Source organism: Shewanella sp. SG41-3 (genome assembly GCF_014164545.1).
Classification (GTDB): Bacteria; Pseudomonadota; Gammaproteobacteria; order Enterobacterales; family Shewanellaceae; genus Shewanella; species Shewanella vesiculosa.
The window spans coordinates 1-115,343 of record NZ_JACJFJ010000009.1 but is presented as its reverse complement, the minus strand read 5'-3'; the positions used below and the strand labels follow the sequence as shown (position 1 = coordinate 115,343).

Here is a 115,343-nt window from a genome sequence, read left to right as displayed (position 1 = left end):
GCTTTGGTGATATTTGGCAACAAGCATCAGATAAAGCATTGATCCAAAATAGTCATATCCGTTTAGAGTCTTTCCTACCTGAGTTATTTGTTGGTATGGCGGCGTTCTTATGTATGCCAAGGCAGTTTCATGTGATGGTAGTCGAGTGCGGTGGCGAGCATATTTTAAGAAAATCGCGATGGATATTTCCAATCTATTTAGTCTTATTTGGCTTGTTCGTTGCCCCATTAGCACTCGCCGGTAAGGTGATTTTGGGTGATTCAGTGTCAGCTGATACCTATGTGATTAATTTACCTTTAGCGCTTGATCAACCTGTATTAGCCGTTGTCGCATTACTGGGTAGTTTGTCTGCCGCGACTGGGATGGTGATCGTGGCGGTGGTGACTATTAGCGTGATGGTGAGTAACGAATGGTTGGTGCCATTTCTGTTGCGAACAGGACAAATACGAGAAAAGAATTTTAGTCAGTTTTCTAAACTGTTATTAAATGTACGTCGTTTATCGATTGTGGTGATTTTAGGTTTTGGTTATTTAAGCTATTTGCTGTTTACCGACCGTGATTCACTTTCACATCTGGGGATGATGTCGTTTGGCGCATTCTCTCAATTAGCGCCTGCGTTAGTGGGGGGATTGTATTGGAAACACGGAAATCGAGCGGGAGTGTATCTAGGCCTTGCTGTTGGTTTTAGTCTTTGGTGTTTTATTTTACTTCAAGGTGCCGGTGAAGCCCGTGTGATTGGTGCAGACTCTGGTTTGTTCAATTCAATCACTCCCAATATTAGCGATACTTTGATTGCCTTATTAGCCAATATTTTTTGCTATGTGCTGGGTTCTATATGGTTTAGAGCGGGCGTTGCTGAGCGTATTCAAGCGAGTCACTTTGTCAAACCTTGGTCATCAAAGCAAGATGCTAAAAAACGCCAAGGGCCTATTTCACAACAAGATTTATTAATTTTGGCCAGTCGGTTTGTCAGTCCTACTCGTGCTTATGAAAGTTTTAGCCGTTTTTCGGCAGATGCGGTTAAGAGTGACAGTTGGTACAAAACGGCTCCAGAAGAGTTAATCGCTCATACGGAACATATGTTGTCGGGTGTGTTAGGCGCATCAAGTGCTTCACTGGTTATGGACTCTGTTTTACAAGGGCGTGATTTGGCTCTTGATGAGGTATTCCATTTAGTGGATGAGGCCTCTTCTAAAATTATTTTAAGTCAAGATATGCTGCGAGGTGCAATTGAACACGCTTATGAAGGTATGAGTGTGGTTGATAGAGACCTTAATTTAGTTGCGTGGAATTATCGCTATGTTGAATTGTATCAATACCCAGAAGGCTTTTTACAACAAGGTATGCCAATAGCTGATATTGTGCGGTTTAATGCTCTGCGCGGTTTTTGTGGTACTGGAGACATTGAAAACCAAGTTGAAGTGCGGGTACAACATATGCGAAATGGCACTCCTCATACTTCTGAGCGTGCTCGCCAGGATGGTAAGGTTATAAAAATTCAAGGCAATCCTATGCCTGATGGTGGTTTTGTAATGACATTTACTGATATCACCCAATATCGTTTACAGGAAAAAGCTTTACTGGAAGCTAATGAAACTTTGGAAAGTCGGGTACAGGAGCGAACCTATGAACTGGCGTTATCAAATAGCGAATTATTAGAAGCTAAAGCACAAGAAGAGCTCGCCAATGCGTCAAAAACGCGTTTTTTAGCTGCCGTGGGTCACGACTTAATGCAACCGTTAAATGCTGCAAGATTATTTACAGCATCATTATCGCAATATCCAAATCTCGATTTAGAAGCACGTACCACATTGACTCATGTTAATAGTTCGCTGAAAACAGCTGGTGAATTACTAACCGATTTACTCGATATTTCTAAGCTAGACTCTGGCATGGTAGAGGTTAACCGTCGTGATTTTGCGATTGCAGAGATCATTAACGGTTTATCCATTGAATTTGATGCTATGGCTGCCGATAGTCAAATTTCGTTTTCAATGGTGCCTTGTACTGCGACAGTTAACTCCGATCCTTCTTTATTACGACGTGTGTTACAGAATTTTTTAACCAATGCTTATCGTTATGCTCGAGGCGGTAAAGTGTTATTTGGTTGCCGTCATCGAGGTGATTTTATTGAGATCCAAGTACTGGATACTGGTTGTGGAATTAATGAGTTTGATATACAAGAAATCTTTAAAGAGTTTAAACGTCTCAATCATCCTAGTAGCCGTAATGTCAGTGGTTTGGGGTTAGGGTTAGCGATTGCTGACAGGATCAGTAAGGTACTTGATCATCAAATACATGTGAGTTCGGCTTTAGGTCGCGGTTCGATATTCTCTATTTCTGTGCCCATAGGTGAAACCATCAGCCAAACAAGCAATAAACCTTTACCAACACTATTGCAGCCTTTAGCGGGAATTAAAGTGCTATGCATCGACAATGAAGAAGCCATTCTTGCGGGATTAGAATCATTATTAAGCCGTTGGCAATGTGAGGTTATTTGTGCCAAAGATCTTGCCGATGCACGGATTAAGTTAGGCCTTAAAGGGGTGGCACCAGACATTATGTTAGCTGATTATCACTTAGATGATGATCAAAACGGTATCGATGCCATGAATGGTATTCGCAGCCGTTATGGGGAGCATTTACCAGGGATATTAATTACAGCCAATACCAATAAAGATTTGGTTGAAGATGTCGAAAGGCAGGGTTATCACTACATGGCTAAAATGGTTAAACCTGCTGCATTGCGAGCATTAATTTCGAGTCTAGTTAAAAAGTAGGTTTACCCATTTTGGCAGTATTGCTGAGATAAAACATCACCTTAAAAGGATATTAGTATGATTGTGTATGGCGATAGCATGTCGGGTAATTGTTATAAGGTGCAGTTGGTGCTGAATCTGTTAGGTATTGAGCATGTATGGCAAGAAATGAATATCACTAAAGGTGAAACGCAAACACCAGAGTTTTTAGCTAAAAATCCTCAAGGTAAAATACCGCTAATAGAACTCGATGATGGCAGCGTATTATCGGAGTCGAATGCAATTATCGGGTATCTTGCTGAGGGCTCTATGTTGATCCCAACCGATGCTTATAATAAAGCGAAAATGTATCAGTGGATGTTTTTTGAACAATACAGTCATGAGCCATATATTGCCGTTGCACGCTTTATTCAGTTGTATTTAGGATTACCTGAGGATCGCTTAGCTGAATATCACTCACTGCACGCTAAAGGCCATAAAGCGCTTGCGGCTATGGAAGCTGAACTAGCAAAGCAACCTTTTCTGTGTGGTTCGCAATTTACCTTAGCGGACATTGCTTTGTTCGCTTATACCCATGTTGCCCATCAAGGCGGTTTTGATTTAACCCATTACCCACAGATTAATAAATGGTTACTTCGCATAAAACTGCAAGCTAGCTTTGTGCCGATGAAGGGTTAATTATTTACTGATTTTATGGATATTTTTTGATTTACATGTGTTGTCAGCCGCTATTCGATTATTGGTATTATTGATAAAGTATTAAATACTGAATAGGCGATAAAAAGCATAATAGTGCCGACTAGAGCATCAATCACGCGTTGAACTTTAGGCGTACCTAACCAAGGTGCAAGTTTAGCGGCACCAAATGCTATGGTGTAAAACCACAGTATTGAGGCCAGCATGGTACCAATAGCAAATGCCCATTTTTCGTTGCCATCAAAAGTGCCCCCCACGCTACCGAGTATCATTACTGTATCTAAATACACATGAGGATTAAGCAAGGTGACAGCAAATGTAGTGCCGATAATTGTTTTACGGCTATTGGCCGCTGCAATGTGTGTTGTAACGAGATACTGATTTCTCCACACACTTTTGAACGACAGAACAGCATAAACAACTAAAAAAGTGACGCCTCCCCAACCTATCAGTAGCATTAACCATTCACTACTGGCGATTAATTTTCCTCCGCCAAAAATCCCCAGACCAATTAATAACACATCACACAACATGCAAATTGTCGCCGCGAGAAAATGATGATTGCGTTTTATTCCTTGGCTTAATATGTATGAGTTTTGTGCGCCAATAGGAATAATCATTCCTAAGCCGAGAATAAGTCCTTGAAATAATGCGGAGGTAGCCATGGGGATCCTAGTAACGAGCAATGTAATTAATTGCTAAAGTAGCAATAGTTTTGGTATAAATTAAATTAATAATTTTTCTGTTGTATAAGAATTATTAATGAAAGGTGGCAAGACATTGGCTACGATGACTTAAGAGGATTTAATAAGTTGGTAAAATAATGAGTAAACTTGATTATAAATTACTGCAGGCATTAAGCTGTGTGATTAAAGAACAAAGTTTTGAGCGTGCGGCTGGCGTGTTGTGTTTAACACAATCGGCGGTGTCGCAACGAATAAAGCAGTTAGAACAACATTTTGCTCAACCAGTATTAATTAGAGGCCAGCCGATTGAAGCCACAGATTTAGGTAAGCAGCTATTAAAACACTATTACCAAGTTGTGCAGTTAGAAGCCGACTTACTTCCTAGCGCTATGCCGCATTCACCCCAAACACCGTTAACCTTGCATATTGCCACCAATGCAGACAGCTTAGCCACCTGGCTAATTCCGGCAATAGCCCCGGTGATTAAGTCACATTTAATAGAAATTAATCTGCTCATTGAAGGTGAAGACCGCACGATTAATAGGTTAAAGGATGGCCAAGCTTTTGGGGCTATTTCTGTGCAATCTACACCTATTAAAGGTTGCCAATTGGCTCGGCTAGGAAATGTTGACTATCTGTTGGTTGCGACACCTGAGTTTAGTCGTCATTACTTCCCTAACGGAATTAGTGCCGACAGTCTTAGAAAAGCACCGGGTATCGCTTTTGATCATAAAGACAATATGCACACACGATACATTCAACAGCATTTTGGACTCACGCAAGGTGAATATCCATTACATACTGTACGTTCATCAGATGCCTTTGTGACCATGGCCAAGCATGGTGCGGCATATGGCTTAGTGCCAAAAACGCAAATTAAACCGGAGCTGGCTTCAGGTGAGTTAGTGCATATATGTAAAGAGCATATCATCACTGAAACGCTTTACTGGCACCATTGGATTTTACTTAAAGGTGTTTATAAAGACGTTTCAGATGCCATTGTTGCCCACGCTCAAGCGGTATTAGATTAAGCGAAACTGAGTCTGACCCAATCTGAGATTAGCCCAGTTTTGATTATCCATGGCTAATCAAAGTTTGATTATCTTCGCTTGGGACAATGGTGTCGGCAACAGATAACATGGCAGAGGTTAATTGGGTTAATTGTTCTGCGCTAATGGTATATGGCGGCATGATATAGATATAGCGACTAAAAGGCCTTACCCACACACCTAAATCAACAAAGGCTTTTTGCAAGGCTGCGGTATTAACTGGCGAGAGCATTTCTATTACTCCGACACTGCCGAGCACTCTTACATCTTTTACCTGCTTTGACGCCATGGCAGCGGGCAAGGTGCGTGTTAAATGTGCCTCAATATCTTTTACCTGCTGTTGCCAATCACCTTTAAGCAGTAAGTCTAAGCTGGCGGTTGCTGCTGCACATGCCAACGGGTTACCCATAAAAGTGGGCCCATGCATAAACACGCCAGCGGGTGAATCACTAATACCACAGGCCACTTCGTCACTGCATAAGGTGGCAGCAAGACTAATATATCCACCAGTTAAGGCTTTACCAACACACAAAATATCGGCCTCAATATTGGCATGCTCATAAGCGAATAGGGTTCCAGTACGGCCAAATCCAGTGGCTATTTCATCTAATATGAGTAACACGTCATATTGGTCACAAAGTTGGCGCAGTTTAACCAGATAAGCTGGGGAGTAAAAACGCATTCCGCCAGCACCTTGTATGATGGGTTCAATAATTACCGCGGCGATATCTTGGTGGTGTTGTGTAAATGCGGCATCTAACGCGAGTGTATCGGTTTGATTAAGCGGATCATTAAACTTAGACGTTGGCGCAGGGATAAATACTTGTTTAGTCACATTGTTGCCAAACATGGTATGCATTCCACCGTCTGGATCGCACACGCTCATCGCTGCAAAGGTATCACCGTGATAACCACTTTTTACGGTCATAATGCGTTGTTTTTGCGGCTGATTGCGGCCTTGCCAATATTGCAGCGCCATTTTTAAGGCGACTTCAACTGCAATCGAGCCTGAATCGGCTAAAAATACTTTGGTTAAATTGGCGCTGGTCATCTGCACTAAACGTTTTGATGTCTCAATAGCGGGTTGGTGGGTTATGCCGCCAAACATGACATGACTAAGTGTTGACAACTGTTGTTGCATTGCAGCAACAATGGTCGGATGACTGTAACCGTGCACACATGACCACCATGAACTCGTGCCATCAATAAGCACTTTACCGCTGTCTAATGTCAGTTCACATCCCTGGGCCGAAACGACGCCATATACAGGCAGAGACTGGGTCATCGAGGTATAAGGGTGCCAAATGTGTTGTTGATCGAAAGCGTAGTCGATAGTGGTGTTTGTGTCGGAAAATGCCATAATTATAGGTGCTCGTTTTTTGACCGCTAGTAAAGCGTGAAATGGTTACTGCGTTGACAGTTTACGGACTCAGGGTATCCTAGCCAACATAAAATCAAAATAAAGGAATGATCCATGTCGTTAGCTGAAGTTCGTCACGATTGGCAAAAAACAGAAATCGAGGCATTATTTGCGTTGCCTATGAATGATTTATTGTTTAAAGCCCACAGTATTCATCGTGAAACATTTGACCCTAACGAAGTGCAGATCAGTCGTCTTTTATCGATTAAAACCGGTGCATGCCCAGAGGACTGTAAATATTGTCCACAAAGTGCGCGCTATGATACCGGTCTAGAAAAAGAACGTTTACTTGAAATTGAAAAGGTATTAACTGAGGCTAAAAGTGCTAAAGCTGCTGGTGCATCACGTTTTTGCATGGGCGCTGCTTGGCGCAACCCGCGTGACAAAGACATGCCATATTTAACTCAAATGGTAAAAGATGTTCGTGCTTTGGGCATGGAAACCTGTATGACATTAGGCATGCTATCGCCTGACCAAGCCAGCAGATTGGCTGATGCAGGTTTAGATTATTACAACCATAACCTTGATACCTCACCAGAATATTACGGCGATGTTATCACCACCCGTACTTATCAAAGTCGTTTAGATACGCTGACAAACGTGCGAGCTTCTGGGATGAAAGTCTGTTCTGGCGGGATTGTCGGTATGGGCGAACAAGCCACCGATCGCGCAGGTTTATTGCAGCAACTTGCTAATTTAGAACAACATCCAGATTCGGTACCGATCAACATGTTAGTAAAAGTGGCCGGTACACCGTTTGAGAATATTGATGATCTTGACCCGCTTGAATTTGTCCGCACCATAGCAGTGGCTCGGATTATTATGCCTAAGTCGCGGGTGCGTTTGTCTGCCGGACGTGAAAGCATGAGTGATGAACTGCAATCAATGTGTTTCTTTGCGGGGGCTAATTCAATTTTCTACGGTTGTAAGCTATTAACTACGCCAAACCCAGAAGAAAATGATGACATGAGTTTATTCCGACGTTTAGGGTTACATCCTGAGCAAGGTCCACAAGCCAACATCGAATCTGATAGCGCATTATTAGCCAAAGCGAGTGCTAAGCAAGATAAGTCGACTAAGCAGTTCTTTGATGCAGCTGCGCTATAATTTTACATGACGTTATTAGGCCAGACTGATATGGGGCAGCACCCATTAACCGAGCGGATAAGTAATAAGCTTGCTGATCTGCAGGCGGCAGGCCTTTTACGCCAACGACATGTGTCGGAAACCAAGCCACGTGTAATGGTTGATTTTAGCCATAATGATTACTTAGGCTTAGCCCATGAACCTGCTTTAGTTCAAGCTCTGTATGCTGGAGCGCAGCAGTATGGTGTTGGCAGTCGTGCATCACCTCTTGTTAGTGGTTATAACCAAGCCCATTTTGCCCTTGAACAGCGTTTATGCGAGCTGACGGGGCATCAAGCATGCATGTTATTTAGTTCTGGTTTTAGTGCTAACAACGCGTTAATGAAAACCTTGTTTAGCAACAAGGATACTGTCTTAGCCGACAAGTTAGTGCATGCCTCAGTAATTGATGGCTTAAAAGACAGTGGTAGTCAGATTCGGCGCTTTTTACATAACGATGTTAACAGTGCAACGCGACTGATCGAGCGCAACCCTCATACAGTTGTGGTTACTGAAAGTGTATTCAGTATGGACGGTGACATTGCCCCGATAGCTGAATTATCTCGCTTATGTCAGCAACATGATTGTTGGCTGATTGTCGATGATGCCCATGGCTTTGGGGTATTACCTAGCTCGTTTGTTAATGCCAATAATGTGGATATTCAGGTGGTGACATTCGGCAAAGCGTTAGGAGGTCAAGGCGCGGCAATTTTAGCCTCTAAAAATGTGATTGATTACTTAGTGGCAACTTCGCGTGAATATATTTATTCTACCGCGTTATCGCCCGCAAATGCTCAGTTGGCATTAGCGGCGATTAATTGGCAGCAAGACCATCCACAGTTATTAACACAATTAACGGCAAACATCGCCTTATTCAGGCAAGTTGCACTTGAGCATCAACTTGAGATCACGCCTTCAATGACAGCGATCCAGCCGATTATGATTGGCGATAATCATCGCGTTTTAGTTATTGCTGAGCACCTAAAACAACAAGGTTTTTTGGTGGGGGCTATTCGCTCACCAACGGTGCCAGTCGGGCAGGCCCGTCTTCGTATTACGTTAAATGCACAGCATCAAGCCAGCGATATTTGTGCACTGGTTAGTGCAGTGGCCCAGCTTATTCAGCACAATGATGTTAATGATATTTAGTAAGCAGCATTAACATCCTGGCAGTAGCTAAATAAATCGTATCTTTGAGAACCCTCATGACGTTAGATAACTCGGTTGCAAACAAGTTTTCAAGAGCAGCACCTTTGTATAAGCAACATGATGTGTTGCAGCGTATGAGTGCTCAGCAATTATTACAGCATGCCAATTTATATGGCACTCTACTTGATATTGGAGCCGGTCCGGGTACATGTTTTAAAGCTTTCAATGACGTGAAACAGGTTATCGCGGCAGATATTGCGCATGGCATGCTAACGCAATTGGCGCAACAGTATTCTGATTACTTATGCCTTTGTTGTGACGCTCAAGCGCTGGGTTTACAAAGTGCATCTATTGACAGCATTTATTCCAATTTAGCTTTGCAGTGGTGTCAGACGCTACCCAAAGCTTTTAATGAATTTCATCGCGTATTACGAGTGGGCGGTGAATGTCATCTCAGTGTTGTTATTGATGGCAGCTTGGCTGAATTGCAAACGTTAGGGTTTCACGTCAATCAATTTCACTCTGTATCAGCCCTTAAGTCTGCTTTTATCACCTCGCAAACAATGCCTCCTGATTGGGATAGTATCGATATCCAGGTAGAGACTATTACGGTTTATTTTGCCGACTTACGTAGCTTACTTTATTCAATAAAAGGGGTGGGGGCATCCAGTGCTCAAGCAGATGAGGAAAAGCAACGCGCAGTGTTGAGCAAACAACAATGGCAGCAACGGGTTGCATTAGCTGAAACCTTACGTACCGACAAAGGTTTACCATTAACTTATCAAATTGCGTATATCCGCGCTAAACGAGGCTGAAGCAATGCTGTATTTTGTGACTGCAACAGACACTGACAGTGGTAAAACGCTAATTTCAGCGGCACTTTTATCTAAGGCCACAGGTAATAAGTGTGGCTTTAAACCTATAGCATCAGGGTGTGAGTCTACAGAAGATGGCTTGCGCAATAGCGATGCCATGATGCTAATGACCCAATCTAATATGGATTTGCCATATCAAAGTGTTAATCCTATTTGTTTTGCCCCAGCAATTGCACCGCATATTGCCGCAAGGCAAGTAAACTATACTTTAACTGCCCAAGGTGTTCTTGACACTATGTACCACCCGGCGATGCAAAGTGCTGATTTTGCCTTAATTGAAGGTGCAGGTGGTTGGCGTTTACCATTGGGTAATGGCGAATATTTGTCTGATACAGTTAAATTATTGCAAGCTAAGCTGCAAAATACTAAGCCACAAACTGAATTAGTCAATCACATGAATTACCCATCAGATTGGCCATCGAGAATCGACGTTATTCTCGTCGTAGGCATGAAGCTAGGTTGTTTAAATCATGCCTTATTAACTCAAGAAGCACTGCTAGCAGATGGATTAACGATAGCTGGTTGGGTTGCAAATCAGGTGGATCCTCACATGGCTTTTATTGATGATAACCTCGACAGTTTAAAGCAAATAATGACAGGTCCGTTTTTGGGATATGTGCCTTATTTGGCTAAGCCGACGGCGATTAATGCCGCCCGTTACCTGCAGATGCCTAGCTAATTCAAATGTCGACATAATCGACAATATAAGGCCCAACCTTTGTCACGCATCATGCTGTAAAAGCAAAGTGATGAATCATAAAAGATGGGCTAAAAAATCAATTTATTTTACTCATAATAACTAGTTTGCAATCGGCATCACGCGATTTCTACCTAGGCGTTTTGCATCGTAAAGTAGCTTGTCAGTTGCCTCAATGAGTTGCGATACATTTTGTTTAGGTTTCCATTCTGCCACCCCAAAAGAGGCGGTTATTGAGTCAATTACTTTATCGCTACGTCGATCTTTGACACTGAGCTTTTCTATGGCTCTACGTATGCCTTCGGCCAGCTGCCTGGCTACCCTAAACTGACTATTAGGAACGATAATAGCAAACTCTTCGCCACCAAAACGGTACAATTTTACTCCGTCACGACACGCTTCTTGGGTCCGCTTAGCCACTGTTTTTAGGACTAAATCGCCGAGTTGATGGCCAAAACTATCATTGAATATTTTAAAGTGATCAATATCAATTAAAATTAAACAAGTACCTACAGGTGCTGAGCTTACTTGCGCTTCTATATCAGTATTAAATGCGCGGCGATTTAATACATTGGTTAATGCATCAAATAGCATGTCTTTTTCAGATGCGGCTAAACGTGTTTTTAGAGTATCAATTTCAGATTGTGCTTTTTGTAGCTGTTCAGTAAAACTGACCGTGCTAGAACGAATACTGGAAGATTCTTTGACAATATTTCTAACAATGCCAATAACTTGTTCAAGTGAGAAGCCTTGATTTTCAAGATCACTTAATTTTTTAAAATCTTTATCAATTTGCTTCTGAAATGTTTCAGTATCTAAATTAGTGTCTTTGAGTGATTGGGATAATTCACATACCATAGCATCTAAATTTTTACGCATATCACGCACATCAAGCTCTACTGGATCCGCAACATATTTACGATAAATTAGCTCGCTAGTTACTGGTGAACATGTTTGATTTTGTTTGACTGCGGTATCTAACTCTTGATTCAGTAAGGGGTTTTGTTCACCCACATAAGCATACCAAAGCGCATAGTTTGTTGGTGTGGTAGGGATTTTATATTTTAACATTAACGGAACCGCTTTTTTTAAATTGGCAGCAGCGGTTTGCAATAGCGTGTTAGACATTATGTGCCTCATGAACTGGGCTGAAAAAGACTTTTAAAATCTATAGTTAAATAAATATAGCAATAATAGCAGGGGTTATACCATCCTATTATGAGGATACAAATTAAAAAAAAGCACCCTAGGATGTTTTTTTTGTAGATAACGTGATATTAAAACACATAAGAGACAGCAAACATTGGCCCAGTAAAGCTGTAGTTAATATTATAGTCAAAGTTACGTTGCTCAATATTGCCGATATTACGTGTCTTTTCGATAGTAACGTCGACATCATAGTAGTTATATGCCAATTTTAGCGACCAGTTATCACAAATTTTTGCTTCGACCCCTAAACGGACATCGACAAGCGATCCATCTACATCATCATATTTGATTGAAAAGTAATGCGCATGAGCATCAAATATCCAGCCAGGGTAAAACTCGTAAGATCCATAAAGACCGATATCAGGCAAAGGAGCCGTTATCGTTTCATCGATAATTTCTGGCGTTGCTACTGAATTACTGCATAAGGTTGAATCTGGAACACAGATGCCTATGGTGCCTTTAAAGGCCGTTTCGATAAACATGGCGTGTAAACCTAGCGACACACCAACCGCGTAATTTGTACCTTGCCAGACATCATAACCGTACCCTATACGCAAAATGTCTATATTCAGTAAGGTATTGAGTTTCGAGCCAGTTTCAATCAGGTAATCTTTACCATCAATATCTTCAAGAATAAAATCTTGTGATACCGTTTCTGTATCTGCTTTGCGATCCAACGATTTCCAATCAATATAAATGTTGTGGCGTTGGTTGAAAGAAAAGGTAAATTCAAAATAGGGTAAGTATTGTGCTTCAGCTAGAAGAAGTTCGTCTTCAAAGTCCACCGGGAATGTACCGCCGGTTTTAGGGTTTGTGGCAATAAAGTTTGAATCGGAGTTGGCATAAAACATACCGATATCAAGAGTATATCCATCAGTAAAAGTTGTGCTTTGTATTGATGGCTCGGACTCAGCATAAGCCGTTCGAGTGATGAGTATCAACAATACTATATAAAAAAAAGATCTTATCATTGAAACTCCGCACTTATTATTTTTACTATCACAAGATATGCGTCTTCATATGATGTTGTTGTCAAATCTAATCCCTAATCTATTGTATGCAGATATCCAAAATAAGAATTATCAAATGCATACTCAAAAACATCAAATTTATATAAATAGGACCAACCTTTCATTAGCCATACTAGCACTTTGTTACTAGATGTGAAATATTTGTATGTGTTTATTGCGCTAAATCAAGTTTTCAGCAGTAGTTTGAAGTCAAAGGCGCAAAAGCAATCATTTTGACTGCAATGCCTTATGGGGTTGGGCGTCAGAGTGTTGGCGTTACAGTGGTGAGTGACAGTAATGTGGCAAAACGAAAAGTAGAGTAGAATATTGACCCTACTTCTTCGTTAGGTATGTAGCGTAATTGTTAATGTTTGCGGGCGTTTGTTTTAGTCACTGACCAGAGTTTATTCTGGCTCGTCGGTGTCAGAAACTTCTTCTTCAACATCGTCAAATTCAATTTCAACTTTAGAACTTGCTGGCGCATGAATAGTACCAACTACAGCATAAAACGGCTTACCTTTTGCTAGACGGCAATACTTAGACCACAATAACTCCATTGGTGTTGTTGCGGGTAACATGCCTTGAAGAACGCGAATAAACTGGTCTTCGTCAACATTACAAGGTAATTGCGAGCCATCGGCTAGATTTTTCATTGCTTGACCGTGTTGTTCAAGCAAGTCAGCTTCCTTACTGGTAAAATCACCACAACGCTTAAACCCCATAGGGAAATTCGCGTCATCATAGAAGCGTTTAGTTGACTGAAAACTGTTGCTATGACCATTGGAGTTAGCATCAATACCTTGTTTTGCATTGATAAATGATTGCTGAGACATGGCTAATACCTTCTAAATTGTGAGATATAAACATTTGCAACTGGAGTATTGGCTAGTATTATCATTTTTTAAATCAAAATATTTTGTCCTTAATGGTAAAGAATTTTTATGGATACAGATTTATTAAAAACCTTCTTAGAAGTATCTCGTACTCGACACTTTGGTAAAGCGGCTGAAAATCTCTACCTTACCCGAAGTGCTGTTAGTTTTAGGATAAAACAGCTAGAAGGTATTTTGGGGATAGAGCTGTTTGAACGTTTGCGTAACAATATTCAACCTACCCCAGCAGGTGAGAGAATGTTGGGCCATGCTGAGGCGGTGCTTAATGCCTGGGAGAGGGCAAAACAAGATATTATTTTAAATCAGCAGCACAATGCTCAGTTGGCTTTATCGGCTGGTAATAATATTTGGGATGCTTATTTACAAGGTTTTTTACAGCCACTGCATTTAGGTTTGGAAGGTGTTGCTTTGAGGACTGATGTTTTGTCTGCATCAGTGATGACTCGCCAGCTTATTGAACGCACTTTAGATATTGCGATTACCTTTGATCCTCCAAAACTTGATGGGGTCACATTAGTTAAGCTTGCTCAAGTAAAACTGTATCTAGTGTCCAAACAGCAGGGCGTTAAGCTGGCTCAAACGGCTAATTTACCTTATATAAAAGTCGATTGGGGCACAGCCTTTAATATCACTCACGCCCAAGATTTTACCATGTTGCCTTTACCTGTACTGCATACCAGCTCAGCTCGCATGGCATTGGATTTTATGTTGAATAATAGTGGCTGTGCATTTTTGCCTGAAGCACTCATTCAACCCTATTTAGATAATGGCACTTTATCTCGCGTAGACGATGCAAAATGTATCTATCGACATGTGTATGCTGCTTATTGGGCTGAAAATGAAAGGCTTGCCTATATTGAACAAGCTATTTCAATGTTAACAACAGCTAAACTCACGGTTTAGTATTTACTGGGCAGTTGTTAGAACACTAGTGGCCAAATAATGATCCCCCAGGTGATAGTACACAAGACGAGACTGATGAATACTGCTGCTGAAGCAATATCTTTCGCTTGACCACTAAGAGGATGAATTTCATCTCCGACGCGATCTACAACTGCTTCAATCGCAGAGTTTAATAATTCGACAATCAAAACAATTAATAGGGTCATGATAAGTAGAATGCGTTCAGTTGCACTGATATTGAGTAATAGTGCAACAGGGAACATTAAGCCGGCCAGTACGGTTTCTTGTCTAAAGGCGGCTTCATGTTTCCATGCAGACTTTAGCCCCTTCATTGAAAATCCCGTTGCTCGAAAAATGCGCTTTAGACCATGATTATTCTCAGGTTTCATTAAGTAAATTATCTTTTTGGTTTTAATTGTGCAGATTGTAACATTCCATTCATAGGCTTCCAGCAGTAATTTAACTTTTTGATGGGTTAAAGTTACAAGATAATAGCGATTTCAATCATCAATAATGTCCTCAATCGGTGTTGATTCTACTCGTCTTTCCCTTCTGCTTAAGTGGATAATTCTTAGTTTTGTACTAAGCTTAAGAAGGTTTAAGTCAAGGTCGTGCTAATCATAAAATTAATGCCAGCTTATGATTCTTATTGGTAATGAGTGGCCACCTTGATATGGATTTGATTAATTGCAAGGATTGCATATGCCTAAGATACCCTCGGTTATATTTTCACTGATGATTGCACTGTATAGTTTAACAACGCACAGTGCTGTTTTATCTAAACCTCCCATCCAGTTAGCAACACAATATCAACCAGATATTACCGTCGCTGAGTATTTAGTCAGTGAAAAACTTGATGGTGTGAGAGGTTATTGGGATGGTCGTCAAATGCTGACTCGTAGTGGCCGAAAAGTGGCGTTACCAGCATCATTTACCTTGGGCTTTCCTGAAGTGGCTATTGATGGCGAACTCTGGTTAGGGCGTAATCAGTTTGAGCATATTTCAGCATTAGTTAGGCGTCTGGATACATCCGCTGAAGATTGGCAACAAGTAAAGTTTATGATGTTCGACTTACCAGATCATCCTGGCACTTTTGTTGAACGCTATTTCGCGATGCAAAAATGGGCTGAGCAAACTGATCCCACTCATTTACAGGTTATTAAGCAGGACACAGTAGCGACAACAGAGGCACTGTTCGATCGACTTGATAGTGTTGTGAATGCCGGTGGGGAAGGATTAATGTTACATTTTAAACAAGCTCATTATGCCGTGGGGCGCAGTGAGTATATTGTTAAACTCAAACCTAAATACGATGCTGAAGCCGTGGTTATTGGTCATACCCAAGGAAAAGGTAAATATCGAGGTCAATTAGGCGCGTTAATTGTAAAAACGCCAGCTGGAATTGTGTTCAATATTGGCAGTGGTTTTAGTGATAAACAGCGAGAAAATCCGCCGTTAATTGGTTCAGTCATTACTTATCAGTATTTAGGCTTAACTCAAAAAGGCACTCCAAGGTTTGCTAGTTTTTTGCGCGAGCGGCCATCACAATAGTCATCTCTTTTACATTAACTCAAATGTCACTGTGCCTGCACATTACGCTTGAGTTAACATGAGTAAAGTCGAGCTGGTGGATACACAATGACAAATCAGATCGTTAACTCTGTGCTGTATGCAATCTGGATATAATGGCGATGATAAATGATGGATGATAAATATCTTTTGAACGTTCACTCTGTGCTATTCGTCTGTATGGGCAACATTTGCCGTTCGCCAACAGCAGAGGCTATCTTTAGGCAACTAGCTAAGCAGCATTCACTTCAGCTTGAAATCGATTCTGCCGGCACCATCGCCTATCACCAAGGTCATTCTCCTGATCGTCGCAGCATGATTGCAGGCCATAAGCGTGGACTTGATTTTACCGATATGAAGGCTCGACAGGTCATTGATGCTGATTTTGAGCACTTTGATTTAATTTTAGCGGCAGATGTTTCTAATTTAGCTGAGTTAACTGAGCGATGTCCTGTGCATTTACGGTATAAGTTACATTTGATGTTAAGCTTTGGAGACTCTGCGGTTAAAGAAGTGCCTGATCCATATTATGGTGGGGAAAAAGGGTTTGAGAGGGTTATTGACTTGCTTGAGGCTAGTTTAACGGCATTAGCAGTATCACTAGCTTCACATTGAAATGTATCACTATGACAAGAAGTTTTTGAATGACTAGGCCGTATATGTATTAACAACCTAGTCGTGGATCGGGCTTAATCGTTATAACGTTTGCCAGATCGTTTTAGTTTCTCTTGTTCTATCTTTTGTTGTTTGATCAGTTCTTTTTCAGCCAGCTTACGCGCGACTTCAACTTTCTCGACTTCAGCCATTGCCGGTGTTTCAAGGCTTAATAAGCCAATTTTACCTGAGCGGTACTCATGCAGTAATAGTTCCGAGACCTTATGGTAATCAACACGCCCACCAGGACGGAGTGCTCCGCGAGAACGGCTAATGGCTTCGAGTAATTCAATATCACTGTCAGGCAGCGATTTAAGCTTATAACGCTCGCAAATTTCGTCGGGGTAGGCTTTAAGAAAATAAGCTGCAGCAAACATGGCCACATCTTCGTATTCCATTGCTGTGTCTTTAATTGCACCAGTGACCGCTAGGCGATAACTGCTGGCTTCGTTATCGACTTTAGGCCATAAGATCCCTGGCGTGTCTGACAAAACGATACCGTTACGTAAGTTGATCCGTTGCTGATTTTTAGTTACCGCGGGTTCATTACCTGTTTTAGCAATAGTGCGGCCCGCTAGGGTGTTAATAATTGTTGATTTACCAACGTTAGGAATGCCCATTATCATGGTACGAATATCTTTTTCCATGGTGTCACGGTGCGGCACTAGTTTGCGACAAAGATCAGGAATACTTCTTACCATTCCCGGTTGTAGGGTGGTGATTGCCGATGCCTGTACACCTTGCTCACGCTCTAGGTATTCAATCCACTGAGCCGTAATTTCTGGATCCGCTAAATCAGATTTATTGAGCAGTTTAATACAAGGTTTATCACCGCGAAGTTGTGACACCATTGGGTTTTCACTGCTGTATGGAATACGTGCATCGAGCACTTCAATAACGAGATCCACTTGAGGCATCGCCTCCTCGATCTCTTTACGTGCTTTGTGCATGTGTCCTGGATACCACTGAATTGCCATGATGTTGCCTTATAAATCGGAGAGTAAATAACAATAAATACAAAAGTGATATTCTACCTCGTAAGTGGATTAAATGCATAAAAAAAGCGCCTTAAGGCGCTTAGTATCGTTGTTAAATACACTATGAGTGCTTAAATCACGCCTAATTCGCGTAATCTTTCCATCAAATAGCTATCAGCCGTATAACGCTCAGATAACACCACTTGTGGATTTGGGTGTAAAAACAGCGGTAATGAGATACGAGACTTGGTTTTGTCTGTGCCTTGAGGATTGATGACTCTGTGAGATGTTGATGGGAAATAGCCGCCTGAGGCCTCTTGTAACATGTCGCCGATATTAATAATAATGCTACCAAAATCACTTGGCACATCAATCCATTCACCTTCTTTAGTCAGCACTTGTAAGCCAGGCTCATTCGCTGCTGGTAACAAGGTAATTAAGTTAATGTCTTCATGCGCAGCAGCACGGATTGCGCCCATTTCCTCATCTCCTTTCATTGGAGGATAATGAAGAATGCGTAACAAGGTTTTTTGGCTTTGCGCAATCATGTCGGGTAACGGAATACTATATTTAGCCGCGACGTCTGCAGGTGTGTACTGTTCAATCCAGCTCAGTAATTCAGACGCTAGCGCATTAGCGTGTTCGTAGTAAGCAAGGATATTCGCCTTTAACGACTCTGGAATGCGTCCCCAAGGGTATACGTGATAATATTCTTTGATATCTTTTACGTTATTGCCTTTAGCCGTTTCAGAAATTGATGCGGGAAAGAAGCCATCATGTGTTTCAGCTTTAAACAAAAAATCATTTTTTTGTTCTGACTGAAAGAAGCTATACCACTCATTATATATATCTTCAACAAGCTGCTTTTGAATTGGGTGGTTAGTAAGTACACCAAAGCCGGTTTCACGCAGTGATTCAACAAAATGTTGGGCACTATTAGGTGCTTGGTAATCAATTGTATTTAGTTTCATTATGTATTTCTTATTAGTGTGTTGACCCACCGTAATGGTAACCTTAGTCACACTCTGCCGCAATTATTTGCGTGATATCACTCCATTTTCATTTGAGCTGAAATGATTGATGACACGTATTCATTATTACTAGACTGTGGCAAACAAACTCAACGAGATCTGACCATGAATAATTTAACTGAATTTGAACAGTATGTGATCGAGCAAAAAGGCACCGAGCGTCCTTTTAGTGGCGAATTTGTTGATCATGATGCACAGGGTGTGTATTTATGTAAAAAATGCCATGCACCACTTTATAAAAGTGAGTATAAATTTAATGCTCATTGTGGCTGGCCAGCATTTGATGATGAAATTAAGGGGGCAGTAAAGCATACACTCGATGCTGATGGTCACAGAACCGAAATTACCTGCGCACAATGCGGTGGTCATCTAGGCCATGTGTTTGAAGGAGAACATTTAACCGATAACAATATCCGTCATTGTGTCAATTCGGTATCAATGATTTTTAAAGGCATTGATGAGCTTTCAGCATCAAATTTAGCTACGCCTTCTTTCGAAAAAGCGACTTTTGGTGCTGGCTGTTTTTGGTGTGTTGAAGCTATCTTCGCTCAGCTTAATGGCGTGCAAAGTGTTAAGTCTGGTTATTGTGGCGGTGATGCAAAAGATGCCAATTATGATGCGGTATGTTCCGGTAAAACAGGCCATGCAGAAGTCGTTCATATTGAATTTGATCCCACGGTTATTCAATATGACACACTCCTTAGTGTATTATTTGAAAGCCACGATCCGACCACACTTAATCAGCAGGGAAATGATAAAGGGCCACAGTATCGTTCAGCTATTTTTGCGCATAACAGTGATCAAATTGATACCGCTAACCGATTTATTAACGCCTTAACTGAACAACAAGTGTGGTCTAGACCGATAGTCACTGAAATAAGTGCATTTGATACATTCTACCCGGCTGAAAGTTATCATGATGAATATTTCACTAAACACGGGCAACAACCTTATTGTCAGCTAGTGGTTAAGCCAAAATTTGATAAAGTGATGAGTAAGTTTGCTGATAAACGTAAACGTTAAATCAGTATTTTTTGCAGGTACAAAGACTCACGATAGAAAAAGGGACTGAATATTCAGTCCCTTTTTATTGATTAGCGTATTAATCGTTTAATCCAATTTATCATCGGCTACTTTATAGTGCGGATCTTCAATAAGGTTAACTTCAACTAAATCACGTGCTTTATGCAGTAGTGCTTTACAATCTTGGCTTAAGTGACGTAAGTGCAACCGCTTTCCTGCCGTAACATAACGTTCAGCTAAGGTATCAATCGCTTCTAATGCGGAATGATCTGCCACGCGTGAATTTTTAAAATCAATAATCACATCTTGGTTATCATTTTCAGCATCAAACAGTTCAAGAAAGTTTGCCACTGAACCAAAGAACAAGGGGCCATTTAAGCGATATATTTTCCAGCCGTTATCATCTTCAGTTATGTCAACATTAATGTGCTTTGCGTGTTCCCATGCAAACACTAAGGCAGATACAATTACACCGACAAACACTGCAAAGGCCAGATCGGTAAAAACAGTGACAGTGGTGACTAATATAATCACAAATGCATCATGCTTAGGCACTTTGTTCATGAATTTGAAGCTGGCCCATTCAAAAGTGCCTATGACCACAATAAACATGACACCAACTAATGCTGCCAGTGGAATAATTTCGATAAACGCCGAACCAAACAGAATAAATGCCAGTAATGCTAATGCTGCCGTGATGCCAGATAAACGACCTCTACCGCCCGAGTTAATGTTAATCATTGACTGGCCGATCATCGCGCAACCACCCATAGCACCAAAGAAACCACTGGTAATGTTGCCCACACCTTGGCCGACACATTCTTTGTTACTTTGACCACGAGTATTGGTCATTTCGTCAATCACTGTTAGCGTTAATAATGACTCAATTAATCCTACCGCGGCTAAAATACAGGCATAAGGTAATATGATGTAAAAAGTGTCAAAGCTAAATGGCACGCTAGGGATGGCAAATGAAGGCAAGTTACCTGCAATAGTTGCAGCGTCATTGCCACTCATTGTTTTTAGAAAATCCAATACATTACTGGTTTCTAAATTGAAACCTACAGTAATCGCCGTTACCGTTAAAATAGCCACTAAGGATGAAGGCACAGCTGTGGTTAATTTGGGTAAGAAATGGATAATAGCCATGGTTAAAACCACTAAAGCTAGCATGATCATTAAGGGTTCTTGTGCCATCCAAATCATGTTGCCCGCGGCGTCTTTGACTTTAAATTGACCGAGCTGGGCTAAGAAAATTACAATCGCTAACCCGTTTACAAAACCAATCATTACTGGGTAAGGTACGATACGGATAAATTTACCGAGTTTGAATACGCCCGCTAAAATTTGAATCAGTCCTGCTAACACCACAGCGGCAAATAAGTATTGCACTCCATGTTCAATTACCAGCGATACCATGACCACAGCCATAGCACCCGTGGCACCAGAAATCATGCCAGGCCGACCACCAATTAATGCGGTGATTAGTCCCATAATAAAGGCGGCATAAAGCCCGACCATAGGTTCAACATGAGCGACAAATGCAAAAGCAACGGCTTCAGGTATTAGGGCCAGCGCAACAGTTAATCCTGATAAAATATCGGCTTTGCTACTGCTTGTTTTATGGCGAATAAGATCGAACATTTAACCTCTGTTTTCATTGGTAAGTTAATAAAAAGTGATCAGTATATTAACAAAAAATACTCGTTGGCTGAACTGTGACATCCCTAATGTGATGTTTTAATTCGCTGAGGTATTTTTTATTAATCTTTTCAATAAAAAAGCCATGCTTAGCATGGCTTAATAAATGATGGGGCTAGTGAACCCCTAATTAATGCTACTTTGCCGGGCGTGCCATATCCGCTGATGCACTGTTATTTATTGCGACTTTTGGCGCACTAGTTTCAGTTGCTTGGGCTTCATAAGTACGCCCTTGAGGCACCGCTTTCTGTTCACGAACATCCACTGTAGGTTTAGTCATGTCAGATGACACCATAGAACCGAAGCGACTTGCTTTTACAGGTGCTTTTGCTGCTGTAGTGGTGTCAGTAGAAACAACAGTCTCTACTGCAGGCGCAACGTCTTTAGCTGCAGGTTTAGCTTGACGAACGATTGCCGCAGGCTTGGCCATTGGTGCCGATGCATTAGATGTAACGGCTTTATCTTGTTTGCTTTCTGCGGTTGTTTCCATCGCCTCTAACGATGCTACCTCAGCGACTAACGCTTGTTTAGCTGGAGCATCAATAGGGGTTTTAGCGATTTCAACTGCTGAAGTTTCAACTGCTGTAGTTTCAACTGTCGCTGCAGTTTCGATTACGTCAGCTGTGTTGACTACCGGAGGCGTTTCAGCTGCTTGCTCTTTTGCTGCAGGAGTGTCTGCGACAACGTTAGCTGGCTCAACATCAACCTTAGTCTCTTCTGTATCAGTCACTTCAGTCTTTTTAACATCAGCCTTGAAGACTTCTGCCGCTGGAGTAACTGTTGCTGCATCAGTGGCAGTCACAGGCGTTTTAACCTGAGTTTTGGTTTTAGCTTGTTCAGCGTCTAACTGCTTCTCTAGCTCATCATTAGGTGTGAAAACGGCTTGTTGTGTCGACCCCGTTTCATCATCACGACGACGGCGTTGACCAGCAGCACGTAGGTGGCGAGGGCTACGACGACTACGACGTTGACCTTCACGACCTTCAGCTTCACTTTCTGATGCCGTGTCATCGGTATTCGCGCTTTGCTCATCAGTTTCTTTTGCAACATCAAAGTGGGTCGCAACCGTTTCATTAACAGTGTTGTCTTCAGCTGGAGCCGCTTCTGTTTTCACTTCAACGTCAGCTTTCACTTCAACAGCTGGAGTGTCTGTTTCAACTTGGGCAGTAGAGGTAACCTTGGTGATTTCTGTTGCTACATCAGCTGCTTCAACCGCCGCGCCTTCTGCTACTTCGGTGGTTTGCTCTGTTTTCTCTTTACGAGGCTGACGTCGGCTACGTGGTGCTCTAGTCTCTGATTTTTTATCATCAGATGCTTTTGGCCCAACATTGTTGGCTTCAGATGCGATCAGTTCTACTGATGATTCAGTTGATTTACTATCAATAACCTCGGTTGTTGATAATGCTTCATTCTGTTCACTTTCAATACGCACTTTACGACGCATGTTACGACGTTGGCGACGCTCTCTAGCGGCTTCTTGCTTTGGTGATTTCTCTACAGTGGCCTTAGGTTCTGCCACTTTAGCGTCAGCTACTTTGGTTTCGCTAACGGGTAATGCTTTGTCAACTTTGTCAGCTCTTGGTTTATTTTTAGCGTTGTCATCTTGAGCAGTATTTCGACTGTTTCGCTCATTACGCTTGTTCTGAGGACGACCTTCAGTGGTGTCTTTCGATTTGTCACTGTCATTGCGTTGACGACGGCTATCATTGCGCTTGTCATTGCGGTTACCACTATCGTTACGTGTCTCATTACGACGAGTGTTACGACGTGGGTTAGTCTGAGTGCTGTCTTTAGTCTGCGCTGTCGCTTTGGTATCTTTCACCTCAGTTTCATTAGCAGAGAATAGGGCGCTGATTGCTGAGATGACTCGTGAAAACAATCCTGGCTGAGTAGATGCTGTCGCAGGGGCAACATTTACAGGTGCAGTTTTGACGAGATCTTCTGCAGCTTTTTGTGGGGCTGCAAAGCCTTTTAATGCTGGCTCTGGTGATGCCGCGCGCTCTAATTTACGAGGCTCATACAGTTTTGCTGCTGGCTGTTCTACGCGCTTATAGCTTGATTCACTGACTTCATCGTCACTCTTACGACGTACCACACGGTAATCTGGGGTTTGCATGTGTGCATCTGGAATGATGTACACTTCAACTTGATGACGCTCTTCAGTAATACGGATCGCTTTACGCTTTTCGTTTAATAAGAAAGCCGCCACATCAACTGGCACAATCGCTTCGATTTGTGTGGTGTTTTCTTTAATGGCTTCTTCTTCCATTAAACGTAAAATTGATAGTGCTAATGATTCCGTACTGCGAATAGTACCTTGGCCATGACAACGAGGGCATAAATGTGCAGCAGACTCTTCTAGTGATGGACGTAGGCGTTGACGCGACATTTCCATTAAACCGAAACGAGAAATACGGCCCAATTGAACACGTGCACGATCATGGTGTACGGCATCACGCAAACGGTTTTCAACTTCACGCTGGTGGCGAACAGGGGTCATATCGATAAAGTCGATAACCACTAAACCACCTAAATCGCGAAGACGTAATTGACGTGCAATTTCATCAGCTGCTTCAAGGTTTGTGTTCAGTGCAGTTTCTTCAATATCACCGCCTTTAGTGGCACGGGCAGAGTTGATATCAATAGACGTTAATGCTTCTGTGGGGTCAATAACAATTGATCCGCCTGATGGTAAACGCACTTCACGTTGGAATGCCGACTCGATTTGAGACTCGATCTGGAAGTGAGTAAATAGAGGCACTTCAGAGTCATATAGTTTGACGCGTTCGACAAAATCAGGACGAACTAAACCAATGTGCAGTTTAGCTTCTTCAAAAATTCGTGGATGATCGATAAGGATTTCACCCACATCACGACGTAAATAGTCACGAATAGCACGAACAATGACGTTGCTTTCTTGATGAATTAAGAAGGGGGCAGCCTTGCTTTGAGCGGCTTCTTGAATCGCATCCCAATGATGTTGTAGTACTTTCAAGTCCCACTTTAGTTCTGTTGACTCTTTGCCTACACCAGCCGTACGCACGATTAAGCCCATACCATTAGGTACTTCTAGCTCAGACATCGCTTCTTTAAGTTCGGTGCGCTCATCACCTTCGATACGACGAGAAATACCGCCAGCACGAGGGTTATTTGGCATTAAGACTAGGTAAGAACCAGCAAGACTAATAAAGGTAGTTAATGCAGCGCCCTTGTTGCCACGTTCTTCTTTATCGATTTGAACAATGACTTCTTGGCCTTCTTGCAGGACTTCTTTGATGTTTGGACGGCCTTGGAAGGAATATCCTTTAGGGAAATATTCACGACCAATTTCTTTTAGAGGTAAAAAACCGTGACGATCTGCACCGTAGTCAACAAATGCGGCTTCAAGTGACGGCTCTACGCGAGTGATTTTACCTTTATAGATATTTGATTTTTTCTGTTCATGACCAGGACTTTCGATGTCTAGATCATACAGTTCTTGCCCATCAACTAGGGCTACGCGCAACTCTTCTGATTGAGTTGCATTAATTAACATACGTTTCATGATGACGTGATTCTTCTAAATGAGGTCATCAAACAACACGATCTTTCTGCATTACGGGCCTGAATTAATCGGTATAACCTCACGGCTAGATCCAGGCAATTAGGTGCTCATTACTGTAAAACGCAGTCACTGCGTGTCGCATCCTATTTATGGCTTATTTTCTAGTGTTTACAAAAACAAGGAATTCGTTGACTTACAACCAACCCCATAAATTATGGTATTTTAATCCGTTAATGCCCAAGTCGAATCGGTTTGTTTGATAACAAGCTAAAATGTTGTTCGAATTTGGGGCGATTTACCACAGTTAAATTAAAATCTTTATTGAATACTTACGGTTTAATTGTACAAACGGTTTCTTATCGTTTTTTAATAAATACAACTTGCAAATCAATGATTTGCTACCGGTTAGGTTCATTTTTATAACTGCTAGTTTTTCGCATTTGGTGAAAGTTGTGAACACTTTATCCACTGTTTACTCTCAACCTGTGGGCAAATATAGCAACAATCGCTATTTTCAGCAATCAAAAGCCCATATTCTTTCGTGTATTTATTTGAAGTCCAATGCGGCAATAGCCAAGCATTTACCAGATAAGGTACACTATTACGGTTACTACTATATGGCGCATCATGAATACTGAAACCACCCCCCAAGTTGAATACGTGACTATCGACGAAGATCATTTTGAACAACGCATCGATAATTTTTTGCTGACTAAATTAAAAGGCGTACCGAAAAGCATGATCTATCGGATTGTGCGTAAAGGCGAAGTGCGGGTTAATAAAAAACGCATCAAGCCGGAATATAAATTACAAATCGGAGACATTGTTAGGGTTCCGCCTGTTCGTGTTGCCGAAAAAGACAATCGCAAGGCGCCATCGCCTAATTTATCAAGAGTGTCTCAGCTTGAAGAACGTATCATCCATGAAGATAATCATTTAATTGTGTTAAACAAGCCTGCCGGTATTGCAGTACATGGCGGAAGTGGTGTGGATTATGGTGTGATTGAAGGCTTACGCTCATTGCGTCCACAGCAAAAATTTTTAGAGTTAGTACATCGTTTAGATAAAGATACGTCTGGTGTGTTGCTTGTGGCTAAAAAACGCAGTGCCTTGAAGCATCTGCATGAACAATTACGCAGTAAAACCATGCAAAAAGATTATTTAGCCTTGGTGCGTGGCGAATGGCAGGCAAGTGATAAAGTGGTTAAAGCACCACTGTTAAAAATCACTTTAAAGTCGGGCGAACGCATTGTGCGAGTCAATAAAGAGGGTAAAGAGTCTGAAACCCGCTATAAGATTATGCAGCGTTACCAAGGTTGTACTTTAGTTAAGGCTAGTCCTGTTACAGGACGAACCCATCAGATACGAGTGCATTGTCAGTATGCTGGTCATGCTATTGCTTGTGATGATAAATACAGTGAGCAGCAATTTGATGACAGTATGCGGGCCTTGGGTTTAGACCGTTTGTTTTTGCATGCCGCAGAACTTAAATTTACTCATCCTGAAAATGATCAAGTTATGCAGGTTAAAGCGCCTTTAGACCCAGTGCTACTGAGTACACTTGAGAAGTTGAAAAGAGTATAAAGGCACTCAGCAAATAAAGTAGGGCATTATATTGAACAGTAAAGAGAAAGCTTTTGACCTGGTTATTTTTGATTGGGATGGCACGCTAATGGACACTGTGGGCAAAATCGTGTCTTGCATGCAAAATGTCGCTCAAGAATTAATGTTACCCAGTCCATCCGAGCAGGAAGTGAGAGATGTCATTGGTTTATCTTTACCCCAAATTATGCCGATTTTATTTGCTGATCATCAAAACCATCAACAAATTATTGATTGTTATCGACGTCACCATCTTGCGAGTGAGCTACTTACGCCTTTATTCGATGGCGTCGAATTACTGATCCGTAATCTATTTGATGCGGGTTATCATTTAGCTATTGCTACAGGGAAAGGCCGACAAGGTCTTGATAATGTATTAGCTCTCACGGGGTTAGGCGATTATTTTCATGCGACCCGTTGCGCCGATGACGCACAAAGTAAGCCGCATCCTGAGATGCTGTATTCGTTATTGGCTCATTTTGATGTTACCGCAGACAGAGCCATTATGATTGGCGATTCTATTCACGACTTAGCCATGGCCAATAATGCTGGCATGGCAAGTATAGGTGTGAGTTATGGTGCCCATAATGAATCAAGACTCAATCTATTAAACCCGCGTGCTATTGTTGACCAGCCTTGTGCGATTCGTGACTATCTTTAATTTTTATGGACGCTGTTATGATAGTCGCATTACAGCATTGAAGATAAGTGTGTCCGACGCTGTATCGTATTCGCTTCTGTGTGATACTCAGCTTACTTCTGTGTTATGTCGCTTGTTATGACATCAAGTACAAACAGCATTATCTATCCCCATCTCCCTTTATTAAATTCGATATCAGTATTTGCTGGTTGAGCATCTGGTGCTTGACTGAGCACATCTACACCGTGCTGAGCGAGTAAATCTATCAGTTTAATTAATGGTAGACCGATTAGGGTGTTAGGGTCATCACCTTCTAAACGCTCAAACAGAGCTATACCTAATCCTTCACATTTGAAACTTCCGGCACAATATAATGGTTGTTCTGTATTGATGTAGTAGCGAATTTGCTCCACAGATAAATGTTTAAAATGAACCGTGAACGGTTCAACACAAGATAACATTTGTTGATTGGCACTATTGAATACTGCAAGGCCGGTATAAAAAGTAATAGCTTGACCTGATGCCGCGCTTAATTGCGCTATCGCATTGTCTACTGTGTGAGGCTTACCAATAATTTGACCGTTAATCAGTGCAACTTGATCCGAACCAATAATTAATTGCGGCACCGATTTGTTCTCTATTAGTTGGGCGCCTGCGAATGCTTTTTGTTCGGCTAAGCGTTTGACTAAAGATAATGCGGTTTCATTTTTTGCTGGGGATTCATCAATATTAGGGTTAACACAGTTAAACGGCAGCATTAATTTAGCTAATAATTGCTGACGAAAAGGTGAGGTTGATGCAAGTACAAGATTGAATTCCATTGGCTTTGTTTCAGTATTTGTTGGCTAATAACAGAATATTAGTCAGTTTACTGTATTCATCTATGCAAATGGAGCATTTTTCTCGAGTAATGCTTGTGTGATTGGGTTGGGTTCGGTAAAATTTGCCAACTTTCAAATTCAATGCCGGATTTAAAGAGTACCTAAAGTTCGTTATTAGGTGAGGTTACCGTATTTTTACGGAAATTTTCTTTGACTCCAGCGTTTTCAAACTATAATATGCGCGCCTTATGCAAACAGTAAAGATACCGGTTTCAATTGATCCTATACGCGCTGCCTCTAGCGGCCTTCGTTATGAAGGTATCATTTTAGGCAAGCAACTAAAGCGATTAAGCGAGTTATGTGCCGGCGACTGTTCCGACGTAGTTGTGTCGTTGGAATGTGGCGTCGATTTACAGGGGATAGTCTACCTTCGCGGGAAGGCTGTGACGGAGCTCACTCTGCTATGTCAACGTTGCATGACACAATTTACTACTGAGGTTACGGTCGACTTTTGTTTTAGTCCTTGTAAGACTGAGGCAGAAATCGATGAGCTCCCGGATGCGTATGACCCAATTGAGTGTAATGAGATTGGTGAAGTACGTCTGCATCAATTGATTGAAGATGAATTGATAGTCGCTATGCCTATCATCCCGATGCACGATGATAATAATTGTAAGTCTGGGTCGAAAGATATAGTTGTAGGCGAGATCGAACCCGCTCATGAGGAGCGTCCAAATCCGTTTGCAGTGTTAGAAAAACTGAAGAGCAAGTAATCGTAGGAGACAGGTCCAATGGCTGTACAACAGAATAAAAAATCACGTTCAAAGCGCGGAATGCGTCGTTCACATGATTCATTGAGCACTGCTCAATTGTCAGTAGACGCAACTAGTGGTGAATTACATCTACGTCACAACGTGACTGCTGATGGTTTTTACCGCGGTAAAAAGGTTATCAACAAGTAATTTGTTGCTAATTGAATGACAAATCTGACGCTTGCGTTAGATGCGATGGGGGGCGATCACGGCCCCCACGTGACAGTGCCTGCAGCCTTGCAGGCATTGAAATTTAATACATCTCTAAAAATTATTTTGGTTGGCAATCAAACCGAAATAGAAAAATATATCCCTCAAGCTGATCCAACAACTTTATCCCGCATTGAAATAATTCATACTACTGAAGCTGTCACTATGTGTGATAGGCCCATTCATGCTTTGCGTTCACGTAAAAATAGCTCAATGAAAATTGCTATTGAACTGGTGCGCGATGGAAAAGCAGCTGCCTGCGTTAGCGCGGGTAACACGGGGGCGTTGATGGCGATGGCTAAGGTATTATTAAAAACCTTACCAGGCATTGATAGACCAGCATTGGTATCTTGTTTACCAGCTATGACAGGCAAGCCTGTTTATCTGCTGGATTTAGGCGCCAATGTTTCTTGCGATTCCGAGACTTTATTTCAGTTTGCTATTATGGGGTCGGTATTGTGTGAAGCTGTTCATAAAAAGTCCCGGCCGAAAGTGGCATTATTGAACGTTGGTATTGAAGCGATTAAAGGGAATGACCAAGTCCAACAGGCTGGCCAAATTCTTCAACATACGGACCAAATTAATTATATTGGTTTTGTAGAAGGCGATGAAATTTATACCGGTAATGTTGATGTGATCGTTTGTGACGGATTTGTCGGCAACATCACCTTAAAAACCTCAGAGGGCATTGCCAAGCTATTAGTTCATCAATTAAAACGCGGCTTAAATGATGGTTTTTTTGTGCGTTTACTCTCCAAACTCATCGCTCCTCGCATACAAGCAGTACTCAGTAAGATGAACCCCGACCACTATAACGGTGCAAGTCTGATAGGATTGCGCGGAATAGTAGTAAAGAGTCATGGTAACGCGGATGAAGCTGCATTTTTACAAGCATTAAATTTAGCAGCAACAGAAGCAAAACGTCGTCTTCCTGAAATGATTAAAGATCGTTTGGAGTCGATTCTTTTAGACATCAATAGCTGATCTCATATATGCACACAAAAATTCTCGGAACAGGTAGCTATCTACCTGTGCAAGTTCGTAGCAATCAAGATCTTGAAAAAATGGTTGAAACCAGTGACCAATGGATTGTTGATCGAACCGGTATCTCTGAGCGGCGTATTGCTGCAACAGACGAATCGGTTTCAACAATGGGTTATCAAGCGGCATTAAAAGCGCTTGAAATGGCTGGGATAGAAGCCAGTGATCTTGATATGATTGTTTGCGGAACCACAAGTGCATCAAACGCATTTCCTGCAGCAGCATGCGAAATTCAAGCCTTATTAGGCGTCAAAAATATTCCTGCCTTTGATATTGCAGCCGCATGTTCTGGTTTTATTTATGCCTTATCCGTTGCAGATCAATTTGTTAAAAATGGTTCTGCTAAAAAAGTATTAGTCATTGGTTCAGATGTATTGTCGCGGATGTGTGATCCTTCTGATCGCTCCACGGTGATTTTGTTTGGTGATGGCGCTGGCGCTGCGATTATTGGTGTCAGTGATACTCCAGGTATTATTGCAACCCATATTTATGCAGATGGTAGCCAAGGGGACTTATTAAAATGTTCTTTCCCGCCTCGCGCCAATGAAAGTTCTACAGCGGTCGGTTTTATGACGATGAAAGGCAACGATGTCTTTAAAGTGGCCGTGACACAGTTATCGAATGTCGTCACCGAAACCCTGCGCCTTAATAATGTCGATAAATCTGAAATTGACTGGTTAGTACCACATCAAGCTAACTTTCGCATTATCAATGCCACAGCAAAAAAATTGAACATGAGCTTAGATAAAGTGGTGCTTACCTTAGCTAGGCATGGTAATACCTCAGCCGCTTCCGTACCAATTGCATTAGATGAAGCCGTTCGTGACGGCCGAATTCAGCGTGGTCAATTACTATTGCTGGAAGCCTTCGGTGGCGGTTTCGCTTGGGGCAGTGCATTAATTCGTTTTTAATTTTTAAATTATTTTTTACAGGTAACCGTTTATGGAAAATGTTGCTTTTGTATTCCCTGGTCAAGGTTCTCAGGCCGTAGGGATGTTAGCTGAATTAGCTCAAACTCATGCCATTATTGGCCAAACCTTTGCCGAGGCGAGTGATGCTTTAGGTTATGATTTATGGGATCTTGTTGCCAATGGCCCAGCTGAAACCTTAAATGAAACCGATAAAACTCAGCCTGCATTACTCACCGCAAGTGTGGCTATTTGGCGGGCATATCTAGCGTCTAACAAGCCTATGCCTTCCATACTTGCAGGCCATAGTCTTGGAGAATATTCTGCTTTAGTATGTGCCGGGGTGATTGAATTTACCGATGCTGTTAAATTGGTTGAGCTACGCGGGAAATTAATGCAACAAGCTGTACCTGCGGGTTCTGGAGCTATGTTTGCCATTATTGGACTTGCTGATGAGGCTATTGCCACTGCATGTGCGGAATCTGCGCAAGGTGATGTAGTGAGTCCTGTGAATTACAATAGTCCAGGGCAAGTTGTTATAGCGGGTGAAAAAGCCGCTGTAGAGCGCGCAGCCGCTGCGTGTAAAGCTGCAGGTGCTAAAATGGCAGTCGCGCTACCTGTTAGCGTTCCGTCCCATTGTGCATTAATGAAGCCTGCAGCCGATGAATTAGCTAAAGCCTTAATTGAGATGACGTTTTCTGAGCCTAGCATCAAGGTAATCAATAACGTTGATGTGGCAATGCCAACCGACGCTCAAGCAATTAAAGATGCGTTAGTGCGCCAATTGTATTGCCCGGTAAGGTGGAGCGAAACTGTTGAGTGTATGGCGACACAAGGTGTTACAAAATTAGTAGAGTGTGGACCTGGTAAAGTATTAACCGGTTTAACAAAAAGAATTAATAAATCGATATCCGCTCAAGCGGTTAATGATGTTGCTTCATTCGCAGCATTAGTCGAATAAAGGAGTTGATATGAGCTTTAGCATTAATTTAGACGGTAAGGTTGCATTAGTCACAGGTGCTAGCCGTGGTATTGGCCGCGCAATTGCAGAGTCGTTAGTACAAGCGGGTGCCATGGTTATTGGCACAGCAACCAGTGAAAAAGGTGCAGCGGCGATTCAAGCTTACCTAGGTGACAAAGGCTTCGGGATGGTGTTAAATGTCACTGATAGCCAGTCAGTGGCTGATTTATATAGCCAGATCAAAGAAAAAGCCGGTGAAGTTGATATTCTTATTAACAACGCAGGCATTACTCGTGATAATTTACTGATGCGAATGAAAGATGATGAGTGGCAAGATATCATTGACACCAATTTGACATCATTATTTAAATTGTCTAAACCAGTAATGCGATCTATGATGAAAAAACGTTTCGGACGTATAATCAGCATTGGATCAGTTGTGGGTACAATGGGTAATGCTGGCCAAGTTAATTACTCGGCGGCTAAAGCGGGTTTGATTGGATTTACAAAATCTCTTGCAAGAGAGGTTGCATCTCGTCAAATAACAGTGAATGCTATTGCACCTGGATTTATTCAGACAGATATGACAGATGAGCTGACAGTAGAGCAGCAACAAGCTATCATGTCGCAAGTTCCGATGGAACGATTAGGGCAAGCACAAGAAATTGCCAATGCAGTATTGTTTTTGGCCTCGGATTCAGCCGCTTACATCACAGGCGAAACATTGCATGTGAATGGCGGCATGTACATGGTTTAAGAGCGATAGGTAGGTAACTACCTTCATTTGAGTCAGTGTTAGTGATAATTCAATGTCATTTTTTGTGGTTAGACCACAAAATCTAAGCTTGCATTGTTATCTAATTCGAATAAACTACTCGCAATCTTACGCAAGTGCGTAATTTGAATAGGAAAGAAAACTAATGAGCAACATCGAAGAACGTGTAAAGAAAATCATCATCGAGCAACTTGGCGTTAAAGAAGAAGACGTTAAATCAGCTGCTTCTTTTGTAGACGATTTAGGCGCTGATTCTCTAGACACTGTTGAATTGGTTATGGCTCTAGAAGAAGAGTTTGATACCGAGATCCCTGACGAAGAAGCTGAAAAGATCACTACTGTTCAAGCAGCGATCGATTACGTTTCTAAGAATCAGTAATCAAGAATTCACAAAAACAGGCGGCATTTATGCCGCCTGTTTTTGTTTAAAGCATTTGTAAACGCTCGTTCCATTTAATTGCACTAGAACACCCTTCCTTATATCTCTTTAGCTTTATCGCAATAATGGCATCGTGGCAGATTTTATTTAAAGGTGAATATCATGTCTAAACGTCGTGTCGTCATCACAGGTCTTGGTCTTGTGACTCCTGTGGGTAATGATGTCGAATCTTCTTGGAATGCCTTATTGGCTGGTCACAGTGGTATTGCTCCCATTACTAAGTTTGATGCGAGTGAATATAGCACTCGTTTTAGCGGCTCAGTCAAAGATTTTGATATTGAAAAATACTTAACCAAAAAAGATGCCCGTAAAATGGATTTATTTATCCAGTACGGTATGGCAGCGGGTATTCAAGCGGTGCAAGATTCTGGCCTCGATATGAGCCAAGAGAATCCCGCTCGAATCGGTACCGCGATTGGTGCTGGTATGGGCGGCATGTGGTTAATTGAACAAGGTCATTCGGCTTTGCTCAATGGTGGCCCGCGCAAAGTGTCACCATTTTTTGTCCCTAGTACCATTATCAACATGATAGCGGGTCATTTGTCGATTATGTATGGCATGACAGGTCCTAACTTTGCAGTGACAACGGCCTGTACTACGGGTGTACACAATATCGGTTTTGCCGCACGTACTATTGCTTATGGGGATGCCGATGTAATGGTTGCCGGTGGCGCTGAAGATGTGACTAGTCCATTAGGTGTTGCAGGTTTTAGTGCAGCTAAAGCATTGTCTACTCGCAATGACGATCCCAAAGCAGCCAGTCGTCCCTGGGACAAAGACCGTGATGGCTTTGTTATTGGTGATGGTGCCGGTGTCATTGTGATGGAAGAATATGAACGAGCTAAAGCCCGCGGAGCTAAAATTTACGGCGAGTTAGTTGGGTTTGGTATGAGTGGTGATGCATTCCACATGACATCGCCACCTAGTGATGGTGCGGGTGCTGCGGCGGCAATGGTTAATGCCATTAATGATGCGCAAATTGAAAAAGAGCAAGTGGGCTATATTAATGCCCATGGCACATCTACCAATGCGGGTGATAAAGCTGAAGCTGCAGCTGTAAAGTCGGTATTTGGCCCTTATGCTTATGAGGTGCTGGTGAGTTCGACTAAATCAATGACCGGACATTTATTAGGTGCCGCGGGTGCGGTAGAGGCCATTTTTACTTTGCTTGCGCTGCGCGATCAACATGTTCCACCAACGATTAATTTAGACAATCCAGATGAAGGTTGCGACTTAGATTTTGTTGCCCATACATCTCGTCGCCATCAATTTGATTATGCTTTATGTAACTCATTTGGTTTCGGCGGCACCAATGGTTCTTTATTATTCAAAAAAATCGATTAGTTTCGTTAAGCTAAAAAAAGCGCCTCTGGCGCTTTTTTTGTAATAACACAAAGTGTATCGTTATTTATAGGTACATCTTGCGATCATCAGGAGGTTTTATGGCCGGTAAAGATAGACAACTTACACTACGTTTTTTGGCTGAGCCTGCAGATGTCAATTTTGGTGGAAAGGTGCACGGCGGTGCGGTTATGAAATGGATCGATTTAGCCGCTTATGCCGCTGCCGCAGGATGGAGTGGTAAATACTGTATTACGGTTTACGCTGGTGGTATTCGCTTTGTTAAACCTATTCACGTAGGTAATATTGTTGAAGTGACTGGTAAAGTGATTTATACCGGTACTACATCGATGCATATTGCTATTGACGTTAAAGCCGGTGACCCTAAAGAGTCAGAACGTCATTTAACCACCCATTGTATTGTCATTATGGTTGCTGTAGATGATGACGGTAATCCTATCTCAGTTCCAGAATGGATCCCCACTACCGCTGATGATATTCGTTTGCGTGATAGTGCTATGCGATTAATGGATATGCGTAAACGTATCGGGGCTGAAATGGAAGCCCACGTTAAACCTTCAGTTGTTTAAATAAAGAGGATGATATGGCCAAAGTAGCATTTATTGGTTTAGGCGTTATGGGATACCCTATGGCGGGACATTTAGTTAAGCAAGGGCATGATGTTACTGTGTACAACCGCACTGCCAGTAAAGCTCAACAATGGGTTGAACAGCATGGTGGTAAGGCTGCAGATACGCCAAAAGATGCAGCTAAAGGTCAAGATATTGTTTTTACCTGTGTGGGTAATGATGATGACTTACGCCAGGTCGTCTTAGGTGAACACGGTGTCGTTCATGGCATGCATGCGGGGGCCATTTTAGTTGACCATACTACGGCTTCTGCCGATGTTGCCCGTGAAATTGCTGCACATATTGAGCCGCTAAGTATCGCTTTTTTAGATGCGCCTGTTTCTGGTGGCCAAGCGGGTGCCGAGAATGGTGTATTAACGGTAATGATGGGTGGCGAGCAAGCGCATTTTGATACAGTTAAGCCTGTTATTGAAGCGTATAGTCGTTGCGCTGAGCTATTGGGGCCTGTCGGTGCGGGACAATTAACCAAAATGGTTAACCAAATCTGTATTGCTGGTGTGGTGCAAGGTTTAGCGGAAGGACTTCATTTTGCTAAAAGTGCCGGTTTAGATGGCTTGAAAGTGATTGAGGTCATCAGCAAAGGTGCAGCGCAAAGTTGGCAGATGGAAAACCGCTATCAAACCATGTGGCAAGGTAAATACGATTTTGGTTTTGCTATTGATTGGATGCGTAAAGATTTAGGCATTGCCCTCGATGAAGCTCGTCGCAATGGCAGCCATTTACCCGTAGCAGCGTTAGTTGATCAGTTTTACTCAGAGGTTCAGGCCATGAAAGGTAACCGCTGGGATACCTCTAGTTTACTTGCTCGTCTAGAAAAATCGCGTGATTAGTATTCATAATTTGTTGTAATAAAGTGCTATTACAGTAAAAAGCTCCGATTTTTATCGGGGCTTTTTTATTGACGATAAATAAGTAAATCGTCATTTATCTGCGTCCGTCTTTTTAATGCTAGTAAATTTATTGAATAAAAACCATCGAGTTACATGATGTAGCGCACATATTCAAAGTATTAACGCTGCTATTATCATTCCATCTAAATTAATTTTGCTTAAAGTGGATTGATTAACTAAGTTTATATTGCCCATCAATTTTAGACTACTTTATAAGTTGTTTAATAAATCGTTGGTAAATCATTTATAAACTAGGTTGTTGAGTAAGCCATAAGTAAAGTGTTGTGCTGCAGTGTGATGACCCGCGTCAGATAAAAAGAATGTGGGCATACGCTAAATTGGAGGAATGAATAGTGAACAATAAACTACTAAGCGCATTGTTTGCGGCTGGTTTTGCGGTAATGATGATGTCTTCTGCATCATTTGCTGCTGATCAGACGCTCGCAGAGTTTCACGTTGAGATGGGTGGTTGTGAAAACTGTCATGCTAATGAAGAACCGTCTGCTGATGGTGCTTATGAATTTGAACAATGTCAAAGTTGTCATGGCACACTAGCCGAAATGGACGAAAATCATAAGCCACATGATGGTGTCTTAATGTGCGCAGATTGTCATGCACCACATGAAGCCAAAGTAGGTGATAAACCAACATGTGATACATGCCATGATGATGGTCGTACAGCAAAATAAGCTATCTTTGATGGCAAAAAATACCGACATTTTGTCGGTATTTTTGTTTCTATTAGACGAATGTTACCGTGTTATTGTTGCTAGAAATATCTTCTTGTCGCTGAATAAAGAGTATCCAATCAAATTACGCTTATCAAAAGTGGTCCTGGCATAGACCTTTTCTGCTCATTAACCATCTAGGTAAGTAATCTCAATAACGTTTTTATATGACTTAGCCGTGTCAATTAGACTGGGCTAGTGGAGATAATGGCTCAAAAGCGTCACGTCATTTTTATTTTATTAGCTTAAAGTTAGGCATTCTTCAATCAAGTTAACTAGAATGAGATAACGTCAATAATCAATCGCCAATCAGTACTAAGCACTAGTATTAAGGTCTATTTTTGATTGTTTTCATTATTCTTTTGACTGATATGCAGACGAGGCCATGGTTGTTAGTATTACCTTGTTTGAATATAGGTTTAGCATTGAAGGCTGTTGATTTAATCACATGGAGTGTATCAAATGTTTAAAGTCGTAAATTGGATGATAGTATCGAGGTCTGAGTTATTAGTCGATTTGCTCGATTGCCGATGGCCACAAGAGTTTTTGGTTAAATTAACTAAAACCCAGCCTAGCAATATGGCTAAAATGTTAGCAGTTGAACCGATTGTGATAGTTTTTTTTGACCTATCAACCATCGATTTACAACAAGCCTATCAATTACAACGCCTGATTGAACGTGAATATTGCTCTATTCATACTGTGTTTATCAATTTCCCTAAGCAGCTTGATACCCGATTCCTTATTCATCCTTTAACGATAGGGGTGTTTTATACTGATAGCAGCCTTGCAGAAATTAGCATTGGTTTAAATGACATAATGAAAGGTCGAAGAGTCATACCGCAGGATTTATTACGTTCTATGGTGGACGATGATAATCATGATGATAATGAGCAGTTAACAATCCGCGAACGTGAAGTGCTACAAACCTTGCTAACTGGCAGTACCAATTTAGACATAGCTAACCAATTATTTGTAAGTGAATCAACCATCAAAACGCATTTATATCGCGCCTTTAGAAAAATCGGTGTGTCTAGTCGTGGCCAAGCAATTGCTTGGGCGCAAACTCACATGCATGAAGTAAGGTTATAAGCACTTGCTTGTCGGTTAATCATATGGCGAAAAAACACAAGATAAAAAGAGGTATTCAGAGATACCTCTTTTTATTTTTGAGTGATTAACCAAGCCACAATGATGTTTTAGATGCATCTTTGATGCTAAGGGAAATAGTATCTAAAGCGGCTTCACTAATTGGCAAGGTTCCTTGCATCAGTTCATCACGTCTAAACCAGTGTAGGCTGATTTGCTCACCAACCGTCAAGCTTTGCAATTGCTGTTCAAATTGTGCTGTAACTTGTAAATTATCTGCTGCAATTAATAAATCACCCGCACTAAGACCCGCTTGATGGGCCGGACTGTGTTGGATGACGCTCAACACTTTTAAGCCCAATGATTCCGCTTTTGTTCTAGCACCAAAGCCAATGTTAAAGCCTTTAGCATCACCGCCACCTAAATCTGTGTTACCTTCGCTTGCTCGAAGCTTCATAGACACCCCAACCTGAGCCAGTAAGGCTTCAAGCGGTATATCATCACAGCTATTGAGGTAAGCAAATACATCATCACATGGACGTTTTAGGATGGTTTCAACAATCCGTTGATGGCTAAGCGGATCGGTACCGACACCGGTTAAGCCGTATTGTTGCCAAAGCTGACGCATAACATCGTCTAAACTTTTTTGCCCCTGGGTTTCAATGCGAAGAGTTAAATCTAAAAATAACCCAAACAGTGCCCCTTTGGTGTAATAGCTGACAATGGCATTAGCGGCATTTTCATCTTGCTTATAAAACTTGGTCCAAGCATTAAAACTTGACTGTTTTAGGGTTTGCTTAAAACGACCTTGACCTCTATATACTCGGGTCATAATTTGGCTAAGCAAGGTAAGGTAAGCGGCTTGATCAATACACTGAGATTTAAAGGTAATTAAATCATCATAGTACGAAGTAATCCCCTCATATGCCCATAGTTGCTCTGTGTAAGACTCTTGCGATAAATCAAATGGGCTAAATTCAGCCGGTTTAATTCGTTTCACATTCCATGAGTGAAAGTATTCATGGCTGCACAGTGACAAATAAGTGCGGTAACCTTTATCGACTGGTGCTTCTAATGACTGAGGTAAATCATTACGTGAACACATTAGTGCAGTTGATGCTTTATGCTCTAAGCCACCAAAACCATTGTCTAACACTGTGGTCATAAATACATAGCGTTCAAAAGGAGCTGGCGTGCCAAATAAATTGATTTGGTATTCGCATATGGCTTTAAGATCTTTGGCTAAGCGAGCCATGTTGGCTTTATGCTTACCACTTAATACGATATCGTGAGGCACGCCGGCTGCATAAAATGTCTCTATGGTTAGCTCGCCCATTTCAACCGGATGATCGATTAAGTCGTCATAGTTTTCCGCGCTAAAATCACCAAAGCCGAATTGCTCGCCAGTGGTTCGAGTCATGCTGGTGGCCAAGGTCCAATGGGATAATTCAGCTAGTGCTGGTGTTGCAATTGTGACTCTATGAGATTGAGATTCCAGCCCTTTGGCGGCTAGAAACACACTACTGCCATTGAAGAAGCCATGATTAGTGTCCAAATGTGCAGTGCGGACAGACAAGTCCCAAGCATAAATTTGGTAGCATAAGGTAATATGGCTACCCTGATTATTTAACTGCCAGGTTTGTTTGTCTAATTGAGTAACGAATAGCGGTTGTTGATTTTCTTTAGCATCAATGTCAATTATGTTTTTAGCAAAATCGCGGATCATGTAGCTACCGGGTAGCCAAGCGGGTAAACAAAAAACTTGTGATGGAGATGCTTCAGAGACAGTTAACGTGACTTCAAATAAGTGTGCTTTTGGATCGATCGCATGGATATGGTAATGCATAAAGAATTCCGAATAAGTAGGCGAGTCACAATCAAAACGATTGAGCTATAATCGACAATGCTGCCAAAAATGCCGACGTTAAGCAAACGAATCCCATTTTGAGCAAAAGATTATCCATAATGAGCGGTTTTACTGGAGTGATAGTTCAAAGAATTGATAGTATTATCAAAAGCAACAATGCAGTTATTTAATGAGGGCCCCAAAATGGCTGAAGAAACCATATTTAGCAAAATTATTCGTCGTGAAATTCCAGCGGATATTTTATATCAAGATGATTTAGTTACTGCATTTAGGGATATTGCACCGCAAGCTCCTACCCATATTTTGATTATTCCTAACCATCTAATCGCCACGACTAATGACGTTAAGGCCTCTGATGAACAAGCATTAGGCCGGATGATGACGGTCGCGGCTAAACTTGCTGATGAAGCCGGTATTGCACAAGACGGTTATCGATTAATTATGAATTGTAATAAACACGCTGGCCAAGAGGTTTATCATATCCACATACATCTTTTGGGCGGTAAGCCGTTAGGCCCAATGCTGAGTCGTGACTAATGAAAATCAATAGCGATTTTTTTCCGTTAACGGAAGTGGCCAGTCGATTTGTTAATCAGTTAGCTCAATGCCGCCGTTTAGGGCTTACTGTCCAAGAGGCCAGTGAGCATCACGTGCTTATTGAGCTACCTTACAGCCAAGACATTATTGGTTATCCTGACACTGGGGTGATCCATGGCGGGGTGATTACCACCCTAATAGACACCGCCTGTGGCACGGCAGTGGTATGTGCAATTTTAAAAAAATATCAATCGTTAGAATTGTCACCGACACTGGATTTACGGGTCGATTACATGAAACCTGCTGAGCCGCATAAATCGGTTTATGGGTTTGCAGAATGCTATCGATTATCGCCAAGCGTGGCTTTTACCCGCGCGATAGCTTATCAAGACAGTATTGATGAACCTATTGCTCACGCTGTGGGATCGTTTATGCGCATTAGCCCAGAAATGGTTGGTGAATCGTTTCGGCAAGCATTAATGGGTAATTTGCCGGAGACGAAATCATGAGTGAGCCAAGCAATATCAGTACGCAAACGGGTTTAGATGTTCAAGATGTGGTCAAACGGGCCATAGAGTTAAATGACTATAGTTACCTTCTTGAAAAAGTACCTTACTCACAATTTATAGGTATGTCTGTGGCGCGTTTTGGCGATGAAATGGTATTTAAATTACCCGCTAAAGATGACAATATTGGTAATCCAATATTACCTGCTATTCACGGTGGTGTGCTTGCTGGGTTTATGGAAATGTCAGCTATTGTGCAGTTAATGGTGTTTATGCAAGCTAAGAAAGTGCCTAAAATTGTCGATTTTTCAATTGATTATTTACGCGCAGGTTTGCATCAAGACACCTTTGCTGAATGCAAAATTACTCGCCAAGGTCGTAGAGTAGCAAACGTCAGCATGAACTGTTGGCAAACCAACCGCAAGCAGCTGATTGCGACAGCACGAGCACATTTTCTACTGGATTAGTCATGATGTGCTGCTGTGTTAGAGACAAGTTCAATTGCATCTATTTATTAAGGGAATATTGTATGAAAACATCATTACTATGTCTTATCGCTTCTGCGCTGTTACTTTCGGCTTGTGCGCATAATACTGCGGGTATCTCTGCTAATTCTAGTGGCCAACTTAGGGTTGATAATACCTCATTTGCTCGTGACGTTAACGTGACCGATGTTTCATCACTTATGGTCGCGGACTTAATCAAAGCGTCAGCATTGATTCAAAGCCAATCGAGTACTGATTTGCGTATTCAATACAAATTCACTTGGTTCGATGCGAGTGGATTTACCGTTGAAGATGAAGCAAGCAGCTGGAAATCACTTAAGTTACATGGCAAGCAGCAGTTACAAGTCGGTGCGGTTGCGCCCAATTCGCAAGTCACCCGATTTGAGGTCTATGTGAGGCAAGCATTCTCCAATTAGACTCCATTATCATTAGCTTTAAGCTTATTTATGACAATAATCGATGTGATTGAGTGTGAGGGTTAATTAATTGCATTGTTGAGTTATCAAATTGTGTCACTGCTCGTGTATTCATATTGAAGTTAGTTTATAATCGAGACCGCCAAGGGGTGTTCAGTAAAACCTGAACTGAGATGTCTGTATGACGAACCCTTAGAACCTGATCCGGCTTATACCGGCGTAGGAATGGGCCACACTATAACTCGGTGCACCTCTTATTCGCTACTCTTGCCGGATCTCAAAATTACTATTTGAGGTCCTATGTTCACGAAAAATTCTATTAGATTACACCACACCCCCATTGCCTTAGCGGTGATTACAGCCATAAGCTCACCTATTGCTATGGCTAAAACCGCTGATGTTGAACGCGTAACACCTGAATATGAAAAAATGGAAGTCATTGTCGTTAATGCTGATTTTAGTAATATCAGCCTTGAGAAAATGCCCTCCAGTGTCACCGTTATTGATGCGCAACAATTAGAAGATGAAGGCGCACAGCATTTTGAAGATGTGCTCAATTCGATTGCTAACTTTAATTGGTCTGGTGGTAGCTCTCGACCTAAATACTTCCAAATTCGCGGTGTCGGTGAGCAAGAGCAATATCAAGGTGCACCTAACTCATCAGTTGGTTTTGTGGTCGACGACATCGATTTATCAGGCCTTGGCATGGTATCGAGTATGTACGACATGCAACAGGTTGAAGTGTTACGTGGTCCGCAGGGGACTCAGTATGGTGCCAACGCATTAGCCGGATTAATTTACCTAAAAAGTAACGATCCTACAGAGTCGTTTGAGCATGGCGCAAAAGTCAGCTTAGGTGACGATAACCTGCGCACTCTGTCAGGATTCAGCTCCGGCCCGCTCAATGACTCAGGCAAACTACTCTACCGGGTATCGTTAGAGCAACATAACCAAAATGGTTATCGTGACAACCTTTATCTTAATCGCGACGATACCAATGAGCGTGACGAGTTGACTGCCAGAGCGAAGTTACGTTGGTATGCGACTGACGATTTGCAAGTTGATTTAACCTTGTTACATGCAAACTTTGATAATGGCTACGATGTGTGGACATTAGACAATAATCCCAGCAACACCCTAACTGACCAACCTGGCGTCGATACGCAAAAAACCTCCGGTGCTGGGATTAAATTTATTTATTCAGGTATACCAACATTTGATTTCACGTCGTTAACCTCATTTGCGCAAACCGACCACCATAATGGTTATGATGGCGATTGGGCTAATCCAGAATATTGGGCAAGCAAACAATGTGCAGCTTATGATGACTCTGGTGCCGTTAATGGCAGCGAACCTTGTGTTTACGATTATACCTGGGATAAAAAGGGCGACCGTAAAACCTTTACCCAAGAATTTCGTCTATCGTCAAAAACCGCTGGGCGTATTTTCGCCGGCAGCACCGACTGGTTAGTTGGCGTGTATGCGATGAATTTACAAGAAGATAATGACTTGTATTCAGAGTACAACACTTATCCAGATGAAGTGCTGCAGTCCAGTTACGATGCGACCAATTATGCGGTATTTGCTCAAATAGACAGCCATTTAGGTGATGAATATTTATTGTCTACAGGACTACGACTTGAACGTCGTGACAGTGATTATAGTGACAGTAATGAAGATAATTTCGCCCCATCAGAAGATATGTGGGGCGGGCATATTGCGTTATCAAAAGCCATTAATGCTGACCACAATGCCTATGTACGTATTGCCCGCGGTTATAAAGCGGGTGGTTTTAATATGACATTACCAGCTCAATTATCAGACAAAAAAGAGTTCGATACTGAGATCCTATATAACTATGAATTGGGCTTGAAATCGAGCTGGTTTGACGGTGAAGTCGATTCTACATTTGCGCTATTTTATATGGATCGCCAAGATCAACAAGTCGCCGCGTCGTTACAAGATCCTGATAGCCCCCAACGGTTTATTCTATTTACTGAAAATGCAGGTAGCTCGAATAACTATGGTGCAGAACTCGATGCTAAATGGTATTTAACCGAGAATATTGAGTTTTATGGCAGCTTTGGTTGGTTAGAAACCGAATATGGCCAATATCAATACAGCGATAAATATGGCTCAACTGTCGATTTGTCTGGCCGTGAACTGGCTCATTCACCTAACGTTACCTACAGTGCCGGTATGACCTATGTTGCTGACTCTGGTTGGTTTGCCAACGTGAATGCCAGTGGTAAAAGTCAGTTTTATTACTCAGACAGCAACGAGTCCAAGTCAGATGCTTATACCATTTATAATGCCCGTGTAGGTTATGAAACGCCAATTTGGTCGGCTTATTTATGGGGCCGTAATGTGTTTGATGAGCAGTATGGCGTGCGTGGTTTTTACTTTGGCAACGAGCCAGATCAAGGCTGGGCAGATAAACAATATATTCGTTACGGTGACCCTCGCCAGTTAGGTGTGACCTTAGAAGTCCAATTTATGTAATTAAACAAGGCCGCTGTAACTTAATTTACAGCGGTGTTAATTAAGGAATTAACATGAAATTAACAGCAGAAATCAGCATGTATCCGTTGAATGAAAATTATCTTGATCCGATTAAGTGGTTTATCGGCAGACTAGATAGTTATAGCAATATTGAACGAGTCACTAATGCGATGGCAACACAGGTGTGTGGCGAGTATGCGGATGTGATGTCGATGCTAGCCATTGAAATGCAAGCGGCTCATCAGAAATGGGGCAAGGCTGTGTTCGTGTGTAAATTTATCGGTGGTGAACTTGACCTTGCACATAGCGAATAACATTCATGAATGATTTATTGTTGACGCTGCAACAAGCCTTGAGTGAGGCGTCATTAATGACGTTTTGGGAGGCGATTGCGGTTATGTTAGCCTTGGCTTACTTAATTCTGGCGATGAAGACCAATATTTGGTGCTGGTCTGCCGCATTCGTTAGCACTGCGATTTACACGGTATTATTTTGGAATGTTTCCTTGTTGATGGAATCGGTACTCAATATCTATTACATGGGGATGGCGGTATACGGTTATTGGTTGTGGTTACATGTACCAGACTTGCAGCATAGAAATTCCCACAATATTGATTCACATAATAATACTCATCACACCATAGATACTCACCAGCTGAATATAACCAGTTGGTCTTGGAGTGCTCATGCCGTTGTGATTAGCGTAACATCATTGGTTTCTATGCTGGTGGGGTATGTTATGGCCAATTATACCTCGGCAGCATTTCCCTATGTTGACGCGGCAACCACGTGTTTTGCGGTAGTAACAACCTACTTAGTCGCCAAAAAAGTGTTGGAGAACTGGCTTTATTGGGTCGTCATTGATTTTGTGTCTATCTATTTGTACTTCCAAAAAGGCTTGATGTTGACCTCTGGGCTGTTTGTTTTATATGTCGCGATGGCCTTGGGTGGCTACATCATGTGGCGCAAGAAATATCGTCACAATATAATACAGCAACAGAATACCATCCAAGAAGTGGTTGGCGCATAGCCAACCACTTTCCCTTTTTAATAGAGTAAATATCAGATGCCACAAGCCTTGTTATCTCTGCCTAATGAGATACTTGATATGATTGAGCAAACGATGCCAGTCCCATTGTTTCAGCAACTTGCTGCACAATGTACGGCGGTAATGGTTTTTAATACAGGCATGAGCAATATTAATATTAAGCTCTGTTGTAACGATGGCGATAAGGTATTAAGAGTCAATCAAGCTTACAGTAATTGGTGTGATAGAAAGCTTGAAGTGGCCTGTTGGCAAGTCGCGATGGCAGCTAACATTGCACCGGCCCTGATTTGGGTCAGTGATAATAATCAAATATATTTAAGTGAGTTTATTGATCAGCAAAACATGGATTGGTCGATCTTGTTTACAATGCGTGGTCAGGCATCGATTCGACAAGCAACAAAAACGCAGATTACAGCAGTGGATGCGGTGCCTTTATTAAGCGAATTATTTCGAACGCTCAGTGGATTACCCATACCGAATAAAAGTATGACTGTGAGCACTCAGTGGCAACAATACGCACATCAATTAGACTCATTAAGTGCATCGCAAACCAATTTGCAGTGGCAACACGCTTGGCAGCAATTACTGCGCTTAAATGGCCTTGTTCGACAGTGGTTATCGCAGCTGGAGGCTTGTGTGTTGCTGCCTGCTTTTTGTCATCGAGATTTAACCCCGCATAATTTACTGCTCAGCGGTCATCAATCGCAGCGCTTATTATGCATTGATTATGAATACGCGGTGGCCAGTCATCCGTTATTTGATTTAGCCAGTGTGATAGCCACACATGAGTTATCATCAAGGCAAGTAAATCAATTAGTTGATAGCGTTATCTTGCAGTATTGCCAAACCTCTAATCTTACAGATGTTGCTGCAGCTAAAGCGGCATTACCAGCAGCCATCAATTGTTTTTGGCTATTTTCAGCGATGTGGGCATTATTAATGGCCGCCAAAGAACCACAAAAATCCACACAATACATACATTACTTTACAAAATATTTTACATTAATGACTTGCTAATATGCCCTGATAACGTACAAATAAGATAAGTTTTGCAAAGGGAATCATTTGTGTCTAAAAAATTAATTATCCTGCTGTTAAGCAGTTTATTTTTTGTTGGCTGCTCAACTAAAGTAAGTTACTTCTTTTTGGATTGGGCGATTGAGTGGGAAGTTGAAGAATACGTAGACTTAACCTCAGAGCAACAAGACAAATTTGATCTCATTGTTGAGTCTTTTCTCGTCTGGCATCGCCAGCAAGAGTTGCCACGTTATCGTGATCAACTGTCATTATTATCAAGCTTAACCAATCAGCAGACCATGACGCCAGAGTTATGGCTTGAACAAGTCTCAATGGCAAAAGCTCATTGGTATCGTATTTTCGATTTTGTTATGCCAGATCTGTTACCTCTTATTGCGAGTCTAAGCGATGAACAAGTGGAGCAGATTTTAGTGCAGCTGAAAAAAGAACAGCGAGAGTTAATTGAAGAATATGCAGGTAAAGATCAAGCCGAATTGATAACCGACTCAGACAAAAGAATCGCGAAGCAATTATCTGAATGGACAGGGAATGTGTCAGATGAGCAAAAAGGTATTATTCACCAAGCCAATACTGAACGTTTAGCAACATTAGATATGTGGTTAGAGTATCGCCATGAGTGGTTGAGCCAATTTGAACAAGCACTGAAACGCCGCCAGCAAACAGAATATTTTACTCAACAAATGACGTTGTTGATGGTTTCACCTGACGAGCTAAAATCTCAAGTCTATCGAGATAATGTAACTGAAAATACCCGAAAATTCGGTTCAATGTTGATTACTTTAAATCGCACTTTTAGTCCAAAACAACGTAAGCATTTCGATAAAAAACTAACAGAGTTAGTGGATGATTTAACTGAGCTTCATTTAGACAAATAAACAAGCATCTAATGAGTATCATAGCCTCAGCTGAAATCTTTTCTATTCTTAGCGGGTCTCTTGTAGTAATAACGAGATCAGTAGGGATGATTATGCAAATGCTTAGCGGGTTATATCAACAGTTTTTAAATGTCATTAAACACATCCAAGGTTTTGCGCCATTAGTATTGAGAATTTATTTGGCACCTGTGTTAATGCAAGCCGGTTATAACAAATTATCACATTTTGAAGACTCCGCCGCTTGGTTTGGTAATCCAGATTGGGGATTGGGTTTGCCTATGCCTGAAGTCATGGTAGCAATGGCAGCAGGTACAGAATTATTTGGTGGTTTTTTACTGCTAATCGGACTTGCTACACGCATGGTTGCAATGCCTATGATGATGACCATGTGCGTAGCGGCTTTTGCGGTGCACTTACCTAATGGTTGGTTAGCCATTGCCGATCCCAGTTCGTGGTTAGCAAATGAGCAAGTATTAGCATCAGCGGAAAAGTTGGCTGCGGCCAAGTCTATTTTACAACAGCATGGTAACTATGAATGGCTTACCAGCTCAGGTAACTTGGTTATCCTTAATAATGGTATTGAGTTTGCTATGACCTATCTCATCATGTTGTTTGCTCTCTTTGTACTAGGGGGCGGGCGCTACACCAGTGTTGATTATGTTATCGCTCAGCGTTTTTTAAAAAATGCCTAACGAGGAACTGTTTTAATTGTCCAAAAAGATCAATACTGTTTTGAATATATCCCACCCAATAGGTGGGATATTTGTTAATATCGGTACCTGAATTCATTCCAAAGGAGCGTATCTTGGACGCAACACAACTACTCCTGACTCGCCAGTCTACACCACGCCTAATTGCCCCAGCACCAAATGCTGAGCAACTTACATTATTGCTCAATGCCGCTGCAAGAGTGCCTGATCATGGAGCATTGAACCCATGGGAATTTATTATCGCAATTGATGATGGTTTAGCTAAATTGGCAGACATTTTCGTTGACGCCGCTAAAATAACGGGAGCCGATGAAGCATTTCTCGCCAAAGTGGCCAATATGCCTTATCGCGCCCCCATGGTCATTACTGTGGTTGCAAAAACACAAGTACACGATAAAGTCCCCATTTTGGAACAGCAAATTGCAGCTGGTTGCGCCACAATGGCAATGCAACAAGCCGCTTTTGCCATTGGACTCGGTGCAGTATGGCGCACTGGTGATTTTGCTTTTGACGCTAATGTGCACCAACAATTAGGCTTGTCTAAGCAAGACCAAATTGTCGGTTTTTTATATGTGGGAACACCTGCGGTAACTGCGCCAATAAAACCACTAAAAGAAGGTCAGCAATTCGCTCGCTATTTATAAGCTAAGCCAATACAAGATATGAGCCTTACTTTAACGGATATAAAATGAGGCTCGTTTTTGGCGATTCAATAAGCTAACAAAAGCATTTATGTCAATGGCTATTCGTAGAACTCAAGTGGGATCATGTTCTGATAAACATAATAACCTAACGGCCCCATTAACAAACTGAGTGAAGACCACACAATCCGTTGGGCATTTTTGATATGTGCTTTCGACGTTAAGGCTCGATAGCAAAAGTGAATATGTAAAATCAATAATGCAATAAGCATTAAGACTAACGTAATGTCCATATTATCCATGTCATGTTCCTTTGCGTTCCAGCAATGACTTAGTTAAGTATAAGTTTACAATTGAAATCTGTAGTCAAAAGAATAAAAATCCATTTTCTTTAACTGCTATTCATTGTTTATGTTATTTAATTTACTTGAAAAATAAACCAATTCATAGCCTGTAAACCATTAAATATTCATAATTTTTTAATTTTTGCACTAAGGTATGACGCGTCCATCATCATTCGTTGAATGTTTGAACTGGATCTTATTTTGTTGTGGTAACCACAATGGATATTTGTACATCGCCAGAATAAATAATCGGCTATTGACTAGCGTGGCCAACCAAGTATGGACTTTAGGGTAGGGCATGCCGTTAAACCATGCAGGTTCAACATTAGCAAATTGCCTAATAAAGGGGAAAATAGCAAAATCGGCTAAAGTAGGCGTGTCGGTACACAAATACAGGTGATTTTGTAACTGATTTTCCAGTAACTGAATAAACTGCTCAGCGTGTTGTCGGTAGTATAGTTGACTGTATTCAGGGTACCTGTCTGCATACTTGTATTTATCTAGCCAAGGCTTAAAGTCACAATCGTTAGCATTTATGAGCCTTGTCGTTGTGGGCTTATCTAACCATGACAATAGCGATTGATACTCGCCAGGCGTTAAGTGATGGGTTGCAATATCAGGATACTCAGTTAATGCATAGCGCATGATATCAATGCTTTCACTGATCACTTGGTTGTCCTGTGTGACTAATACGGGCACAGTACCTTTGGCTGATATCGCTAACATCTGCCTAGGTTTATGTTTAAGTTCAATTTCACGTACTAGTGGGTTTAGCTGGCTTAAATGTATCCCCATACGGGCGCGCATTGCATATGGGCAGCGACGAAAGCTATATAAAATGGCACAATTCATTAGATGTCATATAAAATTAAGTCTTGCTAATAGAGTAACGCTTTAAAGATAAAAATCCCAAAATAAAATGCAAATCACAGTGAAAACCGTGGTTGGAATTGTTTTAGTATTTTTTTTAGTGTGATTTAGGTATACTTTCGGCCGTTTTTTTGAGTCTGCACACTGTGTGCGGACCTTATTATATGCACTGGAAATTAAGTTCCAGCTAGCGGAGACGCCACTGTTATGCAAGACACTCATCAACACCTTACTCAACACTCTCAGCCAGAGACATTGCAACCCAGCTCTAAAGTTGCGGTGTGCGCATTATATAAATTTGTTGCCTTACCTCATTTTGAAGCTATTCGTCAGCCATTGCTGACTGTGATGGAACAACATGATATCAAAGGAACCTTGTTACTGGCCCAAGAAGGGATCAATGGCACCGTTGCTGGAACCCAAGCAGCGATTGAAGATTTATTGACTTGGTTAGACACACAACCAGGTCTAGATAACATTGTCACCAAGTGGTCTTTTGATGATGAAATGCCATTTTATCGCACCAAAGTAAAGCTTAAAAAAGAAATCGTCACTATGGGCGTTGAAGGTATCGACCCGCGTAAAGTGGTAGGTACCTATGTTAAGCCGAAAGACTGGAATGCCCTGATTTCAGATCCTGATGTGGTGCTGGTTGATACTCGTAATGATTACGAGGTGAAGATAGGCACATTTAAAAATGCCGTCAATCCTGTTACCGAGACGTTTCGTGAGTTCCCTGAGTACGTTAAACAAAACCTCGATCCTGCTAAGCATAAAAAAGTGGCGATGTTTTGTACTGGTGGTATTCGTTGTGAAAAATCGACGGCTTATTTAAAAGAGCAGGGCTTTGATGAGGTTTATCATCTTGAAGGTGGCATTTTAAAATATCTTGAAGAAGTCGAGCAAGAACAAAGCCTATGGGAAGGTGAGTGTTTTGTATTTGATAACCGCGTGGCGGTGAATCACAGCCTTGAAAAAGGTCAATACGATCAGTGTAATGCTTGTCGTATGCCGATAACTGAAGCTGAAAAGCAAACTGATGCTTATGTTCAAGGCGTGAGTTGCCCGCATTGCATCGATAAGGTACCCGCTGAGCAGCGTCAGAGATTTATTGAGCGTGAGCGTCAAGTTCAATTAGCCAAACAACGTGGCGAAGTTCATATAGGCAGTGACGTAAAGCAAGTCATTGATGCACGCCGTCAGCACAAAGAAGCTCAGCGTAAAGCCCAAGAAAAAGTAAACAGTAAACAGTAAAGGTTAACCGTTAAACTACAGAGTGAACTAAACAGTTAAAGCCCATCATTGCCGATGGGCTTTTTTGTGGCAGAGCGCCGTTATCATCGAAGCTCACTAAGTTGTCACTGATTGACTAAAAATACATTACAGCGAACCCATTCCTTGATTAACGCTAGATAAATAACATCAAGCTTTTCTTGTAGATGAATCACCTTATCTTGTATTTTCGCCATTGCTGGATAATAAAATTGCGCGCCATACAGAGGCAACACGAGCCTTAAAAAACTCTCCATGCTACTCGAAAAATACCTAACAACCGTACACGTTCAGTTAATGGGCCATGTTTATCGTAGGCTTCTTGCAACACTCAGGCATTAAAGGATAACCAGGATAACTCTTAGTCAATTGAGCAATTTTTAAGCCGAAGATGCAATGAGACCTGTTAGAAGATTGATATGCGACATATTGAATTATCACTATCTAACTAAAAGTATTAATGGAGAAATACTCTGTGGCACTTAGTTTATGAGCTTTTATGACAGATTTATTGATGGGCTAAGCTTTTCCTTGGTACAAAACCGCATAAATGGTTTAGCAAAACCGATTATTATGCTATTTTGAGCGCTTTTTTTATTTGAATGACTAAAGGTAGGCCGATGTTTGTTGGATTCGATTATGGCAGTGCTAACTGCGCGATTGGGGTAATGATTGATAATGCAGTGGCATTATTGCCATTATCAGCGGACTCAGATTTCATGCCGTCAACATTATATGCGATGGACCGCGAGCTAATAGCCGAAGCTGTATATTGGGGCTTACCTGAACATTTAAAAGCGCAGTATTCTCATTTACGCAGTTCGCAATTGATGCGGGCAAAACAAATGCGCCATGAGCTAGATCTGTCACCAAACGAGCAAGCCGTGTTTGTTGGACAAGCTGCAATAGATGCCTATTTGGAGATGCCTGAAGAAGGTTTTTATGTGCGTTCACCAAAATCTTTTTTAGGTGCTAATGGCCTGCGTGTTGAGCAAATTGCCTTATTTGAAGACATTGTCACCTTGATGATGCAGCACGTTAAATCCCTAGCCGATAAGGCATTAAATGCCAAATCACTGACATCAGCGAGCCATGCGGTGATCGGTCGACCAGTTAACTTCCAAGGCATTGGTGGCGAAGAAAGTAATCTGCAGGCCGAAGCTATTTTACGTCTAGCGGCGACGCGTTCGGGCTTTACTGATGTAACGTTTTTATTTGAGCCCTTAGCGGCGGGGATGGATTTTGAGTCAAATCTTAACGATGACAATACCGTGCTTGTCGTTGACGTTGGCGGTGGTACCACTGATTGCTCTGTGGTAAAAATGGGCCCGTCACATATTCATCAACAAGACCGAACGTCGGACTGCTTTGGCCATTCAGGCCAACGTATCGGCGGTAATGATTTAGATATCGCACTAGCAATGACAGGCTTGATGCCAAGTTTTGGTGCTGACACCTTAATGATTAACGGTAAACCTATGCCAAGAACGCCTTTTTGGAACTCGGTTGCGGTAAATGACATCAGTGCTCAACGTGATTTTGTTAGTTTACAGTCGCGCAAATTAGTTGAGCAGTTAATTAAGGAAGCTCAGCAACCTGAGCGATTAGTTCGTTTACAAAAAGTACAAAAAAATCAAATGAGCTACCAAGTTGTCCGTCAAGCTGAAGCGGCGAAGATTAGTTTGTCTGATCATGACACGATTCAATGCCCATTGGATTTTATTGAAAAAGGCTTGTTTGTCCCTCTAAGTGCAGCGCAGTTTGCGCAAGCCATCAATGATCCTCTCGCTAAAGTTGAGGCGTTAATGAAACAAGCAATGCAAACGGCTATCACTAAAGCGGAACAACAAGATTGCGACATGCCAACCACTCCTGATATCGTGTATGTCACAGGCGGTACAGCCCGAAGCCCAGCGATATACGATAGAATTGCGAGTGTGTATCCAAATGCCAAAGTCGTGGTGGGTGATCATTTTGGTTCGGTAACAGCAGGTTTAACTCGTTGTGCTCAAAGCGCATTTTAACGAGATTACATTTAACAGATAAAGGCTCGTTATTATGCGAACAAATAGCCTGTAGGTTAGCAACCTTGTTAGCCAAGGGCTCGACCTTATGAAGCCCTTAATTAAGTGTAATGGGGCGGTGCGAAGATATAGGCAAGCTCTTTTGACGATAATTACTGTCCAATTTTATAAGGTTTACTGATGAAAAAAATTCTTACCGCGATATGTTTAGCTACACTTGTTACAGCGTGCTCTGATAACGAAGTTGGTGATGTTTCACTGGGAATGTTTACTACGCAAGATATAAAACTAAATATTTTAAAAGATGAAATTGTCTCTGGTGTAACCTGTCATATCGCCTCAATCGAAGCCAACCTGAGTTTTTCAGACCCAAGTGATAGCTCCATCTCTTGCAGACAAACTGGTGAGATCACTGCGGATATGATTGCACAAATAGATAAGAGTAAATCAGGTGAAGTGGTATTTAAAAAATCAAAAAGTATTTTTTTCAAATCAATGAAGATTAGAAGGATCTTCGATGCTGAAAATCAAACCCTGATGTATGTTTCTTATTCCACTAAAGAAACATCAGGAAGTTTTAAGCATAGTCTTTCGACAGTGCCACTTTGGGGAACCAAAGCCTATGTTGAGCCAATTCAAGCTCAATAATCACCAGGTTAGCGCTAGCTCATGGCAGTCCATACCTTGGTTGACTATTGTTCGTAGCCATTAGATATAACTGCTTGTGAGTTCAATAAGTCGCTATTCACAGATCCTCGATATTGTTTAACATATAAAAAATGCCTGTTAGGGTTACTAACAGGCATTGTTACTTGATTTCATTTACTTTATGCGTGAATTAACATTCGACGATATTCACCGCAAGACCGCCTTTGGCCGTTTCTTTATATTTGCTGCGCATATCTTTACCGGTTTCCATCATGGTTTTAATCACTTTATCCAGTGAGACTTTATGATTACCGTCGCCGCGCAGTGCCATACGTGAAGCATTAATCGCTTTTACCGCTCCCATAGCATTACGTTCAATACAAGGCACTTGCACTAAGCCGCCAACAGGATCACAGGTTAAGCCTAGGTTATGTTCCATGCCAATTTCAGCGGCATTCTCAACCTGTTCTACAGTTCCGCCCATAATTTCAGTTAACGCACCGGCTGCCATTGAACAGGCTACGCCTACTTCGCCTTGGCAACCGACTTCGGCGCCAGAAATGGAGGCATTTTTCTTGTACAAAATACCAATGGCAGCAGCGGTTAACAGATAGCGACTACATACATCGATATCCACTTCTTGAACAAACATGTCGTAGTAACACAATACCGCAGGAATAATCCCCGCAGCACCGTTTGTGGGTGCGGTTACCACGCGATCGCCTGCTGCATTTTGCTCATTAACCGATAAAGCAAACAAATCAACCCAGTCCATGGCGGTCAATGGGTCAGTGTTATTGCGTCCTTCTGCTTTTAAGCGGCGGTAGAGCGCGGGAGCACGTCGGCGTAACTTTAAACCGCCTGGCAATATGCCTTCCTTTTGATAACCGCGTTCAACGCAGTTTTTCATGGTTTGCCAAATTTTCCACAAACCTTGCTTGATTTCATCTTCACTGGCAATGCTAAGTTCATTGGCCATCATTAATGATGAAATGCTTAAGCCATTATCACAACACAGTTGCAGCAATTGCAGGGCACTATTGAAGTCATAAGGTGCTTGTTCAATTGGCGTTGCTGGAGATGCATTTTGTTGAGTGATTTCATCTTCATCGAGAATAAAACCACCACCAACAGAATAATAAGTACGTTGATATATACATTCGCCTTTAGACAAAGCATATAAGGTCATAGCATTAGCATGCGCGGGTAAGGTTTTACGTCTGTGGTAGGTAACACCGTCTTCGCGAGTAAATTTAACCTGACGACCGTCTGCCAAGGTAAGCTTTTGGCTGGTAGACACAGTCTCTAAAATGGCATCAATGGCATCGGTATCGACGGTTTCTGGGTCTTCACCCATTAGGCCTAAAATAACCGCTTTACCTGTGCCGTGGCCTTTGCCTGTTTGACCTAACGATCCAAATAATTCTGTTTGTAACTCGTCGGTATTCGCTAATAAGTTATTATCAGCGACATGCTGTATAAAAATTTTACCAGCTTTCATAGGACCCACAGTATGAGAACTAGAAGGACCGATACCAATTTTGAACATGTCAAATACACTAATCATGTTGTTTAACCCTTGCTGAGTCGTTTATTGTTTTCGTTATAAGTGAGTATAATCGTCACATGTAATGTTGGCGGTTTATCTCTTATTCTTGCTAGAGTATCCCACACATTAATCAATGTTAGTTCATTAGATTTTTTGATGCATTATTTTCACATTAGCCAGTCTTATACTTAATGGGTTATTTGACGTGGTTAACCTGACAAAGTCGTCAGCTTTATAGATAGGAGAAAGGTTTGAGCTATTTAATGATGGATCTTGCAGGTTTAGCTGTATCTGTGCTTGAAACCGAGCAATTACGGCACCCTCAGGTGGGTGGTATTATATTATTTAGTCGTAACTTTGAAAGTAAAAGTCAACTAATTGAACTGGTTAAGCAAGTTCGTCTAATTCGTCCTGAATTATTAATTGCCGTTGATCACGAAGGTGGTCGAGTTCAACGTTTTCGTGAAGGCTTTAGTTTAATTCCTGCTATGGGTGATATTTTACCTGCTGCTAAAGGCGATTTAACATTAGCTAAACAATGGGCGAAAGAGTGTGGTTTTTTAATGGCTATTGAGCTTTTAGCCTGTGACATCGATTTAAGTTTTGCGCCCGTATTAGACGTAAATGGTATCAGTGAGGTGATTGGTAAACGCAGTTTTAGTGCTATTGCTGATGAAGTTAGCGTGTTAGCCCAACAATTTATTATTGGCATGAATGAGGCCGGGATGGCTGCCGTAGGTAAACATTTTCCTGGTCATGGCAGTGTCGCTGCCGATTCACATATTGCAATGCCTGTTGATCCGCGCAGTAAAGAACAGCTGGAAAATGTCGACATGTTGCCGTTTACCCAACTGATTGGATCACAGCAGTTGCAAGGTGTTATGCCTGCACATGTTGTTTATTCTAATATTGATCCTAATCCTGCGGGGTTTTCACCTTATTGGTTACAGACCATTTTACGTCAACAATTAGGCTTTAATGGGGTTATTTTTTCTGACGATTTAGGCATGAAAGGCGCGAGTTTTGCCGGTGATTATCTTGGGCGGGCTAAAGCGGCATTAGATGCAGGTTGTGACATGATTTTGGTATGTAACGACCCCGTTGGTGTAAAGGCTTTATTAACCGAGTTTGATTGGCCCGCTGCAGAGCCTATGCATACCGCTCTAACGTTAAAAGGCGATGCAGAGCAAACCCTAAAGGCACTTGAGCAGCAAACTCGGTGGCAGGCAGCGCAACAATTGGCATCCGATATCACAGCGATGGCGCAGTCGTTATAAACAGTTTCGATAGTAAATGAGCTTGGTATTAAGCAAAAAAACCGGATCAATCGATCCGGTTTTTAATTAACCGCTTGTCAGATACTCTGCTATTAACCTGTATATGGCACAGCTTGATTAGTGGTGGAACGTTCTGTTAAATCAATCGGTTTCACATTAGTGGGTTGAGCCATTTTACGAATTTGCATCACAATACCCAATTGTGGGTGATCAAAATAATGGATTTCACCACTGCGAACCCGTCGATTTTGGATCAGTGGGATACTTTCTAAGTAAGGCGCCAATTGTTTTTTACCTTCAATGTCTAACGCTGAATATTCGTTAAACTCCAAAGGACTCGATTCCACCATTTTTTGAGTCGGTTTACGCAAGGCCAAATTATTTTCAATGTAAAGATAATGACTGAGGTAAATGTTGATTGAGCCGTCTAATTCCCATACCGGGTTAATCTTTGGCGCTTCATAAACATCACCTAATGCACCAAACTCTGTACCTGGTTTTGTTTCTGCTGGATTTGGTTTTTTAACACTCAAACCATGATATTCAAAACTCTTTGAAAAATCCTTACCACCAAAAATACGGATAGGCTTAGCTCGTCGACGAGATTGCATATTTTGCTGCCAAGTTAAATGCACTAGCCCTTTAACATACGGTTCGCGGCTAATGGTTCTAATTAAGTCACTAAATTGACCTTGGCTATTAGCCAGTAACAGTGGCCCTTGACTTAAGTATGCCTGTTGCGGCGAGCTAGCTCCGATATTAAATGGAACTTGGCTTGGATAGGTGACGGTAGTATTGCTGACAATTGGAGCATTACAGTTGCTAGCACCATTGGTCCAGTCGGTTGAAGTACAACCATTTAAGCCAACGGCCACTCCGGTGATGTCGGTACTGATCACTGGGGTAATAATATCTACCGTATCGGTACTCAGTTTGGGTGGTGCGGCATTTAACCACTTTTCAACAGAGGGTTGTTGGCGTTCAAATACAAACACTTCAACTTCAAACCATGATTCTGCATGGGCTGAAAAGCTGTGGGATAGCGCTGTGATAGCGGCGATAGTAATCGCAAGTTTACGAAGCACTATTTGTCTCCAAAATTTGATGTTTAGCGAACTGTTCAAGCAAGGTACTGATGAGCTCAAGACGCTCTTTGCTTGTTTCAGCAGGAATATTGAACTTTAACTTATTTGGCCCGTCCATTCGATAGATTTGTGGCTGGTTTTGCAACAAACCAATAATAAACATTGGATCGACGTGATTTTCTTGACCAAATTCAACACTGCCGCCTTTAGCGTGCATTTCTATTTTGGCAATACCCAATGCCGTTGCCTGGTGTTTGTATAGCGTGAGCGCCATTAGATTTCGCGTTGGTTGAGGTAACATACCAAAACGGTCGATAAATTCGACTTTAAGCTCATCAAGCATGCTATCTGTTTCGCAGTTAGCAATACGTTTGTAAAGTGACAAACGCATGTTAACGTCACTGACGTAGTCTTCAGGTAATAACGCTGGAATACGTAAATCAATTTCTGCTTTGGCGCTCATCATATAGGCTAAAGAAGGCTCTTTTCCTTCTTTGAGGGCCTTTACGGCAGATTCCAGCATTTCCATGTATAAACTAAAGCCAATTTTTGAAATATGGCCGCTTTGTTCATCTCCGAGCAATTCACCTGCACCACGAATTTCTAAATCTTGAGTCGCCAGTAAAAAACCGGCTCCAAGATCTTCCAAGGCTTCAATCGCTTCAAGACGTTTACGCGCATCTGGGGTCATGCGTTTAGGATGCGGGGTCATCATGTAAGCATAAGCTTGGTGATGCGAGCGCCCAACGCGACCACGGAGCTGATGCAGTTGCGCTAAACCAAACATATCTGCTCGGTCAATCATAATGGTGTTGGCACTGGGCACGTCGATGCCGGTTTCAATAATGGTGGTACACACCAGTACGTTAAAGCGTTGATGATAAAAATCAGACATCACTTTCTCAAGATCGCGCTCACGCATTTGACCGTGGGCAGTTATCACGCGCGCTTCTGGCAACAAATCGCGAATGTTTTGTGCGGTTTTCTCGATAGTCTCAACATTATTGTGCAGATAATACACTTGGCCACCACGTAAAATTTCACGCAATATGGCTTCCCGTGTAGTGGCTTTATCATATTCGCGCACAAAGGTTTTAACCGCTAAACGTTTAGCCGGAGGCGTAGCGATAATCGATAAATCTCGCATACCCGACATGGCCATGTTCAATGTCCGCGGAATAGGGGTGGCTGTGAGAGTAAGAATGTCGACGTTGGCTCTAAGTGCTTTAATTTTTTCTTTTTGACGCACGCCAAAGCGGTGTTCTTCATCGATAATCAGTAAGCCAAGATTTTCAAAATTAGCTTCTGATGACAGTAATTTATGAGTGCCGATAACAATATCGACTTTGCCTTCAGATAATTGTTCAACCACATTGCTTTGCTCTTTGGCCGTTCTAAAGCGCGACATGACTTCAATCACTATGGGCCAATCGGCGAAACGGTCGGTAAAGTTTTCATAATGTTGCTGCGCCAGCAAGGTTGTTGGCACTAATACCACCACTTGTTTACCGGCATTCACCGCCACAAATGCTGCGCGCATGGCCACTTCTGTTTTACCAAAGCCTACGTCACCACAGACTAAACGGTCCATAGCTAATGGCGCTTGCATGTCCTCAAGTACCGCAAGAATGGCGCTTTCTTGATCAACCGTTTCTTCAAAGGGGAAACCTTGGCTGAATTGAGCGTATTCTTGTTCATCTATACTCATCGCTTCGCCCGGACGAGCTTGGCGACGGGCATACACATCAAGTAATTCAGCTGCCACATCTCGAATGCGTTCAATGGCTTTTTTCTTGGCTTTTGCCCAGGTTTCGTTACCTAACTTATTAAGATGAGTACTGCCGTCGGCACTGGCATTGTAGCGGCTAATAAGGTGCAGTGATGACACGGGCACATACAGTTTGTCACCACCAGAATATTCCAGTTTTAAATATTCGGCGACTAAGCCGCCAGTATCAAGGGTTTCTAACCCCTGGTATAAGGCCACGCCATGTTCAAGATGCACTATGGGTTGACCGACTTTAAGTTCGGCTAAGTTTTTAACTAATACATCTGAACTAACTTGTTTTTGTTTTTCGCGGCGACGTTGCTGCGAGATACGTTGACCAAATAACTCGGTTTCACAAATGATGCTCACGGCACCTTTTGTTGTGTCGGTTAGTACACACCCACGCGAGAGAGGGGACACGATTAAACCAATGCGGTCTTCGGCGGCTAAGTAATCATTAAGATGATCAAACTGTTTAGGTTTGATGCCAATTTTAGCAAATAGCTCTAATAAGGCCTCACGGCGACCTTCTGATTCTGCACTAAATACCAAGGCTGGGTGCTGTTGACAATATTCTTGTAACGCAATCAGCGGTTGCTTGAGTTTATGATTGGCATTGATGTCGGGCAGTTTTTCAACGTTGGCGACCAGAGTGTGTTTAGGCAGTGCAACTTCGGCCAACGGCTCGCCAGCATTGTTAGTATCGCTAGCAATATACTGCTGTAATAACTGCGTGCGGTTATAGGACTTAAATGCCGAAAATAACTCATCATTAAGCAAGTAAAGTTCTTGTGGTGCCAGTAATGGCCGCAGAGGATCGACTCGTCGGTCTTCGTAACGGACATTCACTTCATGTAAGTGGGCTAAGCTGGCTTTTTCAATATCGCCTAAAGTGATAAGTTGACTATCTTGTGGCAAGTAATCAAATAGCGTGGCGATATCATCGAAAAACAGTGGTAAGTAGTTTTCAATGCCGGCAGGCATTAAATTACGACTAACTTGTTGATAAACCGACTCCGCCTCTTTTGAGATCACCTCAAAGCGACGACGATAACGTTGTCTAAAACCTTCAATGGCATTGCTGTCGGTGGGAAACTCTTTCGCGGGTAGCATGCGAATGGCGTCACGCGCCATGCCTGAACGCTGGGTATCAACATCAAAAAAGCGGATCGATTCCACTTCATCATCAAACAGTTCTATGCGTAACGGTTGTTTCGATCCGGTAGGGAAAATATCAATAATAGAACCACGAATAGCAAACTCACCGTGCTCATAGACTTGATCAACTAAATGGTAGCCGGTGTCGGTAAGGTGCTGTCTGGCTTGCTGTAAACTGTAAGTATCACCTTTATTAAGCACCATGACATTAGCGGTCATAAATGATTTAGGCGGTAAGCGAACCATTAAAGTGTTTACTGGCACTATCACCACATTATGCTGACTCTGGCCAATATTGGCCAAGGTTTCAAGACGCTGTGAAATCAGGTCTTGATGTGGCGAAAAACTATCGTAAGGCAAGGTTTCACGGTCGGGAAACAAACACACATTGATATTGATGTGATTTAATAAATAACTCAGCTCAACCTCAAGTGACAGCGCACTGGGCGTGTCATGGGTGACAATAATACTGGTACCAGCATGGTTATTAATTAAGTTAGCAAGGGTGATGGCTTGTGAAACCCCACCTAACGTTGCCAAAGTTTGCGTTTGTTGGCCTTTTTTTACACTCGGCGGCGTGAGTACACTAAATAGGTTCATTAAAATCTTTGTCAGTTCCGTTTGCGATCAAGTCGTATTGAATGAGGCGATGCTTCAGCTGCGCTGCCTATCGATAGTCTGTTTGCGTTTTTTGAGCATTTTTTGTTGTACATTCAAGCTTGCTTTAACTAATTGCTCAATATCATCCTCAAGTATTTGACTAAACTCAAGGTCACAGCGCCAATATGGGGTTTCTATGGCATCATCTGTTGCTAAAGGGGTACAGGTTTTTATTTGGCAAATACACAATATGGCAACTAATTCCGTGTGCAAGTAGATATGGGTTTTAACGTGGTAATTGATATCCAATGGACGTGATGAAATGATACTCACGCCACTGCCACCAAATTGATCGCCTGTAAATAACTCGCCATCTTGCACTTCTTTTTCAAGCACATGTTGTAATACTAAATCGACTTTGCGTGATTGTAGCTTTAAAAAATCGACCACAGCTTTAGCATCATTGTCTAAATTTCTCAGCTGCAGTAAACAATTGGCTTCAAGACTTTTCACTTCTGTTAGTAGTTTTAACCCAACAGATTGCATGTCTCTAAGCTCATCATCTGTGGGTAAAGCACGCTTTGGATCCCACAAAGTGAGATACACATTAAAGTGGTGAGGCACACTAAAATAAGAATTGCTGTCAGGTATCAAGGTTTGCCTCTTTATTTATCACACTAATAGCCCTATTATCGTGCCCAACTTAATGATTTAGCAAGTCATACACGCTGGCTTGTTGTTTTCATGTCATCATTTAGCCCGATTGTCTGACTAATACGCCTAAACTGGCGCACAGGATTAGTATTTTTTTATGAATTTAGGATTTTCATTTTTTATTGGCTACCGTTACTGGCGAGCCCGAAAAGCGAATGCTTTTGCCTCTTTTATTACCTTTTTTGCAGTGTCGGGTATTTTTTTAGGTGTGGCAGCATTGATCGTGGTGAGTTCAGTGATGAATGGCTTAGAAGGTCAGCTCAAAAATCGTATTTTAGGCGCGGTGCCACAGATGACCTTGATCAGTGATATGGGATTTCGTGATTGGCAACAAAGTACCCAGAGTTTACTGGCGGATAAAGATTTATTACAAAAAATTCGCGGCATTGTGCCTAGTGCAACCACTCAAGCTATGATCCAATCGAGCAGTAATATCCATGCGATTCAGATGTATGGTGTGTATCCAGAACTTGAACAATCCCTGTCGAGCATTGCCTCACATACTTATTCCGATGCCTTTTCAACCTTAAAGGCCGACAAGTATTTAATTGTCCTTGGTGCTGATCTTGCCCGTAAATTAGATGTAAAAACGGGTGACCGGGTCAGGGTATTAAGTGGTGATGGCGTGGTGTACTCTCCAATGGGCCCAGTACCTAGTCAGCGTAAATTTACCGTTGCGGGTATTTTTGAAATGGGCTCGCAAGTCGATTCGAGCGTGGCCTATGTGCATTACAAGGATGCGCGTAAGTTGATGCGTCAAGACAGTAATACTATAAATGAGCTGCGAGTATATTTGAAAGATCCTTTCTCGGCCCCGACACTAGCATCGAAAGTGGTTGCCGGATTTGCCAAGCAAAATATTGACATTCAAACCCGTGATTGGCGCCAAGATTTCGGTCATTTATTTTCGGCGGTAAAGATGGAAAAAAATATGATGTCATTGATGCTCAGTTTAATTGTGGCTGTGGCTGCATTTAATATTGTGTCAGCATTGGTGATGATGGTCGTGGATAAAACTACTGATGTTGCGGTGTTAAAAACCCAAGGGTTAACGACCACTTCGGTAATGACGATTTTTATTGTCCAGGGCTCCCTTAATGCATTGTTAGGGCTAATGCTTGGTACTATTGCTGGCATAGTGTTAACCCTCAATTTAAATGAAATATTAACCTCGCTTGGCATTTCTATTTTAGGCTTAGGTCAGACTCTGCCGGTGCAATTTTCATTAGCGCAATTGAGTCTTATCATTTTGGGCACATTATTTATGACCTTATTTGCCACCCTTTATCCTGCGTTGTCCGCCGCAAGGGTTCAACCCGCTACCGCTTTGAGATACGAATAATGAGTCAGACACAACAAGTATTACTTCAGGTTCAACACGTCAGTAAGCATTATCATGATGGTGAAGTGACCACTCAGGTATTATCTGGGGTTGATTTAACCGTTTATAAAGGTGAACAGTTGGCTATTGTCGGCAGTTCAGGATCGGGTAAAAGTACGCTTTTACACATTATGGGTACCTTAGATACACCCACATCGGGTAACGTCATGCTAGACGGCGAAGACTTATATCAATTGTCTAGTGCCCGTCAGGCGATAATACGTAATCAAGATTTGGGCTTTATTTATCAATTTCACCATTTGTTGCCAGAGTTTTCCGCATTAGAGAATGTTGCTATGCCGGCATTCATTCAAGGTAGAGATAAAAAGCAAGCTTTAGTAGATGCGCAAAACTTACTCGAGCGTGTTGGCTTAGGCCATCGTTTGCATCATATTCCGGCACAGTTGTCTGGTGGTGAACGCCAACGTGTAGCGATTGCTCGTGCATTAATCAATAAACCTAAGTTGGTATTAGCTGACGAGCCAACTGGTAATTTAGATGCCAGCAGTGGTAACAATGTTTATGCGATGATCCGCGAGTTGGCCCAGCAGTTTGGCACTGCATTTGTGGTGGTGACTCATGATCACAGCTTGGCCGCTAAAATGGATCGTCAACTCACTATGAAAGATGGTGTGCTTCAAGTTACTGCCAATCCAACCGCTGTAGGGTTAGCAGAATGAGTAAGTGGCTGCCGTTAACCATTGGCTGGCGTTTTTTTCGCGCGCGACAGTCTAATGGCTTTATTGGGTTTATTTCTTTTGCGTCGACCGCTGGTATTGCTTTAGGCGTTGGCGTATTGATTGTCGTATTATCGGCCATGAATGGTTTTGAAAAAGAGTTGCAAGAGCGTTTATTAGGCGTGGTGTCACACGGTGAACTTGTTGGCGTTAATCAACCCATTACCGATTGGCATGTTATCGCGAAGAGTGCCTCAAACATGCCGCAAATTACTGGCGTAGCTCCATTTATTCGTTTACAAGGTTTAGTGCAAAAGCCTGGCGGTTTTCAAGGGCTAACGGTAAATGGAATTGATATTAAGCATGAGTCAGATGTGTCAAGTATTGCTGATTATATGCCTAATGATGCGTGGCAATCATTGGCGGGTGATGACAACCATATTGTGCTTGGTCGCAGTTTATTGACAAAATTAGGCTTAAAAGTTGGTGATACTTTAGCTATGTATACCCCTGACACGAATAGTAGTCAGTTAACGTCAGCTAAGAGTCATCGCTTTGTGGTATCCGGTGTATACGATTTGGGCGGCGAAATCGAGTCAACCCAAGCGTATGTGTCGCTTAATTACTTAGCCGATTTACTTGAGTTAGGAACCGGCGTTTCTGGTGTGCGAATTCAAGTCAATAATGTCTTTAATGCGGCGAGTATTACCCGTGATTTAGGCTTTGCTCAAGAGCAATATTTATATATTAATGATTGGACTCGCAGTCAAGGGCATTTGTACCAAGATATTCAATTAGTCCGCTTAGTCATGTATCTGGTACTCGCTTTAGTGATTGCAGTGGCCTGCTTTAATATCGTGTCGACACTTGTAATGGCGGTGCGCGATAAAGCGTCTGAAATTGCAATTTTAATGACTATGGGGCTCTCTCGTGGTGCGATTATGACCATATTCATTCTGCAAGGTGCGCTTAATGGTGTTATGGGCTGTGTTATTGGGGGCGTGTTAGGCGTCAGCTTAGCGTATAACTTAAGTGCCATTGCGAGCAGCATTGAACACCTTTTAGGGGTGCAGTTATTGGCTTCTGATATTTATTTTATTGATTTCCTACCATCAGAATTACATTATCAAGATGTGGCAGTGGTGCTATTAATGGGCCTATTTATGAGCCTTATCGCAACCATTTATCCTGCATGGAAAGCGACTAAAATTTCTCCGGCTACCGCATTGGCGGGCAGATAAGCCCTATAAACCAACGAGGTTGATATGGACAGTAATGCTAATGTGCGTCCACTAAAGTGTCCAACGTTAACCTCGGGTAGCTTAATCATCCGGCCATTGACCTTAGATGATTTAATTGCATTTACCGCTTATAGAGCAGATCCTAATGTTGCTCGATATCAGAGTTGGACGGATTATCACTATCAAGACGCACTAAGCTTATTGAATTTAACCAACTACCAAGATTTTGCTAAAGCAGGGCAGTGGTATCAATTAGCCATTAGTGATCAGCATGAGCTGTTAATGGGCGATCTGGCGGTACATTTTATTGATGACACCCAAGTTGAAGTGGGTTTTACTGTCGCTCCAGCATTTCAAGGACAGGGAATTGCAGCACAAGCGTTAACTTGTTTATTGCAATATTTGTTTGTGGAATTATCTCGTCATCGAGTTATTGCTCAAACTGATTGCCTCAATCTAGCCAGTGTAGCGCTTTTAGAAAAGTTGCAGTTTCGTCGTGAAGGTCATTTTATTAACAATGTGTTTTTTAAAGGCGCATGGGGTGATGAGTATCTGTATGCCATGTTGGCGAGTGAGTTTGATACTCAATATTCTGAGCATAAATGATAAAGAAAGCTGTTATGTCTTGTAATCAATGTACTGATTCCGTTTTTAAACAAAAAATTGGTCGCTGTAAACGCTGCATGTGGCAATTGACGTTACTGAGCGCAATTACATGGCCACTTTGGTGGTATTGCTATGCAGATACCCCTAAGAGCGTAGAATCTATCGCGCTACTTTTCTTTGCAGTTAGTTTTAGCGGGTTACTTACGCTGCACTTGGTTGTATGGACCTACCGCAACCTAACTAGCCGCCGTCGGTAATCTAAATGTTGCTAAATCAGTCCTTTGAACGACTGATTTGATTGTGTTTATTTGTAATAGATAAACTATCGACGCTGCGAGTCACAAGAACGTACGCATTGTTGAGTAAAACAAATTTCCCCTCATAAATCACAGCGTTGCTTAACTAAGCAACAATCACGACAACATCAGTATCAGTATCTGTTTTTGTTTATCGAACGAGTCTGTATTCGTATTTCGCTTCAGTACCCCGTAGCACTGATCCACCACCAAATCTTCGCTCAGTTGGCCATGCTCAGGATCAAACTCCCTAATGGTGTATGAGTGCTTAATTGCAGCATTAGGATTTGTTAATGTTATATTTACGAAAGTGGATTAACAGACCAAAAAATTGCACGTTTAGCATAATGGATGGCACAAAACTTAAATCAACAGCTTTAGTTGTAAAAAAGACCGCTATTGCGGCCTTAGTGATTTCAGTTACTCAATATATTTAAAGCTTACTGGCCTTTACGCTTTTGCCATTTAAATAAAATTGAATAGCGCCACATACTTTTAATGACAATATAACCGATTAACGCTGACACAATGCCTAATACTAAGCAACCCACTAAAAAGGGAGGACCTATGGTTGACAACGAGGCCTCAATCCATGCCCAAGTGGCTTCAAATTGAAATGCCTGCGCTCTATGTCCGATGATTTTAGCACCTAACAAATACGCACCATAAAACATGATAGGCATAGTCAGTGGATTAGTTATCCATACCAGTGCGACAGCAACGGGGAGGTTGACGTTAAATAAAATCGCAAACCCTGCAGCAACCACCATTTGAAATGGCATGGGGATCCAAGCCACAAATAGTCCGACCGCAAAGGCACCAGGAGCTGATTTGCGATTTAATGCCCACAAATTAGGTTTGTGTAATAGTTTGCCAAACACCCGTAAATACTTATGATCACGGAGTGTTTCTGGTTTGGGCATAAATCTTTGTATTAATTTTTTTGGCATATTTGTCGATTAATGTCTTAACTAATTCATTATGAATCGATTTATCTATGGCTTTTGCGCCTGTTCTTTATCAGCGATGTTATGGCCTTCGCTGGCACCTTTATGGTGTTTACCTATTCTATTTTTGGCTATGCTACTTTGCCTTCGCAAAGGGCCACTTATGGCTGGCTGTTTATTCGCCGTCATTTGGCTGAGCCTGTTGTTTCACTGTCTATATATGCATCAATATGCTGAAAAGTCGCAACAAATTGAGTTTAAGGCGCAGATAGTATCACTAGTTAGCCAAAACAGCGACTGGATTAGTTTTGATGTGCGCGTTATTTCTGAAGCTGATCAAGACGCCTTTTTTGATTCTTGGTCGCTCAACAATGTGCAGCGATATTACCGATTAACATGGCAAAAGCCAGATAAAATTGTTGTCGGTCAAATATGGCAATTTAGTGCAAAGTTGAAAGGGATCTCGAGCATACAAAATCAAGGAGGCTTTAATCAACAAAAGTACTTCATTACTCGGCATATTATTGCCAAAGGCCGCGTTAAACAAGCTGAGTTAATTCGTTATGGTGGGTCTTTACGCCAAGATGTTACGCAGAAACTAGCTCCTATATTGGCACAACTTGCTCAGGGCGATATTTTACAAGCGTTAATTTTGGGTGATAAAAGTGCTTTAACCACAGCGCGATGGCAGCAATTGCGTCAAACAGGGGCAGGGCATTTAGTCGCTATTTCTGGGTTACATTTATCGGTCGTTTTTGGCTTGTTTTATAGCATTATTCTCGGCATAAGCCGTTATGCATTTTCTTGGCAGCATTTAGGTAAAATGCAATTCGCCATGATATTAGCGGGCATATTTACCTTTGGGTATGGCTATTTATCGGGTTTTGCAATTGCTACGCAGCGTGCTTTATTGATGTTATTTCTGTTGCTCATTTTTAGTTTTATTAAGCAGTTTAGCCACCATTGGGATCGATTGGTGTATGCCTTGTTTTTTGTGTTACTGGTGGATCCTTTTGCATCGCTTGGTGCCGGATTATGGTTATCGTTTGGTGCATTGGCCATTATTTTGTTGTCGGTGCAAGCCAATACAGTTGAGCAGCAGGCAGAGATAGGCACTGATTATGTAGCTAAAAGTATTTCTGCATCTTCCTCTAATATGGCTGAGCGATGTGTACAAAAAATCCTAAAACTTAAAGGTAAGCTGCTTCATGGACTCAGTGTGTTGTGGTCAATTCAATGGCGATTAGCGCTGCTATTGGGAGTACTGCAAGGCATTTTATTTGGCAGCATTTCACCTCATAGCATATGGCTCAATATGCTGCTCGTGCCTTGGTTTAGTCTGGTTGTGATCCCATTAACGATACTCAGTTTTTGCATTTGGTTAGTGGTATTGTGCATTTTTTTGTTATTGGGTATCGATAGCGACTCGCAACAACACTTAGGTACGATGATCTTTCAATGGGCGAATATGAGCCTTGAGCCATTTGCCTGGTTGTTACAGCTGAGCGATCATTTGCCAGTAAATCAGTTGCTATTAACTGAACAACAACTGGCTGGATTGGTATTTTCTATTTTTGCGATGATGTTGTTGAGCATTCGTCGTCATGTGGCTAAAAAGCAAAAGAGAATTTACCTTTTTTTCGTTACCATATTGCTGCTGCCAATCGTCATCAATAAGTTAGTGACTCAAGAGATATTGCCTGCGCCATCATCTTCATTAGGCTCAACACCATGGCAGCTTCATGTTATTGATGTGGCTCAAGGCATGGCAGTCGTTTTACAGCAAGGTCGACACGGGATTATTTACGATACTGGTGCCGCTTATGGGGATTTTAGCTATGCACAACGGGCAATAGTGCCTTTTCTTGCCAGCCAAGGTATCCGTTTTATTGATTATATTATTATAAGTCATGATGATAATGACCATGCTGGTGGCGTGCATGTGTTGCGTGAACAATTTCCACTGGCGAGGTTAATTGCTGACTTTGCCATAACCTCCAAAGCTTTATCGCTGTCACCAGCCGTCGCACAAGCTTGTAAAGGGCAAATACTCTGGCGCGGTATACAAGTAAACTTCATTGGTAATCCGTTAACGGCATCGAATGATAATAACAACTCATGTGTAGTTAAATTGTCTGATGGCCTGTCTTCAGTATTGTTAACTGGAGACATTGAAGCCGACAGAGAACAGACATTAATTACTGCACAGGCAGATATTCGAGCCGATATTTTATTGGTGCCGCATCATGGTAGCCGAACATCCTCTACCCCAGCATTTATCGATAGCGTCAATCCGCAATTAGCCATTTTTACCGCTGGTTTTTCTAATCAGTATGGTTTTCCTAAACCTGAGGTTGTTGCGAGGTATCAACAGCAGGGCTGCAAAATATTACAAACGGGTCATGCCGGCCAAATTAGTATCACTTTTGATCAAGGCGAATATAAAATCGCCACTTACCGCCAACAAATGGCGCCATTTTGGTATAACCGTTTGTTTAGATTTGGTGAGTCACTTAAAGCAGAGTAGAATATCATTTATGTTTGTTAGTTAAGTATTGGATTCAATGTCAGCATCACCTAAAAATGAAATGTGGATCGTTTTCAAACGTTTGATGACCTATGTCGTGCCAATGAAAGCCATGTTTATTATGGCTGTACTCGGCCTTATTACTTATGGCGCTGTCGATGCAGCGTTTATCGCATTTATTAAACCTTTTATTGATGAAGGTTTTAGTCAAACGCCAGCTATAGTGGCAGGAGTCGACTTACCTACTCATGGTGGGTTTAATGCCAATAAAGACATTATGTTAATGGCGCCGATTGCGGTTATTTTAATGTTCAGCTTACGTGGTTTGGCTAACTTTGTGTCGACCTATTGTGTGTCGTTTATGAGTGCACAGCTCATTATGGATATGCGCCAACAAGTGTTTGAGCATTATCTGCGTTTGCCTGTAAGTTATATCGACCGCGAAAATAGCGGTAATTTGATTTCGCGCGTCACCTTTGATACTGAACAAATTGCCCGGGCATCTGGCAGTGCGTTAATTTCAATTGTTCGCGATAGCATGACCGCCATCGGCATGTTAGGCATTATGTTCTACTATTCGTGGAAATTATCCTTATGCATACTAGTGATAGGCCCAATTATGGGCGTTGTTATCAGTATTGTGAGTAAGCGCTTTCGTAAGGTGTCTAAGCAGATCCAGTCTGCTATGGGCGGCGTAACGGCAACGACTGAACAGATGATTAAGGGCCATAAAAACGTATTAGTCTTTGGTGGTCAAAAAACAGAGGTTGATCGTTTCTATCAAGTTAACGACCAGAACCGTTACCAGAATATGAAGCTAGCGGTAGCTCAATCTGTTAGTCAGCCATTGATCATGGTTATTGGATCTTTCGCACTGGCGTTTGTGTTGTATGCCGCCACTTGGGATAGCATGAAAACCGATCTGACCGCAGGTACGTTTGCGGCTATTTTAGGTGCCATGTTAGCCATGCTACAACCGATTAAGAACTTAACCCGAGTTAATGCGGAGTTTCAACGCGGCATTGCAGCTTGTACTACTGTATTTGAATTATTAGATACTCCGCCTGAGCCTGATAATGGCCCGTTCACTATTGATCGCGTTCAAGGCAAACTGACATTTGAAAATGTGACCTTTTCTTATCCTGGGCAAGATAAACCCGCTTTGAACGGCATTGATTTTGAAGTTAAACCCGGTAAAACCATCGCTTTAGTAGGGCGATCTGGCTCAGGTAAGTCCACTATCGCGAGTTTGATTACGCGTTTTTATGGTGGATTATCAAGCGGTGATATTCGCCTTGATGACACCAGCATTTACGATTACCAATTAAAATCATTGCGTAATCAAGTGGCGTTAGTGTCGCAGCAAGTGACCTTATTTAACGACACCATAGCGAATAATATTGCCTATGCTTACCCAGGCGAAGTTACCCGCGAGCAAATCGTTCGCGCCGCTGAGCTTGCTTATGCGATGGAGTTTATCGAAACATTGCCAAAAGGGCTCGATACCCAAGTGGGCGAAAATGGCGTGTTGCTTTCAGGTGGTCAACGTCAACGTATTGCGATTGCTCGCGCTATGTTACGTGATGCCCCAGTATTGATTTTAGATGAAGCCACATCAGCTTTAGATACTGAGTCTGAAAAAGCGATTCAAAAAGGCCTAGATAATCTGCGTCATAACCGTACCTCAATTGTTATCGCCCATCGTTTATCGACAATTGAAAGTGCTGATGAAATCTTGGTTATCGATCAAGGTCGAGTTGTTGAGCGCGGTAATCACAGTGAGTTAATTGCTCAAGCCGGTATTTACGCCAATCTTTATCAGATGCAGTTCAGTCAATAATGATTAGGTGTTTGTAATGCAACAGCTTATTCATCGGATTTGGTATCAAGGTCATCAAGCCAAATGGTTATTACTGCCATTGTCCGGTTTATTTTGGCTCATATCTACTATTCGCCGTGGACTGTTTCGTTTTGGGCTTAAACAGGCACAAGTGTTACCCGTGCCTGTGATAGTGGTCGGTAATATTACCGCTGGTGGCAGTGGAAAAACCCCCACAGTGATTTATTTAATTGAGTTATTACGCCAACATGGTTATAAACCTGGGGTGATAAGCCGAGGTTATGGGGTGAATATTGATGGCGTAATGGCTGTTAATCATCATGCCAAAGCCTGTGAGGTTGGTGATGAACCGGCCATGATAGTGGCTCGTACTCAAGTGCCTATGGTTGTTGGCGCCAGTAGAGTTAGTGCCGCTCAGGCTTTACTTAGTGAGTTTGATGTTGATGTCATCATTAGTGACGATGGTTTACAGCATTATGCTTTGGGGCGTGATATTGAAATAGCCTTGGTCGATGGTGAACGCCGTTATGGTAATCATTGTCTATTACCCGCAGGTCCGTTACGAGAAGGTTTGTGGCGTGTAAATTCGGTTGATTTTATCATTAACAATGGCGGTCCGGCTTATGACGGTGAAGTGTTGATGACTCTGGAGCCAGCGCCGCTTTGCCAGATCAACAGTCTTCTGCACCATGAATTTAGCCAGCAGGACAGTGTGGTGGCTATGGCTGGCATAGGTAATCCACAACGTTTTTTTAGTAGTATTAGCCAGTTAGGCTATAAAGTAGTACAAACCGTTGAGTTTGCAGATCATCAGGCTTTTGACGCAAAGCAATTAAACGCGTTATCTGTGCAACATTCATTATTAATGACTGAAAAAGATGCGGTTAAATGTCGCGATTTTGCACAATCAAACTGGTGGTATTTACCTGTAAATGCGAAGCTTAACTCAGAATTTGATCACGCATTGTTGAGCCGACTACAGCAAGTGGCTCAAACTAAAAAAGGATTGTCTCATGGCATTTGATAAAAAATTACTCGAAATTGTGGCTTGCCCAGTATGCAAAGGCAAGCTTGAATACGACAAAGAGTCACAACAGCTTATCTGCAAGTTTGATAAGTTAGCTTACCCTATTACCGAAGGTATTCCGGTTTTGCTGGAAAATCGTGCTACAACCTTAGTTTCTGAATAACCCTAGTTACTGAATACCCTTAGTTATTTAATAACGTTAAAATAGTAACTCTGGGTATAATATGATTAAGCGTCCGTTGGACGCTTTTTTTATATTCATTAGGTAAGCACATCTAATAGTGGCTAATTTACTTTTAGGGCTTTACAGCATAAAAAAAGCTTGCCGATAAGGGCAAGCTCATTAACCTCTGGAGACCATCACATCAGGTTAATTATATGACGCGACAAGATTTACCTTGATAAACCGTCAACGATACTAAGGTTACCTTTGGGTGGATAAATCTTGATATAAAGTTTCAATCCATTTATCTGCAGTGATAAATTCCCAGCTCCAATCAGCGTATTTTTCTGGTACACCTTGTTTTTTGATGCTGGCTAAATCGTGCCCTAGTTCAATTTCACCGCGCATCCAATTAATGCTGTCATCAAGCATATGCTTAAATTTAAACAGTGCATTTTTATCGGCTAAATCGCCATGGCCTGGGATCACTTTGGTCTTGTTGTCTAAACGATCCAATATCAAGCTGACGTTTTCACGATAACCCGTCACCGATCCTCCGGCATCTAAATCAATGTATGGGAAACGATCTTTGAAATATAAATCACCCATATGAATAATATTAGCCTTTTGCCATATCACTACGCTGTCACCATCAGTGTGTCCGGGACCTAGGTGGATAATCTCTAAAGTGTCTTGGTTAAAATGAATGGATATATTGTCTCCATAAGTGATAACAGGCAGGGCTGAGGAGGCGATTTTATTTTGTGCTTGAAGACGCTTGAGAACATTATGATGAGCTAAGATTGTACCTTGTTCACCAAAGTGAGCATTGCCGCCAGTATGGTCTGCATGGTAATGAGTGTTGACTATGTACTTGGGAGCACCTGGTTGAATTTGATTCAGTGCCGCGGTAATTTTATCGGCTAAGGGGGCATATTGGTCGTCAATGATCAATATGCCATCACTGCCAGCAGAAACTCCAATGTTGCCTCCAGCACCAACAAACATGTAAGTATTATTATCGAGTTTTTTCGACTTAATGGTCACATCATTAAATTTATCATCAGCCATGGCAGCTGTTTGAGTGAGTGCTAGCAAAGCGAGTGCACTGAGTCCGATGATATGACGTTGAAATCTTAATTTCATTATTATTCCCCATTGCTGTCTTAACAATTGTTTTATTGTTACTAGTACTGCCTAGGTTAACAATTTGATCACATATACAGCAATGATAAATCATACAAAGGTCTAAAGTATCGGTTCGCTAGCTTACACTGGTTCAGAGCACTTAACGCTAAGTATTAAGTGCTCTGATGTCTTAGTCCGAGCAGCTATTTTGGCCAAATGGGTTTAATACCTAAAACTTATTGCGGCTTAATGCCCGATAGCATGCACTAATCGCTTTAGATTAAAGTACCTAGAAACTACTTGGTCCACGGGAGTATTTTTTGGGCAAATGTATTCGATACTCCTAATCTTATCGCGGCTTTATGGCGCATGAGATACAAGGCTTGGTAACATAATGGTACTAAATATAAGCTAGTTACCGTTGAAAAGGTTAACCCACCAATAATGGCAATTGCCATAGGGGAATAGGGGGGCCCACCGCCGCCAATCTGTGTGTCTCCCATTGCTAAGGGAACTAACCCCAGTACCGTGGTGGCCACTGTCATTAGTACCGGCCGAAGACGTGTAATACATACACTGATAATCGTGTGACTTAGTTTATCTAAATCAGGTGTCATTTGATTGATTTGATCAACCAATACAATACCGTTATTCACCACAATGCCCATCAAAATAAGAATTCCAATCATCGACATTACCGACATGGGGGTGCCGGTTAACCACAATGCCCAAAACACTCCCGTTATTGAGAACATAATTGAGGTGATAATAGCGGTAGGTAACAATAATGACTCAAACAAGGCTGCCATGACGATATAGATCATCGCAATCGCCAAAATCATATTGACGACCATAATTGACTGGTCTTCATCTTGGCGTTCAAACCCACCCCGCAGTGAGTAGCCGTATCCATAAGGGAAGTTGACCGAGTCCATGACTTGAGTAATTTTAGTTTGGGCTTCTTCAGTTGTCATATCCTCAAGGTTTGCGCCAATGGATAATGCTGTTTGGCGGTTAAAATGACGAATAGTATCAAATCTAGGAACTACAGTGGCTTCGGCTAAACTGTCAAGGGTGTAGACTCGGTCACCTTGGCGAATAATCGGTAGCTGTTTAAGTTTTTCAAGCGAGTTTTGCCAGCTTTTGTCATAGGCCAGTTCAATGCGGAGTTCGCCGCTAGGATCATGACGAAATGAACGTAACTGCGAGCCTCTTAACGCGATCGCAATATTTGAAGCAATATCACTTAAGGTTAAATCCAGTCTGGCTGCCATTTCGCGGTTTATCACCACAACCACTTCTTGCTGAGCGCCATTCACTTCGGAGCGCACATCAACCAAACCCTCAATATTGTCGAGTAATGGCATAACTTGCTCACTGATCCGGATGAGCTCTGTTGTCGAGCGTCCAGTTAAGGTCACACGGATACCGTTATTTTCATTGCCCCAGCCAAACTGAGGCGTGGCAATGGAAAACTTAGGGAAGCCTTCGCGGATCATTTTCTTTAGTTCGCCAATATCTATCGGGATGTCTTTTTGCAATAAAATGGTCGATTGCGCATCTTGCGGCGCGTAATAACTGTAAACCGCATCAATGTAAAACTTTTCTTTATTGCTATATAAGTAGGTTTCCATGCTGTTAATCATAGCTTCGGTAACCGCTAAATTATGCCGACCCTCTAATTGATAATTAATGTACAAACGGTCATTACCTTCCCCGTCACCCTGATCTTGTTTCACCATGCTTAACGGCAATGCGGTTGACACTAATATTGCTAAGGCAATTACTCCAGAACGTTTTGGCCGCGTTAAAATCCAAGTGAGACTACGCTCATAAAATCGTCCCAAACGGTTATTGTCTGAAGTGGTTTCGACATCAAAATGAAAGTGATTGAGCATCAATGGGATCAGGGTTTTAGCGACCAACAACGATGCTGCAAGCGAAATACAAATCGCCACAGCAACATGTTCTAAAAAGATGGTTAGCTGCACTTTAACGCCAAAAATATTCGGTAAAAACACGATGGCAGTGGTTAAGGTACCCGCCAAAACGGCTAAAGAAACTTTATCCACGCCATTTAACACGGCTTGTTGGTTCGCTTTTCTCTGACAAGTATCGTCAATGTGTGCGGCTTGTTTTTCTTGCAGCACGCTTTCGGTGACAACAACTGCATTATCAATCAGCATGCCGACGGCTAATAACAATCCCATCATAGATAAAATATTTAAGCTGTAGCCTAAAAAGTACATACCGGCCAATGTCATACATAGAGAAATCGGTACAGATGAAATAACCACTAAGGTCATTTTAAGGTTATGTAAAAATAGATACAGCACCCCAAATGATAATACTGCTCCCATCAAACCAGACAACAGTAAGTCTTTTAACGATGATTTAACCCCATAGGCTTGATCCTCCATAATGAATAGCTTGATGCCATTAAATTGCTGATCTTGCTTAACCAGCTCGATGACCTTGAGTACCCGATCAGATACTTCAACTAAATTGGCGCCTGACTCTTTAAATACATCAATTCCCACAGCATATTTTTGGTCTAAATGTCGGCCTTCAATTTTTTCTGGCAGGGCATAGCTCACCATAGCGATATCTTGCAGGCGAATACCCGGTACAATGACCAGATTATTAATGTCATCAAGACTGGTAAACTCACCTTTTGGCGAGACTTGGTACACTCTCGAGTCTTCTCTTAACGTACCGGCACTGATGACAAAGTTTTCTGCGAGTAAACGCGATCGTAAATCGAGACTGTTGAGGCTTGATGCCACTAATTTATCGGCATCAAGGCGGATTTCAATCTGCTTTTGTTCAACACCATAAAGAGTGACTTTCGACACGCCATCAACGCGTTCAAGTGGCTTGCGTAACTGTTTATCCAATAAATCAAAGGCATTTGATAGTTCGCGCTCGCTTGATATGCGGATAGTGAGCACTGGCATATCGGCAGTTGAGAACTGTTGGATCATCACCCGCTCGACATCTTTTGGAAGTAAATGTCGTACCGAGTCTATTTTCTCACGCGCTTCAAGGCTCTTAGTGGCAACGTCTTCACCCCATTTCATGTTGAGCTGTATAAAAGCCCCATCTTGAGTCGAGTCGGAGCGCACCTCTTCAATGCCGCTCATGGTGGCAAGTGACTCTTCCAGAACTTTAGTTATATCGCGTTCAACTTCTGCTGGGCTAGAGCCTTTATACGGGACTTGCACCACAATTTGTGGAATATCAATCCCTGGAAACATTTCTAATGGCAGCATTCTACTGGCCGCCATGCCAAATAACATGATGGCTAAGAAGAACATACAGGTGGTTACGGGGCGCTTTATGGCTAGCTGAGTGATATTCATGCTGGCGTCTCCGCAGTGTTCAGCTCGTCATCATTTTGGGTGTATTGTTTGCGGTCAAATAGCGCATATAAGGCAGGAATAACCAGCAATGTGAGCAAGGTAGACATGCTTAAACCAAAAATCACTGTAATCGCCATGGGCGCGCGGACCTCACTGCCATCGCCAATCCCTATTGCCATAGGCAATAAACCTAACGTTGTGGTTAACGTGGTCATCATGATAGGACGCAAGCGAGATTGCGCAGCTTGATTAATTGCCGTGAGCTTATCCATGCCTTCTTGACGCAGTTGATTGATGCGATCCACCAATACAATGGCATTATTGACCACAATCCCTGCCAGCATAATTAAACCAATAAACACCACTACACTTAAATGAGTACCGGTAATAAATAAACCAATAATGCTGCCTGCTACTGCCATGGGCACAGCAATCAAAATTAATAATGGGTGTAACAAGGATTCAAACTGGCTGGCCATCACTAAGTACACTAAAAAGATAGCCAAAACGAGGGCAATTTTTAATGAGTCAAATGATTGTTCCATTTCTTCATTTTGGCCACCAAATCTGGCTTGAATAGAGCTTGGGAATTGCTGTTGAGTCAATATTTGCTGTGCTTGAAGTACGGCTTCACTTAAATCGCCGTAGGCCAAATTCGATGACACGATAGCCACGCGTTGTTGGCTAATACGGTTAATCGCTGACGGACCAATTTGTAAGTCAATAGTAGCGATGGCACTTAACGGAATCGGCTGGGCGCTATTGGGATTAACTATTAATGATTCAATGTCGCTGATCTGATCGCGCTCATTTAATTCACTGCGCACCAAAATATCCACTTTACGATCACGCACGGTGAATTGGCTGGCAATAGTGCCACCGACACGTTGAGCAATACGGTTAGCGACAGTGGGTGCATCCATACCTAACGCAGCAAGGCGAGCATGATCAAAGCGAATGCTGATCTCTGGCTGCCCGTCACGTAGGGTGGTATTGATGTCACTAAAGCGGTCTGATTCAGACAAGGCTTTTACCAGCTGATCAGCACTTTGCTTAAGTTGCACTAAATCATAACCTGATAACTCAATTTCAAGCGGGGTTTTGAAACTGAATAATTCAGGATGCTCAATCTGCGCTTCGAGTTCGGGGATATTTCTAGCTGTATTGCGCAGTACCTGACTAACCGTAGTAAAGGCTAAAGGATCATTTAGTACCACTTGTAATCTGCCCCAGTTTTCACCGCCTCGAGCAGTATCAGATGTCATTAATCCGCCGCTGCCTGCTTGACTATAGGCATGCTTAACATCCTCACGGTCTTTAATCGATAAGGCTAATTGTTGTAATACCGCATCCGTTTCACTGACTTCTGTGCCAGGTGGTAATAAAATTTCGACATAAAACTCACCTTGATTCATTGGTGGAATCAGCTCAACACCGAGCTTAGGCAATAGACTAGTTGATGCCAGAGTTATCACTAGCGCAATGATAAGGGTGAAGACTTGGTGGCGCAGGACATGGTGAAGGACTCGGTAATAAAATGATTCTATTATGCGGTAGATGACATTAAATCCAGCGCAAATAGGTTTAAGTAATAGGCCAAAAACGCTACTTACAAAACGACTAATAACGATAATAGCGGTTAACAATCCAGCGGGTAAGTAGCTAAATAGTAGCTTAAAGGGAAAGCTCAACACGGCTAATAAGTAATAGCCAATTTTACCTTTACGGCTAGTCGGTTTTGGTTTTATCGCGACTTCCAGCGGTTGCGGCAGACTGGTAAAACCTTGGCGTGAAGCCAGCATAGGAATCGCTGTTAAGGCGACAAACAATGAGGCGAGCAGGGCAAAGGTGACAGTCAGTGCTTGGTCGGCAAATAAAGCGCCTGCGATACCATCAACAAACACTAAAGGCACAAATACTGCCAGAGTGGTCAGGGTTGAAGCAAAAATGGCCCCAGAGACTTCTTTACACCCCGTGACCGCAGCCTCAATTTTACTCATGCCTTGAGATTTATAACGGTCAATGTTTTCTAATACCACAATCGCATTGTCGACCAGTAAACCAATGGCTAATGCAATGCCACCTAACGACATAATATTTAAGCTAATATCAGCAAAATACATCATATTGAATGTCGCAATAACTGAAAAGGGAATTGAGATTGAGATGATAAGTGTGGCAATAATATCACGTAGAAACAGGTAGATAACTAACATCGCCAGTAAACTGCCAAATAACGCAGCTGAGGTCACTTCATTCACGGCACTTTCAATAAATTCAGATTGGTCGTAAATAATCTTTAACTGATTCTGCTCACTTGCTTGGTTAATTTTATCGAGTTCTGTGCGTATTTTTTGCGCTACCGCAACAGTATTGGCGTCACCTTCTTTGTAGATCGCCAATTCAATCGATTCTACTTCGCCGATGCGGGTAATGTCGCTGCGTTCTTTATAGGCATCACTGATATCAGCAACATCAGATAATCTGACTAAGGTTTGACCATCGCGATAAACAATGACTTGGCCTAATTCTTCAAGAGAGTTAAATTGATTTAAGGTTCTGACTAAGTATTCTTTATCACCTTGGATCACTTTACCTGCCGATAGGTTGATGTTCTCTTCATTAATTCGGCGCTTAATTTGGTCGGCATTCAGATTGAGTTGGCTTAATTTTTGTTGATTTAATTCAATATGAACTTCTTGTTCTAATCCTCCCGACAACCTTACTGCGGCAACCCCCGATAAGGCTTCTAAGCGGCGTTTTAATTCTTCATCTGCAAAGGTACGCATTTGCTTTAGTTGCTCAGCATCGGCATCAGGCAATGAAAAAGCTAAGCGCATGATGGGGTCAAGATTGGGGTTAAAACGCAATAATAATGGCTTATTAATGTCTAATGGCAGCTCGATAGTGTCGATTTTTTCGCGGACTTCAAGGCTCGCCATGTCCATATTTGTGCCCCATTCGAACTCGAGTACTACATCAGACATACCGGAGCGCGAAATTGAGCTGATTTTGCGTAATCCTTTAACCACGCCAACAGCTTCTTCAATCGGTTTTGAAACCAGCTGTTCAATTTCAACTGGCGCCGCGCCATCATAGGCCGTACGGATAGTGACACTGGGATAGCTTAAATCGGGTAATAATTTTACCGCAAGGCGAGAAAACCCAACCATACCAAAAAGCATCACAGCTAGCATGAACATCCACACAGTAACCGGGCGGTTAACAGACGTATTGATTATCGACATTATCCCGCTCCGTTATCGAATAGCAGCGAAGCTAAGTGGGGTAATTACTTCTACCAAGGCTTGGTCTTTAAGATTTTGCTGACCGCGGATGACGATTTGTTCGCCCGCTTCTACGCCTGATAAAATTTCTACTGTGTTATTTTCACGAAAGCCCAAACTCACTTCTCGTCGCTGGGCCTTAGCGTCTTTAATCACATACAAAGCTTGAGTGTTGTCTTGGTTGATTAAAGCGTTATAAGGTACTGTAAGTACATCTAAGTGGGTGTCGTATTTAAGCTCAACCCGTGTAAACATGCCTGCTTTTAATGTTGCATCTTCATTAGGTACGGCTAATGTCACTTTAAAGGTGCCGCTTTGCGCATCTACAACAGGGCTAATTCGCAGTACCTTAGCATCGATAATATTAGATGTTGTCCCTTGATGTTGTTGAATAATACTGGCTTGTTGCCCAATACGTAAGCTAGCAAGTTGCTGCTCTGGCAAATGCAATATACCGTAAAGCTGGTCCTGGTTTACCACATAAAACAGTTCTTGAAACTCTTTAGCCATATTGCCGGCTTTGACATAACGTTCGGCAATAACGCCATTAATGGGCGAGACAATTTGGCTTTCCTTAACTTGTAATTCGGCTAAGTCACGTTGCGCTTTCGCTGCCTGTAAATTGAATTCGAGTTTAGCCATTTGATCTTGGCTAATAAACTCTTTGTTATTCATTTTATTTAAACGATTTAGTTCTTGTTGAATAATTTGCACTTCGGCTTCAGAGCGATTGAAATCATAACGCTGACGTTTGGCATCAATTACCGCAAGTATTTGCCCCTTAGTCACTCTGTCGCCTTCTTCAACATTTATAGTTTCAATAATACCTGCAATACGGCTCATCACATGGGATTCCTGTGGTGCCTCCAGTGTTGCTGTCGTGCTGTAAAAAGAAGAAACATTGCCTGTGGCGACGAGTGCTGTTTCAACCGGAATAGCAAATTTTTGTTCTTCTTTTACTTGCTCTTCTTCGCCAGTGCAACCGCTAAGCGCTGCAATACAAAGTAAAGGGAATGCTATTTTTTTCACGTTGATGAACCTATCCATGTGGTACCTGCCAGTATTCTATATGTAGTTAAATGACGTGAGTCAGCTTATGTTATGCCTAAGTAAGTAAACGTCACGTGTTATTTGTTATCAATGTTAATTAACAACAGTTAAGCACTAAATATGCCACATTTTATTATCCATATATAACAGTAGCTTACATTTTGTATTTCGGTGAGGTTAGTCATATTGACAATGTTAAATTGGTGAAAATAATTAATTGTTGGTCTAATAGATTAATTGGGATTCATCTCTATTGAGTTCATCCGTATCTAACCGTAAGTAAGGGCTAGGTATTACTGATTAAAGGAATCGCGATTTTTCTTATTGGTATTGCTATAAACGGGATGGCTTAAATGATGAAATAAAGCTAAAAATTTTATGTGCTAAGTGTAAAAAGTTAAATGTGAATAATCAATAATCAATAAGCTTTTCAGTCGTAGCGTAAAATGGATAATTAATAGTGCAATCCAGAAAGAGTGGCGGTAATTAAAGATAATCAAAGTTAATGTGTCACAGCGTAAGCAAAATTAATTGTTAAAGTGCCACACGATAAAATATCCTTGATGATGTAGTATTGTTTCTTCTAGATTTTTATGAGGAAAATTATATTTATAAAGTTAACTAAGCTGAAGTAATAATATTTTTATAACTATAACTATAACTATAACTATAACTATGGCTGGGAATGATAATGGCTTTAAGATTGAATGGTTAAGGTGGCGGGTGACGTTAAAGGGCTGTAATAATTAACGTTCAGCTTAACAGTAAGCTGAACCTTAATTATGAGAATAATGTTAACTTAATATTATTTCAAATCACTCAAATAAAATTTAAGAAGATTTGTCAGTGATGATAAAGTCAACTCGACGAGTTTTTGAACGCTCAGAGCTGGTTAGTCTAACACCATTATCTTCAATAATTTTAGTGCTAGAAACTAACTGGTCGTATGACGCACCTAAAGAAACTAAGTACTCTACGATTCCATCAGCACGACGTTGTGCCAGTGCTTTATTGTACTTTATAGTACCTTTATCGTCGGTTAAACCTTGAATGTTAAGTTCTTTATCGACGTGGTTAGCTAAATAAGTAGCAACGCAAGACATGTGCGCATCAAGCTTACTGTATGACTTATCGCTATTCAGTTCGAAATACACAGGTCTAAATCCTACAATCATTTCATCATCTGTTTGTAAGGTATATTCAATACACTCTGGAGAAATTGAAAATGTTTTGATGGGTTCTGATACAGTAACGGGTGCTGATTGACAGCCCGTAAGTGCTAATAACACAACACCTGCTAATGAAAGATTGATCGGTCTCATATTTGGCTTAATCCTTTAAAACTGTGGTCCATTAAAAAGAAGACGTAAATTACCGATTATGTTTTATTGGGTCAATAGGAAAACGATATTTTTGATGATTTGATATTTATTTATCTTAATAAGACATACTTTTTAATGTGTTTTTATTTCAATACATACTAATGGGTAGTTAATTTAAACTGATTTATATAAAATTTATTTTGCTGGTTTTTAAATGTTGTTTTTTGAGTTTGCTTGCTGCAACATATTGTGGTTATTTTGATTCACTAGGACGTTAGTTTACATACTTTAGGATAATATCAAGGGATTAACCTGTACTTATGGATAAGAGTAAAACACCAAATAACTTAGCTGAAGACAAAACTGTCATAGCAGGATTAGACAATTCTGAAAATAATGCTAACAAAGTTAATTTGATTGGCAAATGTTTCAAAAATCGATATTTAATTGAATCAAAAATTGGTCATGGAGGTATGAGTGATATATACCGTGCCAAAGACCTGTACTTAGAGTCGTTGAATGTCAGTGAGCCATTTGTTGCAATAAAGGTATTATTGCCTCAGTTATCTGATATACCCGAAGCTCAACAAGTCCTGATTAAAGAGTCGGTGCAAACCCAAAAACTCTCTCATCCAAATATCATCCGAGTGTATGATGTTGATACTGATGATGGCTTTCACTTTATGGTCATGGAGTGGTTAGACGGTGAATCATTAGACCAAGTCATTAAACGTTCCAAACCGATGGGGATTAATTTCAAAGGATCAATGAAAATCATTGATCAGATAGCTTCAGCCTTATCGTATGCGCATCATCAAGGTATTGTTCATACAGATTTAAAACCATCGAATATTTTCCTGACTCGCCAAGGTAATATTAAAGTCTTCGATTTTGGTGTTGCAAAAAATTTGCAACAAAGAGAAGACCGCTACGCACTTGCTGAGGTAGATCAAGACTCATCATTAACAGGTTACACTCCAGCATATGCTAGCTTTGAACAGCTAACTGGCGAAGATGCTTGTGCGGAAGATGATATTTTTGCTTTTTCATGCATTAGCTATGAATTGCTTACAAGTAAACATCCCTATCAGCGTGTCGCAGCAAATGAAGTTGACGTTACCAAGAATAAATTGGTCAAGCCAAAGCATATCAGCATGTCTTTGTGGCCTACACTCAAAAAAGGCTTGGCACTCAAAAAGGCGCAACGAGCATCATCAATTGATCAGATAATCAGCACTTTACACCGTAAAACTTGGCCGATTTTAACTGCCATTGCAGCAGGTACTATTTTGGTTATTGGGGGATTTCAAATTCAACAATACTATCAAGTGCAATTAGATAACTTGAATAATAAAGTGGCGATAACAAATAAGGCAAAAAGTGAAGTTCAAGCATTTGAGTTTATCCCAGCTTCAGACTTATTAGCCCGAATTGACAGTATTCCTGAATCTAAAAGCATCATTAAAAATGGTCTATTAAAAACACATCAATCAGAAGTGTTGGATATCGTTGAACAACGTATTGCTTCCTTACCTAAAAGTGATAATGGCCTCTATCAGGATTATGTAAAAATAGCTGAAGTTATTAATGATATAGAGCGTTTTTATCCTGATTCAGTTCGTTTGCTGCAAATGAAAAATCAAGCTGAGCGAAGTAAACAATTGGTTGTTGATGCTCTGTCTGAACGTTTGAGTCTTTTATTATCTCAAGCTCGTTATAACGAGCAAGGGACCAATAATATTAAGGCTATCGTTGATGGACTAAGCTTTGTTGAGCCTAATTATGTATATCTCGCGAGTAATGAAGAATATACGCTCTATGCAAGCACCTTTGATAGTGCATTAAAAAAACACGATATTAATCAAATTAGCGAACTTATCACTACGGGTGAAAATGTGTTTGCAAACTATCCTGAAGCTAAGTCTTTAATTGCCTATGGTGCACAATTAAAAGTTGCCGTAAAAGCATTGAATGAATATCACAATGCGACGGCAAAAGGCAAAACTGTTGATTATCCGTATGACGCCGCTGAGGTTTATTATCGGGATACATTTGAGCAATTAACCGCAAGACTAGAAGCGATTGATGATCCCAAAGATCTACATGAATTTGATAAAGAAGTAAGAGATCTTGCCACAAATTTACCTGATGATTTTGATCCCCTACTGACGCTTGATAAACGTCTCGCGGCGTCATTTTTACGCCAGGCAAACGTGTATCTAGAAAAGCAATATCTGAAAACTGCCAGAGAGTTATTTGCTCGGGGTAATGAAATGTATGAACGTCTTAATGGTGTTCAACGTTTATAGCTCTGTAGTGATTGATCAATCGTTGTATGTTGATGAAGGAAGATGTAATAAAAATGGAATTATCGCTAGAGATTTTGAGCTATCACAGGTTATCTCCTGAGCAAATTATAACAAAAACAGTTATTAATACTTTGACGCTAGGTCGCTCAGATACGTGTGATTGGCATTTACCCGATCCTGAAAAGGTGGTTTCTGGTACTCATGCTCGGATCACTAAGCGCAGTGACGGTTTTTACATTGAAGACTTATCAACTAATGGTTTATACGTTAATCGTGCCGTTGAAGCCTTGGGCAGCAATCGTGAACATAAAATTGAGGTCGATGATTTATTCACTTTTGGTGATTATGAAATCAGTGCTAAATTGCAGAGTTTACCTACCTCTGAACACACTCATCAGCAACCCAGTGTACAACATGCTCCTGTTGCAACGACCTTGGATGATCATCATGCGTTACCGACTTCATCCTCATCAATTCTTGATACTGGGTTTGAGTCTGATTTAGCTGGATTTGACTCTGCAATGTTGCTCAAGCAATCTCGACAACAATCAGCAGGTCTATCGCAAATGAACGCTGATTTACAAGACCACTTTCAACCACCTTTATCCATCCCTGAAGAATGGGATAAGGATATTTTTGGCCAACATTCTCAAGCACGTCCTAGCTCTACTGTTGCGCCAGAACCTAAAGTTGAAGTTGCTCAAGCACCCGTGATACCTGTTGTCGAAACTAAAATGGCAAAAGCAGACGTTAAAAAAGATGCTCCTGTGATACCTGAATCAAAGCCCTCGATAAACACTCAAATTACTTCAGCATCAGTGTTAAGTAAGGCTTTTTTTCAAGGTATGGGAGTAAATCAACAAGACTATGAAAAGGTGCTAAGCGAAGAATTGATGTTTGAATTGGGTAAGAGCATGCAATCTATGTTAACCGGACTCATGGATTCTTTACGCCAACGTTCAAAGCTTAAAACTGAGTTTCGAATTAATCAAACTACTTTTCAGCAACAGGAAAATAACCCATTAAAATTCTCAGCCAATATTGATGATGTTTTCCAAAATTTATTTTTAAGAAAAAGTGCCAGCTTTTTATCATCACAACAAGCTATTTCCGAGGCATTTAATGATGGCCGAAAACATGATGCTGCATTAACGGCTGGGACGTTAGGCGCTATCAGAGGGTTATTAAATCAATTAGATCCTGAGTCAATTGAATCTAAAACACAAAGCCAATCTCTGGCAGACATGTTAGTACCAGGGCAGAAACAAATGCGTCATTGGAAGCTATATAAAAGCTTACACTCAGATTTAAAACACGAATTTATGCAAGACAGTGCTGCAGCATTATCAGATGATTTTGTTAAAGCATACGACAATAAAATCAAAACGTTATAATTTACTAAGGGCTATTAAATGACATTAAAGTTAGGTCTATACCGAATCATATTAGTAAGCTTTTTATTACTTAACTCTGGTTGTAAAACAATTAATGCAGTTGTTCCTCCATCAACAGACGTTACGTTTAATGCCAGTGCTGACATTAATCCAGACATTAATAATCGACCATCACCTGTGGTGGTTAAAATATTTGAACTATCTTCACGGACTATCTTTGACACGCAAGATTTTTTTACCCTTGATGAGTCTGCTGAAAGCGTTCTTGGTCCCGATCTTATCCGTAAAGATGAGTTGGAATTACAACCATCAGAAACCCGTGAATATGCGATGACATTGGGACAAAACACACGGTTTGTTGGGGTGATAGTCGCCTATAGAGATATCGATTCCTCTCGTTGGCGATCGGTCGTCGCCGTCGATCCTACTGGCTATGATGATGTCACTATCAACATAGAAAAAATAGCAGTGTACAACTCTGAAAAGTAATCGTTGTGAATAAATAGGGAAATTATGAGCGATTTTAGCCCAATAGCATGGACAGAGGGCATGTTTCTTCGTCCACAACATATGCAGCAGCAAGAGCGTTTTTTGCAGCATCAGCAAGCACGTATGGCCAAAAATAATAATCCACTGGCCTGGGGGATTGTAAGCTACGAAGTCAATTATGGCTTGCTTCCGTTAGGGCAGTTTGGTTTAGACCGTATTGATTGCGTATTTCCGGATAATACTCTGGTTTGCTTACCAGAGCAGAGCCCATTGCCGACATCTATTACAATCCCAGCAGGAACAATTGATCAATTGGTCTATCTCGTGCTGCCTGTTGCCAAAAGTAATGGTGTCAATATTTCATCTTCTGAGCAGAATCAAATTACCCGTTACATCTATGAGGATCATAACATTGTTGATACCAGTGTTGGCTCAGATGCAATGGAAGTGCTACAAGTGGCAAAATTGGACTGCCGTTTCAAGTTACAGAGTGAAGATCGTTCTGGATATGTGTCTATTGCCATCGCTCGTGTTATTGACGTATCAGAGGAAGGCGTAATTCGGTTAGATAAAAAGTTTATTCCTGCATGCACAGGCATCGAACACATTAAAACCTTGATGAATATGACCACTGAAGTTACGGGCATGATTAATCAGCGTGCCGAAGCGATTGCGGCTCGGTTAAGTCAATCTCAAGGGACTTCAAGTTCGATTGCCGATTTTTTAATGTTGCAGCTTTTGAACAAATATCAGCCTATTTTTGAACATTACGCAATCGTTAATCATATCCATCCGGAATTGTTATACCGCACATTAATTAGTTTCTCAGGTGAACTGTCAACATTTAGCAGTCCTAATAAGCGTCCGCCTAAATTCCCGACTTATCAGCATGATAATTTGACCTATGTTTTTAGCAATACAATGGTCATTGTCAATCATGGCTTAAGCAGTGTATTAGAACAAAGTGCTACGGAACTCATTCTTGAGAAGACCAAATTTGGGGTATATTTCTCGACTATTGCAGACAAGAGCATGCTTGATAATGCTGAGTTCATTCTTGCTGTTAAAGCCAATGTGCCGCATGACGAGCTACGTCAGCGTTTGCCTTCACAAATCAAAATAGGCTCGGTTGAAACAATCCGTGAACTGGTTAATAACCAATTAGCAGGCATTGGCATTTCAAATTTACCCGTTGCGCCAAGACAAGTGCCATATCACGCTGGTTATCACTATTTCCAATTAGATAAAAATAATAGCCATTGGATAAAGCTCAAATCGAGTGGCGGTGTTGCTATGCATATTTCTGGTGCATATCCAGAGTTACAACTTGAACTTTGGGCTGTGAGTATTTAAACGCCAAAACATTAAGGATAATTTTGTGAACGATAAAACCATCGTTAAACCTCGTCCAGGGAAAGGGGCGGGTATGGCGGGCAACAAAACAAAAGTCGATGATGATAGTCAAAAAACTCTGATCCAAGAACAGCGTAATGATAATCGGGATAATCGCTCGCAACTTAGTCTATCGCAAAATCCGTTAGTTGATTTTGCAGGCACGCTATTATCGATCTGCACTCAATTACGAAACAGTACCCAGCATGATGACGTGAACACATTACGGGTACATTGCGTTGAGTTGATCAAGCATTATGAACAGCAGCTTCGTAATGCAAACTTAGCATCTGATGACATTCAATCTGCCCGATATTGCCTGTGTTGTTTTATCGACGAAGTTGTACTCAATACGCCCTGGGGAGAGCAAAGCTATTGGGCATCTGACAGCTTACTGTCGACTTTTCATCATGAAACCTTAGGCGGTGAGTATTTCTATACTTTACTTGATGCATCGCTGCGTCATCCTGCAGAAAAATGTAATTTGCTTGAACTAATGTATTTATGTTTAACCCTAGGTTTTATCGGCAAAATGAGAGTTGAACCTCAAGGCGATCAAAAACTTGAAGCATTACGGGAAAAAACCTACTTAGCGATTCAATCCTGCAAAGGCGATTTCCACCGTGAATTATCTCCGGGGTGGCGACAGAATATTGTGCCAAATTTAACCTTTCAACAGCCATTTCCTTTATGGGTGATTGGGGCATTATTTGGCGTGGTCATATTATTTATTTACATGGGCTTTAGTTATAGCATTAACCATTATTCATCAGTCGCTTACAAAGAATTAACCTCAATAGTTCCATGGGAAAAAACCGTCGAAGCGCAGCAACAAATAAGCCGTGATGAAGCCTTATTGCTGCAACAACTGTTACAAACCGAAATAGGCAAAAATCTACTCGAAGTAGAGCAATTAAGTGACCGAGTGAGGATCCGCATTGGTGCTACTGAATTATTTGCGTCAGGTAGCACCCAACCTCGTTCAGATTTTGAAGCCATTCTCGCTAAAATTGCCCGCACACTTGAGAGTACTGATGGCAAAATATTGATCACGGGTCATACCGATGATGAACCAATTTTTACCTCTAAATATCCATCAAATTGGCATCTTTCGCTGGCTAGAGCCACATCAATTGCAAATGTTCTCGCTAACAACGCATCGTTAAGTGGTCGTCTATGGCCTGAGGGGCGAGGGGAGTCTGAGCCTCGTGTTGTTAACGATAGCGAACAAAATCGCGCGTTAAACCGTCGAATCGAAATCGACTTATTGTTTTAATGTGACATAAAGGAATAACATAAATGTCTTTGAAATCAATTGGCAAGGGAATTGTCGATACACTTAAATCTAAATGGACTATTACCATTATAGGTTTTCTGTGCTTAGCGTTACTCATTTGGTTTGGTGGCCCATTGGTGGCAATCGCCGGCTATGAGCCATTAGCCACCGCAGCTTCGCGGATTATTCTATTACTTGTTATTGTTATCATCTTTGGGGCAATCCATTTTTCTCGGCAGTTGAAGAGCAAAAAGCAAAGCGAGAAAATGGTTGATAGCTTAATTAATGGTGAAGACGATAATAGCGCGTCGGGAGATGATTCTGCGAAAGGTGAAATCACTGTTTTACAGAATAAAATGACCCAAGCGTTAGATATTCTCAAAAATACCAAGCTCACTAAAAATAAAAGTATTTACGAATTACCCTGGTATATCATGATTGGTCCACCAGGAAGCGGAAAAACGACTGCAATTCAGCATTCTGGTTTGGAATACCCATTAAAAGAAAAAATGGGTGTAGACATGATTGAAGGTGTCGGCGGCACAAGACACTGTGATTGGTGGTTTACTAATAAAGCAGTATTAATAGATACGGCCGGTCGTTATACCACTCAAGATAGTCATGTAAAACAAGACTCTCGTGCATGGCAAGGATTTCTGGGATTATTAAAAAAATACCGTCCAGTTCGCCCCATTAATGGTGTCATCATCAGCATGGGCATGTCTGACTTATTAAACCAAACTAAGACAGAAAGAAACTTACATGCTCGCGCAATCAAACAGCGATTACAAGAGCTGCAAAATCAGCTTGGTATGACTTTTCCTGTGTACGTATTGTTTTCTAAATCTGATTTAGTTGCAGGTTTTAATGAATTTTTTGACGATTTAACTAAAGAAGATTGTGAGCAAATTTGGGGTATTACCTTCCCACTCAATGCAGATACTGAAGACACTGATATCGTCAGTTCATTTAATAAGGAATTTCACGATTTATTACTTAATTTAAATGCACGACTCAATAGCCGTTTGAAAAATGAGCGAGATCTAGAGCGCCGTGCTGCAATTTATGAATTTCCTAAACAGCTGAGATTATTACAAAGTTCTGCTGATGATTTTTTGAAAGAAATTTTTGCTCCCAATGCCTATGAAGAAGCCCCATTATTGCGTGGTGTTTATCTCACCAGTGCGACTCAAGAAGGCACACCAATAGACCATCTTTCTAGTCATTTATCCAGTGGGATCAAAAGTAAAACAAAAACATTTGCAGCCAATAAACAACGAAGCTACTTTATAAAACGACTGTTAGAAGACGTTATTTTTCCTGAGAAAAACTTAGCATCAACCAATCGTAAACATACCAACCATAACCGATTGTTACGAAAAGTCTCAGTGGGCGTAGCTGCTGGCGTCACCTTGCTTGCAAGTTATTTTTGGTGGCAAAGTTATGATTGGAATCGCAAGTTGATTGATGATACTTATCAAGGTGTTAGTGCCTATAAAACCATTACAAATGGTGGGTTAAATGCTAAGTCAGATGTGATTACATTAACCAAAGGCTTAACCTTAATTCGAGATCTACCAGTGGGGTTTGGAACCGATAAGGCCGAGGACGCACAAACCTTTGGTTTGTACCAAGGCGATAAGCTCAAGCAGCCTGCTACAGCCGCTTACCATCGCGCACTAGAAACGCATTTGATGCCTTTCTTACAAACCGTGCTAAGTGATGAAATGGATGCAAATGGCGATCATCTTAATTATCTATATGAAACATTAAAAACATACTTAATGCTCTATTTCCCTGAGCATTTTGATAAGAGCGATGTTCAAGTGTGGTTTTCCGCTTACATTGATAGAAATCTTGTTGGTGATGTTAATCGTGATGTGCGGGTACAACTCAACCAGCATATTGATACCTTGCTTTCTTTGGGGATTCGAGGTCATCAGTATGACAGTTCGACTGTTGATAGTGCTCGAGTTAATTTAACCATGTTGCCACTGGTTGAACGAGCTTATCAGCGTTTGAAAAGTGATTTTGCAAATAGCAGTATTCCAGACTTTAAGCTGGTCGATATGTTGAGTTTAGACAGTTTAGATGGGCTGATGTTCATCAGTGGCCGTCAATTCAATCAGGGTATCCCAGGGCTTTATACCTTCAATGGTTTTCATGGCATTTTTAATATAGAAAAGAATAAAATAGTTAAGAATCTAACTGCCGACAGCTGGGTTTATGGAGACGATTTAGTTGATTTAGATGAGCAAGCTAAAGCGCTGATAACCCAAGAGTTAGAAAAGAGATATATTCGTGATTATATTTTTTATTGGGAAGATTTCTTAAATGATATCGCGATTAAACCCTATTCTACCCGCGAAGAAGCTGAACTCGTTACGGCAGCGCTTGCCAGTCCTGATCAACCGATAAAGACCATTATTGCCGCAGTACAGAAAAATGTGAATTTAACCAAACTGCCGGCAGAGTCGAATAATTTAAAGGCTGCAGCTGAAGTGGCAGATAATCTGTCGGATATCGCCTTTCGTTCTAAAAAAGCACGCTTAAATCGCCTGTTACCAGACACTGATATTACATCAGAGGAGGATTTACCTGGCCAAGATGTTGAATATGCTTTTGCTGAGCTACTTAAAATTAATCTTGCAGACATTGATAAGATTCAAACCACCTTACGAGCACTTAATCGAAATTACACTAAGTTATCATTGCAAGCTGATGGGCAAGGTAATGTAATCAATCAAGCCACAGAAGAAAGCTTTGCTCAATTAGGCATGGCTTTATCTGAGCAATTGATTGATTTACCAAGTCCAATCAATAATTTACTTAGTGATGTTGCATCCCGTACACGCTCATTTGCCAAATCAAATCAAAGTCAGCGATTTAACGGTATTTGGCGGTCGCAAGTATTGGCTGAATTTAACCGAGCCATTGCTGGACGATACCCATTTGATCGTAAATCTAAAGAAGATGTCAGGTTAAAAGATTTTAGTAAGTTTTTTGGTTACGGCGGTACTTTAGATAAATTTTGGGATCAGTACTTAGCCGCTCATGTGGATACCAGCAAAAAACCTTGGCGTTTTAAGCGTAATATTGGCATTCGTAATGACATCTTGGAAATGTACCAGCGCGCTGAAACCATTAAAGAGGCATTTTTCGAGCCAGGCTCTAGGCAGCCTATTGTCAATTTTTCATTGGAACCTGAATTATTAGATCAGAATGTGAGTATGTTCTTATTTGAATTAGACAGCCAGCAGCTTAAATACCGTCACGGTCCGACTCGCAAAGAGTTATTTGTTTGGCCTGGTCCTGGGGCAAATAACGAAACTCGAATTGCATTTTCACCGCCTAATGGTGGTCGCTCAATCAACAAGAAGTATGAAGGTGAATGGTCATTCTTTAAGTTATTGGATGAGTTAAGTAAAAAGCGTCCACAAACTAAAAAAGATGGCAAATTACTTATTGACCTTAAAGGTTACAGTGCTGTACTTAAATTGACAGCAAACAGTGTTAACAATCCATTTTGGATGGCAAATATGGAGACGTTTAGATGTCCTGCGAACCTTTAACATCAGTAGGTTACTGTGGAAAAGTCCCGTCAAAAGGTGACTTTATTCAGCAGAACTTGAATGTTGATTTTCTAAAAAATTGGAATGACTGGTTACAAGCTGTTATTGCGGTGAGTAAAGAACAAACTGAACATAATTGGTTGGACTATTACCTCACAAGCCCTATATGGCACTTTTCGTTATCTGCAGGTGTTTGCTGTGATCAAGCGGTTGTAGGCACAGTGATTCCTAGTATCGATCATGTTGGGCGCCACTATCCATTTACGCTAGCCGGATTGCACAACCAATCTGCTTTAAGAGGATGGCAAGAAAATCAGTGGGTTGATGTTTTTGAAAAACATATATTGCAAGTTCTTGAAGATGAAACTGTTCTAGAGCATTGGCTCGAAACTATCACTAAAGAGCCTCTTTCTGTTGCTGCTAATAACGACAGATTTGTCGAAAATGAATCTCTAGACCGAAACAAGAAAGCATGGGTATTTCAGGGGGATAACTCACCTGATGTACTGTTATTACTGGATCAGCAATACCGAAAGCGCTTTGATTGTTACAGTATATGGTGGACTGAAGGATCTGATGAAGTAGGGCCATGCACTATCATCACAGAAGGCTTACCGCAAATAAGTCAATTTATCTCTATGTTAAATGGTCAATGGGGACAACGTGGTTGGAATACTGCGGAGCTTATTAAGGATCAAACTTCATGCACTTAAGTCACGCATTAACTCATAGAGGAACCGTTAGAGAAATTAACGAAGATGCTTACCTTGAGTTACCACATTTAGGTGTCTGGGTTGTTGCTGATGGAATGGGTGGACATGCCGCCGGAGATGTCGCCAGTCAGTTAGTTATCGACGGCATCCAGCAGGCTGTTGAGCACCTTGAAGCAGAAACAATTACTTTAGAGGTGTTAAAAAAATCACTGATTGATAGTAATCGTAGATTACAGCAAATGAGTGAACATGATTTTGATGGCAAGGTAGCTGGCACCACTGTCGTTGTGCTGTGGCTATATCAAGATAAATATCATTTGCTATGGGTTGGCGATAGTCGGATTTATTTGATGCGTGATCAGCAAATGAAGCAAATGACTAAAGATCATAGCCAAGTGAATGACATGATTGATGAAGGGCTTCTTTCTCCTGAAGAGGCGGAGACACACCCTTTAGCTAATGTGATCACGCGAGCGGTAGGTGTTGATACTCTATTGGACATAGACTACCGAACCGATAAGGTAAAAGATGGTGATGTTTTTTTACTCTGTAGTGATGGTTTAAACAAAGAACTAAATGATATTGAGATTGAAAGAACAATAAAATCTGGAAATATTATTGATTCAGGATTAGCACTACTTCACGCTTCATTGGTCAGAAATGCAAGAGATAATGTTACGTGTATTTTAGTCAAGAACTCACATAAGAACATTAATATTATCGATGATAGTGATAAAACCATACCCATATTTAGTCACATTTAATCAGTTGTCATTATAATAGAGAATATAAACGGGTTGTAACGTTAATATTTATTATAAGTATTATTGTTTTTTGTATGGACAACATTACTTATGATGTAATTCTTTTGGGTGTAATTATTTCGAGTGTAATTACATAGGGTGTATTTTGTTTTCTTTATTATCCATTGTAATTAGGTGTGGGCAATATATTTTATTTTAGTTCTATTAAAGACTATTAAGTATTGTTTTTGAAGTTCTATACTTTTATTATTGCACATTAAATCATTTTTATTCAGGGATTGAATTAGATTGAGTAAGCTAAAGAATTTAACTATCGATGAATTAATTCTTCCCATTACCATTGATGCGGAATCTGGAGTTGATCCTCGCGAAGATATTAGTCCAACCTCAACGTATTATTTACTTAAAGACGTGCGCAATATTGCACGCTCTAAAGAACGAAAAGCGTTAACCGATGAAGAAGATGTGTTATCCGTCTCGGTTGAATGGCGACCGATATTTGAGCAAGTTCCGAATATTTTAAAACAACAATCAAAAGATATCGAATATGTTGCTTGGTTTATCGAGGCTGCATGTCGATTACATGGGTTCAAAGGGTTGTATTTTGGTTTTACCCTAGCAGCAGAATTAATCGAGCGCTATTGGGACACGCTTTATCCCACACCAGAGCCAAATGATTTAGCGGAGCGAATTGCACCGCTGATTGGGTTGAATGGAATCGAAAGTGAAGGTTCCCTAATTCATCCAATAAGAACGATCCCTATCACCGATGGCGGAATTGTTTACTCGACTTGGCAATATGAACAGGCGCTAGATACAAGTCGCTTAGATAAAGATAAGCAAGAAAAGCGCTTCGATTCTGGTTCAGTCTCACTTGAAGACGTCGAGCAGAGCATCAAGGAAACCTCCGACAGTTTCTTTATCGAGCTTGATCGCGATGTACAAAATGCTATGAGTGCATTTAGCCGTTTGTCTGCTTCAATGGATGACGCGATGAGCGGTGATCCACAACCGACGAGTTATATTCGTAAAGCGTTAGAAGCCTGTGCACTGCAAATTAGTTCAATTACAGCACCAATAATTGCAAAGAATAAAGCTAACTTAGCGCAAGAACAACAGATTGACGAACAGCAAGACGGTGATACTACTGCTCATCATTCAACGCCTTCAGGTGTTGAAGGACAACTTAATTCTAGGGCACAAGCTATTAGTCATCTTGAGACGATAGCGGACTTTTTTCGACGTACTGAGCCACATTCGCCAATGTCTTATGCTATTGAGCAAGTCATACGCTGGAGTGACCTAAGTTTGCCCGAGTTATTACAAGAATTAATCCAAGATGGTGAAGCAAGAAATGGCTTTTTCAAGTTATCTGGAATAAAAACGGAAGAATGATCTGTAGTTGATTACTCAACATATTATTGAAAGGAGTTCATATGAGTGTACATGATAAATTAAAGCGAGTAAGAAAACCCCGTGTCCATATTACCTATGATGTCGAAACCGAAGGTGCTGTAGTAAAAAAAGAGCTGCCTTTTGTTATTGGTGTTACGGGTGATTTTGCTGGTCACAACACCGCAGATTTAAAGCCATTAAAAGACCGCCGTTTTGTACAAATCGACCGTGATAACTTTAATGATGTGTTAAAGCGTATGAGCCCTAAGTTAAATATTTTAGTGCCTAATACTCTTGCCGGCGATGATTCTGAAATGAATGTAGCATTAGAGTTTAATAGCATTGAAGACTTTGAACCTGCTGCCATTGTTAATCAGGTTGAACCATTAAGAAAATTAATGGAAACCCGTAACAAACTTCGTGATTTGATGACAAAAGTTGATCGCTCTGAGAATCTCGAAAATATCTTAGAAGAAGTGTTAAATAACACTACCAGCCTAGACAAGTTGGCTGGTGAACTTAACCTCAAAGGAGCGGAATAATGAGCATGGAAGCCGCGTCATTAGATGCTGTATCTGAAGAGCAAGCACAGAGTGTTTCTATTTTAGAGCAAGCTATCGTTGCTACAAAGCAAACCGATTCTTCTCGCGCAGAAGAATTAATTCGTTCGTTAACCGAAGAAGCCCTTAAAGGTACTGTTCAGTGGGATAAAAACCTCACTGTGACATTCAATAAGGCTATTAATCGTTTAGATGACGTTATCTCTAAACAATTAGCTTCAATCATGCACAATGAAGAACTGCAAAAACTTGAAGGTAGCTGGCGTGGTTTGCACCATACCGTTAAAAACTCTGAAACCAACGAAACACTTAAAATTCGTGTAATGAGTTTGTCTAAAAAAGAACTGCATAAAGATTTAAGTAAAGCGGTTGAGTTTGATCAGAGCCAAATGTTTAAAAAGATCTATGAATCAGAGTTTGGTACTCCGGGTGGCGAACCTTATGGTTGTTTAGTGGGTGATTATGAATTCACTAATCATCCAGAAGATGTTGAATCATTGTCATTAATGTCTAATGTTGCCGCTGCTGGTTTTTGTCCATTTATTTCGGCTGCAGGTTCATCTTTATTTGGTTTTGATGAGTGGACTGAACTGAGCAAACCTCGCGATCTTGAAAAGGTATTTGAATCTCTAGAATACACTCAGTGGCGCTCTTTCCGCGACAGTGATGATTCTCGCTTTGTGACCCTAACTATGCCTCGAGTGCTGGCTCGCCTTCCTTATGGCTCAGCGACCAAGCCTGTAGAAGAGTTTTGCTATGAAGAGTTTGAAATAGACTCAGAAAGTGGCCGTTCTAAAGTGGCTGATCACAATGATTATTGTTGGATGAATGCGGCTTACGTTATGGCTACCAATATGGGCCAAGCATTCAGTAAATATGGCTTCTGTACTGCTATTCGCGGCGCCGAGGGCGGTGGTAAGGTTGAAGGCTTGCCTGCACATGTCTTTACCAGTGATGACGGTGATCCAGATTTAAAGTGTCCAACGGAAATTGGTATTACTGATCGCCGTGAAGCAGAGTTAAGTAAATTAGGTTTCTTACCTCTTTGTCATTATAAGCATACTGATTATGCCGTGTTCTTTGGTTCTCAGTCATGTCAAAAACCAAAAATAATGACAAGCCATGATGCTACCGCTAATGCTGCAATTTCAGCACGTTTACCTTACTTAATGGCAACGTCTCGTTTTGCTCATTACCTTAAAGTGATGGCCCGCGACAAAATTGGTAGCTTCATGGAAGCAGAAGATGTTGAGTCTTGGTTAAATCGCTGGATTTTATCTTTTGTTAATGCATCTGAAGGTGGCGGACAAGACATTCGCGCTAAGTATCCATTGGCTGACGCTAAAGTTGTGGTGAAAGAGATCCCTGGTCAACCGGGCTCATACAATGCCGTTGCCTGGTTACGTCCTTGGTTGCAGATGGAAGAGCTTACCGCGTCTTTACGTTTAGTCGCAAAAATCCCTAAAGTAGGATAATCACCCGCTAACGCAGTGACCCTCATTTGTTTTCAAGGATAGAAACAAACGATGCCTCAAGAAACCATTTCATTTGTAACAAGTGAAATTTTCAAAGAAGATACTGGAATTAAAAAGCCAGTATCTTCAACGACAAAGGCACTAAAAAATAAACACTTAGTCGAACGATTCTTACGAGAGTCGGATTCGACTAGGTCGTTATTGCTTTGGTTAGAAAACTCGAGCCATTCGCTGACTCAATTTGATAAAACCTCCGTATTACCTTTTCTGCTTAAGGCTATTGATCGTATCGATAGACAGCTAGAACAACAACTCAATGCCATCATTCATCACAATGCTTTTCAAGCTTTAGAGGCTAGTTGGCGTGGGGTATTGTATTTAGTTCAACAGCAAGATTTACATGACAAAGACCAGAAAGTAAAAGTTAAAATGCTCGATTGTTGTTGGACAACACTGTCTAAAGACATTAATCGGGCGATTGAATTTGATCAAAGTGATTTTTTTAAACTGATTTATAACAACGAATATGACATGTCTGGTGGCGAGCCCTTCGGCACGTTAATTGGTGATTATCAAATCACCCATAAGAACCGCCCAGGTGTGTCCACCAACGACATTGATATTTTAAAAGAAATATCGCGTACTGCTGCGGCCGCATTTGCGCCATTTATCACTTCTGCCAGTCCTTCATTATTTGGTGCAGATGATTTTGCTGATTTATCTGCTCATATGAACATGGGCAAAATTTTTGAGCAGCATGAGTATATTAAGTGGAACTCGTTACGAAAAATGGATGATTCTCGCTTTATTGGCTTAACTATGCCCAACATCCTAATGCGTTCCCCTTATCTTATCGATGGTAGCCGCAGCGAAGGTTTTAAGTTTAAAGAATCGATTAAAAATCCCAAAAAAGACCATTTATGGGGTAATGCTGCTTATGCCTTTGGTGGTGTATTAATCCGCGCATTTAGCGAATCAGGTTGGTTTGGCCATATCCGCGGTTTAGAACCCGGTGCGCGTAAGAAAGGCCTAGTATGTGACCTTGCGGTCAGTCAATACGAGCCAGATTTATATCGAAAACGCAAGAAACCTTCAGTGGATTTGTTAATCAGTGATAGGGCTGAAAAGTCGATTTCTGATCAAGGCTTCATCCCTTTATCTCCAGTATCAGGTTGTGAACACTTAGTGTTTTACAGTAATGCCTCTGTGCAGAAACCACCAAAATATGAACAACTTGAAGATAATATTAATGCAAAACTATCTTCAATGTTGCAGTACATTTTGTGTGTATCTCGCTTTGCCCATTACATCAAAGTGTTAGGCCGTGAAAAAATTGGTTCACTTCATTCTGCCGAAGCTTGCCAGCGCGAACTGCAATTGTGGCTGCACAAATATACCACCGCTTCAGACGTATCTTCAGATGATGTAAGAAGTAAATATCCGCTGCGAAGTGCCCAAGTTCAAGTAAAAGAAATGCGCGGTAAGCCCGGGCACTTCTATTCGATTATTCAGTTACAACCTCATTTTCAGTTAGATCAAATGGTGTCCAGCATTAAATTGGTCACTGAGCTGACATCAAGAAATTAACACAAAGGTATCAAATGAAAAAGATTCAAGAAATGCTGCAAAATGGCCAGCTACAAGAAGCCATTCAGTTAGTTGAGACACAGCTAAAAGACGACCCAATGAACATTGATTTAAAAGGTCAACATATTGAGTTGTTGTGTATTAATGGTGAGCTTGAACGGGCTGACAAACAGTTAAACTTTTTAGTGCAAAAACACCCTGATTTTTTAATCGGTGCAGCTAACTTACGTCAGTTGATCCGAGCAGAACAAGCCAGAATTGATTTTATGGCAGGCAAAGCTGTACCTCAGCTTTTTGCTGAATCTGATGCTTATGTTGCAGCATTAATGAAGTTACGTTTAGCGATGGTCGACTCCCAAGATGATGTGACTCAATGCGCCAATAGTCTTGAAGATTTACGTCCGCAAGTCAGCCTGCTTATAAACGACAAAACCAATCAAGAAATAAGAGATCTTGATGATACCTTAGGCGGTTTTATTGAGATTTTCGGTACTGACGGTAATTTCTATTTAGCTCAGTTATCTGAAATCGATTACATCAACTTTAAGCCGGTGACTTCGCTACTGGAAATGGTTTGGCGTCGAGTTGATTTAGCGATTAAAGATGGACCGTGTGGTGAAGCGCATATACCGATGATATATGCAGGTAGCGAAACTGACGCTCAAAAATTGGGACGAGAAACTGATTGGCATGAAGTTGCTACTGATGTGATTGCTGGCAAAGGCTTAAAAATGTGGCTCGCTGATGATACAGCAGTCGTACTCAATCAAATTACTAAAATATCCACCCCAGTTTTGCAGTAGGCGATAGTGTTGAGTAAAAACCAGCAACCCATAATGGCATCCATTCTTGACCGGTTGATAGATGATTCGCCCGGTGAACAGGATGTCAAAGATAGCCATCGAGGCCTTAACTTACGTCAGTTAAGGTCTAATGTTCGTCGTGATTTAGAGAATCTTCTTAATGCTAAATTACAGTGGCAAACTTGGCCGGAACATTTAACTGAACTTGACAATTCATTGATGAATTATGGTTTGCGTGATTTTTCATCCATGCCAGTTGCGAGTTTAGACGGTCGACAGATCCTCTGTAAACAGGTCGCCGATACCATAAAGCGATTTGAACCCCGTTTTATCGAAGTGATGGTTGAGACGGTCGATAATGAACAGCCTTTGGATCGTGTTTTAAGATTAAAAATCAATGCACTGCTTTATGCTGAACCTGAGCCTGAATATATTACATTTGACTCAGAGGTTGAGCCGGTCCATTTAGCGATGATAGTGAATGAGGGAATTGTGTGAATCAGGAATTATTGGAGTATTACAATCGTGAATTGGCTTTCATTCGTCATATGGGGGCCGAATTTGCTGAGCAATATCCTAAGGTTGCAGGTCGTTTACGATTAAGTGATGAGCATGTTGAAGATCCTCATGTATCACGCTTAATTGAAGCATTTTCTCTGCTCACCGCACAAATTAGACAGAAACTTGATGATAGCTTTCCTGAACTCACTGAAGCGCTATTAGGTCAATTGTACCCTGATTATCAAGCGCCTATTCCGTCAATGACGGTGATTAAGGTGACGACTGAAAACTTATCGACCACAGGGGTATTATTGCCCAGGCTAACGCAAGTCGATACTCAAGTTGAGGGGATGAAATCCTGTCATTTCCAAACGTCATACGACATGAAATTATGGCCTATTGAAGTTCAACAGGCTCAGTTTCAAAATGCACCGTTTAATGCGCCTGAACCTCAGTGGCCAGAACGGGCAAAGGCAATAATCAAGCTTGATATCGCGTGTGAGTTTGACGAAATTAGTATGCCAAGCCTTGGTGTAGATAAATTACGATTTTTCTTAAATGGCCAAGACCATCAAACTTTTCAACTTTATCAATTACTGTTTGAGCATAGTCTGGGTTTTGCTTTAGTTAACGAGCAGCAAACTGTGTGCAAATTTTTAACTAAACGGCACTTAAAAGCCGTTGGATTTGAAGATGAGCAACAAGTTATTCCTTATAGCCAACGGACCAGTTCTGGTTACCGGTTATTGCTGGAGAATTTTATTTTCCCTGAAAAATTCTTATTTTTTGACATAGATGATTTAGAGGGAAGTTGGCAAGGAATAGACAGTAAGTTCTCACTGTATATTTATTTAAAGGAAGGCTCTCAAGATTTAGAGAAGCAAGTGAGTGCAAATCATTTTCTACTCGGTTGCACTCCAGTAATCAACTTATTTGAGCAAAAATTAGAACCAGTAAGTATCGATGCTTCGCAATACGAATATAAATTAGCTGCTCGTTATTCTGACTCTGAAGTGACTGAGATCATCAATATCCAAGAGGTTATTGCTTATGATCCGAAAGACAATAAAGTTGAAGTCACACCATTTTATGGCGAATCACATCCTCAGTACCTTGGTCACAATAATTTATTTTGGCATGTTAGAAGAGAGTCGGCGAGTTGGTCAGGTGGCTATGCTGAACTAGGAACTGAATCATTTTTGTCTTTAGTTGATCATAATTTTAAAGGCTTTAAGTCGGAAGATGATTATGGCGCTTGGATATTAAGTATTACCGCTCAGTGCAGTAATCGAAATTTACCGGCCCATCTTCCGTTTGGCAACAATGAACCGAAAATGTTTGTCCCTGAACGCGCCGATATCATCAAGCATGTAAAATGTTTGCTTGCGCCAACATTACCCGTTCGCGCATCCCTTAGTGACGCTTCTCGATGGCAGTTAGTGACTCATCTATCAATTGACAGTTTTAGTGGAAAAGATGCACTTCATAATTTAAAAGAAACCCTTAAATTATACGATTTTAAGTGTTCACCAGAAAATAAAAATTTAATCGAGAATATTCACTTTGTTGAAGTCACTCCTGATACTGCACGAGTCAACCAACATGGTCGGATTAGCTTTTGCAGTGGCAGCCATATTGAAATAACCTTTATTAAAGATCATTACTCTGGCAGCGGAGTGTTCTTTTTTTGCACAATATTAGATCACTTCTTTGCACAATTTGCTGCAATCAATAGTTTTACCCGTTTAAGTATGCGCTTTAAAGACCATAATTCAGTCGCTTATACCTGGCCTGCACGTTCAGGACAAAGGCCGTTGTTATGACCCCAAATGCGATGCATCATCAGTTGCAGGCCATAATTGAAGCGCCCTCTGAGCATGATTTCTATCAAGCTGTTTATCAGTTTCAACAGCAGTTATCTCAAGGTCGCGAGCAAGGCTTTAAAGTTGGGTACGATACGATTCCAAGCAAAGAGCTGTTGCGGTTTAAATCTGATCAGCACCTTGGTTTTCCGGGGCAAGCCATCAGTAAAGTAGAGGCTAAACATACCAGTCAAAAGGCTAAGGTTGCCGCTGATATGCATATATCATTTATGGGGTTGACTGGGCCAAGCGGGGTATTACCTTCGCACTACACTGAGTTAGTCTTAGAGCGTTTACGTCATAAAGATAGCGGTATGCGTGATTTTTATGATTTATTTAATCATCGAATTATTTCACTATTTTATCGGTCATGGGAAAAGTATCGCTTCTCAGCTAATTATCAATCCCATGAAGATGGCGCTACGGATAGTTTTACTCATGTTTTGAGTTTACTCAGTGGTAATAAATCATTAAACCGCTATTACGCTGGTTTTTATCATAATAAAACTCCTACGGCAGAGTCATTACGAAGCATGTTGAATGACTTTACTGGCTGTAATGTCCAAGTTTGTTCTTTTCAAGGTCGTTGGCAATCTCTGGCTAAGACAGAGCAAACCCGATTGGCTAGTCGAAGCATGCTAGAAGGCCAATATGCGCGTTTAGGTGTCGATGCCAGTATTGGCAGCCGAGTATGGGATATTAACTCCAGTATCAGTATTCATATTAAGCCTAAAGAAGGTGCGTTGGTTAATGCATTTATGCCAGGGACAGCAAATTGTAAATCACTTAAAAAACTGGTCTCAAGCTATTTAGGTCAGTCAGTCAAATATAAGATTTTTCTAGAAATAAAACAAAAAGATGCACCGAAAGCACAATTATCCAAGTCTGCAATTGGCTTGGGGCTTGGTTGTGGTTTGATCAGCCGTGCAGAGTATGGTGAGCAAATAAAAAGCTTAATGATTTAATTAATAAAGGACTATGAATATGTCAGCGATGACTTTGAGTAAATTGGTTGGAAAACTTAATCCAGTATGTCGACAATCTTTAGAAACTGCTGCCAGTGTATGCCATAGCCGCAGTCAATTTAGTGTTGAAATTGAGCACTGGTTACTAGCATTATTAGAAAATGGCTCTGGTGATTTAGACATCATCATGGCCAGTTTTTCAGTGCAAAAAGATCAGCTGATCAACGACATTCGTCAGGGATTAGAAAAATTTAAAACGGGTAATAGTGCGGCTCCGAGTCTATCGCCACACATTGTCAGTTTATTACGTCAAACCTGGTTAAATACCAGCATTGAATTTAATGATAATGAGACCAGAACGGCCTATCTTATTTTTACGTTATTGACGGATGATTCGTTAAACTCCTTAGTATCACGCTCTGCTAAACAGTTACTCAAAATCGACCCTGCGCAGCTAAAACATGCTTGGCCACAACTTGCGCGTCAATCTACAGAGCATAAAGTGTCGAGTACCGATATTGAAGAAACTCAGGCAATGCAATCTGCGCCAAGCAAAACACCAAATCTAGATCAATTTACGCAAAACTTAACCGAACAAGCTGAATTAGGCAAGATTGATCCTATCCTTGGTCGTGATAATGAAATAAGGCAAATGATCGATATTTTAACTCGCCGTCGTCAAAATAATCCTATTTTAACCGGTGAGGCCGGCGTCGGTAAAACAGCCGTAGTGGAAGGTTTAGCACTTAAAATTGTTCAAAAAGAAGTGCCAACTGCATTGCAGAATGTCCGTATTCATGTGCTCGACTTGGCTTTATTACAGGCTGGCGCTGGTGTAAAAGGTGAGTTTGAAAATCGTTTAAAAGCGCTTATTAACGAAGTTAAACAATCGGTTAAACCAATAATTTTATTTATTGATGAAGCACACACTATGATCGGTAGTGGTGGACAAACAGGGCAAAATGATGCTGCTAATTTATTAAAACCCGCCTTAGCCCGCGGCGAATTACGTACTATTGCGGCAACAACCTGGGCTGAATACAAAAAGTTTTTTGAAAAAGATGCAGCCTTGACTCGTCGTTTTCAGGTTGTAAAAATTGATGAGCCATCTCCTCAACAGGCGATTGCAATGATGCGAGGACTATTACCCGTAATGGAAGGCCATCATAAGATTCTGGTTTCAGATCAAGCGTTATGTGCCGCGGTAAATTTATCTCATCGTTATATTACTGGGCGTCAGTTGCCAGACAAAGCCGTGAGTTTATTAGACACAGCTTGTGCCCGTGTGGCTATGAGCCAAGCATCGACACCGGGAATGGTTGAGTCCTTACAGCGACAAATTCAGCAACTCGATACCCAGATTAATATTCTCACTCGCGAACAAAAAACCGGTGCAGATCATAAAAAATCCATTACTGAATTAACCAAGAAGCATAAGTTACTCTTAAAAGCACTTGAGCCATTAATGATCCAGTGGCAGCAAGAGTTGAGCACGGTGAAGAAAATTGCTGATTTAGTGACGCAAATCCAATCATCACAGACTGATACAGTTGCTCAATTACAGGAACTGACAGAGTTGAAGGCTAATTTAGCTGTCAATAAACAGCCTATGGTGCATTGGCAAGTTGATGAACAACTTGTTGCTGAAGTGATTTCCGACTGGACTGGGATTCCTGCAGGCAAAATGCAAAGTGATGAAATTAAAACGATTTTGAACTTGAAAGAAACCATGTCTAAGCGGGTTATCGGGCAAGATCATGCATTAGATTTAATTGCGAAAACGGTACAAACGTCGCGCGCCCAATTAGGTGATGAAAAACGCCCAATCGGTGTGTTTTTGCTGACGGGACCTAGCGGTGTAGGAAAAACTGAGACCGCACTAACCCTAGCTGAGCAAGTTTATGGCAGTGAAGATAATGTCACCGTTATCAATATGTCAGAGTTTAAAGAAGAGCATAAAGTATCCCTACTATTAGGCTCACCTCCTGGTTATGTCGGCTATGGCGAGGGGGGAGTATTAACCGAAGCTGTTCGCCGTAAGCCCTATAGCGTTATTTTATTGGATGAAATGGAAAAAGCGCATCCTGGTGTTCAAGATATTTTTTATCAGGTTTTCGATAAAGGTATGATCAAGGATGGAGAAGGGCGAGATATCGACTTCAAAAATACTATTATCATTATGACCTCAAATGCTGGAACTGAAACCACCATGGGGTTGTTTGAAGATGAACAGATTGCGCCCTCTATTACTGGTTTGCGTAAGGCGCTTCAAGATGATTTATTGGGCTACTTTAAACCCGCATTTTTAGGCCGCTTGAATGTGATTCCTTATATTCCTCTTACTCAATATATGCTTAATGAGATCACGAAATTACAATTACAGCGAGTTGCCCATCGCTTAGCAGAGCATTATCAAGCTAAGTTCACTTACAGTGATGATGTCGTTAGCCAAATCGTGTCTATGTGCCAAGATGCCGGTTCTGGCGCTCGAAATGTGCACAATATTTTACAGAATACAATGTTGCCAGATCTTTCTGTTAAGATTTTAAACAATATGGCGAATAATAAAAAAACAACTAATGTAAAAGTTAATGTCGTAAAAGAAGAATTTGTATATAAAATTTAGGTAAACATAAAGGGTATATAACCGAAAATATAAATAATCATTTAGTATTATTAATTAGATTTTTAACATTATATTTGAGGTCTATATAATAAGGTATATACCCTTTGTGATGTTATGTAGTTATTACTGATGTAGTAATAACTATATAATATTTATATTTTTTATTTATCTAAACGATTAGTTGATTATCAAAGAACCTTTGATATAATCCTCATGCTTAATAATGAGGACTCACTATATTTAAATGGATAATACAGTTATGTATTATTTGTTGATATGTGCATTTTTAATAAATTGAAATATTAAGTTTGAATTGTTGAACTTATAAAACTGTCCATTAATGGATGACATCCACGCAAAAGGAGCATTAATAATGCAAGCGAATACATATTTAAACTATGAAGGGATTAAAGGCGAAACCACTGCTGAAGAATTCAAAGACATGATTACTGTGTTATCAGTCGATTGGAATATTAGCCGTGAGATCAGTTCTTTCACTGGTACTGCTAAAGACCGTGAAGCAAGCTCTACTCGTTTAGGTGACGTTACCATTACTAAATTGCAAGATAATTCTTCAACTGACTTGTTCAAAGAAGCAACTATCGGTAAAGGTAAAAAAGCGGTTTTTCACATCACTAAACAAGGTGACAAAATCGAAGAAATCATGCAAATCGAATTAACCGATGCAATGATTTCTAGCTACAGCGTTTCAGTTCATGGTGACCGTCCAGTTGAGACTATCACTATCAGTTACACTGAAATGATGATGGCTGTTACACCTACTGATGACAAAAACAACATTACTGCAGCGCTACGTTATGGCTACAGCGGTGTTAAAGGTCAACAAATGTAAGTTGTTTGTGATCTTAAATCTTGGGGGAACTTGTTTCCCCCAAGATCTTTATTCTTAACGACTGAGGCAAGGAATGCTTAAGGCCACTCAAAAAAATAATATCATCAGTATCACTACGCCATTAGGTAAGGATGTTCTGTACCTAACGCATTTTACTGCCACTGAAGCTATTTCACAGTTATTTTCAATCAGCGTATCAATGTTTACTGTTGGTACTCAGATTAGTCTCGATAGTTTAGTGGGTAAAAACGTCTGTATTACATTACGTAATGCCGAAAGTGATGGTGCTGCTCGGTACTTTCATGGGGTCATAAGTCATCTCGAGTCTGCAGGTATGCGGACGGCTGCTTCAGATGATGCGCAAAATTATATTGATTATCAAGCTGTTATTGTGCCTCAAATGGCACTAATGAAAAAACGCAGCAACTGTAGAATTTTTCAAAATAAGTCTGTAATTGACATTATTAAAGACTTATTTGGTCAACATAAAGTCGAATTTCAAAATAAAACTACCAACACTTATCCTCAGTATGAATACTGCGTGCAGTATCTAGAATCAGATTTAGATTTTGTTTGTCGCTTATTGCAACAAGAGGGTATTTTCTTCTTCTTTGAGCACAGTCTTAGTGCCCATACCCTTGTACTTGCAGATGATATTAACGCCTATAAACCTTGTGCAGAAGAGAAAGTCCGATGTTTTTCAGGACATTTAGCTGAGTCACATGTATCAAACTGGCAAGGTGGAATGAGCATAGTCAGCGGTGGCTTTATTCAAAAAGGCTATGACTATGAACAACCTAAGCTTTATCCATCAGGTAATCATAATAAAGCGGATCTCCCAGAACAAAGTGCCCTTGAAGTGTATGACTATCTAGGTGAATCAGAATTTAATAAACGTGCTCAGCCTTTTGCCAATAATCAGCTTGAAGCCCTGCAAAAAGATATGAACAAATGCAGTGGTCAAGGTGATTGCCGCAGTTTCATGATAGGTAAATTTTTTACATTTAAAGATCACGAAAACGTCAGCTATAAAGGTAAGAGCTTTGTTATAAGTTCTTTAAGAACCTCAGCGACACAACCTAATCAGTCTGGCGCAGGTCAATCTATGTCTGGGTGCGTGTATCAAAATGATTTTGAATGTGTTCCAAAAAGTACCCCATACCGTTCACAACTTCATTTGCGCAAACCATTAATTAATGGTGTGCAAACTGCTGTGGTTACTGGTGAGCCTGGTGACGAGCAACATATTGATAAATTTGGCCGCGTTAAAGTGCAGTTTCACTGGGATCGTGAAGGTGAATTTAACAGTAAAAGCTCGTGTTGGATCCGTGTAGCACAGAGTTGGGCGGGTAATAAATGGGGCGCATTTTTCTTTCCTCGCGTTGGTCAAGAAGTGCTGGTTGAATTTATTAATGGTGATCCGGATCAACCAATTATTAGTGGTGCTGTGTATAACGCAGACTTAATGCCACCTTATGCCTTACCAGCTAAAAAGACCCAGTCTGGTATTAAAACACACAGTACTAAAGACGGTGGTACAGACAATTTTAATGAATTACGTTTTGATGATGAAAAGGGTAAAGAGTTACTATTTTTTCAAGCAGAAAAAGATCACCATCTCAATGTTAAACATGATCAAAAAGATACCATAGGTAATGACCGTTTTACTGAAGTGGTTAATAACGATAACGTTAAAATTGGCAACGATCGCTTAGAAGATATTGGTAATAATGACAGTTTAAACGTTGGCAAAGTGCTCAATATTGAAGCTGGCAAAGAGATTGTGATTAAAACGGGCAGTGCATCTATCAAAATGAGCAGTGATGGTTCTATTTCTATAGAAGGGACAAACATCACCATAAAAGGCACCAATGTTAAGGTTAACGGCACCAGCATTGCCTTAAAAGCTGCTCAAATTAAGTTGAATTAGTCATGTCATCATCTCGTTATCCTGGAGTCGGCCTGTTAGGGCCTTTTTGTCGAGGCCATGAAATTACCTGTCAATTTGGGTATCGACACTTAATCTGTAAACCGGTCGATAAACCGCAAGATCCACTGCTTAATACACCTAATATGACCTTGTGGGTTAGTGCAACATTTGGTGAACAGTTTTTAGTAAATCGACACAGCTGGAAGAATTCACCAGATTTGTTGTATCTAATTTATTGCTATTTACACAATGATACCTATTTGGCTGTTCAACAATCTGAAGCGCAAATTATCAGTATCATTGCATTGGCGTTGGAACAGCGTGCTTTATTGGTTATCCCTTTAGATAACGAGTAAACCTCTGGAACAACACATTACAACAAATAAAGGAATATTTGATGGGAATGCCCGCAGCAACGCTTACATGCATGCATCTTTGTCCTAAAACTAATCCCGGTCCTGTTCCTCATGTTGGCGGTCCTATTGTAATGGGGTCTGGCAATGTTCTTATTGGTTCATTACCCGCAGCACGTAAAGGTGACAAGTTAATTTGTGTTGGGCCGCCTGATACGATTAATGCAGGTTCAAGTTCGGTATTGATTAATGGCAAACCCGCAGCTCGAATGGGAGATGGTACCGCTCATGGTGGGAAGATTATTGTAGGTAATCCTACAGTGATGATTGGCTAGAACGAACAAGGATCGTGGTAAATGAATTTGATTGAGAGTTTTAATCTTCTGCTGGCGCAACGACAAGTAATGTTGTCGTCGTTTCAGTGTATGCCAAAAAACATTGAAGATAATACTCAATCGTTAACGGTCATTTTAAAGATGATCCAGCAAAAAAAAGATCCTAATTGGCCGTTACTCAGTGCCAATACTCAGGAGCAAATTGTTGATGCTTTTGAAACTGATGTGCAGTTTAGCCCAACTGACAAGGTAGTCATTTTATCTCTGTTGTTACAACTGCACTACAAGGCTCAGCCTACAGCGCAATCACATATCGTTGAGGCATTATTTGCCAGTAGTCTTGTTGATGCTAGCCAATATAGCCCTGCATTTGCATTAATGGCTAGCCAACTTCAATTTGATAAGGTCAGTTTTACTGCAAGCAATAAGACTCCTGAGCAAATTCAGCAATATATCTTGTTGTGCATCTATCGTGGTAAACGCTTAAAGCGTAACGATGGCATTAATTCACTGAACATCCCTCGGTCGTCACTGACGTCTTTATATATTGAAATGCTGATGTCTAGCATTAATGAACCGATAGAACTCTATGGCTTATTCAGTCAATTAGATTATTGCCACAGTGCTCTTTTTGAAGTGTTTATTATTTCATTAGACGAAGCCATATTAACCAAAGTGTTCAATTTAATGAGTCAGAATGTTGATTTGACATTAAGGGTCATCGAGCTAATGGGATATTCAGGTTTTAGTAAATTTGTGCCTTTTTTAGCTCGAGCTATGCAGCAACCAAATCAAACTTTAGTGGCTTTTAGCGCATTGAGAACTATTTTAGGCCCCGAGTTAGATCAATCGGTTCCTTATCAATGGCAGTTTGAGGAAGATGAAGCCGAACGTTGTGAATATTTACAATTTTACAGTGCTAAATTATTGCATCGTTGGATGCTATTAGCCCTTAAAATGCCTGAAGTTAGATTGATTAATGGTATTGAAGTCAATCCTGCTAGTATCGATAAAATCATTCGTTACTCTAGTCCTGTTCACCAACGAATCGCTTATTTACACAAGCTTAGGCTCAATAATGTGGTCAATCACAGCCCACAACGAGTGAAAGTCGCCTTATGATTATGCATGCAGAGGCCATTGAAATCGTTGTGGGGACCTATCAAAATCCACTACAGTTGCTCAACCTACCTTTATCTGAGGCGGTTGATTTTGAGTATCAATTTGATGGTCAACACATCGCTGCGGTAATGGCTCAAGGCCTGGCTACTGAGTCTCAATTAAGCCGTATCATTGATATGTTACACAAGTTGCCGATCCATGACGAAGCTCAGTGGCAGCCTTACCGAACTCAGCCGATTTTTTGGATTTTACCTCATTTAGAAAAACAACAACTTGTGGATTGGGTAAGTCGTTTACATGCACTTTTCCCACATTGCTTTGAACACCCACATAGCCGATTTTTCCCTATGGGAAGTGCTGGGTTTTTCTCTGCATTGAGCGCATTAAAGGCATTACCAGTCGATAGTCAAAGTGCGATATTTATTGCTGTAGACAGCCTGTATTTTGTTCTTTCAGATTTGCAAAATGAGCAAGAGCTGATTACCCAGCATCAAGATAGCGGTCGTTGTCCTGCTGAAGCGGTCATCATGGCCAACATCAATGTTGCAACTGATGGTATGCACGTTTTGGATTCATTCCAAGAGTCATGCAGCTTGGTTCAGCAAACTCAGGCCATAAAAACCTTATTTAACCGAGCTTGCCAAGTCGACGATATTGATCAACTGTCGCAGCTTTATTTACCCGGTAACCATTCGACAGTGACAGACAATTGGCTTAATGCTTACGAGCAATTAGCGGGTAAAATTAATCAAGACACACAAATTACCCAATCCAGCTATTTTACTGGCGACATAGGTTGCGTGGTAGGATTATATAACTTTTTACACATCTATAATCGCTATCAACAACAGACAGTTACAGGAATAAGTTTACAACTTGAAGTGTCTCAACAACTTCATCTTGGTGTGGCAATGTACTCATGGATAGAGAAGGCATAAACGAACATGGCGGTCAGTAATTTCTATTTTAAAGGTCATAACCGTTACATTGTTATCGCGCCTGCCAGCGCGTCAACCCCTGCTGGGTTTCAATTATCTACGTTTGAACAAAATAATAATATTAGTACCATTATTAATGAAATCTCGCCTCATTTAGTCCGCGACCGTAACGCTTTAATTCATGCCAGAAGTTTGGTGATGAACGCCGGCGTAAACGTGACTTTATCTGCCAGAGATATTACTCATAAACTCAGTGACATTATTGGGCGTAATTTACTCCGAGTGTATCTCGAAATGCCCAAACAACAGATTCAATCCTCAACAGAAATCGCTAGCGTTGGGGCGAGTTCGACGAATAAAAAATCCCCCAAAGCCAGCAAGGGTAAACAAACTTCTGCATCAGTTCAGTCTGGTACTGTGACCAATCATTCTCCGACGGAAGTGAGCATCGATAAACAAGAGTGCCGCAGCGATCCGGTTTCGATGCTAAGTGGCGAAGAAATTTTACCGTTAGTCGATTTTGAGCTTAATGGCTTAATGCCGCTAACATGGCGCCGTTTGTATCGTTCGAGTAAAGTTGGTACTAACGTTGGTATGGGGTACGGCTGGCGTCATAACTTTTGTGTACAGCTAGATCATCAATATCAAGCACCTGCGAAAGTAGGGCCTAAAAAACCTGGTAAATATTGGTTTGAATTAACCGACGATGAAGGCCGAGTGCATGTTTTTGATTCGGTCAAACGTGGCCAGACCAGCATTCAACTTTCAACAGGTTGGTCGTTAGTTCATCAAGCCGATGGTCGTCAAGTACTCATCAAGCCAGATGACAGTCATTGGGCTTTTGTAAAGCAACAGGTTGCAGGCAAAGATGTTTGGCAATTAGAAAGCATTAGTAATCATCAAGGCCAATATTTTCAGCTGTATTATGATCATCAAGGTCGTTTAACCCAAATAACCACAGGCCCAAAACGTGGCGTATTGTTATTTTATAATGCACAGAGCAACTTATTAAAAGTGGCTTCGTACATGTTAGATAACCAAGGTAACAAACAAGTTCATCAAAATTTGTTAGCCAGTTATCAATATGACGACGCTCAAGCACTTATTGCCGCCACTGACATTAATGGCCGAGTAGAGCGCTACAGTTATGTCAAGGTCAAGTCAGCCGACATCACATCTGACAGTGATCATCAATATAACCCTAAAAGTACCACTTATTTATTGCAGCGCCGAACACGCGCATCTGGCTTTAGCCATCACTTTGCATGGGACGGACAAGATCACCAAGCCAAGTGCATTGAGCAATGGGGTGATGATGATATCTATCATTATCATTTTGAATATACAGCACTCGTTCACGGCGTAAAAAGCCGTTGTACTGACTCTTTAGGTCATAGCGAAACTTTTATTCACAATACACAAGGGCTGTTGACTGAACACCACAACCCGAATGGCAGCATAATACGTCATCAATATGATGCAGTTGGTCGTAAAGTGGCCACCATTGATGCCTGTGATAACAAAATACAATATAACTATAACCATCAAGGACAGTTACTGGCTGTTATTCAAGCCGATGGTGGCACTACGCGGTTTGAATATAATCGTTTAGGTCAAAGAATTGTCACCCGAGATGCCATCGGCCGAACAGCTAAAAGACATTATGATGCCACTGGGCGATTACTGTCTGAAACAGGTTTCGATGGTCGTCCAAGTCATTATCAATACAATGATGCTGGGCAGTTAACCCAAAAAATCGATGTTAATGGTGTAACACATCGCTACCATTGGGACCGCGACGGTGAATTACTTGCTACACAAGTCGGTGATGCGCTTACCCGTTTTAGTCATGACAGACTGGGGCGTGTTAATGCCACTATTAATCCCCAAGGCTTAGTCACTGAATTTATTCGTGACAATAAAGGTCAGATTATCGAAAGTAAATCCTATCCACAAGATAAACAAGACAAGCCTGAAGAAGCCATTAGTCATTATTATCAGTACGATGATGCCGGACGCATTATTCGCCAGCGTCAACAGGCTGATGTGGCAGGCGATCACGAACTTAGTAACGATAGTGAGTACATTGAAAACATCATCGACTATGACGGTTTAGCCCAACCGCGCCAGCAAACGTTTGCCGATGGCAGTTGGCTGAAGTTTTTTTATGATAAAGAACGTAACTTAAATCGCATAGAACGCAGTGACGGGGCGCAATACCGCATTGAATACACGCCAACAGAGCAACCTAAAACCTTAATTGGTTTTGATGGCCGTGAGCAACATTTTCAATATGACGCAAATGACAAATTAGTTGCCGTGAACGACAGTGATATTCGGTTTGTTGAGCTCAAACGTGATGCCATGGGGCGAATTTGTCAGCAAAGTAGCCATGTCAAACTTGAGCCAAGTGCCACATCCGCGCTACTGAATACTCAGAACTTTTATCAATATAATCCCACAGGGCAAATCACTCGTGCCCATAACCAACACCGTACTGTGCAGCGACACCTTGACCCACAAGGGCGAATAAATCGGGTATTGCAAAGCCAGTGGCAACTTGACTATCAATATGATGACTCAGGTAACCGCAGTGGCTTAACCTTGCCAGACGGGCAACAGATTGACTATCAATACAATAAAAACAGTCAATTAAGCGGCATTAGCTTTACAGACAATGGCTCATCGAAACAGCGTATACAGCTTGCTCATTATTACTATCTGTCATCAGGGTTATTGCATAAAACGATACAGGGTAATCAACTTGAACTCAGTCATGCCTATGATAGCTATTCAAGATTAATTGAGCAGACATGGCGACATACACAAAAAGAGACTCGATTATTTGAATCAAGACGTTATCAATACGATAAACAGCATCAATTACAACGCTGCGAAAGTAAGCTGGGCAACGATAGTGCTGTGAATGGTCAATCTTTTGAGCATATTAACCACAAGCTAGAGGTTAAACAGTTTAGCTATAACAAAATAAGCCAGTTAATCAGTAATAGTGATACTGGCGTGTCTGGCGAAAACCCAAATATTGCTGACAATGCATCTAATGCTCGTCAGCAATACCAATGGGATGCTTTTGGTAACCCATTACAGGCTATTCGTGCTAGTGATATCCATACCCAAGGTATAAGTAGTAAACATGTTAGCGCTAATGAAACGGCTAGCAGTCAATCTGCTGATACAGTAAGGCCCAATAAAAACCTTAATGATGTGGTGGTTAACAACGACCGTTTGATGAGCATGGCGGGTGTAGATTATCGTTATGACGCCAGTGGTAACCAAATCAGCCAAGTGGGTACGGGTGATAAACAACAGCGCAGCTTTAATGGCTTAAATCAACTGGTGCAAATCAACGTTAACGGCAAGCTGACGCAATACGAATATGATGCCTTAGGCCGTCGCAGTGCAAAAATCACCGAACTCGGTCG

97 protein-coding genes and 1 riboswitch (1 of these 98 running past the window's edge) are annotated in these 115,343 nt (G+C 41.2%); of the genes, 73 read left to right on the top strand and 24 right to left on the bottom strand.

What is annotated here, in order from left to right:
* A protein-coding gene (locus H5164_RS16895; protein ID WP_124015711.1) for a PAS domain-containing hybrid sensor histidine kinase/response regulator crosses the window boundary here: on the top strand, positions 1–2,780 show its 3' portion. 643 nt of this gene lie to the left of the window's left edge; only the last 2,780 of its 3,423 coding nucleotides appear in the window; its start codon lies beyond the left edge, outside the window; the stop codon is at positions 2,778–2,780.
* 57 nt (positions 2,781–2,837) lie between these two features.
* Positions 2,838–3,437 carry a glutathione S-transferase family protein gene (locus H5164_RS16890; protein ID WP_182757145.1) on the top strand — a complete coding sequence of 200 codons (600 nt, stop codon included), beginning with the start codon at positions 2,838–2,840 and terminating at the stop codon, positions 3,435–3,437.
* A 50-nt stretch (positions 3,438–3,487) separates the two neighbouring features.
* Here H5164_RS16890 and H5164_RS16885 read toward each other — a convergent pair whose 3' ends face one another.
* Positions 3,488–4,120 carry a LysE/ArgO family amino acid transporter gene (locus tag H5164_RS16885; RefSeq protein WP_182757144.1) on the bottom strand — a complete coding sequence of 211 codons (633 nt, stop codon included), beginning with the start codon at positions 4,118–4,120 and terminating at the stop codon, positions 3,488–3,490.
* A 158-nt stretch (positions 4,121–4,278) separates the two neighbouring features.
* Between H5164_RS16885 and H5164_RS16880 the strand changes: the two genes are divergently transcribed.
* Positions 4,279–5,172 (top strand): LysR family transcriptional regulator ArgP, encoded by an 894-nt coding sequence (locus H5164_RS16880; RefSeq protein ID WP_182757143.1) that lies wholly within the window; start codon positions 4,279–4,281, stop codon positions 5,170–5,172.
* Positions 5,173–5,215: 43 nt separating this feature from the next.
* On the opposite strand, the gene bioA is transcribed toward H5164_RS16880, so the two are convergent.
* Entirely contained in the window at positions 5,216–6,550 is a 1,335-nt protein-coding gene (bioA, locus tag H5164_RS16875; RefSeq protein WP_182757142.1) for an adenosylmethionine--8-amino-7-oxononanoate transaminase, read from the bottom strand.
* 114 nt (positions 6,551–6,664) lie between these two features.
* Here bioA and bioB point away from each other — a divergent pair, with 114 nt between their 5' ends.
* From bioB to bioD, 4 genes are read left to right on the top strand one after another with little or no spacing between them, the layout of a single operon-like run.
* Positions 6,665–7,717, top strand: a complete 1,053-nt coding sequence (gene bioB / locus H5164_RS16870) for a biotin synthase BioB (protein WP_182696950.1) — start codon at positions 6,665–6,667, stop codon at positions 7,715–7,717.
* A 6-nt stretch (positions 7,718–7,723) separates the two neighbouring features.
* Positions 7,724–8,884 carry an 8-amino-7-oxononanoate synthase gene (locus H5164_RS16865; RefSeq protein WP_182757141.1) on the top strand — a complete coding sequence of 387 codons (1,161 nt, stop codon included), beginning with the start codon at positions 7,724–7,726 and terminating at the stop codon, positions 8,882–8,884.
* Positions 8,885–8,940: 56 nt separating this feature from the next.
* Positions 8,941–9,699, top strand: a complete 759-nt coding sequence (locus H5164_RS16860; RefSeq protein WP_182757140.1) for a methyltransferase domain-containing protein — start codon at positions 8,941–8,943, stop codon at positions 9,697–9,699.
* Between the two features lie 7 nt (positions 9,700–9,706).
* Positions 9,707–10,438, top strand: a complete 732-nt coding sequence (gene bioD / locus H5164_RS16855; protein WP_182757175.1) for a dethiobiotin synthase — start codon at positions 9,707–9,709, stop codon at positions 10,436–10,438.
* Between the two features lie 120 nt (positions 10,439–10,558).
* On the opposite strand, the gene H5164_RS16850 is transcribed toward bioD, so the two are convergent.
* The 3 genes from H5164_RS16850 to H5164_RS16840 all read right to left on the bottom strand — a co-directional run bounded on the left by H5164_RS16850 (position 10,559) and on the right by H5164_RS16840 (position 13,508).
* Complete coding sequence (locus tag H5164_RS16850; protein ID WP_124015720.1) at positions 10,559–11,584, bottom strand: GGDEF domain-containing protein; 1,026 nt, start codon at positions 11,582–11,584, stop codon at positions 10,559–10,561.
* A 149-nt stretch (positions 11,585–11,733) separates the two neighbouring features.
* Positions 11,734–12,636: a hypothetical protein gene (locus tag H5164_RS16845; protein ID WP_220492728.1), complete on the bottom strand. Its 903-nt coding sequence runs from the start codon at positions 12,634–12,636 to the stop codon at positions 11,734–11,736.
* Positions 12,637–13,079: 443 nt separating this feature from the next.
* Entirely contained in the window at positions 13,080–13,508 is a 429-nt protein-coding gene (locus H5164_RS16840; RefSeq protein ID WP_124015721.1) for a DUF413 domain-containing protein, read from the bottom strand.
* Between the two features lie 108 nt (positions 13,509–13,616).
* Between H5164_RS16840 and hdfR the strand changes: the two genes are divergently transcribed.
* Positions 13,617–14,471, top strand: coding sequence for an HTH-type transcriptional regulator HdfR (gene hdfR, locus H5164_RS16835; protein WP_182696946.1), 855 nt, complete (start codon positions 13,617–13,619; stop codon positions 14,469–14,471).
* 17 nt (positions 14,472–14,488) lie between these two features.
* Here hdfR and H5164_RS16830 read toward each other — a convergent pair whose 3' ends face one another.
* Entirely contained in the window at positions 14,489–14,860 is a 372-nt protein-coding gene (locus H5164_RS16830; RefSeq protein ID WP_124015723.1) for a diacylglycerol kinase, read from the bottom strand.
* 313 nt (positions 14,861–15,173) lie between these two features.
* Here H5164_RS16830 and H5164_RS16825 point away from each other — a divergent pair, with 313 nt between their 5' ends.
* A complete protein-coding gene (locus H5164_RS16825) occupies positions 15,174–16,022 on the top strand; it encodes a DNA ligase (RefSeq protein WP_182757139.1) in 849 nt (282 codons plus the stop codon).
* Between the two features lie 147 nt (positions 16,023–16,169).
* Positions 16,170–16,655 (top strand): low molecular weight protein-tyrosine-phosphatase, encoded by a 486-nt coding sequence (locus tag H5164_RS16820; protein WP_182696943.1) that lies wholly within the window; start codon positions 16,170–16,172, stop codon positions 16,653–16,655.
* A 74-nt stretch (positions 16,656–16,729) separates the two neighbouring features.
* Here H5164_RS16820 and ylqF read toward each other — a convergent pair whose 3' ends face one another.
* Both ylqF and H5164_RS16810 read right to left on the bottom strand, forming a co-directional pair.
* Positions 16,730–17,671, bottom strand: a complete 942-nt coding sequence (gene ylqF / locus H5164_RS16815) for a ribosome biogenesis GTPase YlqF (protein ID WP_124015726.1) — start codon at positions 17,669–17,671, stop codon at positions 16,730–16,732.
* Positions 17,672–17,802: 131 nt separating this feature from the next.
* Positions 17,803–18,642: an isopenicillin N synthase family oxygenase gene (locus tag H5164_RS16810; protein ID WP_124015727.1), complete on the bottom strand. Its 840-nt coding sequence runs from the start codon at positions 18,640–18,642 to the stop codon at positions 17,803–17,805.
* A 165-nt stretch (positions 18,643–18,807) separates the two neighbouring features.
* On the opposite strand from H5164_RS16810, the gene H5164_RS16805 reads away from it, so the two are divergent.
* Positions 18,808–19,725, top strand: a complete 918-nt coding sequence (locus tag H5164_RS16805) for a bifunctional methionine sulfoxide reductase B/A protein (RefSeq protein ID WP_182742727.1) — start codon at positions 18,808–18,810, stop codon at positions 19,723–19,725.
* A gap of 87 nt (positions 19,726–19,812) precedes the next feature.
* Here the strand turns inward: H5164_RS16805 and H5164_RS16800 are convergent, their stop codons facing one another.
* Together H5164_RS16800 and rne are read right to left on the bottom strand one after the other, a co-directional pair.
* The gene (locus H5164_RS16800; protein ID WP_182722251.1) at positions 19,813–21,369 is read right to left on the bottom strand and encodes a SulP family inorganic anion transporter; all 1,557 of its coding nucleotides are present in this window, start codon (positions 21,367–21,369) and stop codon (positions 19,813–19,815) included.
* Positions 21,370–21,562: 193 nt separating this feature from the next.
* Positions 21,563–24,970, bottom strand: coding sequence for a ribonuclease E (rne, locus tag H5164_RS16795; RefSeq protein ID WP_182757138.1), 3,408 nt, complete (start codon positions 24,968–24,970; stop codon positions 21,563–21,565).
* Positions 24,971–25,597: 627 nt separating this feature from the next.
* Between rne and rluC the strand changes: the two genes are divergently transcribed.
* Positions 25,598–26,554, top strand: coding sequence for a 23S rRNA pseudouridine(955/2504/2580) synthase RluC (gene rluC, locus H5164_RS16790; RefSeq protein ID WP_124015730.1), 957 nt, complete (start codon positions 25,598–25,600; stop codon positions 26,552–26,554).
* 31 nt (positions 26,555–26,585) lie between these two features.
* Positions 26,586–27,233 (top strand): HAD-IA family hydrolase, encoded by a 648-nt coding sequence (locus H5164_RS16785; protein WP_220492727.1) that lies wholly within the window; start codon positions 26,586–26,588, stop codon positions 27,231–27,233.
* Between the two features lie 143 nt (positions 27,234–27,376).
* Here the strand turns inward: H5164_RS16785 and H5164_RS16780 are convergent, their stop codons facing one another.
* Positions 27,377–28,033, bottom strand: coding sequence for a nucleoside triphosphate pyrophosphatase (locus tag H5164_RS16780; protein WP_182757137.1), 657 nt, complete (start codon positions 28,031–28,033; stop codon positions 27,377–27,379).
* 248 nt (positions 28,034–28,281) lie between these two features.
* Here H5164_RS16780 and yceD point away from each other — a divergent pair, with 248 nt between their 5' ends.
* From yceD to H5164_RS16720, 12 genes are all read left to right on the top strand, one after another.
* Positions 28,282–28,806 carry a 23S rRNA accumulation protein YceD gene (yceD, locus tag H5164_RS16775; RefSeq protein ID WP_124015733.1) on the top strand — a complete coding sequence of 175 codons (525 nt, stop codon included), beginning with the start codon at positions 28,282–28,284 and terminating at the stop codon, positions 28,804–28,806.
* An 18-nt stretch (positions 28,807–28,824) separates the two neighbouring features.
* A complete protein-coding gene (gene rpmF, locus H5164_RS16770; RefSeq protein ID WP_011636967.1) occupies positions 28,825–28,995 on the top strand; it encodes a 50S ribosomal protein L32 in 171 nt (56 codons plus the stop codon).
* A gap of 15 nt (positions 28,996–29,010) precedes the next feature.
* Positions 29,011–30,039: a phosphate acyltransferase PlsX gene (gene plsX, locus H5164_RS16765; protein WP_182696938.1), complete on the top strand. Its 1,029-nt coding sequence runs from the start codon at positions 29,011–29,013 to the stop codon at positions 30,037–30,039.
* 8 nt (positions 30,040–30,047) lie between these two features.
* Complete coding sequence (locus H5164_RS16760; RefSeq protein WP_124015735.1) at positions 30,048–31,007, top strand: beta-ketoacyl-ACP synthase III; 960 nt, start codon at positions 30,048–30,050, stop codon at positions 31,005–31,007.
* Between the two features lie 31 nt (positions 31,008–31,038).
* Positions 31,039–31,965: an ACP S-malonyltransferase gene (gene fabD / locus H5164_RS16755; RefSeq protein ID WP_124015736.1), complete on the top strand. Its 927-nt coding sequence runs from the start codon at positions 31,039–31,041 to the stop codon at positions 31,963–31,965.
* 10 nt (positions 31,966–31,975) lie between these two features.
* Positions 31,976–32,722 (top strand): 3-oxoacyl-ACP reductase FabG, encoded by a 747-nt coding sequence (fabG, locus tag H5164_RS16750; protein WP_011636971.1) that lies wholly within the window; start codon positions 31,976–31,978, stop codon positions 32,720–32,722.
* A gap of 163 nt (positions 32,723–32,885) precedes the next feature.
* Positions 32,886–33,119 carry an acyl carrier protein gene (acpP, locus tag H5164_RS16745; RefSeq protein ID WP_011496723.1) on the top strand — a complete coding sequence of 78 codons (234 nt, stop codon included), beginning with the start codon at positions 32,886–32,888 and terminating at the stop codon, positions 33,117–33,119.
* Between the two features lie 162 nt (positions 33,120–33,281).
* Entirely contained in the window at positions 33,282–34,523 is a 1,242-nt protein-coding gene (fabF, locus tag H5164_RS16740) for a beta-ketoacyl-ACP synthase II (protein ID WP_124015737.1), read from the top strand.
* A gap of 98 nt (positions 34,524–34,621) precedes the next feature.
* Positions 34,622–35,110 (top strand): acyl-CoA thioesterase, encoded by a 489-nt coding sequence (locus H5164_RS16735; protein ID WP_124015738.1) that lies wholly within the window; start codon positions 34,622–34,624, stop codon positions 35,108–35,110.
* A 14-nt stretch (positions 35,111–35,124) separates the two neighbouring features.
* Positions 35,125–36,000 carry an NAD(P)-dependent oxidoreductase gene (locus tag H5164_RS16730; RefSeq protein ID WP_124015739.1) on the top strand — a complete coding sequence of 292 codons (876 nt, stop codon included), beginning with the start codon at positions 35,125–35,127 and terminating at the stop codon, positions 35,998–36,000.
* A 413-nt stretch (positions 36,001–36,413) separates the two neighbouring features.
* The gene (locus tag H5164_RS16725) at positions 36,414–36,749 is read left to right on the top strand and encodes a tetraheme c-type cytochrome CctA (protein WP_124015740.1); all 336 of its coding nucleotides are present in this window, start codon (positions 36,414–36,416) and stop codon (positions 36,747–36,749) included.
* 501 nt (positions 36,750–37,250) lie between these two features.
* Positions 37,251–37,880, top strand: a complete 630-nt coding sequence (locus tag H5164_RS16720) for a LuxR C-terminal-related transcriptional regulator (protein WP_124015741.1) — start codon at positions 37,251–37,253, stop codon at positions 37,878–37,880.
* Positions 37,881–37,965: 85 nt separating this feature from the next.
* Here H5164_RS16720 and H5164_RS16715 read toward each other — a convergent pair whose 3' ends face one another.
* On the bottom strand, positions 37,966–39,723 hold the full coding sequence (locus tag H5164_RS16715) for a M61 family metallopeptidase (protein WP_182757136.1): 1,758 nt from the start codon (positions 39,721–39,723) through the stop codon (positions 37,966–37,968).
* Between the two features lie 204 nt (positions 39,724–39,927).
* Here H5164_RS16715 and hinT point away from each other — a divergent pair, with 204 nt between their 5' ends.
* From hinT to H5164_RS16660, 11 genes are all read left to right on the top strand, one after another.
* The gene (hinT, locus tag H5164_RS16710) at positions 39,928–40,281 is read left to right on the top strand and encodes a purine nucleoside phosphoramidase (RefSeq protein ID WP_124015743.1); all 354 of its coding nucleotides are present in this window, start codon (positions 39,928–39,930) and stop codon (positions 40,279–40,281) included.
* Positions 40,281–40,790: a PaaI family thioesterase gene (locus H5164_RS16705; protein WP_124015744.1), complete on the top strand. Its 510-nt coding sequence runs from the start codon at positions 40,281–40,283 to the stop codon at positions 40,788–40,790. The genes hinT and H5164_RS16705 overlap by 1 nt, the downstream gene beginning before the upstream one ends.
* A complete protein-coding gene (locus tag H5164_RS16700; protein ID WP_124015745.1) occupies positions 40,787–41,254 on the top strand; it encodes a PaaI family thioesterase in 468 nt (155 codons plus the stop codon). Before H5164_RS16705 ends, H5164_RS16700 begins: the two co-directional genes overlap by 4 nt.
* Before the next feature lie 62 nt (positions 41,255–41,316).
* A complete protein-coding gene (locus H5164_RS16695; protein ID WP_182757135.1) occupies positions 41,317–41,709 on the top strand; it encodes a YcfL family protein in 393 nt (130 codons plus the stop codon).
* Positions 41,710–41,844: 135 nt separating this feature from the next.
* Positions 41,845–41,952, top strand: a riboswitch (TPP riboswitch).
* 57 nt (positions 41,953–42,009) lie between these two features.
* Positions 42,010–44,211, top strand: coding sequence for a TonB-dependent receptor (locus H5164_RS16690; RefSeq protein WP_182757134.1), 2,202 nt, complete (start codon positions 42,010–42,012; stop codon positions 44,209–44,211).
* 53 nt (positions 44,212–44,264) lie between these two features.
* Positions 44,265–44,525: a YkoF family thiamine/hydroxymethylpyrimidine-binding protein gene (locus H5164_RS16685; protein WP_124015748.1), complete on the top strand. Its 261-nt coding sequence runs from the start codon at positions 44,265–44,267 to the stop codon at positions 44,523–44,525.
* Between the two features lie 5 nt (positions 44,526–44,530).
* Positions 44,531–45,241: a nicotinamide riboside transporter PnuC gene (pnuC, locus tag H5164_RS16680; RefSeq protein WP_124015749.1), complete on the top strand. Its 711-nt coding sequence runs from the start codon at positions 44,531–44,533 to the stop codon at positions 45,239–45,241.
* A gap of 78 nt (positions 45,242–45,319) precedes the next feature.
* Positions 45,320–46,276, top strand: coding sequence for a phosphotransferase (locus tag H5164_RS16675; RefSeq protein ID WP_182757133.1), 957 nt, complete (start codon positions 45,320–45,322; stop codon positions 46,274–46,276).
* A gap of 50 nt (positions 46,277–46,326) precedes the next feature.
* A complete protein-coding gene (locus H5164_RS16670; protein ID WP_182757132.1) occupies positions 46,327–47,172 on the top strand; it encodes a DUF6279 family lipoprotein in 846 nt (281 codons plus the stop codon).
* Between the two features lie 92 nt (positions 47,173–47,264).
* Complete coding sequence (locus tag H5164_RS16665; RefSeq protein ID WP_182757131.1) at positions 47,265–47,864, top strand: DoxX family protein; 600 nt, start codon at positions 47,265–47,267, stop codon at positions 47,862–47,864.
* Positions 47,865–47,977: 113 nt separating this feature from the next.
* Positions 47,978–48,526 (top strand): NAD(P)H nitroreductase, encoded by a 549-nt coding sequence (locus tag H5164_RS16660; protein ID WP_124015753.1) that lies wholly within the window; start codon positions 47,978–47,980, stop codon positions 48,524–48,526.
* A 98-nt stretch (positions 48,527–48,624) separates the two neighbouring features.
* On the opposite strand, the gene H5164_RS16655 is transcribed toward H5164_RS16660, so the two are convergent.
* Entirely contained in the window at positions 48,625–48,825 is a 201-nt protein-coding gene (locus H5164_RS16655) for a hypothetical protein (protein ID WP_124015754.1), read from the bottom strand.
* A gap of 189 nt (positions 48,826–49,014) precedes the next feature.
* Entirely contained in the window at positions 49,015–49,719 is a 705-nt protein-coding gene (locus tag H5164_RS16650) for a glutathione S-transferase (protein ID WP_182757130.1), read from the bottom strand.
* Positions 49,720–49,944: 225 nt separating this feature from the next.
* On the opposite strand from H5164_RS16650, the gene H5164_RS16645 reads away from it, so the two are divergent.
* From H5164_RS16645 to H5164_RS16635, 3 genes are all read left to right on the top strand, one after another.
* Positions 49,945–50,991, top strand: a complete 1,047-nt coding sequence (locus tag H5164_RS16645) for a rhodanese-related sulfurtransferase (protein ID WP_182696927.1) — start codon at positions 49,945–49,947, stop codon at positions 50,989–50,991.
* Between the two features lie 638 nt (positions 50,992–51,629).
* On the top strand, positions 51,630–53,033 hold the full coding sequence (gene yegD / locus H5164_RS16640) for a molecular chaperone (protein ID WP_182757129.1): 1,404 nt from the start codon (positions 51,630–51,632) through the stop codon (positions 53,031–53,033).
* Positions 53,034–53,213: 180 nt separating this feature from the next.
* The gene (locus tag H5164_RS16635) at positions 53,214–53,681 is read left to right on the top strand and encodes a CreA family protein (RefSeq protein ID WP_124015757.1); all 468 of its coding nucleotides are present in this window, start codon (positions 53,214–53,216) and stop codon (positions 53,679–53,681) included.
* A gap of 190 nt (positions 53,682–53,871) precedes the next feature.
* Here H5164_RS16635 and H5164_RS16630 read toward each other — a convergent pair whose 3' ends face one another.
* The gene (locus H5164_RS16630) at positions 53,872–55,248 is read right to left on the bottom strand and encodes an L-serine ammonia-lyase (protein ID WP_124015758.1); all 1,377 of its coding nucleotides are present in this window, start codon (positions 55,246–55,248) and stop codon (positions 53,872–53,874) included.
* A 233-nt stretch (positions 55,249–55,481) separates the two neighbouring features.
* On the opposite strand from H5164_RS16630, the gene nagZ reads away from it, so the two are divergent.
* Positions 55,482–56,507 carry a beta-N-acetylhexosaminidase gene (nagZ, locus tag H5164_RS16625; protein ID WP_182696925.1) on the top strand — a complete coding sequence of 342 codons (1,026 nt, stop codon included), beginning with the start codon at positions 55,482–55,484 and terminating at the stop codon, positions 56,505–56,507.
* A 92-nt stretch (positions 56,508–56,599) separates the two neighbouring features.
* Here nagZ and H5164_RS16620 read toward each other — a convergent pair whose 3' ends face one another.
* Genes H5164_RS16620 through H5164_RS16610 form a run of 3 tightly spaced genes read right to left on the bottom strand, consistent with a single transcriptional unit; the run spans position 56,600 to position 61,772 of the window.
* Positions 56,600–57,592, bottom strand: a complete 993-nt coding sequence (locus H5164_RS16620) for a peptidoglycan binding protein CsiV (RefSeq protein ID WP_182722266.1) — start codon at positions 57,590–57,592, stop codon at positions 56,600–56,602.
* On the bottom strand, positions 57,582–61,118 hold the full coding sequence (gene mfd, locus H5164_RS16615) for a transcription-repair coupling factor (protein WP_124015761.1): 3,537 nt from the start codon (positions 61,116–61,118) through the stop codon (positions 57,582–57,584). Before mfd ends, H5164_RS16620 begins: the two co-directional genes overlap by 11 nt.
* Before the next feature lie 54 nt (positions 61,119–61,172).
* On the bottom strand, positions 61,173–61,772 hold the full coding sequence (locus tag H5164_RS16610) for a hypothetical protein (protein ID WP_182757128.1): 600 nt from the start codon (positions 61,770–61,772) through the stop codon (positions 61,173–61,175).
* A gap of 157 nt (positions 61,773–61,929) precedes the next feature.
* On the opposite strand from H5164_RS16610, the gene H5164_RS16605 reads away from it, so the two are divergent.
* From H5164_RS16605 to H5164_RS16585, 5 genes are read left to right on the top strand one after another with little or no spacing between them, the layout of a single operon-like run.
* The gene (locus tag H5164_RS16605; protein ID WP_124015763.1) at positions 61,930–63,174 is read left to right on the top strand and encodes a lipoprotein-releasing ABC transporter permease subunit; all 1,245 of its coding nucleotides are present in this window, start codon (positions 61,930–61,932) and stop codon (positions 63,172–63,174) included.
* Positions 63,174–63,893, top strand: coding sequence for a lipoprotein-releasing ABC transporter ATP-binding protein LolD (gene lolD, locus H5164_RS16600; RefSeq protein WP_182757127.1), 720 nt, complete (start codon positions 63,174–63,176; stop codon positions 63,891–63,893). Before H5164_RS16605 ends, lolD begins: the two co-directional genes overlap by 1 nt.
* Entirely contained in the window at positions 63,890–65,131 is a 1,242-nt protein-coding gene (gene lolE, locus H5164_RS16595; RefSeq protein ID WP_124015765.1) for a lipoprotein-releasing ABC transporter permease subunit LolE, read from the top strand. Before lolD ends, lolE begins: the two co-directional genes overlap by 4 nt.
* A gap of 24 nt (positions 65,132–65,155) precedes the next feature.
* Entirely contained in the window at positions 65,156–65,737 is a 582-nt protein-coding gene (locus H5164_RS16590; protein ID WP_182757126.1) for a GNAT family N-acetyltransferase, read from the top strand.
* 14 nt (positions 65,738–65,751) lie between these two features.
* Complete coding sequence (locus tag H5164_RS16585) at positions 65,752–65,994, top strand: DUF3624 domain-containing protein (RefSeq protein ID WP_124015767.1); 243 nt, start codon at positions 65,752–65,754, stop codon at positions 65,992–65,994.
* A 479-nt stretch (positions 65,995–66,473) separates the two neighbouring features.
* Here the strand turns inward: H5164_RS16585 and H5164_RS16580 are convergent, their stop codons facing one another.
* Positions 66,474–66,983, bottom strand: coding sequence for a DUF2062 domain-containing protein (locus H5164_RS16580; RefSeq protein ID WP_182696919.1), 510 nt, complete (start codon positions 66,981–66,983; stop codon positions 66,474–66,476).
* Positions 66,984–67,014: 31 nt separating this feature from the next.
* Between H5164_RS16580 and H5164_RS16575 the strand changes: the two genes are divergently transcribed.
* From H5164_RS16575 to H5164_RS16560, 4 genes are read left to right on the top strand one after another with little or no spacing between them, the layout of a single operon-like run.
* A complete protein-coding gene (locus tag H5164_RS16575) occupies positions 67,015–69,507 on the top strand; it encodes a DNA internalization-related competence protein ComEC/Rec2 (RefSeq protein ID WP_310736196.1) in 2,493 nt (830 codons plus the stop codon).
* A gap of 37 nt (positions 69,508–69,544) precedes the next feature.
* The gene (gene msbA, locus H5164_RS16570) at positions 69,545–71,347 is read left to right on the top strand and encodes a lipid A export permease/ATP-binding protein MsbA (protein ID WP_124015770.1); all 1,803 of its coding nucleotides are present in this window, start codon (positions 69,545–69,547) and stop codon (positions 71,345–71,347) included.
* A gap of 16 nt (positions 71,348–71,363) precedes the next feature.
* Complete coding sequence (gene lpxK, locus H5164_RS16565) at positions 71,364–72,371, top strand: tetraacyldisaccharide 4'-kinase (protein WP_182722273.1); 1,008 nt, start codon at positions 71,364–71,366, stop codon at positions 72,369–72,371.
* Entirely contained in the window at positions 72,361–72,537 is a 177-nt protein-coding gene (locus H5164_RS16560; RefSeq protein ID WP_182696916.1) for a Trm112 family protein, read from the top strand. Before lpxK ends, H5164_RS16560 begins: the two co-directional genes overlap by 11 nt.
* A 261-nt stretch (positions 72,538–72,798) precedes the next feature.
* Here the strand turns inward: H5164_RS16560 and H5164_RS16555 are convergent, their stop codons facing one another.
* The 5 genes from H5164_RS16555 to H5164_RS16535 form a co-directional block, all read right to left on the bottom strand.
* Positions 72,799–73,683, bottom strand: coding sequence for an MBL fold metallo-hydrolase (locus H5164_RS16555; RefSeq protein ID WP_182757124.1), 885 nt, complete (start codon positions 73,681–73,683; stop codon positions 72,799–72,801).
* Between the two features lie 278 nt (positions 73,684–73,961).
* Complete coding sequence (locus H5164_RS16550) at positions 73,962–77,027, bottom strand: efflux RND transporter permease subunit (protein WP_182757123.1); 3,066 nt, start codon at positions 77,025–77,027, stop codon at positions 73,962–73,964.
* The gene (locus H5164_RS16545; protein ID WP_182757122.1) at positions 77,024–80,275 is read right to left on the bottom strand and encodes an efflux RND transporter permease subunit; all 3,252 of its coding nucleotides are present in this window, start codon (positions 80,273–80,275) and stop codon (positions 77,024–77,026) included. Before H5164_RS16545 ends, H5164_RS16550 begins: the two co-directional genes overlap by 4 nt.
* 12 nt (positions 80,276–80,287) lie before the next feature.
* The gene (locus H5164_RS16540) at positions 80,288–81,361 is read right to left on the bottom strand and encodes an efflux RND transporter periplasmic adaptor subunit (protein ID WP_182757121.1); all 1,074 of its coding nucleotides are present in this window, start codon (positions 81,359–81,361) and stop codon (positions 80,288–80,290) included.
* Positions 81,362–82,194: 833 nt separating this feature from the next.
* Positions 82,195–82,686: an OmpA family protein gene (locus tag H5164_RS16535; RefSeq protein WP_182697086.1), complete on the bottom strand. Its 492-nt coding sequence runs from the start codon at positions 82,684–82,686 to the stop codon at positions 82,195–82,197.
* 320 nt (positions 82,687–83,006) lie between these two features.
* Here H5164_RS16535 and H5164_RS16530 point away from each other — a divergent pair, with 320 nt between their 5' ends.
* From H5164_RS16530 to H5164_RS16415, 24 genes are all read left to right on the top strand, one after another.
* The gene (locus H5164_RS16530; RefSeq protein ID WP_182743215.1) at positions 83,007–84,995 is read left to right on the top strand and encodes a serine/threonine-protein kinase; all 1,989 of its coding nucleotides are present in this window, start codon (positions 83,007–83,009) and stop codon (positions 84,993–84,995) included.
* Positions 84,996–85,048: 53 nt separating this feature from the next.
* On the top strand, positions 85,049–86,389 hold the full coding sequence (gene tagH, locus H5164_RS16525; RefSeq protein WP_182757120.1) for a type VI secretion system-associated FHA domain protein TagH: 1,341 nt from the start codon (positions 85,049–85,051) through the stop codon (positions 86,387–86,389).
* 18 nt (positions 86,390–86,407) lie between these two features.
* Complete coding sequence (gene tssJ / locus H5164_RS16520) at positions 86,408–86,878, top strand: type VI secretion system lipoprotein TssJ (RefSeq protein ID WP_124015780.1); 471 nt, start codon at positions 86,408–86,410, stop codon at positions 86,876–86,878.
* Positions 86,879–86,902: 24 nt separating this feature from the next.
* The gene (tssK, locus tag H5164_RS16515) at positions 86,903–88,231 is read left to right on the top strand and encodes a type VI secretion system baseplate subunit TssK (protein WP_124015781.1); all 1,329 of its coding nucleotides are present in this window, start codon (positions 86,903–86,905) and stop codon (positions 88,229–88,231) included.
* Between the two features lie 25 nt (positions 88,232–88,256).
* On the top strand, positions 88,257–89,546 hold the full coding sequence (gene tssL / locus H5164_RS16510; RefSeq protein WP_182757119.1) for a type VI secretion system protein TssL, long form: 1,290 nt from the start codon (positions 88,257–88,259) through the stop codon (positions 89,544–89,546).
* A 23-nt stretch (positions 89,547–89,569) separates the two neighbouring features.
* On the top strand, positions 89,570–93,118 hold the full coding sequence (gene tssM, locus H5164_RS16505; RefSeq protein WP_182757118.1) for a type VI secretion system membrane subunit TssM: 3,549 nt from the start codon (positions 89,570–89,572) through the stop codon (positions 93,116–93,118).
* Positions 93,100–93,831: a type VI secretion system-associated protein TagF gene (gene tagF / locus H5164_RS16500; RefSeq protein ID WP_124015784.1), complete on the top strand. Its 732-nt coding sequence runs from the start codon at positions 93,100–93,102 to the stop codon at positions 93,829–93,831. Before tssM ends, tagF begins: the two co-directional genes overlap by 19 nt.
* The gene (locus H5164_RS16495; protein WP_182757117.1) at positions 93,822–94,595 is read left to right on the top strand and encodes a PP2C family serine/threonine-protein phosphatase; all 774 of its coding nucleotides are present in this window, start codon (positions 93,822–93,824) and stop codon (positions 94,593–94,595) included. The genes tagF and H5164_RS16495 overlap by 10 nt, the downstream gene beginning before the upstream one ends.
* A 288-nt stretch (positions 94,596–94,883) precedes the next feature.
* On the top strand, positions 94,884–95,990 hold the full coding sequence (gene tssA, locus H5164_RS16490) for a type VI secretion system protein TssA (protein WP_124015786.1): 1,107 nt from the start codon (positions 94,884–94,886) through the stop codon (positions 95,988–95,990).
* Positions 95,991–96,031: 41 nt separating this feature from the next.
* Positions 96,032–96,532 carry a type VI secretion system contractile sheath small subunit gene (tssB, locus tag H5164_RS16485; protein ID WP_124015787.1) on the top strand — a complete coding sequence of 167 codons (501 nt, stop codon included), beginning with the start codon at positions 96,032–96,034 and terminating at the stop codon, positions 96,530–96,532.
* Positions 96,532–98,025 (top strand): type VI secretion system contractile sheath large subunit, encoded by a 1,494-nt coding sequence (gene tssC, locus H5164_RS16480; RefSeq protein WP_182697093.1) that lies wholly within the window; start codon positions 96,532–96,534, stop codon positions 98,023–98,025. Before tssB ends, tssC (H5164_RS16480) begins: the two co-directional genes overlap by 1 nt.
* A gap of 51 nt (positions 98,026–98,076) precedes the next feature.
* Positions 98,077–99,612 (top strand): type VI secretion system contractile sheath large subunit, encoded by a 1,536-nt coding sequence (gene tssC, locus H5164_RS16475; protein WP_182697094.1) that lies wholly within the window; start codon positions 98,077–98,079, stop codon positions 99,610–99,612.
* Positions 99,613–99,626: 14 nt separating this feature from the next.
* The gene (locus H5164_RS16470; protein WP_124015789.1) at positions 99,627–100,415 is read left to right on the top strand and encodes a type VI secretion system accessory protein TagJ; all 789 of its coding nucleotides are present in this window, start codon (positions 99,627–99,629) and stop codon (positions 100,413–100,415) included.
* 6 nt (positions 100,416–100,421) lie between these two features.
* The gene (gene tssE / locus H5164_RS16465) at positions 100,422–100,913 is read left to right on the top strand and encodes a type VI secretion system baseplate subunit TssE (protein WP_371697234.1); all 492 of its coding nucleotides are present in this window, start codon (positions 100,422–100,424) and stop codon (positions 100,911–100,913) included.
* Entirely contained in the window at positions 100,910–102,739 is a 1,830-nt protein-coding gene (gene tssF / locus H5164_RS16460) for a type VI secretion system baseplate subunit TssF (RefSeq protein WP_124015790.1), read from the top strand. Before tssE ends, tssF begins: the two co-directional genes overlap by 4 nt.
* Complete coding sequence (tssG, locus tag H5164_RS16455; protein WP_182757116.1) at positions 102,736–103,743, top strand: type VI secretion system baseplate subunit TssG; 1,008 nt, start codon at positions 102,736–102,738, stop codon at positions 103,741–103,743. The genes tssF and tssG overlap by 4 nt, the downstream gene beginning before the upstream one ends.
* Positions 103,744–103,762: 19 nt before the next feature.
* Positions 103,763–106,369, top strand: coding sequence for a type VI secretion system ATPase TssH (gene tssH / locus H5164_RS16450; protein ID WP_182757115.1), 2,607 nt, complete (start codon positions 103,763–103,765; stop codon positions 106,367–106,369).
* Between the two features lie 373 nt (positions 106,370–106,742).
* Positions 106,743–107,222: a type VI secretion system tube protein Hcp gene (locus H5164_RS16445; protein ID WP_124015793.1), complete on the top strand. Its 480-nt coding sequence runs from the start codon at positions 106,743–106,745 to the stop codon at positions 107,220–107,222.
* Between the two features lie 73 nt (positions 107,223–107,295).
* Positions 107,296–109,152 (top strand): type VI secretion system tip protein TssI/VgrG, encoded by a 1,857-nt coding sequence (gene tssI, locus H5164_RS16440; protein WP_182757114.1) that lies wholly within the window; start codon positions 107,296–107,298, stop codon positions 109,150–109,152.
* 2 nt (positions 109,153–109,154) lie between these two features.
* The gene (locus H5164_RS16435; RefSeq protein ID WP_124015795.1) at positions 109,155–109,508 is read left to right on the top strand and encodes a hypothetical protein; all 354 of its coding nucleotides are present in this window, start codon (positions 109,155–109,157) and stop codon (positions 109,506–109,508) included.
* A gap of 41 nt (positions 109,509–109,549) precedes the next feature.
* Positions 109,550–109,840: a PAAR domain-containing protein gene (locus H5164_RS16430; RefSeq protein ID WP_124015796.1), complete on the top strand. Its 291-nt coding sequence runs from the start codon at positions 109,550–109,552 to the stop codon at positions 109,838–109,840.
* A 21-nt stretch (positions 109,841–109,861) separates the two neighbouring features.
* Complete coding sequence (locus H5164_RS16425; protein WP_182722286.1) at positions 109,862–110,962, top strand: hypothetical protein; 1,101 nt, start codon at positions 109,862–109,864, stop codon at positions 110,960–110,962.
* The gene (locus H5164_RS16420; RefSeq protein WP_182757113.1) at positions 110,959–111,900 is read left to right on the top strand and encodes a hypothetical protein; all 942 of its coding nucleotides are present in this window, start codon (positions 110,959–110,961) and stop codon (positions 111,898–111,900) included. Before H5164_RS16425 ends, H5164_RS16420 begins: the two co-directional genes overlap by 4 nt.
* 6 nt (positions 111,901–111,906) lie before the next feature.
* Positions 111,907–115,343 (top strand): DUF6531 domain-containing protein (locus H5164_RS16415; protein ID WP_182757112.1); only part of this gene is annotated, 3,437 nt, incomplete at its 3' end.

Bases quoted from the DNA above. Each gene is read 5' to 3' on its own strand.
- H5164_RS16890 (WP_182757145.1), top strand. From the start codon at position 2,838: ATGATTGTGTATGGCGATAGCATGTCGGGTAATTGTTATAAGGTGCAG.
- H5164_RS16885 (WP_182757144.1), bottom strand. From the start codon at position 4,120: ATGGCTACCTCCGCATTATTTCAAGGACTTATTCTCGGCTTAGGAATG.
- H5164_RS16880 (WP_182757143.1), top strand. From the start codon at position 4,279: ATGAGTAAACTTGATTATAAATTACTGCAGGCATTAAGCTGTGTGATT.
- bioA (WP_182757142.1), bottom strand. From the start codon at position 6,550: ATGGCATTTTCCGACACAAACACCACTATCGACTACGCTTTCGATCAA.
- bioB (WP_182696950.1), top strand. From the start codon at position 6,665: ATGTCGTTAGCTGAAGTTCGTCACGATTGGCAAAAAACAGAAATCGAG.
- H5164_RS16865 (WP_182757141.1), top strand. From the start codon at position 7,724: ATGACGTTATTAGGCCAGACTGATATGGGGCAGCACCCATTAACCGAG.
- H5164_RS16860 (WP_182757140.1), top strand. From the start codon at position 8,941: ATGACGTTAGATAACTCGGTTGCAAACAAGTTTTCAAGAGCAGCACCT.
- H5164_RS16850 (WP_124015720.1), bottom strand. From the start codon at position 11,584: ATGTCTAACACGCTATTGCAAACCGCTGCTGCCAATTTAAAAAAAGCG.
- H5164_RS16845 (WP_220492728.1), bottom strand. From the start codon at position 12,636: ATGATAAGATCTTTTTTTTATATAGTATTGTTGATACTCATCACTCGA.
- H5164_RS16840 (WP_124015721.1), bottom strand. From the start codon at position 13,508: ATGTCTCAGCAATCATTTATCAATGCAAAACAAGGTATTGATGCTAAC.
- hdfR (WP_182696946.1), top strand. From the start codon at position 13,617: ATGGATACAGATTTATTAAAAACCTTCTTAGAAGTATCTCGTACTCGA.
- H5164_RS16830 (WP_124015723.1), bottom strand. From the start codon at position 14,860: ATGAAACCTGAGAATAATCATGGTCTAAAGCGCATTTTTCGAGCAACG.
- H5164_RS16825 (WP_182757139.1), top strand. From the start codon at position 15,174: ATGCCTAAGATACCCTCGGTTATATTTTCACTGATGATTGCACTGTAT.
- H5164_RS16820 (WP_182696943.1), top strand. From the start codon at position 16,170: ATGATGGATGATAAATATCTTTTGAACGTTCACTCTGTGCTATTCGTC.
- ylqF (WP_124015726.1), bottom strand. From the start codon at position 17,671: ATGGCAATTCAGTGGTATCCAGGACACATGCACAAAGCACGTAAAGAG.
- H5164_RS16810 (WP_124015727.1), bottom strand. From the start codon at position 18,642: ATGAAACTAAATACAATTGATTACCAAGCACCTAATAGTGCCCAACAT.
- H5164_RS16805 (WP_182742727.1), top strand. From the start codon at position 18,808: ATGAATAATTTAACTGAATTTGAACAGTATGTGATCGAGCAAAAAGGC.
- H5164_RS16800 (WP_182722251.1), bottom strand. From the start codon at position 21,369: ATGTTCGATCTTATTCGCCATAAAACAAGCAGTAGCAAAGCCGATATT.
- rne (WP_182757138.1), bottom strand. From the start codon at position 24,970: ATGAAACGTATGTTAATTAATGCAACTCAATCAGAAGAGTTGCGCGTA.
- rluC (WP_124015730.1), top strand. From the start codon at position 25,598: ATGAATACTGAAACCACCCCCCAAGTTGAATACGTGACTATCGACGAA.
- H5164_RS16780 (WP_182757137.1), bottom strand. From the start codon at position 28,033: ATGGAATTCAATCTTGTACTTGCATCAACCTCACCTTTTCGTCAGCAA.
- yceD (WP_124015733.1), top strand. From the start codon at position 28,282: ATGCAAACAGTAAAGATACCGGTTTCAATTGATCCTATACGCGCTGCC.
- rpmF (WP_011636967.1), top strand. From the start codon at position 28,825: ATGGCTGTACAACAGAATAAAAAATCACGTTCAAAGCGCGGAATGCGT.
- plsX (WP_182696938.1), top strand. From the start codon at position 29,011: ATGACAAATCTGACGCTTGCGTTAGATGCGATGGGGGGCGATCACGGC.
- H5164_RS16760 (WP_124015735.1), top strand. From the start codon at position 30,048: ATGCACACAAAAATTCTCGGAACAGGTAGCTATCTACCTGTGCAAGTT.
- fabD (WP_124015736.1), top strand. From the start codon at position 31,039: ATGGAAAATGTTGCTTTTGTATTCCCTGGTCAAGGTTCTCAGGCCGTA.
- fabG (WP_011636971.1), top strand. From the start codon at position 31,976: ATGAGCTTTAGCATTAATTTAGACGGTAAGGTTGCATTAGTCACAGGT.
- acpP (WP_011496723.1), top strand. From the start codon at position 32,886: ATGAGCAACATCGAAGAACGTGTAAAGAAAATCATCATCGAGCAACTT.
- fabF (WP_124015737.1), top strand. From the start codon at position 33,282: ATGTCTAAACGTCGTGTCGTCATCACAGGTCTTGGTCTTGTGACTCCT.
- H5164_RS16735 (WP_124015738.1), top strand. From the start codon at position 34,622: ATGGCCGGTAAAGATAGACAACTTACACTACGTTTTTTGGCTGAGCCT.
- H5164_RS16730 (WP_124015739.1), top strand. From the start codon at position 35,125: ATGGCCAAAGTAGCATTTATTGGTTTAGGCGTTATGGGATACCCTATG.
- H5164_RS16720 (WP_124015741.1), top strand. From the start codon at position 37,251: ATGTTTAAAGTCGTAAATTGGATGATAGTATCGAGGTCTGAGTTATTA.
- H5164_RS16715 (WP_182757136.1), bottom strand. From the start codon at position 39,723: ATGCATTACCATATCCATGCGATCGATCCAAAAGCACACTTATTTGAA.
- hinT (WP_124015743.1), top strand. From the start codon at position 39,928: ATGGCTGAAGAAACCATATTTAGCAAAATTATTCGTCGTGAAATTCCA.
- H5164_RS16705 (WP_124015744.1), top strand. From the start codon at position 40,281: ATGAAAATCAATAGCGATTTTTTTCCGTTAACGGAAGTGGCCAGTCGA.
- H5164_RS16700 (WP_124015745.1), top strand. From the start codon at position 40,787: ATGAGTGAGCCAAGCAATATCAGTACGCAAACGGGTTTAGATGTTCAA.
- H5164_RS16695 (WP_182757135.1), top strand. From the start codon at position 41,317: ATGAAAACATCATTACTATGTCTTATCGCTTCTGCGCTGTTACTTTCG.
- H5164_RS16690 (WP_182757134.1), top strand. From the start codon at position 42,010: ATGTTCACGAAAAATTCTATTAGATTACACCACACCCCCATTGCCTTA.
- H5164_RS16685 (WP_124015748.1), top strand. From the start codon at position 44,265: ATGAAATTAACAGCAGAAATCAGCATGTATCCGTTGAATGAAAATTAT.
- pnuC (WP_124015749.1), top strand. From the start codon at position 44,531: ATGAATGATTTATTGTTGACGCTGCAACAAGCCTTGAGTGAGGCGTCA.
- H5164_RS16675 (WP_182757133.1), top strand. From the start codon at position 45,320: ATGATTGAGCAAACGATGCCAGTCCCATTGTTTCAGCAACTTGCTGCA.
- H5164_RS16665 (WP_182757131.1), top strand. From the start codon at position 47,265: ATGCAAATGCTTAGCGGGTTATATCAACAGTTTTTAAATGTCATTAAA.
- H5164_RS16655 (WP_124015754.1), bottom strand. From the start codon at position 48,825: ATGGATAATATGGACATTACGTTAGTCTTAATGCTTATTGCATTATTG.
- H5164_RS16650 (WP_182757130.1), bottom strand. From the start codon at position 49,719: ATGAATTGTGCCATTTTATATAGCTTTCGTCGCTGCCCATATGCAATG.
- H5164_RS16645 (WP_182696927.1), top strand. From the start codon at position 49,945: ATGCAAGACACTCATCAACACCTTACTCAACACTCTCAGCCAGAGACA.
- yegD (WP_182757129.1), top strand. From the start codon at position 51,630: ATGTTTGTTGGATTCGATTATGGCAGTGCTAACTGCGCGATTGGGGTA.
- H5164_RS16635 (WP_124015757.1), top strand. From the start codon at position 53,214: ATGAAAAAAATTCTTACCGCGATATGTTTAGCTACACTTGTTACAGCG.
- H5164_RS16630 (WP_124015758.1), bottom strand. From the start codon at position 55,248: ATGATTAGTGTATTTGACATGTTCAAAATTGGTATCGGTCCTTCTAGT.
- mfd (WP_124015761.1), bottom strand. From the start codon at position 61,118: ATGAACCTATTTAGTGTACTCACGCCGCCGAGTGTAAAAAAAGGCCAA.
- H5164_RS16605 (WP_124015763.1), top strand. From the start codon at position 61,930: ATGAATTTAGGATTTTCATTTTTTATTGGCTACCGTTACTGGCGAGCC.
- lolD (WP_182757127.1), top strand. From the start codon at position 63,174: ATGAGTCAGACACAACAAGTATTACTTCAGGTTCAACACGTCAGTAAG.
- lolE (WP_124015765.1), top strand. From the start codon at position 63,890: ATGAGTAAGTGGCTGCCGTTAACCATTGGCTGGCGTTTTTTTCGCGCG.
- H5164_RS16590 (WP_182757126.1), top strand. From the start codon at position 65,156: ATGGACAGTAATGCTAATGTGCGTCCACTAAAGTGTCCAACGTTAACC.
- H5164_RS16585 (WP_124015767.1), top strand. From the start codon at position 65,752: ATGTCTTGTAATCAATGTACTGATTCCGTTTTTAAACAAAAAATTGGT.
- H5164_RS16580 (WP_182696919.1), bottom strand. From the start codon at position 66,983: ATGCCAAAAAAATTAATACAAAGATTTATGCCCAAACCAGAAACACTC.
- H5164_RS16575 (WP_310736196.1), top strand. From the start codon at position 67,015: ATGAATCGATTTATCTATGGCTTTTGCGCCTGTTCTTTATCAGCGATG.
- msbA (WP_124015770.1), top strand. From the start codon at position 69,545: ATGTCAGCATCACCTAAAAATGAAATGTGGATCGTTTTCAAACGTTTG.
- lpxK (WP_182722273.1), top strand. From the start codon at position 71,364: ATGCAACAGCTTATTCATCGGATTTGGTATCAAGGTCATCAAGCCAAA.
- H5164_RS16560 (WP_182696916.1), top strand. From the start codon at position 72,361: ATGGCATTTGATAAAAAATTACTCGAAATTGTGGCTTGCCCAGTATGC.
- H5164_RS16555 (WP_182757124.1), bottom strand. From the start codon at position 73,683: ATGAAATTAAGATTTCAACGTCATATCATCGGACTCAGTGCACTCGCT.
- H5164_RS16550 (WP_182757123.1), bottom strand. From the start codon at position 77,027: ATGAATATCACTCAGCTAGCCATAAAGCGCCCCGTAACCACCTGTATG.
- H5164_RS16545 (WP_182757122.1), bottom strand. From the start codon at position 80,275: ATGTCGATAATCAATACGTCTGTTAACCGCCCGGTTACTGTGTGGATG.
- H5164_RS16540 (WP_182757121.1), bottom strand. From the start codon at position 81,361: ATGGATAGGTTCATCAACGTGAAAAAAATAGCATTCCCTTTACTTTGT.
- H5164_RS16535 (WP_182697086.1), bottom strand. From the start codon at position 82,686: ATGAGACCGATCAATCTTTCATTAGCAGGTGTTGTGTTATTAGCACTT.
- H5164_RS16530 (WP_182743215.1), top strand. From the start codon at position 83,007: ATGGATAAGAGTAAAACACCAAATAACTTAGCTGAAGACAAAACTGTC.
- tagH (WP_182757120.1), top strand. From the start codon at position 85,049: ATGGAATTATCGCTAGAGATTTTGAGCTATCACAGGTTATCTCCTGAG.
- tssJ (WP_124015780.1), top strand. From the start codon at position 86,408: ATGACATTAAAGTTAGGTCTATACCGAATCATATTAGTAAGCTTTTTA.
- tssK (WP_124015781.1), top strand. From the start codon at position 86,903: ATGAGCGATTTTAGCCCAATAGCATGGACAGAGGGCATGTTTCTTCGT.
- tssM (WP_182757118.1), top strand. From the start codon at position 89,570: ATGTCTTTGAAATCAATTGGCAAGGGAATTGTCGATACACTTAAATCT.
- tagF (WP_124015784.1), top strand. From the start codon at position 93,100: ATGTCCTGCGAACCTTTAACATCAGTAGGTTACTGTGGAAAAGTCCCG.
- H5164_RS16495 (WP_182757117.1), top strand. From the start codon at position 93,822: ATGCACTTAAGTCACGCATTAACTCATAGAGGAACCGTTAGAGAAATT.
- tssB (WP_124015787.1), top strand. From the start codon at position 96,032: ATGAGTGTACATGATAAATTAAAGCGAGTAAGAAAACCCCGTGTCCAT.
- tssC (WP_182697093.1), top strand. From the start codon at position 96,532: ATGAGCATGGAAGCCGCGTCATTAGATGCTGTATCTGAAGAGCAAGCA.
- tssC (WP_182697094.1), top strand. From the start codon at position 98,077: ATGCCTCAAGAAACCATTTCATTTGTAACAAGTGAAATTTTCAAAGAA.
- H5164_RS16470 (WP_124015789.1), top strand. From the start codon at position 99,627: ATGAAAAAGATTCAAGAAATGCTGCAAAATGGCCAGCTACAAGAAGCC.
- tssG (WP_182757116.1), top strand. From the start codon at position 102,736: ATGACCCCAAATGCGATGCATCATCAGTTGCAGGCCATAATTGAAGCG.
- tssH (WP_182757115.1), top strand. From the start codon at position 103,763: ATGTCAGCGATGACTTTGAGTAAATTGGTTGGAAAACTTAATCCAGTA.
- H5164_RS16445 (WP_124015793.1), top strand. From the start codon at position 106,743: ATGCAAGCGAATACATATTTAAACTATGAAGGGATTAAAGGCGAAACC.
- tssI (WP_182757114.1), top strand. From the start codon at position 107,296: ATGCTTAAGGCCACTCAAAAAAATAATATCATCAGTATCACTACGCCA.
- H5164_RS16435 (WP_124015795.1), top strand. From the start codon at position 109,155: ATGTCATCATCTCGTTATCCTGGAGTCGGCCTGTTAGGGCCTTTTTGT.
- H5164_RS16430 (WP_124015796.1), top strand. From the start codon at position 109,550: ATGGGAATGCCCGCAGCAACGCTTACATGCATGCATCTTTGTCCTAAA.
- H5164_RS16425 (WP_182722286.1), top strand. From the start codon at position 109,862: ATGAATTTGATTGAGAGTTTTAATCTTCTGCTGGCGCAACGACAAGTA.
- H5164_RS16420 (WP_182757113.1), top strand. From the start codon at position 110,959: ATGATTATGCATGCAGAGGCCATTGAAATCGTTGTGGGGACCTATCAA.